The following is a 115343-nucleotide window of genomic DNA, read 5'->3' as shown; positions in this document are numbered from 1 at the left end:
GCCAGGCCGCGCTCGCGGCCGTTGGCGGACACCTTGGTCGCGAGAAACGCCTTGTCCTGGGTATTGGTCCGCCTGAGCAGTTCGCCGCTGACGGCCTCGGCGTTGCCATAGCTGGGCGCGCTGTCGATCAGGCTGCCGCCGCCGTTGATAAAGGTACGCATCACCTCGTCCAGGGGGTTGAGGCTGGCATCGTCGAGGCTGACATCGAAGGTGCGTGAGGTGCCCAGGCCGATGACCGGCAGGCGTTCGTCGCTGCCGGGAATCTGCCGCTGCAGCAGTTGCTCGGGGGTCAGGGCGAAGGCACTGCGCGCCAGCCAGGGCGCGGCGGCAATAAGGCTGAGCAGGGCGGCGCTGCGCTGAATGAAGTGGCGACGGTTAGGCATGGCATCCTCCGTGGTGGCACCGCGTGGGTATCGAGCATAGTTGTGTGACCGCCCCGCGCGCCACCTGCGCCCGCCCAGTTGTTACCTGGTGTGTCGATGTTCCGAGGCGCCGTGGGCAGTGCACCATTGGCCGCCTGACGCGGCACAAAAGCTGGCGGGCTGTCGCTGCGCTCCGAGCGGAGCGCCGCCCGAGCCGCCCTACCCGCAGGCAATGCACCATTGATTCATCGGCGCGGCACAAAAGCTGGCGGGCTGTCGCTACGCTCCGATCGGATCGCCGCCCGGACCGCCCTACGACCCGAGCGGCGCAATCCTATGGCGCCGTCGTTCAGCCGCTCGCTTCCAGCGCCTCGAGAAAGCTCTCCAGCACCAGGTGCGGCCGGCGGCCCTTGCGGGTGACGGCGGCCAGGTTGACGTCATAAAAGCGCGAGTCCGCTTTCAGTGCGCGCAGGCGGCCCTGCTGGACCCAGGCGGCTGCGTAGTGGTCGGGCAGGTAGCCGATGAAACGGCCGGTGAGGATCAGGAAGGCCATGCCCTCGCGGTCCGAGGCGCTGGCGGTGCAGTTGAGTGCCTGGTAGTGGCTCTGCACGTCGGGCGGCAGGCGGAAGGTCGGCGCGATGGCGTCCTGGGCATTCAAGCGCTGATCCTCAAGCTGCTGGTCGTCGACATAGAACAGCGGATGGCCGACCGCGCAGTAGAGCAGCGAGCGCTCGTCGTACAGCGCCTGGTAGTCCAGCCCGGACAGTGCGCCGGCCTGGGGCACCACGCCGATATGCAGGCGGCCGTCGAGCACGCCTTGCTCGACCTCGCTCGGCGGGGTCATGCGGATATGGATGCGCACGTCCGGGCCGCGTTCCTTGAGGCGCGCCAGGGCGTTGGTGATGCGCATATGCGGCACCGTCACCAGGTTGTCGGTCAGGCCGATATTCAGCTCGCCGCGCAGGTGCTGATGCAGGCCGTTGACCTCGGTGCGAAAGCTCTCCAGCGCCGCCAGCAGTTGCTGGGTCGACTGGTACACCTCGCGGCCTTCCTCGGTCAGGGCGAACCCCGCGCGACCGCGCTGGCACAGGCGCAAGCCGAGGCGCTGTTCGAGGTCGCTCATCTGCTGGCTGATTGCCGAGCGGCCAATCCCCAGCACGCTCTCGGCGGCGGAAAAGCCGCCGCATTCCGCCACGCTGCGAAACAGCTTGAGCAGGCGAATATCGAAGTCGCTGACCTGGGCCAGGGGATCGGGGCGGCGTGTGCTCATTGTTTAGCCATCGCTTAACTAAAGATAAGAAGAGTGTGCTTTTACTGACTGTATGCCCGTGGCACCTTGTCTGGCAACAGATTCGCTTTTGCTTAGTGGGAGGGGCCGTGCGGCCCCTCCCACAAAAATAATCAAGTTGCCCATACGCGAGGCCACCCGATGAACATGCCGCAGACCGCCACCCCGCCATTGGCCAGCCAGCTCAAGCTGGATGCGCACTGGATGCCGTTTACCGCCAATCGCAACTTTCAGCGCGACCCGCGCTTTATCGTCGCCGCCGAAGGCAGCTGGCTGACCGACGAGAGCGGGCGCAAGGTCTACGACAGCCTGTCCGGCCTGTGGACCTGTGGCGCCGGTCATTCGCGCAAGGAAATCCAGGAGGCGGTGGCCAAGCAGCTCGGCACCCTCGACTACTCGCCGGGCTTCCAATACGGCCATCCTTTGGCCTTCCAGTTGGCCGAGCAACTGGTCGAGCTGGTCCCGGATGGCTTGAACCATGTGTTCTTCACCAGTTCCGGTTCCGAGTGTGCCGACACCTCGGTGAAGATGGCCAAGGCCTACTGGCGCCTCAAGGGCCAACCGGCCAAGACCAAGTTCATCGGCCGCGCCCGTGGCTACCACGGCGTCAATATCGCCGGCACCAGCCTCGGTGGCATGGGTGGCAACCGCAAGATGTACGGCCAGTTCATGGACGTCGACCACCTGCCGCACACCCTGCAGGCGGGTCTGGAGTACACCAAGGGCATGGCTGCGACCGGCGGCGTCGAGCTGGCCAACGAGCTGCTCAAGCTGATCGAGTTGCACGACGCCTCGAACATCGCCGCGGTGATAGTCGAGCCGATGTCCGGCTCGGCCGGGGTCATAGTGCCGCCGGTGGGCTACCTGCCGCGACTGCGCGAGATCTGCACGCAGCACAACATCCTGCTGATCTTCGATGAAGTGATCACCGCATTCGGGCGCATGGGCAAATGGAGCGGCGCCGAGTACTTCGGCGTCACCCCGGACATCATGAACACCGCCAAGCAGATCACCAACGGTGCGATCCCCTTGGGCGCGGTCATCGCCTCCAGCGAGATCTACAACACCTTTATGCAGCAGGCTACGCCCGAGCACATGGTCGAGTTCACCCACGGCTACACCTATTCCGCCCACCCGGTGGCCTGCGCCGCCGGCCTGGCCTCGCTGGAACTGCTCAAGCGCGAGAGCCTGGTGCAGCAAGCCGCCGAGCTGGCGCCGCAGTTCGAAAGTGCCCTGCATGGCCTGAAAGGCAGCAAGCACGTCCTCGACATCCGCAACTGCGGCCTGGCCGGCGCGATCCAGATCGCTCCGCGTGACGGCGATGCGATTATCCGTCCATTCGAGGCCGGCATGGCCCTGTGGAAGGCCGGTTTCTACGTGCGCTTCGGCGGTGACTCCCTGCAGTTCGGACCCACCTTCAACGCCAAGATGGAAGACCTCGACCGCGTATTCAATGCGGTTGGCGAGACCCTGAACACGCTGGACTGAAGCAACGACAACCTATAGGAGCGGGCCATGCCCGCGAACACCGCGAATCGCGGGCGCGGCCCGCTCCTACAACAGCACAACTATTTGGCTGGATGCCGCTACCTTCATCCACCCTACAGAATTCGATCACGGAGATTTTCATGAGCCATATCCCGCACCTGATCAACGGCGAGCGCGTTGCCGGCACCGGCCGTCACGCCGACGTATTCAACCCCTCCACCGGCGAGGTGATCCACCAGGTCGCCCTGGCCGACCGCGCGACCATCCAGCAGGCCATCGACGCCGCTAAGGCCGCCTTCCCGGCCTGGCGCAAGACCCCGCCGGCCAAGCGCGCCCAGGTGATGTTCCGCTTCAAGCACCTGCTCGAGCAGCACGAAGCCGCGATCGCCAAGCTGATCAGCGAAGAACACGGCAAGACCATCGAGGACGCCACCGGCGAACTCAAGCGCGGCATCGAAAACGTCGAGTTCGCCTGCGCCGCCCCGGAAATACTCAAGGGTGAGTACAGCCGCAACGTCGGCCCCAATATCGACGCCTGGAGCGACATGCAGCCGATCGGCGTGGTGGCGGGGATTACTCCGTTCAACTTCCCGGCCATGGTGCCGTTGTGGATGTACCCGCTGGCCATCGTCTGCGGCAACTGCTTCATCCTCAAGCCGTCCGAGCGTGACCCCAGCTCGACCCTGTACATCGCCGCCCTGCTGATCGAAGCCGGCCTGCCGAATGGCGTGATGAACGTGGTGCACGGCGACAAGGAAGCGGTCGACGCGCTGATCGAAGCCCCGGAAGTCAAGGCCCTGAGCTTCGTCGGTTCGACCCCGATCGCCGAATACATCTACAGCGAAGGCACCAAGCGCGGCAAGCGCGTGCAGGCCCTCGGCGGAGCGAAGAACCACGCGGTACTGATGCCCGACGCGGATCTGGACAACGCCGTCAGCGCCCTGATGGGCGCGGCCTACGGTTCCTGCGGCGAGCGCTGCATGGCCATCTCGGTCGCCGTGTGCGTGGGTGACCAGATCGCCGATGCCCTGGTGCAGAAGATTACCCCGCAGATTCACGAACTGAAGATCGGCGCCGGCACCTCCTGCGGCCTCGATATGGGCCCGCTGGTCACCAGCGCCGCCCGCGACAAGGTCACAGGCTACATCGACGCTGGCGTCGCCGCCGGTGCCGAGCTGGTGGTCGACGGCCGTGGCCTGAGTGTCAGCGGCAACGAGAACGGCTACTTCCTCGGCGGCAGCCTGTTCGACAAGGTCACCTCGGAGATGAGCATCTACACCGACGAGATCTTCGGTCCGGTGCTGTGCATCGTCCGCGTGGGCAGCCTGGAAGACGCCATGCAGCTGATCAACGACCACGAATACGGCAACGGCACCTGCATCTTCACCCGCGACGGCGAGTCGGCGCGGCTGTTCTGCGACGAGATCGAAGTCGGCATGGTCGGCGTCAACGTGCCCTTGCCGGTGCCGGTGGCCTACCACAGCTTCGGCGGCTGGAAGCGTTCGCTGTTCGGCGATTTGCATGCCTACGGTCCGGACGGTGTGCGCTTCTACACTCGCAAGAAGGCCATCACCCAGCGCTGGCCGCAGCGCGCCTCGCATGAAGCCGCGCAGTTTGCCTTTCCCAGCAATGGTTAACAGCGGCTAGGGCGCTACACAAAAAGGCCAGTCGAGAGACTGGCCTTTTTTCTGCGTAAACGCTGGGCATCGCTGCGCTCAACCCATCCTTAGGGCCGGCGACGAGAGTCAACTCGCCAGGCGCACTGCCTACCCTGGCGCCGTTTCACATAGCGGATAGTGGGTGTGGCGCAGCCTTACCCCGCGGAACGATTTCGCCTCGAAAACCGTGGCAGGAGCCATATGCCTGACAGGCCGTTGCACAGTGTTGCGCGCGAAGGCGAGGCGGGGACGCCTGGTTAAGCTGAAATCAGCCGAACACGCGTCGTGCACGAGCGGTACATGAGTATTGGATTCACTTCGCTCTGCCCTCGGGGCGCGCTCCAAGGCGTTCAGCCGCAAGCGACTCGCTGAGGCTGGAGGGCTCGCTTCGTGCAGCCTGCGGACCCGCCTTCGGCGGTTACTCCGCTTCGCGATGGTGCAAGGCCGCATAGCGAGCGCATGGTTTTTCAACGGCTATGTCCCCGTTACGTGTTGTATGCGCGATCTCTTGTAGGAGGCGCGACCCCGCGGCGAATGCAGCCCGCAGGGCTGCCTGCTGATCGTTTCGCGGATATAGCGAAAGCTCGTCCCGAGCCTACGGACCGCAGGCAATTCGCGCCTGGTGATACAACACCTATCGGGGACATAGCCGTTTTCAACGGCCGGCGCATGCCGCGCGAACTAACCCGCGCATCTACCGCCAGCCCCTGTTATGCCATCTGTGGTTGTAGTGCAGGTCGTTCGCTGTTCCAGGAGCGTTGTACGCTCAGCACCAGGCGATCGATCTGCGGCGCCAGCAGATTGGCGGCGAGCACGGCGAAGCAGAGACCATCGGCATACAGCCCGAATTCGCGAATCAGCTCGGTCAACGCACCAATGGTCACGCCGAACAGGATGCGGCCGGCAGGCGTATCGGGACTGGTGACCGGATCGGTGGCAATGAAAAAAGCGGTGAACAGATAGCCGCCGAGGCTGAGGCTGTACAGGCTTTCCTGTGGGCTATGGCCGGCTGCCAGGCACAGCGCTATGGTGCTGGCGAGCATCGCCAGCGGAATCTCGATGCGGATCACCTTCAAGATGCCCAGCAGTAAGCCGCCGGCTATATAGCCGACCCCCGACAAATTGGGGGTGGTTGGGGTGAACTCTCCCAGGGCCAGTTGGGTGGCACCAGCGAATGCATCGAGGCTGAGGCGTGGCGCCAGTTGCAACTGCTGCAGCAGAACCTCTTTAGCGTCCAGGGTGAAGGTCCAGGGGGCCAGGTTCGATGGCGCGGGGTACAGCAGTTGGTAGAAACACAGGGCGATGATGCCCAGGCCAACCATGGCGGGGTTGAGGCGGTTGCGGCCAAGGCCGCCACTGCCGTATTTACACAGTACGACGGCGGCAAAGCTGGCCAGCGCGATCATCCATAGCGGCACCAGCAGCGGCAGTGCCCGAGCCAGAATCAGGCCTAATACCAGCCAGCTCAGGTTGCCCAGCCCCGCCCGCACATCAGACCCGCGCAGGCGCAGCACAGCAGCTTCGAAGCCCAAGGCCAGCAGCACGCACCAGAAGGCCTGCAGCCAGACCACGATGCCGAATTGCCAGGCATACAGGGCGGTGCCCGGCAGCAGGCACAGGCTGACCAGCAGCATCAGCGTCCTGAGGCGGTGCGGGGTAGGGCGGAGTATCAGGCTCATTTGCGCAGCTCCGCCTTGCTCTGGCGAAAGCGCTCGCGCAGCGGCAGATTGCTCGGGCAGACGCTGCTGCAGCTGCCGCACTCGATGCAGGCGTCCAGCTGCAGTGTCTGCAATGTCGCGTGGTCAGTGCGCTCAGCCGCGGAGTAGAGATCCAAGGGTCTCAGCGAGATCGGGCAGACATCTACGCAGCGGGTACAGCGGATGCAACTGCTCGCAGGTTCGGCTGCCGGCAGGTAGCGCTCGGCACCAAATATCAGGCAGCTGCTGGTCTTGCTGATGACTGCGCTGGGGTCCGGTAGTGGCAGTCCCATCATCGGGCCGCCGACCTGGGTCAGACGCCCCGCGGGATCGGCACCGGCAATCTCGCGCAGTGCGCTGACCGGATAACCAAGCGGCACTTCGACATTCCCGGGGTGCTCACAGCCCCCGGTCAGCGTCAACACCCGTGATATCAGCGGCTCGGCGTGGAACACCGCGCGGCCCAGTGCGTAAAGCGTGGCGACATTCAGCGCCAGCACGCCGATCTCAGCCGGCCGGGCACCCGGCGCCAGGTTACGACCGCTCAGGCTCTTGATCATCAGCGGTTGGCCGCCTGCCGGGTAACGCGCCGGTAACGGACAGATCTCGACGTGGGTACGCGCCTGGCGGGCGGCGGCACGCAACGAGGCCATCGCCTCAGGTTTGTTGGTTTCGATACCGAAGCGGGTCTGGGTTATTCCCAGCAGGGTGGCGAGGTAGTCGGCAGTCTCGATTAGCGCCTCGGCGCGTTCGCGCATGAGACGGTCATCGCAGGTCAGGAAGGGTTCACATTCGGCGCCGTTGATCAGCAGCAGGTCGGGCTGCTGGGCGCCGGCCAGCTTGAGGGCGGTCGGGAAACCCGCGCCACCCAGCCCAACGATGCCCATCTGCAGCGCCCGTTCGACCAGCGCCTCGGACGTGTGGGGTAGCCCCAGCACGGGGCGTTCGATCCACTCATCCAGACTATCGGCGTTCAGAATAACGGCCATAACCGGCTCGGCTGAGTCGGCGGCGAAGGCGAGGCCGACCTGCTCCACGATGCCGGAGGTGCTGGCATGCACCCAAGGGGTGTTGCCATCGCCGATGCCGATCACCTCGCCCTTGCGCACGTACTGGCCCGGCTGCACGCAGGGCTCGGCGCATCGGCGGCCGCGCTGGAGCGGGATCGCCAGCTGTATTGTGCCGACCGCGACTGGGGCAATCGGCGTGGTGTTGGATAACTGCTTGTAGCCTCTGAGCTTGAGTCCGCCGCGCCAGCTGTGCTGAGTGGGCGCGGCAATGGCGAGCAGGCGCCGCCAGAAGGGTTTCTGTTGCGGTTGGCGTTGGGCTCGGATGGGGAGCTGCATGCGTTCGACGCTCTGAAGCGAATGCTTAGACATTATCTGTCCTCCAATTTTTGGACATAAAACACCCCCGTGCACTAATGCACATAAGAGGATTTTGCTTCCGGGTCTTTGAGGGAAAAGCGAGGGGGGACACTCGATCACTCGTGAGGTTCAGAGCGCACAATGCGTGGGTTGTTCACTTATTGATCAATTCTGCTGATAAACGGTAGGTCAGTGTGGCGATCAGCAGGAGCACTGCCAGGCGTCGCCGCCAGTGGCTGCGGGGTTTCCAGAGCTTGGCCGAGGAGTTCGCCCGTGGTGTTTTGCAAGGCTCAGGCGATTGGCCTGCACCGCTGGAATTCCGCCTGCTGAGCTGCATGGCACGTAGGATTCGGTTGAGCGCAGCGATACCCATCGGCTACCGATGGGTCATTGGGGGGCTTGCATGGTGTCGCCTAATCGTTCTGCGTAGGGTTACCCAAAGAAGAACTGATTGTGCCCACGCTCCAGCGTGGGCACACCGCCTGTGGCGCTCCGCGTCACGGTTTGCTTCGCCTCTCGCCGAGCAAGGACGCGGAGCGTGGGTACGATCAATTTGGGATTTGTATGTGCCCGCCGCTTTTGCGTTGCATGTGATTAATGGTTTCGCCCTTACGGCGAGTCACTTTTTGCAGTCGCCAAAAAAGTAACCAAAAAGGCTTGCCCCGCCATCCGGGTCTCGCTGCGCTCGACTTCCCTCACTCCATCATTGCTCCAGGGGCCGGCGTACAAGGGCCGTCCCTGGCCCTTTACGCCTCTCGCCGCATCCATGCGGCTCGCTCCCTTGCGCAACGACTCCGTTCGGCCTCCTGAAGGGGCGTTTGGCGTTGCCAGATAGATTCATCCAATTACTAAACAGATCAAAAGCACCGCCCACGCGAAGCGTGGGCGGTGCTTGCTTCCGATTGTGCCCACGCTTCAGTTCGTAGGGCGGGTGTAACCCGCCGCGTAGATATTGATTGTGCCCACGCTCCAGCGTGGGCACACCGCCTGTGGCGCTCCGCGTCACGGTTTGCTTTGCCTCTCGCCGAGCAAGGACGCGGAGCGTCCGGTGCTGCGTGCCCACGCGGAGCGTGGGTACGATCAAGTGCTTTTGGCGTGGCCGTCCACAAATCGCCCAGACGACGCGATCCCCGATCCCGTCAGGAGGCCGAGTGGAGGTGCTGTGGAGAGGGGCGTTTGGCATGGATGCCAAACGAGGAGCGATGGGCCAGGGATGGCCCTTCGTGACGACCCTCGGAACAGTGCCGGAGCGAGGGAAGTTGAGCGAAGCGAAACCCGTATGCCGGGCGCGCTTTCTCTTTGGTTACTTTCTCTTTAGCGCGAGCAAAGAGAAAGTAACTCGCCGTAAGGGCGAAACACGTAATTAAGTCCAATAGAGTTGCGGCGGATCAACACCGGGTGTTTGGATGGATGCTGGTCAAGAAGTTGATGGGTATCGCTGCGCTCAACCCATCCTACAAAGTAATTTCGCGTCAAATTAAAAGTTAGGAGTAAAAGCCGGTGGTTGTTTTCAACTGGTCGGAAAAATCGTAGATTTCGTCCAGTGAGTTGATCGGGTGGCGGGTCTCGGTTTTTTCTTGGTCAAAGATACCGATGTACTTTTGCATGCGATTAAAGTGCAGGCGGCAAATCGGTTTACGGTTATTGTCGTCCAACAAAATGCCGAAGTAACTCTGGGTGTCACGCTGGATAATTCGCTTCGCGTCAACAACCGAACGCACAATCGCTTTAACGATATGGTAGCCCTCAAGCTCTTCAAGCGTGGTCATGATTTTGTCGTCTGCGGGCTCGTCGATTTGTTCTGCAGAGGCTTCGGTTGCTGTAGGTGCGGCAGCGCTATAGCTGGGTTGAAGCGCACCGCTCATCGCTGACTTCAAGCGATCGTTCACTTGGTCGCTCAAAAATTGAGCAACAGCCTTTCGGGTCAGTTCGGCGAATTGCTCACGCACTTTTTGCGTGATCATTCCGTCATAAACGCGAGAGGCAAAGAACTTTACAAAGTCATCATCAGGTTTGCTGAACTGGGATGCGATCTCTTTTTTTATTTGGCTGACATACTTAAGTTCGCCCGCGGAGTTGACGATGGAGTCAACGTCGAAAGCCGATTTTGTGAGCTTTATTAGTTCAGGTACGGCGTGTTCATCGATATCGAGTAAGTCCAGTTCAAGAAAGGGCTTCTCGTCCATCTTGTTTGGGGCGTCTAGGTCAGTAAAAAATTTGTAGACTTGGCCGTTCGTGAGGATGGAGATACGAGCATTGGTTACATGGAAATAGCGAAACAGTTGGGAGGCGTGATTGACATTCAGTGGCTCGCCAATTTTCTTACATTCGATCAATATTTGAACTTCGCCATCTTTCAGGATTGCGTAGTCAATCTTTTCACCTTTCTTCGTCCCTACGTCACAGACGAATTCTGGAGTTACTTCTCGAGGATCAAATACGTCGTAGCCAAGCACGCTGTTGATGAATGGCATGACAAAGGCATTTTTTGTAGCTTCTTCCGTTTTTATCGCTGCAGCCTGTTGGCGAATCTTGGCGGAGAGACTGTTAAGTTTTTCGAAGAATTCCATGTCTAATTCCTTGCTGTATTAACGTCCATGGTTTGTGTTGGGTTATGCGGTACGCGTGTTACTTCCCCACCTTCCGATTCCTCACATACAACGCCTCGCCCCCCATCGCACTGCTCCCGCGTACCTGCAACTCGAAGCGCTTGGGATGGCCCTTGATCAAGTCGCTGAGTTTCCTGAAGCCATACAGTCGTGCATCGAACGCCGGACGTAGTTTGCTGATGGTCGAGCCGAGGGAGCCGAGCTGGATCCAGCCGTCCTCGTCGTCGATGTCTTCGATGACCTTGGCGATAAAGTCCACCGGCACCTTCTGTGCTTTCGGTTTGTCCGGTGTCTTGAGCGGTTCGTCGGGCTGCTCGCTTTTCACGCTTGGCTGGGGTTTGTCGTCGCTGCTGGCCGGCTCTGGTTGGGCTTCCACCGCATCGGCGCGGAGGATTTCGGTGTAGATGAACTTGTCGCAGGCCGAGACAAACGGCTTGGGCGTTTTCTCTTCGCCGAAGCCGTAGACGGTCAGGCCTTCCTCGCGCAGGCGGGCGGCCAGGCGGGTGAAGTCGCTGTCGCTGGAGACCAGGCAGAAGCCATCGAAGCGCCGGGTGTAGAGCAGGTCCATGGCGTCGATGATCAGCGCGCTGTCGGTGGCGTTCTTGCCACGGGTGTAGGCGAATTGCTGGATCGGCTGGATCGAGTAGTCCAGCAGCACCTTCTTCCAACTACCGAGGTTGGGCTGGGTCCAGTCGCCGTAGATGCGCTTGACGCTGGCGACGCCGAATTTGGCGATTTCCTCGAACAAGCCTTCGACGATGGCGGCGGAGGCGTTGTCGGCATCGATCAGCAGCGCCAGAAGCTGTTGCTGACGCTGCGGGTGGGCTTTGCTGGCCATGGGGTCATCCTTGAATAAACGTACCTCGAACATACTGCGGATGCTGGCAAGGCGCCATAGGCAGCAGGCCGCCGCCTGGGTGCAGGCGGTCACGGGATAAACAGGGCCTGGAACTTGCTATGGGTCTAGGGTCCGGGCGCCCGCCCGGTCGACCACGACTCGCTAGCCCCACGGGAGCCCGCTCGATGAACACTGCCGCTATTGCCGATTACATGACCAAGGACTTTGCCACCATTCGCGCCGATATGCCGGTGGTGGAGGCGGCCAGGCAGCTGCTGCGTTATCCCATTCTCGGCGGGCCGGTCACCGATGCGCAGGGCCTGCTATTGGGCTGGATTTCCGAGCAGGAGTGCCTGCACGTGGCGATTCAGGTGGCTTATTACAATCAGCGAGTGGCCACGGTGCGCGACATCATGCGCACCGACGTGCTCAGCGTGACAGCGGCAATGGACGCCGTGGCACTGGCGCAGCAGATGCTCGGCGACAAGCCGAAGAGTTACCCGGTGGTCGATGCCGGCGGCAAGGTGATCGGGGTGATTACCCGCCGGCATATCCTCAAGTTGCTGGATAAGCTGATGGAATTGCCGCTTTCCCGCTCGGCCTGAACCTCGCTTATGCCCCTTCTGTGTGCATGCGTAGGGCGGTCTGACCGGTGCATGCACCAAAAGCGGCTGATTGCGTCCGGACGCAGGAGTGCATCTCGGGCCTGAACGGCTCCTCGCGCAGGTTTTGCATCCATGGGGTGCCGCCGCCCAGGCAGCGCATTACGCCGCGCTATCTGCCATTTGCTTGACCTGCGCCGGGGTACGGCCGGGTGGTTGCGCCTATAGTCGCCGCCCGTCCTACCAAGCAAACCAGGCAAAGGTCTCCCGCCATGCGCGTACTCACCCTTGTGTTCTTCTGTTGCATCGCCAGCCTGGCTCAGGCCAACGATGAGGCCATGCAACGCTTTACCCGGCTCAACGCCGACCCGGTGTTGCGCGAGCAGGCCTATGCTGCCGGCCAGGAACGGATGCTCTTCTGCGGCAATTGCCACGGCGAGAATGGCAACAGCAAGCGTCCGTACATTCCCAACCTGGCCGAGCAGAACCCGGTGTACCTGTTCAACGCCTTCGAGAAGTTCGCCAGCGGCGAGCGCAAGGATTTCGTCATGTCCAAGCTGGCGCCGACCCTGACCCTGGAAGATCGGGTCAACGTCGCCATCTACTTCGGTCAGCAAAAGCTGCTGGCGCATAGCGAACCGGTCGATGCGGCGTTGCAGCAGCAGGGCGAGGTGATGTTCAAGACCATCTGCACCGGCTGCCACGGCGTGCATGCCGAGGGCCGCGACAACACACCGCGCCTGGCCGGCCAGCCGGCCGAGTACCTGCGCAAGGCGCTGACGCGTTTTCGCGACAAGGACCCGAGTCGCGCCGGCTCGGTGATGATGTCGATCGCCGCCGACTTCAGCGACGCACAAATCGGCGCCCTGGCGGCCTATCTGCAGCAGTTGCAGCCCTGACGCTAGGAGCGTCCGGCGTTCGGTTGTGCTGGGTAACACAGCGTTCAAGTACCTTCCTGTAAAGCAATCGCATCCCGCAAAAAAGCGTCCCGTCAGCCGCTGGTGCGGCGTGGGTCGCCGGCGTGGCGTCGCGCTGGGCAGCGATCCCGGTCGACCGCGCCGATGTAGGGGTTGCCGTAGCCCATGACGCAGCCGACTTTCTGGTTGCGCCAGCGCTCCCACTCGCTGATCGGGTACTGGCGGTTCCAGGCTTCGTAGGTGCGCCGGTCGAGCTTGGACAGGCGCAGCTTGTAGTGGTCGGCCATGTACAGGTAGATGCGCGCCGAGGCGCCGCGTGCCGGCTCGGGTGGCATGGCGGTTTTCTGCTTGAAGTTGACCACCATGGGGCAGGCGCCGTACTGCTGCGGTTTGTCGCTGAGCATGCCGAGGGCGTAGTTGGAGCGGTCGCCATTCACTTCGCCGATGCTCGGCACCAGGTTGTGCAGGTCGGCTTCGGCGGCCTTGAACACCGGGTCACTGCGCGTGCAGTTCTTGCGTCCGCCGTGCTGCCAGCACTGGCGCTGGTGACCGATCACCCAGGCCGGCACCACGTGCTCCCATTCCAGGCGCTGCGCGCGGCGTTGTTGCTTGCGCACCTTATAGCCGCAACTGGCCAGGTCGACGCGCTTGCCTTGGTAGGCGCAGCCGCAATAGAAGGTGTTCGGTCGGTCGGCGTAGAGCTTCCAGGCGATTTTCTTGGCAGCGGCGAAGTTGTGCGGGGCGTCGGCGTGGATGGAGACGGCAAACAGCAGGCAGAGCAGGGCGATCAGGCGCGGCATGGAGGGCTCTAGGCAAAAAGCTGCGCATGATAGTGCTGGAATAGCTGGCCAGGGGCCTTCAAGACGCTCTAGCCCGGATGTTTCATGAAAAAGGCAGTCTGCTCGAACTATGAACAGACTGCCGTTTTTGCTCGTGCGCTGGGTGGCCAGCACATGGACTTCGTTCGGCGCTGCAGGCAGTTGCGTCATCGCCGGGCGCAGGCGCTCTGATAGATCCGCTGGCGCAGTCACTCGACGACGCTGTGCTCGCTATAGGACGGATACCGGCCGTCATGGATGACTTCCGCCAGGCGGCCGGTCAGCCCACACTGCGCTGTGAAGCCGCGTAGCCGCATTGGAGCAAATCGCTTGATCGCTCGGGAGCGCGGCCTTCGCAGTCGGCGCGCACGGTGAAAGTGGCGATGGCAGGAAGACCCGCGGGCGCGGGCTAGAATCACCCATAGCGGTCGCGTTTAAGCTCCGTGCGAAGCGTTATTGGCATAACGCCTTTTATATCGGAAGGTTAAATGGGCTTTGCTTCTGCTTGTGAACGGTTCGCGCGAATGGCGTTATGGATTTCGCGCCAGCGCAGGGCGGATGACGCTGAACCTGCATGCAGGGAAGCTACGCGAAACTGAATAGTGAATGACGAGGCGTGCCACGCCGGGAGGTTGCAATGGCTAGTGGTTGGGCAAATGACGGTGCGGTGCAAGAACAGATCGACAGCAGCATAGAGGACGCCATTGCTCGCGCCCGCAGCCAGTTGCCGACCGGCGAGAGCCTGACGCACTGTGAGGAATGCGCTGCGTCGATTCCTCTGGCGCGCCGCGAAGCGATCAAGGGCGTGCGCCTGTGCGTGGCCTGTCAGTCCGAACTGGATAAGCAGCAGAAGGCGGGCGGCGGTTATAACCGTCGCGGCAGCAAGGACAGCCAGCTGCGCTAACCTGTAGGGCGGGTGCAACCCGCCAATGGCTAAAACAAGAAATAGCGCTGCACCGTGCTGCAGCCCTTGACTACGGCGATCCGCTTCTTCAGCCCCAACTGTTCCGCTACTCCAGCGTCCAGCGCCGCCTGGCTGATAAAGGTCAGGCTGCTGGCGTGCAGGCTGCCACCGTAGCTGGCGAACATCGGTCGGTAGTGCGCCGGTTGCGGCGTGGGGATCGAGGCGTTGGCGTCGCCCATCAGGCTGGCGGCAATCGCCCGGCCCTTGAGGATCAGGCTCGGCTTGACGCCGAAGAACGCCGGAAGCCAGAGCACCAGGTCGGCCCACTTGCCCAGCTCGATCGAGCCCACTTCATGACTGATGCCGTGGGCACTTCGCCAGCCTGGGCGGGTCACATGACTCACACCATTTATTGCCAAGGAGGAGGTTTACTCCATGACTATTTTTGAAGCCTTGCGCCTGAGCCACCAAACGCAGCGTGAGCTGTCGACAAAACTGATCGACACCAGTGGCGATACCTCAGAGCGCCAGGCGCTGTTTACTCTGCTGAAGTTGGAGTTGGCGGCGCACTCGGTTGCCGAGGAGCGGCACTTCTATATTCCACTGATGCAGGAGGATCTCGGCGTCGACCTCTCGCGCCATGCGATTGCCGAGCATCACCAGATGGACGAGATGGTGGAAGAACTCGAGGACACCGACCCCAGCAGCCCGAGCTGGTTGGTGCAAGCCAAGAAGCTGGCGGAAAAGGTGCACCACCATCTGCAGGAGGAGGAACAGAAGTTTTTCCAGATGGCCGGCAAGCTGCTCAGCGATACGCAGAAAGAGCAACTGTCCGGCGACTACCTCAGTACCTATGAAGTCCACAAGAACGCCGAGGCCTAAGCTGTCGCGCCGATGGCCACAGGTGACCGTATGGCGCTCGCAAGGGCCAACGCCATCGCGGCCGCGTGGCGCGTGGTAGCGACCGATCGCCCCTCAGAACAGGAAATACCGCTGCGCCATCGGCAACACCTCGGCCGGCTCGCACCAGAGCAACTGGCCATCGGCCTTGACCTGGTAGGTCTGTGGATCGACCTCGATATTCGGCAAATAGTCGTTGTGGATCAGGTCGGTCTTCTGCACTGAGCGGCAGCCCTTGACCACGGCGATCTGTTTCTTCAGTCCCAGCTGCTCGGGAATGCCGGCGTCCAGGGCGGCCTGGCTGATAAAGGTCAGGCTGCTGGCGTGCAGGCTGCCGCCGTAGCTGGCGAACATCGGTCGGTAGTGCACTGGTTGCGGGGTGGGGATCGAGGCGTTGGCGTCGCCCATCAGGCTGGCGGCGATGGCTCCGCCCTTGAGGATCAGACTCGGCTTGACCCCGAAGAATGCCGGACGCCAGAGCACCAGGTCAGCCCACTTGCCCACCTCGATCGAGCCCACTTCATGGCTGATGCCGTGGGTGATCGCCGGGTTGATGGTGTACTTGGCGATGTAGCGCTTGGCGCGGAAGTTGTCGTTGCCTTCACCGTCTTGCGGCAGTGGGCCGCGCTGCTTTTTCATCTTGTCCGCGGTCTGCCAGGTGCGCAGGATCACTTCGCCGACCCGGCCCATGGCCTGGCTGTCGGAGCTGATCATCGAGAAGGCGCCGAGGTCATGCAGGATGTCTTCGGCGGCGATGGTCTCACGGCGGATGCGGCTTTCGGCAAAGGCCACGTCCTCGGCAATCGACGGGTCGAGGTGATGGCAGACCATCAGCATGTCCAGGTGCTCGTCGATGGTATTGCGGGTGAACGGCCGGGTCGGGTTGGTCGAACTGGGCAGCACATTGGCGAAGCCGCAGGCCTTGATGATGTCCGGCGCGTGGCCGCCGCCAGCACCCTCGGTGTGGTAGGTGTGAATGGTGCGGCCCTTGAATGCGGCCAGGGTGGTTTCGACGAAACCAGACTCGTTGAGGGTGTCGGTGTGGATCGCCACCTGCACGTCATACTGGTCGGCCACGCTCAGGCAGTTGTCGATCGCAGCCGGCGTGGTGCCCCAGTCTTCGTGCAGCTTGAGGCCGATGGCGCCGGCCTTGACCTGCTCGATCAGCGGCTCCGGCAGCGAGGCGTTGCCCTTGCCGGTAAAACCCAGGTTCATCGGGAAGGCGTCGGCGGCCTGCAGCATGCGCATCATGTGCCAGGGGCCGGGGGTGCAGGTGGTGGCGTTGGTGCCGGTGGCAGGCCCGGTGCCGCCGCCGATCATGGTGGTCACCCCACTCATCAAGGCCTCTTCGATCTGCTGCGGGCAGATGAAGTGGATATGGCTGTCGATGCCGCCGGCGGTGAGGATCATGCCCTCGCCGGCGATCACCTCGGTGCCGGCGCCTATGGCGATGGTCACGTCCGGCTGGATGTCCGGGTTGCCGGCCTTGCCGATCGCGGCGATACGCCCGTCCTTGAGGCCGACGTCGGCCTTGACGATGCCCCAGTGGTCGATGATCAGCGCGTTGCTGATCAGGGTGTCGACCACGTCTGCCGCGCAGAGCTGGCTCTGGCCCATGCCGTCGCGGATCACCTTGCCGCCGCCGAACTTCACTTCTTCGCCGTAACTGGTGAAGTCTTTTTCCACTTCGATCCACAGCTCGGTGTCGGCCAGACGCACCTTGTCACCGACGGTGGGGCCGAACATGTCGGCGTAGGCTTGGCGGGATATTTTCATCGGCACTCCTCGAATTTGATCGTTCCCATGCTCTGCGTGGGACTGCGGCTGGCGACGCTCTGCGTCGCAGGGACGCGGAGCGCCCCGTCATGGGTTCCCACGCGGAGCATGGGAACCATCGGCGTTACAGCTTGCCCATCACCCGGCCGGCAAAGCCGAACACCCGGCGGTCACCGGCGAGGTCCACCAGCTCCACGTCGCGACTCTGCCCCGGCTCGAAGCGCACCGCCGTGCCTGCGGGAATATTCAAACGCATGCCGCGGGTACTTGGCCGATCAAAACTGAGCGCATCGTTGGTTTCGAAGAAGTGGTAGTGCGAGCCAATCTGGATCGGCCGGTCGCCGCTGTTGGCCACGTTCAGCGTCAGGGTGCGGCGGCCGACATTGAGTTCGATCTCACCGTCCTGGATCTGGTATTCACCGGGAATCATTGGTTTATCACTCCAGGATCAACTGCATAAAGGTCAGGTCGAGCCAGCGGTCGAACTTGCGTCCGACCTGGGGCATCTGCCCGCTGATGGTGAAGCCGAGGCGCTCATGCAGGCGGATCGATGCACTGTTTTGCGCCTCGATGGCCGCGACCATGACGTGCAGCCCGGCCGCTTTGGCCCGTTCGATCAGCGCCTGCATCAGCAGGGGGCCGAGGCCCTGGCCGCGTTGGTCGCTGCGCACATACACCGAGTGTTCGACGGTGTGGCGAAAGCCCTCGATGCTGCGCCAGGTGCCGTAGCTGGCGTAACCCAGCACCTCGCCGGCGGCATTGTGGGCCACCAGCACCGGAAAGCCTTGGCCCTGGCGTTCGGCCAGCCAGGCGCGACGGTTCTCCAGGTCCACCAGGGTTTCGTTCCAGATCGCTGTGGTGTGTTCGACCGCATCGTTATAGATGGCCAGGATGGCGGGCAGGTCGGTGGCGGTGGCGTCTTCAATCGTCATGGGTTCCTCAGGCGATCGGTTGGTGGACGGTAACCAGCTTGGTGCCGTCGGGAAACGTGGCTTCGACCTGGATATCCGGGATCATCTCCGGCACGCCTTCCATCACCTGGGCACGGGTCAGCAGGGTGGTGCCGACGTGCATCAACTCGGCCACGGTGCGGCCGTCGCGGGCCCCTTCGAGCAGGGCGGCGGAGATGTAGGCCATGGCTTCCGGGTAATTGAGGGTGACGCCGCGGGCCAGGCGCCGTTCGGCGACCAGGCCGGCGGTGAAGATCAGCAGCTTGTCTTTTTCTCTCGGCGACAAATCCATGGGGTGTTCCCAGGTGAGGTGGACAACGGCGAAGCCTTGTCCAGCGGGGGTGGTTGGGTTGCTCGGCTGGAAAACGCTGCGCGCTTTTCCAGCCGAGGGTTGTTGGTTCACGTGCTCCAGATACGCGGGGGTACGGCCTGGCGGCCAAGCAACGCCGGGCGCAGCAGGTGCCAGAGCCCGATCAGCCAGGCGCGGGCATGCAGCGCTTCGCTGGCCAGGCAGCGGGCTACCAGCAAGCCGGGTAGTTGAGTCAGGTCGCCGCGTACGCGGGTGGTCAGATTACGGCAGCGTTCGAGCAACTCGGCGTCGATTTCACCACTGATCAGCAGGGTGGCAAACACCGGTTTGCCGTTCAGGCCGATGGGCGAGTCGAGCAGGCCGTCGCTGCCTTCGATGCGCTGGCGTTCGTGCCAGAGCAGCTGGCCGTCGCGGCGGATATTCAGCTGCGCTTGGAAATGCCCGGTGTCGAAGCGCTCGCCACTGGCCGGGCGGCCGAGGGCGACCATGTCCCAGTACAGCAGCTTGGCATCGCCGAGCAGTTCGATCTCACCGTGCAGTTCGGCCTGGGCGCCGGCGTAGACGATGGTTTCCTGGGGCAGCCATTCGAGGGTGGCGCCGGCTGCGACGCGTAATTTGAGGTTCTGATAGGCCGGGCCGGCGGCGCGGTACCACTTGGCGGCGCCGGGGCTGGTCAGTTGCGCCCAGGCACCGCTGCCGACGCTTGCGCTGATGTCCAGGCGATCGCCACCGGCGATGCCGCCGGGTGGATGGACGATGATGTGCTGGCAGACTTGCGGTCCTTCGGCGTACAGGTGCTTCTGCACTCGCAACGGGCCTTTGTGCCGGCGCAATGTGGGCCGCGTGCAGTCGCCGTCGCGGCCATAGCCCAGCTCCAGCTCGGCATGCCAGCTGGGGGTGAACAGGGCGGTAGGGGCGGGTGCGTTCATGGTTGCTCTTGTCGGATGGGTTGAGCGAAGCGATACCCAGCGCACCGCTCGTAGGGTATCGCTGCGCTCAACCCTACGGAAAAAATGGCCGAACATACGCGGCTATCCGTAGGGCGGGTGAAACTCGCGCACTCATTCCAGAGCACAGCGGCGGGTTTCACCCGCCCTACGTGTTCCATCAAATCGCCACCAGCCCGCGCACGCCGTCGGCTTGCATGGTCTGGCCTCGGCCTTGCTGGACGATTTCGCCGCGGCTCATCACCAGGTAGTGGTCGGCCAGTTCGGCGGCAAAATCATAGAACTGCTCGACCAGCAGGATCGCCATGTCGCCGCGTTCGGCGAGCTTCTTGATCACCACGCCGATTTCCTTGATCACCGACGGCTGGATGCCTTCGGTGGGTTCGTCGAGGATCAGCAGGCGCGGCTGGCTGGCCAGGGCGCGGCCGATGGCCAGCTGTTGCTGCTGGCCGCCGGACAGGTCGCCGCCGCGGCGTTGCTTCATCTCGCGCAGCACCGGGAACAGTTCGTAGATAAATTCCGGCACGCTCTTGGCTTCCTTTGCGCCGAAACGAGAAAGCCCCATCAGCAGGTTTTCCTCCACCGTCAGGCGCCCGAAGATTTCCCGGCCCTGGGGCACGTAGGCGATGCCGGCATGTACGCGCTGGTGCGGTTTGAACGCGGTAATCGGCTGGCCTTCCCAGTTCACCGCGCCTGCTTTGGCCGGCAACAGACCCATCAGACATTTCAGCAGGGTGGTCTTGCCCACGCCGTTGCGGCCGAGCAGGCAGGTAACCTCGCCGACCTGGGCCTCGAACGACAGGCCACGTAGGATGTGGCTGCCGCCGTAGTATTGATGCAGTTGTTGGACTTGCAGCATGGTTCTGTCCTTGTAGGGTGGGCCTTGATCGTTCCCACGCTCTGCGTGGGTATGCATCTGGCGACGCTCTGCATCGCAGGAACGCGGAGTGCGTAGGATGGGTTGAGCGTAGCGATACCCATCACGAAACGTTGTTGGGTATCGCTACGCTCAACGCCAACCTACAGGTGCCTATGTTTTTACCGGCCCAGATACACCTCGATCACCCGTTCGTTGGCCTGCACCTGTTCCAGCGAGCCTGCGGCCAGCACGCTGCCCTGGTGCAGCACGCTGACGTGGTCGGCGATGCTGCCGACGAAGCCCATGTCGTGTTCGACCACCATCAGCGAGTGCTTGCGCGCCAGCGACTTGAACAGCTCGGCGGTGAACTCGGTCTCGGCGTCGGTCATGCCCGCCACCGGCTCGTCGAGCAGCAGCAGTTGCGGGTCCTGGACCAAGAGCATGCCGATCTCGAGAAACTGCTTCTGGCCGTGCGACAACAAGCCCGCCGGGCGCCGCCGTGAGCTGTCGAGCTTGATCGTCTGCAGCACTTCATCGATGCGGTCTTGCTGCTCGCCCGTCAATTTGGCGCGCAGGCTGGCCCAGACCGTCTTGCTGGTCTTCTGCGCCAGTTCGAGGTTTTCGAACACGCTGAGGGCCTCGAACACCGTGGGCTTCTGGAACTTGCGACCGATGCCGGCCTGGGCAATCTCGACTTCGCTCATCTGGGTCAGATCGAGGGTCTCGCCGAAGTAGGCGACGCCGTTGTCCGGGCGGGTCTTGCCGGTGATCACGTCCATCATGGTGGTCTTGCCGGCGCCATTGGGGCCGATGATGCAGCGCAGTTCGCCGACGCCGATATACAGGGTCAGGTTGTTCAGGGCCTTGAAGCCATCGAAGCTGACGTTGATATCTTCCAGGGTCAGGATGGTGCCGTGGCGAGTGTTCAGGCCCTGGCCGGCGACTGCGCTGGCGCCGATGGCATCGCGGCCGCTGCCGGCGGGATCAAAGGCGGGTTCGAGCATAAATTCGGCAATGGGCACGGCTCTCATTGTTCGCCTCTCTTGCGTAGCAGGCCGATCACGCCCTTGGGCAGGAACAGGGTGACGACGATAAACAGCAGGCCCAAGGCGAACAGCCAGTATTCCGGGAAGGCCACGGTGAACCAGCTCTTCATGCCGTTGACCAGGCCTGCGCCGAGCAGCGGGCCGATCAGCGTGCCGCGCCCACCCAGGGCGACCCAGACGGCGGCCTCGATGGAGTTGGTCGGCGACATTTCGCTGGGGTTGATGATGCCCACCTGCGGCACATAGAGCGCGCCGGCCAGGCCACAGAGCACCGCGCTGAGGACCCAGATGAACAGCTTGTAGCCGCGCGGGTCGTAGCCGCAGAACATCAGGCGGTTCTCGGCATCGCGTAGCGCCGTCAGCACCCGGCCGAACTTGCTGCGTGCCAGCCGCCAACCGAGGTACAGGCTGGCCACCAGCAGGGTCACGGTGGCGAGAAACAGCACGGCGCGGGTGTGGGTCGCGGTGATGTCGAAACCGAGGATGGTCTTGAAGTTGGTAAAGCCGTTGTTGCCGCCGAAACCGGTTTCGTTGCGAAAGAACAGCAACATGCCGGCGAAGGTCAGCGCCTGGGTCATGATCGAGAAGTACACGCCCTTGATCCGCGAGCGGAAGGCGAAGAAGCCGAACACCAGGGCCAACAAGCCGGGGGCCAGGACCACCAGACACAGCGCCCAGAGGAAATTCGAGGTGCCGTACCAGTACCAGGGCAGCTCGGTCCAGGCGAGAAAGCTCATGAACGCCGGCAGGCCGGTACCTGCGGCTTCGCGCGACAGGTACATGCCCATGGCGTAACCGCCCAGGGCGAAGAACAGGCCATGGCCGAGCGACAACAGGCCGGCGTAACCCCAGACCAGGTCCAGGGCCAACGCGACTATGGCGTAGCAGAGGATCTTGCCGACCAGGGTCAGGCTGTAGGCCGATACGTGCAGGGCGTTATCCGCCGGCAGCAGGTGCAGCAGCGGCAGGGCGATCAGCCCGGCCAGCACCAGCAGGCCGATGGCGAGCGACAGTTGCGGCCCGAGCCTGGCACCGGCGCGGGCCAATAGCGTTTGGTTAATTGGCATAGTCATCAGTCGATCACCTGTCCTGTCGCGGCAAATGATTTTTGGCTTGGAGTGAGCTCGTCAGCCTGTAGGAGCGCGCCATGCGCGCGAACAATGGCGGCGACGCGGTCGCAGGCATGGCCAGCTCCTACGGGCTCATTGCAGCTAATCTGACTCAATCGATCACCCTTCCTTTCAGTGCGAACAGTCCCTGCGGGCGTTTCTGGATAAACAGAATGATCAGCCCGAGGATGAGGATCTTGCCCAGTACGGCACCGATCTGCGGTTCGAGAATCTTGTTGGCGATGCCTAAGCCAAAGGCGGCCATCACGCTGCCGGCCAGTTGGCCGACGCCGCCAAGCACCACCACCAGGAAGGAGTCGATGATGTAGCTCTGGCCCAGGTCCGGGCCGACGTTGCCGATCTGGCTCAGGGCCACGCCGCCGAGGCCGGCGATGCCGGAGCCAAGGCCGAAGGCGAGCATGTCCACCCGCCCAGTCGGTACGCCGCAGCAGGCGGCCATGTTGCGGTTCTGCGTCACGGCGCGGACGTTGAGGCCGAGGCGGGTCTTGTTCAGCAGCAGCCAGGTCAGCACCACCACACACAGGGCGAAGCCGATGATGACGATGCGGTTGTACGGCAGCACCAGGTTCGGCAGGACCTGGATGCCGCCGGACAGCCAGTAGGGATTGGCCACTTCGACGTTCTGCGCGCCGAACAGCACCCGGACCAGTTGGATCAGGATCAGGCTGATGCCCCAGGTGGCGAGCAGGGTTTCCAGTGGCCGACCGTAGAGGTGGCGAATCACCGTGCGCTCCAGGGCCATGCCGATGGTGGCGGTGACGAAGAAGGCCACCGGCAGCGCCACCAATGGGTAAAGGGCAATGGCTTCCGGGGCGAAGCGTTGGAACAGCACCTGCACCATGTAGGTGGAGTAGGCACCGAGCATCAGCATCTCGCCGTGGGCCATGTTGATCACCCCGAGCAGGCCGAAGGTGATGGCCAGGCCGAGGGCCGCGAGCAGCAGGATCGAACCGAGCGACAGACCGCTGAAGGCCTGGCCGAGCAACTCGCCGATCAGCAGCTTGCGCTTGACCTGGGCCAGGCTGGTTTGCGCGGCGGTACGCACGCCGGCATCGTCCTCCACTGCAGGATCGAGCAGGGTTTCCAGGCGGGTACGCGCCAGCGGATCACCGGTTTCACCAAGCAGGCGCACGGCAGCCAGGCGGATCGCCGGGTCGCGGTCGACCAGTTGCAGGTTGGCCAGGGCCAGCGTCAGGGCCGTGCGCACCTGGGCGTCGGTTTCGCTGGCGGCGCGGGCATTGAGCAGGGCGAGTTGCGCCGGTTTGGCACGCTTCTGCAGTTCCCTTGCGGCGGCCAGGCGCAGCGCCGGATCTTCGGCGAGCAGTTGATGGCTGGCCATGGCGGTACCGATCAAGCCGCGCAGGCGGTTGTTCAGGCGCAGTTTGCGCGGCGCCTCAGTGGGCGCAACCTCAGCTTCGGCGGATTGATAAACGCCATTCACGTGGATAAACGCATTTTTCCTGCTGTCGGCGGCCAGGCCGCCTTGTTGCAGGGCTTCGAGCAGCGGCAGGCGCGTGGTGTCGGGGGCGGCTGACCAGCTTTCCAGCAGTTTTGCCTGCTTGGACGGGCTGGCCGCGACGAAGTCATTGGCGTCGCCGGCATGGCCGGTGAGCGGCAGCAACACGGTCATAAATAGGAAAAAGCGGGACAAGGCAGTGGGCATATCAAGAAACCTTGGGATTACAGCGCAAGCCCCCGCGCCGAAGCGGCAAAGGGGGCGCTCAGCGTAGCCCGGAGGCAATCCGGGGCTAGCTTCTGCCGAATTGCATGCGGACTACGACATCGCTTAGTTCGACTTCACCGCGTAATCCGGCTTCTTGTCGTTGCCTTCGATGTACGGGCTCCACGGCTGGGCGCGGATCGGGCTGCTGGTTTCCCAGACCACCGAGAACTGACCATCCTCCTGGACTTCACCGATCATCACCGGCTTGTGCAGGTGGTGGTTGCTGGCGTCCATGGTCAGGGTGTAACCGCTCGGTGCGGCGAAGGTCTGGCCGGCGAGGGCGTCACGCACCTTGTCGACGTCGGTGCTGCCGGCTTTCTCGACCGCTTGTGCCCACATATGGATGCCGACGTAGGTGGCTTCCATCGGGTCGTTGGTCACGGCCTTGTCCGCGCCCGGCAGGTTTTTGGCCTTGGCATAGGCCTTCCACTTGTTGACGAATTCGCTGTTGACCGGGTTTTCCACTGACTGGAAGTAGTTCCAGGCGGCCAGTTGGCCAACCAGCGGTTTGGTGTCGATACCGCGCAGTTCTTCCTCGCCGACCGAGAAGGCCACCACCGGAATGTCGGTGGCTTCGATGCCCTGGTTAGCCAGTTCCTTATAGAAGGGTACGTTGGAGTCACCGTTGACGGTGGAGATCACCGCGGTCTTGCCGCCGGCGGAGAACTTCTTGATGTTGGCGACGATGGTCTGGTAATCGCTATGGCCGAACGGGGTGTAAACCTCTTCGATATCCTTGTCGGCCACGCCTTTGCTGACCAGGAAGGCGCGCAGGATCTTGTTGGTGGTGCGCGGGTAGACGTAGTCGGTGCCGAGCAGGAAGTAGCGCTTGGCGCCGCCGCCGTCTTCGCTCATCAGGTACTCGACCGCCGGGATGGCCTGCTGATTGGGCGCCGCACCGGTATAGAACACGTTCGGCGAGAGTTCTTCGCCTTCGTACTGCACCGGGTAGAACAGCAGGCCGTTGAGCTCCTCGTACACCGGCAGCACGGATTTGCGCGACACCGAGGTCCAGCAGCCGAAGGTCACGTCAACCTTGTCCTGGCTCAGCAGTTGCCGCGCCCGTTCGGCGAACAGCGGCCAGTTGGAGGCCGGGTCGACCACCACCGGTTCGAGTTGCTTGCCGAGTACGCCGCCCTTGGCGTTGATCTCGTCGATGGTCATCAGCGCCATGTCTTTCAACGAGGTCTCGGAAATAGCCATGGTGCCGGACAACGAGTGGAGGATGCCGACCTTGATGGTCTCGGCCGCCTGCACGGTGAACGGGAACAAGCCGCTGAGCAGCAGGGCGCTGGCAGCTAGGGTGGATTTCAGCAGAGGACGACGCTTCATTGTTATGGCTCCATGCGCAGCGATTGGGGTGGGCCCAGGAGGGTCGCCAATCTAATGGCAGCATCCGTGCCAATGCTCGCAAAGCCTTGTGCCATAAGGGGTCGAGCGGGGTTAAAGATTTTTCAGGGGGTCAAGGCTGCGCCAGTATGGTGCGCGCGCAGGGCCTGGAGCGAACGCCCAGGCGACCCTGCACCGATTCAGAGCGAGAGGAAGTTCTTCACCCCGGTGAAGATGATTTGCGCGGCCAGGGCGCAGACGAACAGGCCCATCAGCCGACTGACGATCTGCAGGCCCTGATCGCCGAGCAGGCGTTCGAACTGGTTGGACAGGTACAGCACCACGCCGACCGTCAGGCTGGCCAGGGCGATGCCGACTACCGCCACCAACTTGTCGTCCCAATGCGGCTGGCTGGCGCCCATCAACAGCAGTGCACCTATGGTGCCGGGACCAACGGTGAGCGGGATGGTCAGTGGCACTATGGTCACGTCCTGCTGCACGTTGTCACTTTGCACCGCCGACTTGCCCTGCGCCATGCCCAGTGCCGAGATAAACAACACGCTGCCGGCGCCGATGCGGAAGGCGTCGATGGTGATGCCGAACAGGGTGAAGATGTGCCTGCCGAACAGGTACAGCAGCAGGCTGGAAATCAGTACGCCGAGCGCGACTTTCCAGGCCAGGCGCTTGCGCTCCTTGACCGTATAGCCACGGCTCAGGCCGATAAAGCAGGACAACACGAAGAATGGGCTGTAGAGCACCAGCAACTTCAGATACAGACTGAACAACTCGGACGCCATGGGTTGGGCTCGTCTCTTGAGTAAAGGGGGCGTGGCCGGCACCATCGGCGCCGCCTGCATGATCCGGGATTGTCGTCCCGATCTCCAGTGCCCGCTGCGGCAATTGCGCGCAGAGCAGGCAGCCGTTCGGCAGCCGAAGCGGAGCCGGGGAACGGCGTCGGCTATACCTGTTGGGTGAACCACTGTTGGCAACGGCTGCTTGCCGGGAGCGGCGGATGGCACGTATCAGCTTCACCCCCAACCTGCAGCGTCACCTCGATGTGGCGCCGTGCGCGGTGATCGGCGACACAGTCGCTGCCGTGCTGGCCGAGGTGTTCGCCGTCAACCCGCGGCTGCGCAGTTACCTGCTGGACGACCAGGGGCAGGTGCGTCGGCATGTGATGATTTTCGTCGATGCCGAGCGGATTGACGACCGCCGGCACCTGAGCGACAGGGTCGGCGTCGACAGCGAAGTCTATGTGGTGCAGGCACTTTCTGGCGGCTAGCGGGAGATCGATATGGCGGATGTGCTTTATGTGGCTACGCGCAAGGGCCTGCTGACCTTCGCCCGCGCTGGCGAGGGCTGGCGCCTGGCGCGCACGGACTTTCTCGGCGAGCCGGTCAGCATGGTCCTGGTCGATCGCCGTGACGGTTATCTGTATGCGGCCCTGAACCTGGGGCATTTCGGCCCGAAACTATGGCGCTCGACGGATACCGGCCAGCACTGGCAGGAGATCGCCGCACCGGCCTTCGCCGCCTCTGAGGAGGGTGAAGGGCCATCGGTGACGATGATCTGGTCGCTGGAAGCTGGCGGCGCCGAGCGACCCGGCAGCCTGTGGGCCGGCACCCTGCCGGGCGCCTTGTTCCACTCGGCGGATCACGGCGATTCCTGGCAGTTGAACGAATCGCTGTGGCAGCGGCCGGAGCGGGCCAAGTGGTTCGGTGGCGGTTACGATCAGCCGGGTATCCACTCGATTTGCGTCGACCCGCGCGACAGTGCGCGGCTGCGCGTCGCCGTGTCCTGTGGCGGGGTCTGGTGCAGCGACGACGACGGCGTCAACTGGGCCTGCCGCACCCAGGGCATGCGCGCCGCCTATATGCCGGCGGAACTGGCGCAGACCCCGGAGATCCAGGACCCGCACCGCATGCTGGCGTGTCCGGCCACGCCCGAGACCCTGTGGGTGCAGCACCATAACGGCATCTTCCTGTCCCGTGACGATGCCGCGCACTGGCAGGAGCTGCTCGACGTCGAGCCCTCGAGCTTCGGCTTCGCGTTGGCGGTGCACCCCCGCGAGCCGGAAACGGCCTGGTTCGTGCCGGCGGTAAAGGATGAATGCCGGGTGCCGGTGGGCCAGCGTCTGCTGGTGACCCGCACCCGCGATGGCGGGCGCAGTTTTGCCCGCTTGAGTCGCGGCCTGCCGCAAACCGACTGCTTCGATCTGGTCTACCGCCATGCCCTGGAGGTGGACGAGAGCGGCCAGCGCCTGGCGATGGGTTCGACTACCGGTCATCTGTGGCTATCGGACGATCAAGGCGACAGCTGGCAGGCGTTGGCCGGTAACCTGCCGCCGATCCATGCCCTGCGCTTTGCCTGAAACGCCGCAGTCAGGAGCCGCCGGGGCAGGTGCCTGGTGACTCAGGGCCGGGCCTCGCGCTGCTGGCGGATCTCCCGCTGGGCGATCCAGTATTCGAGCAGTTCGCGCAATTGCGAGAGTTCCACCGGCTTGGCCATGTGGCCATCCATGCCGGCCTCACGTGCCCGTTCCTTGTGTTCGTTGAGGATGTGCGCGGTCAGTGCCACCACCGGCGTGCGCGGGCGCTGCTCGGCGGTTTCCCAGGCGCGCAGTTGTTCGGTGGCGGAGAAGCCATCGAGCACCGGCATCTCGCAGTCCATCAGCACCAGATCATAGTGCTGCGCCTTTATCGCGTTGAGGGCTTCTGCGCCGTTGCTGGCGGTGTCCGGTTGCAGGTTGAGCTTACCGAGCATGCCGCGGATCACCTTGGTCGAGATGCTGTTGTCTTCGGCGACCAGGATGCGGAAATCGCTCGGCACATTCAGCGGGGCGCTGACCCGGGTCGGGGTGAACACCGGCGAGCTGTCACCGCCGCGCTGGGACAGTTCATCGGCCAGGGTGGTTTTCAGGGTGTAGCCGGCCACCGGCTTGGCGAGGATGCGTTTGATCCCGGCATTACGCGCGATGATCTTGCTCGGCGCATTGCTGATACCGGTCAGCATGATCAGCAGAATGTCGTGGTTGAGGCTGGGGTCCTCCTTGATCTTCGCCGCCAACTGCATGCCGGTCATCCCGGGCATGTCCTGGTCGAGCAGGACCACGTCGAAGTATTCGCGCATATGCGCCTTGGTGCGCAGCAGGGCCAGGGCTGCCTTGCCCGAGGGGACTGCACTGACCTGCAGGCCCCAGCCATTGCATTGCTGCACCAGGACTTTGCGGCAGGTGTCGTTGTCATCCACCACCAGCAAGCGCGCGCCTTGCAGCGGACCATCGAGGTCGGCCGTGGGCTGTTCGAGACGCTGGCTATCCAGGGGCAGGGTCAGCCACAGGGTCGAGCCCTGAGCGCCGCCGCTCTGGATGCCAAACTCGCCGTGCATCAGGCGCACCAGTTGGCGGGCGATGATCAGGCCGAGGCGGCCGCCGAGCTTGGTCGCCGCGAGGAAGTCCTTGCTGTGCAGTTCGGTATTGAGCAGGGCATCGCGCTCGCTGGCCTGCAGCGGGCGGCCACTGTCCTGCACGGCGATGCGCAAGCGCGGTTGCTCACCTGCGGTGTCGAGGGCTACGACTAGGAGAATTTCGCCTTCGTCGGTCTGCTTGAAGGCATTGTCGAGCAGGCTCAGCACCGTCTGGCGCAAACGCGTCGGGTCGCCGCTGATCACCCGTGGCACCTGCGGTTGCATGAAGCTGATCAGTTCGACCTTCTGCTGCTCGGCCTTGGCGCGGAAGATGTCCAGGCAGTCCTCGATCAGCGCATTGAGGTCGAACTGCACGTCGTCCAGCTCGATCTGCCCGGATTCGAGCTTGGAAATGTCGAGAATCTCGTTGATCAGCGCCAGCAGTTCGTTGCCCGAACTGTGAATGGTCTGCACGTAATCACGCTGTTTGGCCGACAGCGGGGTGCCGAGCAGCAACTCGGTCATGCCCAACACGCCATTCATCGGTGTACGGATTTCGTGACTGATCTTGGCGAGGAAGTCGGCCTTGGCCTTGAGCTCGGCTGCGCTGGCGGCCAGCGCGGTGCTTTCGCGGAACTTGGTGCGCTGGATCTGGCGTTGTCGTTCGGCGGGCGAGACACTGAGGAAGATGCCGCCGAGCATGGCGATGCCGAAGGCGGTGATCACCAGCCAGCCGGGGTTGAGCTGATCGAGACCGAGCAGCACCGGGATGCAGGCGCTGAAACCGAGGGTGAATACCAGCATGCCGACGACGATGAAGCGCGCTGGCTGATAACCGCCGTACCAGAGGCGGCTGGCCACCAGCAGGACGCTCAAGGCACTGAGCAGCACCAGCAGGTAGATCAGCGTGCTGTACCAGAGCAGGCCGGTGCTAGCGATCACCAGCGCGACGGCGAGGATCAGCACGGCGTTGCCTTGCAGCAGGTGTTTGAGTCGGCCCGGTTGGGCCGGGGTGTGCTGCATGAAAGCGAGGCAGAAGGCCTGCAGGCAGAAGGCGGCCAACAGCGCCGACACGTCGGCGACCAGCGATTGGTTGTAGCTTTGGCTGGGCACCCAGACGGCGAAGAGGCCGAGATTGGCCGCCGCACAGACCGCCAGGCTGATATGCAGGGCGCTCAGCCACAGACTGCTGGTGGCGCGGCTGTAGAAAAAACGGATGAGGTTGTACAGGGTGATCAGCAGCAGGCCGCCGAGCAGGGCACCAAACACATAGGCGGGTTTTTCCTGCGCCACCAGTCCGGCTTCGTCGATGACCTTGAACCAGGCCATCAGCGGGTGGTTCGAGGTCATGCGCACATAGGCTTCGCGCGGCTGGCCATCGTTCGGCAGCGCCATCAGGTAGGCGCGGGAGTCGAGCGGTCGCGAACTCATCGACCTGGATTCGCCGGTCAGGATCTCGCGCTCGAGCGTGCCATCGTGCAACAGGTGGTAGTCGAGGTACTGCACGCGCGGGGCGAAGATCCACAGCCAGCTCGGCTGCTGGTTGCGCGGCAGCTCGACATGCAGCCAAACGGCCTGCTCGCTGAGGGGGAAGGTGAAGGCCTGTTTGCTCAGGGGCTGGAACTGCTGGCGGCGTGCTCGCACATCCTCCAGGGTCAGCGCGGCACTCGGGTCGAGCAGATATGACCAGTTATCGGACTGACCGCCAGCTGCGCCGGGTACGTTCTCGGCCATGGCTGACGGCAACAGACAGGCCATAAGCAAACCGACGAGTAGTCCTGTGGCAATCCTGAGCCCGCGCACGCTGAATTCCCTTTGAATGATAAGTGGCCAGATTATAACCAAGCCGTTGTTTAGCGGAATATGGCCAGGAAGGCCAGTCCAGACGCGGTGAAAGCGACCACTGGCACTGCGGCGCCAGCTGCAGGGTGGCGCCCTCACTGCCTGGTGTTGCCGTTTTTAGCGGTTGTGACACGACCCTAGTGGGTGGGGGCCGTGCCCGATTCCTGCTGACAGACTGCCGCGGCTGAGCGGGTTTGCCGTCCGTTATGCCTCGCCACGTTCGCGGGCAATCGCGCGGTAACCGATGTCCTTGCGGTAGAAACAGCCATTCCAGCGAATCTTCTCCGCCAGGCGATAGGCCTGCTGCTGGGCGTCGGCAACGCTGGCACCAATGGCCGTGGCGCAGAGTACCCGGCCGCCAGCGGTAACCACCTGGCCATCCTTGAGTGTGGTACCGGCATGGAACACCTTGCCATCCAGCGCGGCGGCATCGGCCAGACCTTCGATTACCTCGCCCTTGGCGTAGTCACCCGGGTAGCCGCCGGCGGCCAGTACCACGCCGATGGTTGGGCGCGGGTCCCAGCGGGCCTCGACCTTGTCCAGCGCTTGCGCCAGGGCGGCGTCGATCAGCAGGACCAGCGATGACTCCAGGCGCACCATGATCGGCTGGGTTTCCGGGTCGCCGAAGCGGCAGTTGAACTCGATGACTTTCGGCTTGCCGGCTTTGTCGATCATCAGCCCGGCATAGAGGAAGCCGGTGTAGACGTTGCCTTCGCTGGCCATGCCGTTGACGGTGGGGTAGATCACCTCGTCCATCACCCGCTGGTGCACGGCGGCGGTGACCACCGGCGCGGGCGAGTAGGCGCCCATGCCGCCAGTATTCGGGCCGCTGTCGCCGTCGCCGACGCGCTTATGGTCCTGGCTGGTGGCCATCGGCAATACATTCTTGCCGTCGACCATGACGATAAAGCTGGCTTCCTCGCCTTCGAGGAACTCCTCGATCACCACCCGCGAACCGGCTTCACCGAAGGCATTGCCGGCGAGCATGTCGCGCACCGCGTCTTCGGCTTCGCTCAGGGTCATGGCGACGATCACGCCTTTGCCGGCCGCCAGGCCGTCGGCCTTGATCACGATCGGCGCACCGACTTTCTGCAGGTAGGCCAGGGCCGGCTCGACTTCGGTGAAGTTCTGGTAATCGGCGCTGGGGATCTGATGGCGGGCGAGGAAGTCCTTGGTAAAGGCTTTCGAACCTTCCAGTTGGGCAGCGCCGGCCGTCGGGCCGAAGATGTCCAGTTTGCGCGCGCGGAACAGGTCGACCACCCCGGCCACCAGCGGCGCTTCCGGGCCGACGATGGTCAGCTGGACGTTGCTGGCGGCGAAATCTGCCAGTTGCTCCAGGGCCAGTACGTCGATGGCGACGTTCTCGCACTTGGCTTCAGTGGCGGTGCCGGCGTTGCCCGGGGCGACGAAGACTTTTTCGACCCGTGGATCCTGGGCGACTTTCCAGGCCAGGGCGTGTTCGCGCCCGCCGCTGCCGATGATCAGTACGTTCATTGTGTTCTCCTTCAGGAGGCGGGCCTTGCGCCCGAACGGTGGATAAGCCAAGCGTTATCCACCCTACGAAAACTGGCGACCCCTATCGAGGTCGCGATGAAGCCGGTAGCTGCAAGGCGCCCAGGGTTTCGACAAGCGCAGTTGCCTAGTGGCAATGAGCATTGGCGGAACCCTGGGCAACGCAGCAGATGCCGGTTTCAGTGCGGCCGTCAGTGGCGGAAATGGCGCATGGAGGTGAAGACCATGGCAATCCCCGCTTCGTCGGCGGCGGCGATCACTTCCGCATCGCGCATCGAGCCACCCGGCTGGATCACCGCGGTGATGCCGTTGGCGGCGGCGTTATCCAGGCCGTCGCGGAACGGGAAGAAGGCATCCGACGCCATAACCGAGCCGGCGACCTGCAGGCCGGCATGCTCGGCCTTGATCGCGGCGATCCGCGCCGAGTTGACCCGGCTCATCTGGCCGGCGCCGACGCCGATGGTCTGGCGGTTCTTGGCGTAGACGATGGCGTTGGATTTAACGAACTTGGCGACTTTCCAGGCGAAGATCAGGTCGTGGACTTCCTGCTCGCTGGGGGCGCGCTGGGTGACGATCTTCAGGTCTTCTGCCTTGATCATGCCAATGTCGCGGCTCTGTACCAGCAGGCCGCCGTTGACCCGCTTGAAGTCCCAGCCAGCGCTGCGCTCGGCCGGCCATTCGCCGCACTCGAGCAGGCGTATGTTGGCCTTGGCGGCCACCACATCGCGGGCCGCCTGGGAAATCTTCGGGGCGATGATCACTTCGACGAACTGACGCTCGACGATGGCCTGGGCGGTGGCGCCATCCAGTTCGCGGTTGAAGGCGATGATGCCGCCGAAGGCCGATTCGGTGTCGGTGGCGTAGGCCAGTTCGTAGGCCTGACGGATGCCGCCTTGCTCGTCCAGGGCCACGGCTACGCCGCAGGGGTTGGCATGCTTGACGATGACGCAGGCCGGCTTGACGAAGCTCTTCACGCATTCAAGGGCGGCATCGGTGTCGGCGACGTTGTTGAACGACAGCTCCTTGCCCTGCAGCTGCACGGCGCTGGAAATGCTCGCTTCGCCTTTCTTCGCCTCGACATAGAAGGCCGCGCTCTGGTGCGGGTTCTCGCCGTAACGCATTTCCTGGGCCTTGACGAACTGGCTGTTGAAGGTGCGCGGGAAGGTGCCGCGGGCTTCGGTACTGAGGGTTTCGGCGCGCTGGTCGATGGTGCCCAGGTAGTTGGCGATCATGCCGTCATAGGCGGCGGTGTGCTCGAAGGCCTTGAGCGCCAGGTCGAAGCGCTGGGCATAGCTCAGGCCGCCGTCTTTCAGGCTGTCGAGGATGCCGGCGTAGTCGCCAGCCGAGACCACGATGGCCACGTCTTTGTGGTTCTTGGCTGCCGAGCGAACCATGGTCGGGCCGCCAATGTCGATATTTTCGATGGCGTCGGCCAGGTCGCAGTCAGGCTTGGCGACCGTGGCTTCGAAGGGGTAGAGGTTGACCGCGACCAGGTCGATCGGTTTGATCCCGTGCTGCTCCATGACCGCGCCATCGAGGGCGCGACGACCGAGGATGCCGCCGTGGATCTTCGGGTGCAGGGTCTTGACCCGACCATCCATCATTTCCGGAAAACCGGTGTAGTCGGCGACTTCCACGGCGGCCACGCCGTTGTCCTTGAGCAGCTTGTAGGTGCCGCCGGTGGAGAGAATTTCCACGTTGAGGGCGACGAGCTCGCGGGCGAATTCAAGGATGCCGGTCTTGTCGGAAACACTGATCAGCGCACGGCGGACGGGGAGGCGGGTAGTCTGGTCGGTCATCAATCGGATCCGGTTGCGTAATAGAAAATTGGCTTGAAGCCGCGGCGGCCAGCTTCAAGAAAAAGCGCTCTGCCCGGTGCGCAGCTTCAGAGCAGGTCGTACTGCTTGAGCTTCTTGCGCAGGGTGCCGCGATTCAGGCCGAGCAGTTCGGAGGCCTTGGTCTGGTTGCCCTTGACGTAATTCATCACGGTTTCCAGCAGTGGCGCTTCCACTTCGCTGAGCACTAGGTTGTAGACATCGGTGACGTCTGCGCCCTCAAGGTGGGCGAAATAGTTATGCAGGGCTTTCTCGACACTTCCGCGCAGGGTTTGCCCTTCTTCGCTCGGTGTACTGAGGTGCTGTTTCAAGCTTGTACTGTCGCTCACGGGAGCCATTCCAGTTCCTAAAGTGTCGGTCAACATCGTCATGCGGCCACCCCATCTCCATCATTATGCCGTTCACCGAAAAACTGGCGAACGTTGGTGCACTGCGCGTCCGTACTTTCCAGACGATTGAATCGGGCGCGAAACTCCCTGGCGCCCGGCAGGGTAGCGAGGTACCAGCTGACATGCTTGCGGGCGATGCGCACCCCCATCACCTCGCCATAGAACAGGTACAGCTCGGCCATGTGCCCTAGCAGAATACGTTCCACCTCGAACAGGCTCGGCGCCGCCAGCTTCTGGCCGGTGCGCAGGTAGTGCTCGATCTCGCGGAAAATCCACGGCCGGCCCTGGGCTGCCCGGCCAATCAGCAGGCCGTCGGCACCGGAGGCGGCCAATACCGCCTTGGCCTTTTCCGGCGAATCGATGTCGCCATTGGCCAGCACCGGAATCGACACCGCCTGCTTGATCGCGGCGACGGTGTCGTACTCGGCTTCGCCGGTGTAGAGGTCGGCGCGGGTGCGGCCATGCACCGCCAATGCCACTATTCCCGCCTGTTCGGCAATCTTCGCTACCGCGATGCCGTTCTTGTTCTGCCTGTCCCAGCCGGTGCGGATTTTCAGGGTCACCGGCACATCTACCGCAGCGACCACCGCCTGAAGAATCTCGCGCACCAGGCCCTCGTCCTTGAGCAGGGCGGAACCGGCTGCCTTGTTGCAAACCTTCTTGGCTGGGCAGCCCATATTGATGTCAATAATCTGCGCGCCCAGTTCGACGTTGCGCTGAGCCGCCTCGGCGAGCATCTGCGGGTCACCACCAGCGATCTGCACCGAACGCGGCTCAGCATCGTCTTGGTGGATCAAGCGCAGGCTCGACTTGCGGGTATTCCACAGACGCACATCGCTGGTGACCATTTCCGATACCACCATGCCCGCCCCCATACGGTGGCAGAGCTGGCGGAACGGCCGGTCGGTGACTCCCGCCATGGGCGCGAGTATCAGCGAATTGGGCAATGTGTAGGGGCCGATGCATAACGCCGACATGGGGCTTCCCTGCTCAAGAGACGTACTGTTGAGACCAATAGGAGACAGCGAAAAAGGGTGGGAATCATACCCGCTCTGGATGACCGGATAAAGGCTGTTTTGAACAAATTCTGAACAGCTATGGGCTTATCGCCAAGGGTTAGATACGTTCCCGGAAAACCTCAAAGAACGTGTGGGGTCGGCTAGGCGCGAGAGGAGAGAGGGTTGTGGTGGTCTTGATCGCGATTGCTCATGCCTTACTCCGGCGAGTGGAAACTCAGGCTGTAGTTCACCGCCTGGGTGCCTGGGTCGAGGATATCCAAGGACACATGAATGGGCGTCTGCGGCGGCATTTCCGCCTGTCCGGCCAATTCGCCGGCGAGGTACTCGCTGGGCTTGAAGCGGCGACTGGCCAGTAGTCGACCATTGATGTCGGCAAAACGCATTTCCAGCAAGGGGAATGGCTGGGCGAAGGGCGCACGGTTATAGAGGATTGCATCGACTATCAGGGCGCCGCTGAAATCGGGATGACTACGCACCACCAGATTGCTGCTCTTGATCTGGCTGATATCGACCTTGGACGGCAAGCTGCAGCCCATGACTGGGCAGAGCTGCTCGAACCAAGGGCGGTATTGATCCTGGCGAGCCAGGTCGTCGAAGTTGTAATGGATGTGCTGACCGATCAGGGCGGCCGCGGCCAACAGGTTCAGCAGGCCCCAGCCGAGCCAGCGGCCCCAGGGCTTGCGCGGTGGTTGCCAGTCATCCAGTTGCAGCGGTTCGTCGTCCAGCTCGAACAGGTGTTCGTCGCGCAGGCTTGGCTCGCTACGCGCCGTTCTTCTATCGAATGGGTGCGGCTCGGCGGGGTCTTCCTGTTCCTCGTCCGGCGTGTCGAGGATGTCCGCGTCAATGCTGGGATCGTCGCGGCGGGCACTCAGGCTAGGCTCGTCCAGTGCGGATTCCTGGTCGCCTGTCTCCAGTGCGTTGAGCGTGAACGGCGGTACGTCACGAACAGGCGGATCTGCCACTTGCGCCGCGGCTGGGGGCGTTGGCGCAGGCGTATCGTTCGATGAGGCAAGTGCCTGGGGCGCATCGCTGGGGGCCGCAGGGGTGATGCTCAGTGGCGGCTGGGGCGAGTCCTCTTGCAGGAGGGCCTCGGCCCAGTCTTCGTCATGGTCCCCGGTATCCGCGGCTGGACGGAAGGTCTCGGCATGCGCGGGGGTGGCGTTCAGCGCGAGGAACTGCTGCGAGAGTTGCTGTTCTTGCTCCTCCAGCTTGGCCAGCTCCTCGTCGAGATCGAGGCTGTCGAGGTCCAGGTCGTCGTGAATCCACAGCGTATCGCTGTCACTCTTGTGCCGTGCAACAGTCTGCTCGGGCTCGGGCTCGGTCTGGGGCGCTGGCGCGTCGGCCGGGCTAGTCGTCACAGGCGTCGAGGGCGCTGCCTGGGGCGTGGTTCCGGGCAGCTGTTGGCCTTGTTCGAGCAGTTGCTGCGCGGCATTGAATACGTGCAGGCAGGCTCCGCAGCGCACGGCGCCACGGGCGGCGCCGAGTTGCATGAGGCTCACGCGAAAGCTGGTGCGGCAATGGGGGCACTGAGTGACGAAACTTTCGGTCATGCGACGATCCGTCGGCCTGCGATCAGGGGAGTCAAGGCGATTAGTCTAACGCAAGTGCCTGAACAAGCGGCAGTGCCTGGGCTAGCGACGAGTACCGCTGATGCGTACCCAGCCGTCCTTCTCCTCTGTCGGGTCAAGCGCGAAGGCCTCGGCGTAGGCTGCGCGCACGTCCTCGGCTTGCTCGGCGAGAATGCCCGACAGGGCCAGGCGTCCGCCGGTCTTGGCCAGGCTGGTGATCTGCGCTGCCAGGGCCACCAGCGGTCCGGCGAGGATATTGGCAACCACCACGTCGGCCTGCTGCGGCGGCAGATCGGCGGGCAGGTAGAGCGGGAAGCGGTCTGGGTCGATGCCATTACGCCCGGCATTGTCGCGTGAAGCTTCCAGGGCTTGCGGGTCGATGTCGGTGCCAACTGCCTGCGGTGCGCCCAGAAGCAGGGCGGCGATGGCCAGGATGCCCGAGCCGCAGCCGAAATCCAGTACCTCGCAGTGGCTCAGGTCCTGGCTGTCGAGCCATTCCAGGCACAGCGCGGTGGTTGGATGGGTGCCAGTGCCGAATGCCAGGCCCGGGTCGAGCAGCAGGTTGACTGCGTCTGGTTCGGGCGCCGCATGCCAGCTTGGTACTATCCACAGACGTTGGCCGAAGCGCATGGGGTGGAAATTGTCCATCCAGCTGCGTTCCCAGTCCTGATCGGCGATCACTTCGGCGTGATGTTCCGGTAGCGCGGTACCCGTCAGCAATTGCAGGTGGGCAAACACGGCGTCGGCCGAGGTATCGGCTTCGAACAGGGCGAGCAGGTGGGTGTGCGACCACAGCGGGGTGGTGCCCAGGTCCGGCTCGAAAATCGGCTGATCTTCGGCGTCCATAAAGGTTACCGACACGGCGCCGACCTCAAGCAGGGCGTCTTCGTAGGTTTCAGCCTGATCCGGAGTGATGGCGAGACGGACTTGTAACCAGGGCATGGGAAACCTCGTGAGCACTGTGGGCTGATGGTGCAATTGGCCGCGCAGCTTACTTGAAGCGATGGCCCGGCTGCCACCGCCGCACCGCGCAGACACGACAAGGGCCGCCCAATGGCAGCCCTTGTCGAGACTTTAAGCATGACCTGGCGAGCTAGAGCGAGGCTGTTTTTAACCCAGTATCGCCAGCGCGCAGCAGGTCATGGGATCAGTGCTTATCCATACCCAGTTTCTTTTCTAGATAATGGATGTTCACACCACCCTTGCAGAAGCCCTTGTCGCGCACCAGGTTGCGGTGCAGCGGCACATTGGTCTTGATGCCGTCGACGACGATTTCGTCCAGGGCATTGCGCATGCGCGCCATGGCCTCGTCGCGGGTCGCGCCGTAGGTGATCAACTTGCCAATCAGCGAGTCGTAGTGCGGTGGCACGGTGTAGCCACTGTACAGGTGCGAATCGACCCGTACGCCGTTGCCGCCGGGGGCGTGGAAGTGCTTGACCTTGCCGGGGCAGGGCATGAAGTTGTCCGGGTCTTCGGCGTTGATCCGGCATTCCAGGGCGTGGCCGCGGATCACCACGTCATCCTGGGTGAACGACAGCTTGTTGCCAGCGGCGATGCTGAGCATCTCCTTGACGATGTCGATGCCAGTGACCATCTCGCTGACCGGGTGCTCGACCTGGACGCGGGTGTTCATCTCGATGAAGTAGAAGTTACCGTCTTCATAGAGGAACTCGAAGGTGCCGGCGCCGCGATAACCAATTTCGATACAGGCATCGACGCAGCGCTTGAACACTTCGGCGCGGGCCTGTTCATCGATGAACGGCGCCGGCGCTTCTTCCAGCACCTTCTGGTGGCGGCGCTGCAGCGAGCAGTCGCGGTCACCCAGGTGGATGGCGTTGCCCTGGCCGTCGGACAGCACCTGGACTTCCACGTGACGTGGGTTACCAAGGAATTTTTCCAGGTAGACCATCGGATTGCCGAACACCGAACCGGCTTCGCTGCGCGTCAGCTTGGCCGATTTGATCAGGTCTTCTTCCTTGTGCACCACGCGCATGCCGCGACCACCGCCGCCGCCAGCGGCCTTGATGATCACCGGGTAACCGACTTCGCGGGCAATTGCCAGGGCGGTTTCCTCGTCTTCCGGCAGCGGGCCGTCGGAGCCGGGTACCACCGGTACGCCGGCGCGCTTCATGGCGTCCTTGGCCGAAACCTTGTCGCCCATCAGGCGAATGGTTGCAGCTGTTGGGCCGATAAAGGCGAAACCGGAGTTTTCCACCTGTTCGGCGAAGTCGGCGTTTTCCGCGAGGAAGCCGTAGCCCGGGTGGATGGCGGTGGCGCCGGTGACTTCAGCGGCGCTGATGATCGCTGGGATATTCAGGTAGGACAGGGCGCCGGAAGCCGGGCCGATACACACCGATTCGTCGGCCAGGCCCAGGTGCATCAATTCGCGGTCGGCAGTGGAGTGCACCGCGACGGTTTTGATGCCCAGCTCTTTACAGGCGCGCAAGACGCGCAGGGCGATCTCGCCGCGGTTGGCGATCAGGACTTTTTCCAACATCGGAGGCTCTCCGCGGTTCAAACGATGGTGAACAGGGGCTGATCGTATTCCACCGGCTGGCCGTTTTCGCTCAGGATGGATTCGATGGTGCCGCTGCACTCTGCCTCGATGTGGTTCATCATCTTCATCGCTTCGACGATGCAGAGGATGTCGCCTTTCTTCACGCTGCTACCCACTTCAACGAAGTTGTCCGAGGCCGGCGAGGAGGCGCGGAAGAAGGTGCCGACCATTGGCGAGCGGGCCACGGTGCCGTTCAGCTTGGCGGCGGCAGGGGCGCTCGCTTCGGCTGCTGCAACGGGCGCTGCAGGAGCTACCGGTGCTGGCTGCGGTGCGTACATGGGTTGCTGGGCGTAGGTCGGTTGCTTGCCGTGACGGCTGATGCGCACGGACTCTTCGCCTTCGCGAATTTCCAACTCGTCGATGCCGGATTCTTCCAGCAATTCGATCAGTTTTTTGACTTTACGTATATCCATAGTGGCTCAACTCCCAGTGAGGTCAGGGCTGTTCAAGTTGTTCAAGTGCGGCCTCCAGGGCCAGCCGGTAACCGCTGGCGCCAAGACCGCAGATCACCCCTACTGCGACATCGGAAAAGTAGGAGTGATGGCGGAAAGCTTCGCGTTTATGCACGTTGGACAGATGCACTTCGATGAATGGGATGCTCACTGCCAGCAATGCGTCACGTAATGCGACGCTGGTATGGGTGAAAGCGGCGGGATTGATCAGGATAAAGTCGACACCTTCGCCTTTTGCGGCGTGAATCCGCTCGATCAGCTCGTACTCGGCATTGCTCTGCAGGTAGAGCAGATGATGGCCAGCCTCGCGGGCGCGGCGCTCCAGGTCGAGATTGATCTGTTCCAGGGTGGTGGCGCCATAGACGCCCGGTTCGCGGGTACCGAGCAAATTGAGATTGGGGCCGTGCAGCACCAGTAGGGTGGCCATGATCCGGTGTTCCTTGTTGTTTGCACTGGCGGACTATGCCGGAGACGGCGCAAGGCTGTCCAGTTACCAGCAGTAGTCGACACGATGGCGGTAGTTTGCGTCATTCATACGGCGGTGGGCGTTAGAAACGTTCGCTTGCCTGGTTGAGGCGAGTGGCGAAGTCTGCCGCGTCAATTTCACCGACCACGCGCAGGTCCCGCCATTCGTCACCCTTGGCATCGAACAACAGGATCGCCGGGGGGCCAAACAGTTGGTAGCGATCGAGCAGGGCACGCTGGGCCGGGCTGCTCTCGGTGATGTCGAAGCGCACCAGGCGATAGTCGCCCAGTTGGCTGGCGACTTGCGCGGCGGTTAGCACTTCGCGCTCGATTACCTTGCAGCTGATGCACCAGTCGGCGTACCAGTCGAGCATCAGCGGTTTCCCTGCGCTTTGCGCGGCGGCAAAGGCCGCGTCCAGCTCGGCCGGGCTGCTGATGGTCTGCCAGCTGCTCGGTTCCAGTCGTTCGCTTGAGTTGCTGGCCAGTGGCATGCGTCCGAGTGGGCGCAATGGATCGTTCTGGCCTTGCAGGGCGCCGGTCCAGGCGGCCAGGGCGTAGACCAGCAGCGCCAGACCGGCCAGCTGGCCGAGTTTCTGCTTGTGGGTTTTCGGCCCGAGTTCCAGGGCGCCGAGAAACAGCGCCACGCCGCCGGCGAGCAGGCCCCAGAGTGCCAGGGACAGCTGGCCGGGCAGCACCCGTTCGAGCAGCCAGATGGCCACGCCGAGCAGCAGGACGCCGAAAGCGTTGCGCACGCCGACCATCCAGGTGCCCGACTTTGGCAACAGGGCGCCCCCTCCTGTGGCGAACAGCACCAGTGGCGCGCCCATGCCCAAGCCCAGGGCGAACAGTTTCAAGCCGCCGCCCAGCGCGTCGCCGCTGGCACTGATATAGAGCAGGGCGCCGACCAGGGGGGCCGACACGCAGGGCGACACCAGCAGGCTGGAGAGCACGCCAAGCACCGCCGCGTTAGCGTGGGAGCCGCCGCGGGTCTTGCCGGCCAGACGGTCCAACGGTTCGCTGAAACGGCGCGGCAGGCGCAGTTCATAGACCCCGAACATGGCCAGGGCGAACAGGGCGAAGAAGGCGGCGAAGGGCACCAGAATCCAGGCCGACTGCAGGCGCGCCTGCAGGTTGAGGCCGGCGCCGAAGACCCCCATCAGGGCGCCAAGCACGGCGAAGCAGGCCGCCATCGGCAGCACGTAGGCCAGCGACAGGCTGAAGCTGCGCAGGCCGCCAACCTGGCCACGCAACACCACGCCGGAGAGGATCGGCAGCATCGGCAAGACGCACGGGGTAAAGGTCAGACCCAGCCCCGCCAAGAAGAACAGCGCCAGATCGCTCCAGCTCCAGCTGTTGCTTGGGGAGTCGGGTGTGCCCGGCGTGGCGCTGGGGGCAGGCACGCCGCCGGCAATCTTCAGCTGCTCGGTTTCCGGCGGGTAACACAAGCCCTGGTCGGCGCAGCCCTGGTAGCTGACGTTGAGATTGAATGGGCGGTTGTCCGGATTATCCAGTGGCAGCTCGACATCCAGCACGCCGTAGTACACCTCGACATCGCCGAAGTATTCGTCGACCTTGGCCTTGCCGGCCGGCAGTTGCGCAGCGCTCAGGTCAATATCGGCCGGCTCGCTGCTGAATTGGAAGCGGTGTTTGTAGAGGTAGTAGCCCTCGGCAGCGACGAAGCGCAGTTTGATCGAGTCGCTCGAGCTGTCGATCAGGCTGAGCCTGAACGCCTCGCGTACGGGGAGGAAATCTGCGCTGTTATTCAGCGCCGCGCCCAGCGGTGCCGGGGCGGGGCGGTTATCGAACAGGCCAGCGCCGGCGGGCAGGGCAACCAGCAGCAGGATCAGGTAGAGCAAGCGGCGCATGGCGGTCTCGCGGGTCGGAAGTTCCCACATCATAACCAAGCTGGCGCCCCAGCGGCAGGGCCAGGCTGTAAGCGGTCTTGTCAGGCGCCTCAATGGCCGGCAAGACCGCCGGTATGGCGCGCCTGCGACAGATGGCCGCGGCTAGTCGGTCGGGCGCCTTGCCTGGTCTGTTACAGGCGAAACGCCTGGACTGCGGTGTGCAACTGGTCACCCACCTGCAGCAGCCGATCGCCTTGCTGGCGACCTTCGCCGATGCGCACCAGGTTGTCGCCGCCGAGTTGGTGGATGCGCTCGCTGTGGCCACGAATCTCGCTGACCGCGCCGCTCTGCTGGGCGGTGGCGTCGGCGATGCGCTCGGCCATGCTGGCGATGGTACGAATCGCCGCGATGATTTCGTCCAGCGCACCATCGGCCGCCTCGGCCTGGCCGGCGCTGGCCTGGGCGTGTTCGACCTGGGTACGCATGGCGCTGACCGATTGTCGGGCGGCCAGTTGCAGGCGGCCGATCAGTTCCTGGATTTCTGCTGTGGCACCGCTGGTGCGCTGCGACAGTGAGCGCACCTCGTCGGCGACCACGGCGAAACCGCGTCCAGCCTCGCCGGCGCGGGCCGCTTCGATGGCGGCGTTGAGGGCCAGCAGGTTGGTTTGCTCGGCGATGCTGCGGATCACCGTCAGCACATTGCCGATGGTTGCGGTTTCCTCGGCCAGGCGTTCGATGGCCTGGGCGTTGTCCTGTACTTCGCCGACCAGCGCATGCAGCCCGCTGAGGCTCTGGCCGATCACCTGCTGGCCTTGTTCCAGGGCGCGGTCGGCATCGCGGCTGGCATCGGCGGCCTGACTGGCATCACCGGCGACTTGCTGGATGGTCGCCTCCAGATCGCCGAGGGCATCGCGAATCTGGGCGGTATCGCCGGCCTGGCGTTCGGCGCCGGCATGCAGGCCGCCGCTGAGATCGGCCAGGGTGCGGCTGGAGCCGGCAACCTGTTCGGCATGCAGGCGGATGCTGCCGACCAGGCCGACCAGATAGGCGCGCAGGCGATTCAGCGATGCCTCGATGTCGCACAGTTCGCGGGTGCGTGAACCGAGCGTGATGTTCTCGGCGAAATCGCCCTGGGCCCAGGCCGACAGAGCTGGTACCAGATGGTTGAGGACCTTGGTCAGGCGCCGTTGAATGGTATCGATGGTCAGCGCAATCAGCAGAATCAGGCCGATCATCAGGCCCTGGAGCAGGCGCACTTCAGCCTGGATTCGCCCATGTTCGGCGCGCACGGCCGGCTCCAGGGTGGCGAGGGCCTGTTGCACGCCATCGACCTGGCTGCGGGTGGCGCTGGCCAGGGCGGTGCGCTGTTCGATCAGGCGACGGGTGCGTTGCAGTTCGCTCGGGTAGCGACTGATCAGGCTGGCCAGATCGCGCTTGAGGGCGATGCCGCGATCTTCTGCTGGCGTGCTGTCACTGTCGCCGGCGAGGCCCAGTAGGGCGGAAAAGGCATCGCTGCCAGAGCGGCTGTCATCGGCCACACCGAGCAAGGGCAGGGCCTCCAGGGCTTGAGCCTGCAGGCCGAGCGCAGCCAGTTCGCGTTCGACGTCGCTGGCCAGTTCGCTGCGTCCACTGCTGACCAGCTTGTCGCGGGCGTGGGCCAGGCGAGTCAGGTGCTGGGCCGCGACAAACAATGGCTGGCGGTATGTGCTCGCCGCATTGCTGATGCCGCTGTCCGCATAGTCCGCTAGTTGCTCCAGGGCGCTGCCCATCTCGCGCTCGGCCTGCAGCAGCAAGCCCTGAGGGTCGCCAGCCAGCTTGCCGGCGGCGAGCAGTTGGTTGGCGCTGAAACTTTGCAGCTCGGCCAGGCTGGGGCGCACCCCCTCGGCCAGTTGTGGCGGCAGCTCGGCAATGGCGGGAGCCAGATTGGCCAAGGCCTGGAGCGCCGCGCTGTGCTGTAGGGCGTCACCGCTGCCGAGATAACCGAGGATGTTGCGCGCCGCCTCCCGCTGGAACTGCTGGGACAGGCTCAGGTAGCGCTCCATCAGCAGATAAGGGCGCTCCAGGGCGCGTTGCGACCACCAGAGGGTGGCGGCCAGCGCCACGCACACGGTGACCAGCAGCAGGGTATTGAGGTTGGTAAGTGATTTCAGGCGCATAGGACTCGACCGCAGACGGAAGGGTGCTGGCGTGCACCCTATGACGTCTGGGCACAACCGCTATGTCGCTGAAGTTATTGCGTTTTCATGACAGGGTTATGACGGCGCAGGTAACCCAGGGATTATTTGCGCTCAGAGATTGTGGACATATCGAGCGCCGTCGCGAGAGCGTCTCCAGGCGTTCGCGGCAAGGCGCGCAACGCCGCAGCGGCCGTTTGGAAACGGCCGCAGTAGGCGAGCGTTCTCAGTCAGGGTTGAACACCTCGACCCGATTGCGCCCGCCGTGCTTGGCCACGTAGAGCGCCTCGTCGGCGTGCTGGGTCAGGGTTTGGCTGCTCATCTCGCCCTGCAGTTGGGCGATGCCGCCGCTGAAGGTGCAGGACAGATCGAGCGGCTGTGCCGGGTAGTGGATCTCGGCGAAGCGCCGGCGAATCTCGTCGAGCACCTGGTAGGCGGCTTGGGCGTTGGTGTTGGGCATGACCACGGCGAACTCTTCGCCGCCGTAGCGGCCGATGTGGTCGCTCTTGCGCAGGCGCTGCTTGAGGAACAGGGCCAGGCTCTTGATCACCCGGTCGCCCATGGGGTGGCCATAGTTGTCGTTGACCTTCTTGAAGAAGTCGATATCGAGCATGGCGAAGCTCAGCGGCTGCTGATCACGCTGGGCGCGGCAGCGCGCATCTTCGAGCAATTGCAGACAGTGGGTGTGGTTGTACAGGCCGGTGAGGCTGTCGCGCACCATGCGCGCCTTGAGGTTGCGCGCGCGGGCGGCGCGGTTGCGCACGGTGGCGATCAGGTGACGCGGCTTGATCGGTTTGGTGAGGAAGTCGTCGCCGCCCTCACTCATGGCGTCGAGCTGCTTGTCGAGGTCGTCTTCGGCAGACAGGTAGATGATCGGCACGCTGACGTAGCGGTCGTTGTGGCGGATCACCTTGGCCAGTTCGGTGCCGTTGCAGTCCGGCATGTACATGTCGAGAATGATCAGGTCTGGCTGGAATTCAGCCAGCTCGGTCATCGTCTGGATCGGTTCGATCAGCGTGCGGGTGAGGATTCCGGCGCTGTTGAGCGCCCGTTCGGTATAGGTGGCCTGGGCGCGCGAGTCGTCGACGATCAGCACTTTGTAGGGTTCGTACTGCGCCACATGGGCGAGCACTTCGATGCGTTCGAGCAGGCTGGAGGCGTCCAGGGTGCCGGTGAAAAACTCCTGGCCGCCGGCGCGCACCGCCGCCAGGCGGGCCGGCAGGTCGGTGTCCAGGTGACTGTAGAACAACAGGGGAATCTTCTCTTCCAGGTCTTGCTGCACCGCTTGGGCCAGTTGCAAGCCGGCTCCGGGGCCGGAGAAGTCCACGTCCATGAGGATGGCGGCCGGGTGACGCTCGAGCATCGCCGCGCGAAAGGCGTTGGCGCTGTCCAGTGGTAGCGCTGTCATGCCGAAGTACCCCAGCTGCTGCGCCAGGCGCTCGGCCCGCTCGAGATGTTGCAGGGCCAGGTACACCGGTTTGCGTAGCGGCGGCAGCACGGTTTGCCCGAAGCTGTCACCGTGACGCAGTCCGGTGCGCGACAGGCGTTGCATAAGCTGGTTGAGTTCGCTGATCAGCTCGCTGTTGAGGCGGCCACGATTGTCCGTGATCGCCTGCAGGCAATTGCCAATGCTCCGGGCCAGTTGGCGGTGCTCGGCCTGCTCGAAACGCTCGGCGTAGCGTTGCAGCAGCAGGGTGGCATCGCGCAGCTCGTGCATGCCGTGCTCGTTCCACTCATTGCGTTGCAGGCGTTGCCAGATTTCCAGGGTCTGTCGCGCCTGATGAATCACGCGTTGGGCAAAGTGCTGCTTGAGTCGGTCGAGACTGGGGTCTTCGTGCTCGGTCATGGCCCGGATTCCGGTGGAGGGCGGAGGAAACAGTCTTCCTTGGTGGCTCCATGCTATCACTGCTGTTTTGCCCGGCAGTACCACCGATCTATCAGCGTGAGCCTTCGGTCACATTGACCATTACGCGGGCCGGGAGTTTCAGCGGCGGCAAGTTTACTGCCCAGCGCTGCGCATCGGCCTACGCTTCATTTATAGTGCGAGGCGATTGCGCAACCTTGGGTGTAGGGTTGTGGTCGAACAGCCAAATGCCGTAGATAAAGGACATTGCCATGCTGGACTGGAAAAAACGCACTGCAGGCGCGCGCGACAGCGTCGATGACTCTGTGGATAACGTGCGCAGTTACCTGGGAGGTGGCTGGCTCAGCCGCACAATAGGCGGCTTGCTCGGCCTGTACCTGTTGCTGGCGCTGGTGGTCGGCTGGTACTGGAGTCAGGAACCGGAGCAATTCCCGGTGCAGCAGCGCGCCCAGGCCGCGGCACAAGGCGCGCAGCACCAGATGGTCAATGGCTACACCACGGCGGCCACCCTGAAGCATGTCGCCAGCACCTTGCTGGATAAGCCGGGCGGTTACCTGTCCAACGACCTCGCCCCGCCGGGGCTGTGGCTGGACAATATGCCGAGCTGGGAATTTGGTGTGCTGGTGCAGGTGCGTGACATGGCGCGCGCCCTGCGCAAGGACTTCACCCGCTCGCAGTCGCAGTCCACCGAAGATCCGGACCTGGCCAAGGCCGAGCCACGCTTCCACTTCGACAACAAGAGCTGGGCGCTGCCGGCATCCGAGGCGGAGTATCGCGAAGCGATCAAGTCACTCGATCGCTATTTGACGCGGCTGGGCGACCCAAGCAAGTCGAACGCGCAGTTCTATACCCGTGCCGATAACCTCAACGCCTGGCTAGGCGATGCCGCGACCCGTCTGGGCTCGCTGTCGCAGCGCTTGTCTGCCAGCGTCGGTCAGGTGCGCCTGAACACCGAAACCGGTCTGAAAGGTGCGGTCGAAGGCCAGGCGGTGCATGTCAACGAGGGTGCTTACGAGACGCCGTGGATGCAGATCGACAACGTGTTCTACGAAGCCCGTGGCCAGGCCTGGGCGCTGTCGCATCTGCTGCGCGCCATCGAAGTGGATTTCGCCGATGTCCTGGTGAAGAAGAACGCCACCGTCAGCCTGCGTCAGGTGATCCGCGAGCTGGAGGCCGCGCAGGAAACCCTGTGGAGTCCGATGATCCTCAATGGCAGTGGCTATGGTCTGCTGGCCAACCATTCGCTGGTGATGGCCAACTATATTTCGCGGGCCAACGCCGGGCTCATCGATCTGCGTCAACTGCTGTCGCAGGGCTAGGTAATGGCTATTTCTGCCGCCGAGGTGGCGCACCGCGCCGCCTCCGATGCCGAGCTGATTGCCTGGGTCGACGAGCAGGATCGGCCGCTGGGTGGTGTCCTGCGCGCCGAGTTGCGCGAGCGCCGGTTGATTGGTCGTGGCACCTACATCCTGTTGTTCAACTCGGCCGGTGAGTTGTGTGTGCACCGGCGTACCCTGAGCAAGGCGCTGTACCCGGGTTATTGGGATGTGGCCGCCGGGGGCATGGTGCTGGAGGGGGAGCGTTACGCCGAGTCTGCTGCTCGCGAGCTGGCCGAGGAGCTGGGTATCGAGGATGTGGTGCTGGTCGAGCATGCACATTTTCTCTACGACGCGCCGGAAAGCCGTTTGTGGTGCCGGGCTTACTCGGCGGTGTCCGATGCCGCGCTGGTGTTGCAACCGGAGGAAGTGCTGGAGGCGCGTTTCATGTCGATCGACGAAGCCTTGGCTGATACCCGGTGCAAGCCCTACTGTCCCGATTCGCTGGCGGCGCTCGAGCGCTACTTGGCCACCAGGGCGTAGAACCTAGAGTGGGTGGAACGTAGCGATACCCATGCGGTTTGGGCGTTGCCTGAATCGCGGCGTTGATAGGTTATGCCTGCGGCCAACCCATCCTAGGTCGCGCCTTGTCAGGGATTTCGAGCGTTGCCGTGGAGGATCCCGAACGGCGTCGCCAATCCACCGATTAATGACGCATCTTTGCTCTTAGCATTCGCCAACTTTGCCGTTACACTGCGCGCCCTTCAAGCCCGAGCCGTCCAGCTCGGGTGCGCCGCCCCTGCCAGAGTGGGGCTTCGCGGTCGATGCATATCGGCCAGTCGCTATCCTGACCCCACATGAGGAAAAGCCGGTGGTCAAGAAAGCTTCGTCATTCGCCGCCCTCAGCGGCCTGGTGTATTCCACCGACAGCGGCCGGCATTGCCCGGACTGCAGTCAGCCGGTGGATGCCTGTATCTGCAAGCACTCCCTGATTCCTGCCGGTGACGGCATCGCCCGCGTGCGCCGCGAAACCAAAGGCCGTGGCGGCAAGACGGTGACCACCGTCAGTGGCGTGCCCCTGGCCGAAGAACCGTTGAAAGAATTGGCCAGCGCCCTGAAGAAACGCTGTGGTTGCGGCGGCTCGTTGAAGGATGGGGTGATCGAGATTCAGGGCGATCACGTCGGACTGTTGCTCGAAGAACTGCTAAAACATGGCTTCAAAGCCAAAAAATCCGGCGGCTGACCCCAGGTTTTCTAAACTTCCCCGGCAGATGGCCAGTCCATCGCCGGGTAATCGTCATTTCCAGACTTTAATCTGCACGGGCCCCGCTTGATCCGGGGCTTCAATCGCCAGCAAGGGAGACCTCGATGTCTGCACGACGCACACGCAAAGATGACGGCAGCCAGTGGACAGTAGCGGACAGCCGCAGCGTCTACGGCATTCGCCATTGGGGCGCGGGTTATTTCGCGATCAATGACCAGGGCCGCGTCGAAGTTCGCCCGAATGGCCCCGACAGCACGCCCTTCGACCTGTCGGCGCAGATCGATGAGTTGCGCCAGACTGGCCTCAGCCTGCCGCTGTTGGTGCGTTTTCCGGACATCCTGCAGGACCGCGTGCGCCAGTTGACCGGTGCCTTCGACGCCAACATCGCGCGGCTGGACTACCAGAGCTGCTACACCGCGCTGTACCCGATCAAGGTCAACCAGCAGGAAGCGGTGATCGAGAACATCATCGCCACGCAGAACGTCTCCATCGGCCTGGAAGCCGGCTCCAAGCCCGAGCTGATGGCCGTGCTGGCGCTGGCGCCGAAGGGCGGCACTATTGTCTGCAATGGCTACAAGGACCGCGAGTTCATCAAGCTGGCGCTGATGGGGCAGAAACTCGGCCACAACGTGTTTATCGTCATCGAGAAAGAATCCGAGGTGCAGTTGGTGATCGAGGAGGCGGCCGAGCTCAAGGTCGCCCCGCAGATCGGCCTGCGCGTGCGCCTATCGTCGCTGGCCTCTTCCAAGTGGGCCGACACCGGCGGCGAGAAGTCCAAGTTCGGTCTGTCGGCGGCGCAGTTGCTGTCGGTGGTCGAGCGCTTCCGCGCGGCCAAGCTGGATCAAGGCATCCGCCTGCTGCACTTCCACATGGGCTCGCAGATCGCCAACCTGGCCGACTACCAGCACGGCTTCAAGGAAGCCATTCGTTATTACGGCGAGCTGCGTGGCCTGGGTCTGCCGGTCGATCATATCGACGTCGGCGGCGGCCTGGGTGTCGACTACGACGGCACCCACTCGCGCAACGCCAGTTCGATCAACTACGACATGGACGACTACGCCGGTGTGGTGGTCGGCATGTTGAAAGAGTTCTGCGACGCCCAGGAGCTGCCGCACCCGCATATCTTCTCCGAGAGCGGCCGCTCGCTGACCGCGCACCACGCCATGTTGGTGGTGCAGGTCACCGACGTGGAGAAACACAACGACCAGATCCCGCAGATCGAAGATGTCACCAGCCTGCCGGAAACCGTGCAGTACCTGGTCGAGTTGCTCGGCCCGACCGATATCGAGATGGTCACCGAGACCTACTGGCGCGCTACTCACTACATGAGCGATATCGCCAGCCAGTATGCCGATGGCAAGATCAGCCTGGTCGAGAAGGCCCTGGGCGAACAATGCTATTTCGCCCTGTGCCGGCGCCTGCACAACTCGCTCAAGGCGCGTCAGCGTTCGCACCGTCAGGTCCTCGACGAGCTCAACGACAAGCTGGCCGACAAGTACATTTGCAACTTCTCGGTGTTCCAGAGTCTGCCCGACACCTGGGCCATCGGCCAGGTGCTGCCGATCCTGCCGCTTAACCGCCTGGACGAAGAACCCATGCGCCGTGCGGTGCTGCAAGACCTGACCTGCGACTCAGACGGCAAGATCCGTCAGTACGTCGACGAGCAGAGCATCGAAACCAGCCTGCCGGTGCACGAAGTGCGCGAGGGTGAGGATTATCTGCTGGGGATCTTCCTGGTCGGTGCCTACCAGGAAATTCTCGGCGACATGCACAACCTGTTTGGCGACACCGACTCGGTGAACATCTACCAGAACCAGGATGGCAGCGTGTACCACGCCGGGATCGAGACCCACGACACCATCGAGGACATGCTGCGCTACGTGCACCTGTCGCCGGAGGAGTTGATGACCCACTACCGCGACAAGGTCGCCAGCGCCAAGATCAGCCCCCGCGAGCGCACCCAGTTCCTCGACGCCCTGCGCCTGGGCCTGACCCGCTCGTCCTACCTGTCGTCCTGATCCGCGGGCTTCGCGGAGGGTGCGCCGTTGCTAGCCGTGCACCAGGCTAACAGCGGCGCTGCATGTAGCCCGGATGTCATCCGGGTTACATAACAGCCACCCCAGCACAATCAAGCTGGGCGTCATTCGTTGCAGGCTGTACAGCGCAGTTGGGTGGCTTAACACTCCTCTGCCTGGCTGTCGCTGCGTCCCGCGCGGATCGCCCTCCGAACCTGCCCCAGGCTTACCCGGTCACGCCAAACCCACGGGCCATCAGCGTTGCCAGTAACGGCAGGATCAGCAGCAACAGCAACTCCAGGCGAATGGTCATGATCACCAGCGTGCCCAGGCGAGCGCTGATCTGCGGCACCTGGCCGGCCTTCAGGTCGTTGCGCCAGTTGAGGAAGACCACGGTCGGCAGGATCGACAGCAAAGCAATCAGGATGAACAGGCCGAGCTTGGCATGGAACAGGCTGTTGTGCAGGTAGTAGGCCAGCCCTTTGCCATACCAGACCAGGCGCGCGGCGCCGCTGGCCAATACCAGGCCAGCTGACAGGGCATAGGCGATGTCGACGCGAATCAGGCTGCGCGCACGCGGCAGATCCAGTGGCCGTTTGAACAGTTGGTGCTCCAGGGTCAGCAGGGCAAACAGCAGAAAGATCGACAGGTAGTGCAGGTAGGCGGCTATGGCTTCGCCCATGGTGGATTCCTTTCAGGTTGCTGCGTGAGTCGGTTGCCGTCAGCCGGTGGGACGCGCGCATCGCGCCGGAACTGCGGTGAACCACCGATCGTCGCGCGTCAGTTGGTAAGCATAGGTGCCCAGGCAGAGGCTGCGCAGCAGCATAAAGCAGAGGAAGGCCAGCCACAGACCGTGATTGCCCAAGGCTTGCAGCAACCAGGCCAGCGGCACGCTCAGGCCGAGAGCCAGGAGCATGGCGTTGCGCATTTCGCGAGCGCGGGTGGCGCCGATGAACAGGCCGTCGAGCAGGTAGCTCCACACCGCCAGCAGTGGCAGCAGCGCCAGGTATGGCAGGTAGTCGAGGGCCAGGGCGCGCACCGGGGCGATATCGGTTTGCAGGCCGATGAACCAGTGGCCGGCGAACAGGAAGAACAGGGCAAAGCCGAGGCTGGCCAGCAGCGACCAGCCGCCCGCGACTATCAGGCTGCGGCGCAAACTCTGGCGGTCACGGGCGCCGAGGGCATGGCCGCATAGTGCTTCCACCGCGTGGGCGAGACCGTCGAGGGCGTGGGCAGTGAGCAGCAGGCCGTTGAGCAGCAAGGCATTGGCCGCCACCGTGACGTCGCCCAAGCGCGAGCCCTGCACGGTAATCAGGAAGAACACCGCCTGCAGCGCCAGGGTGCGGATAAAAATGTCGCGATTGACCGCCAGCAGCGGACGCCAGTTCAGCCAGCGGCGCAGCGCCGACCAGTCGATCTGCCCGGCATAGGCGCGCAAGGCCTGGCGCGTCAGGCATAGACCTAGTAGAGCGCCACTCCATTCGGCGATCACCGAGGCCCAGGCGGCGCCGGCCACGCCCCAGTGCAGACCGAGCACGAAAAGCAAGTCGAGGGCGACGTTGAGCAGGTTGGTGGTCAGCAGGATCGCCAGTGGCCCGCGGGCGTTCTGGGTGCCGAGTAGCCAGCCGATCAGGGCATAGGTGGCCAGCGCCGCTGGCAGGCCGAGCAGGCGGATCTGGAAATAACTGCGGGCCAGCGCCTCCAGCTCCGCCGAGGGTTGCATCAGGCTCAGCGCGGCGGCACTGAACGGCAGCGCCAGCAGGATCAAGAGCAACGCCAGCAGCCCGCCGAGCAGCAGGCCTTGCAGCAACACCTGGCGCAACGCGCTGCCGTCTTCCCGGCCGGCGGCCTGGGCGGCGAAACCGGTGGTGCCCATGCGCAGAAAGCCCACGGCCCAGGTCAGCAGGGTATACAGGCTGCCGCCGATCGCCACTGCCGCCAGTTGATGGGCATGCGGCAGGTGGCCGACCACTGCGCTGTCGACCAGCGCCACCAGCGGCACCGACAGGTTGGACAAAATCATCGGCGCTGCCAGGGCCCAGACCCGTTTGTGGGTGGGCGCGTGCTGCCAGGCATCGAGCAGTGCGGACATGGCGACTCCGGGAAAATGCCGATTATAGGGGCAGTGCCGGCGGCTTGCGGATTCGATAGTGCTTTTTCGACTATGCCTGCCGCGCTATAGCAGCAAGCGTTTCTTGGCTGCGGCGTCGTAGGCACCCAGGCTGACTAAACTTGCAAAGGGGAATCAGCAATTACCGCGAAGCAAGCGGTCGAGGAGGTGGCTCATGCATATGGCACAAACTCTGGAGCGCAGCCTGCAGCGGGCGCACTGTCAGTTCCAGCTGGTCGAGCACATGCCCTCGGCGACCAGCCTGGAGTCGGCGCGCAAGGCCGGGATTCCCGCTTCACGAATGGCTAAATCGGTGATTCTCGATGATAGGCGCGGGCATTATCTGATGGCCGTGTTACCGGCCAATCGGCAATTGGATCTGAGCAAGGTGCACAAGGGCACGCGGCGTTGGCAGCTCAGTGGCGAACAGGCGCTGGTGAACCTGTTCAAGGATTGCGAGCGCGGCGCGATACCGGCGCTGGGTGAGGTCTATGGCCTCGACATGCTGATCGATCCGATGCTGGTGCGTCAGCAGGACATCTACCTGGAAGCCGGGGATCACGAAAACTTGGTACACATGCCGGTCGACGAGTTCTTCAAACTGGCGCCCAACGCCAAGGTGTGCGACCTCTGCGCCTGAGCGCTGGTGAAAAACTTCCGCCTACCGCGGCCGCTGCTGACGTTGTGCTGCGCAAAAAATGGGGTTATTCAGCTCACACAATCCCCCCGTTTTTTGCGCAGTGCGTCTTGCCGCAAACAGCTGGAGATAGCCTCGCGACGGCGTTCGGTATCTTCACCGCCTCTGCGCTCGAGCCTATGACCCGGTTGCTGTACGGCAACCGTGCCGCATGTGCAGTTTTGCTGCGCCGGTCTCGTCGCTCCAGGGCGACTCGGCTATAGTGATTGGCCTCTGCGCCTGCCATTTTGTTGGAGCCTGCAATGCCGAACAAAGGACTGTTTCTGGCACTTGTCCTGAGCCTGCTCAGCGCCTGTGATTCCTCCACTCCCGAACCTACCAACGTCAGCCCGAACGCCGCCGCGGTCAGTCGCGAGTCGGCCACGCCGGTCAGCGACCGCGCGGCGTTGGCCGAGCGCTATGCCGGGCGCGAGCTGAGCGTGGTGGATGTTTCCGAAGTTCAGGTAGATGGCGCCAGCGCGTTGTCCGTGAGCTTTTCCGTGCCGCTCGAGCCGCAGCAGAAATTCGCCGAACGCGTGCACCTGGTCGACAGTAAAAGCGGCAAGGTCGACGGCGCCTGGGAGCTGAGCGACAACCTGATGGAACTGCGCCTGCGCCATCTGCAGCCCAAGCGCAAGCTGGTGCTGACGGTGGATGGCGGGCTGCAGGCGCTGACCGGCAAGCAATTGGCGGGTGAGCATGTCAGCCGTTTGCAGACCCGCGACCTGCAAGCCAGTGTCGGCTTTGCCAGCCGCGGTTCGCTGTTGCCGACCCGTCTGGCCGAAGGGTTGCCGGTGATCGCGCTGAACGTCGACAAGGTCAACGTCGAGTTCTTTCGCATCAAACCCGAGTCCTTGCCGAGCTTTCTCAGCCGTTGGGGCAACAGCAGCGCTCTCGACACCTGGGAAGCACGCTCGCTGCTACCAATGGCCGAACTGGTCTACGGCGGGCGCTTCGACCTCGACCCACCGCGCAACACGCGCGAAACCCTGCTCCTGCCGATTGCCGGTCTGCCGCCGTTCAAGCAGCCCGGGGTGTACCTGGCGGTAATGCGCGAAGCCGGCAACTACAGCTATTCGCAGCCAGCCACCCTGTTCACCCTGAGCGACATCGGCCTGTCCGCCCACCGTTACCGCAATCGCCTGGACGTGTTCACCCAGGCCCTGGCTGGCGGCCAGGCGTTGGCCGAGGTCGAGCTGGAGTTGCTCGATGGCAAGGGCCAGTTGCTGGCCGAGGGCAAGACCGACAGCGCCGGGCATGCCGAGCTGCCGCTGCCGGCCAAGGCCGAAGTGTTGCTGGCGCACCTGGGTGAGCAGACCAGTCTGCTGCGCTTGAACGGCCCGGCGCTGGACCTGGCCGAGTTCGACATCACCGGCCCGCAGGCGCATCCGCTGCAGTTCTTCGTGTTCGGTCCGCGTGACCTCTATCGCCCCGGCGAAACCGTGCTGCTCAACGCCCTGCTGCGCGATGCCGACGGCCGCGCGCTCAAGGCGCAGCCGGTGCATGTCGAGGTGCGCCGGCCGGACGCACAGGTCAGCCGCAAGTTCGTCTGGCAGGCCGACGCTTCCGGCCTCTATCAATACCCGTTGCAGCTGGCCGAGGAGGCGCCGACCGGGCGCTGGCAGTTGCTCTTCGATCTCGGCGACGGCAAGCCGCAGTTGTATGAATTTGCGGTCGAAGACTTCCTGCCCGAACGCCTGGCCTTGGAACTCAAGGGCAGCGAGCTGCCGTTCACGCCAAGCGCCAGCGCGCGTTTCGCCGTGAGCGGACGCTACCTGTATGGCGCGCCCGCCGCCGGCAATCGCCTCGGCGGTCAGCTCTACGTACGGCCGCTGCGCGAGGCGGTGGCCAGCCTGCCGGGTTATCAGTTCGGTTCGCTCACCGAGGAGGAACTCAACCAGGACATCGAGCTGGACGAGGTCAAGCTCGATGAGCAAGGCCAGGCCAGTCTGAGCATCGACAGCCGCTGGGCTGAGGCCAAGTCACCCGTGAAACTGATCCTGCAAGCCCGCTTGCAGGAGTCTGGTGGCCGCGCCATTACCCGCCGGCTGGTCCAGCCGGTATGGCCGGCAGAACGTTTGCCGGGCGTGCGCGGGTTGTTCGATGGCGAGCAGGTCGACGCCGACAGCCTGGCCGAGTTCGAGGTGTTGGTGGCCGATGCCGCCGGCAACAAACTGGCCGCCGAGCAACTGCGCGTGCGCTTGATTCGCGAGCGCCGCGACTACTACTGGAATTTCTCCGACAGCGATGGCTGGAGCCATAACTACAACGAGAAATTCCTCACCCTCAACGAAGAAACCCTCACGGTCGCACCTGGCGGCACGGCCAAGATCAGCTTCCCGGTGGAGTGGGGGCCTTATCGTATCGAAGTGATCGACGCTCAGACCGGCCTGCTCAGCAGCCTGCGCTTCTGGGCCGGCTACCGCTGGCAGGACAACGCCGACGGCGGCGCGGTACGCCCGGATCAGGTCAAGCTGGCGCTGGACAAACCGGCCTATGTCGACGGTGAAACCGCCACGGTCACGGTTACGCCGCCTGCCGGCGGCAGCGGTTATCTGCTGGTCGAGTCCAGCGACGGCCCGCTGTGGTGGCAGGCAATCGAAGTGCCGGCCGAGGGCAAGGCCTTCGCGATTCCGATCGCCAAGGACTGGGCGCGTCACGATCTGTACGTCAGCGCCCTGGTGATCCGCCCCGGCGAGCGCAAGAGCAACGCCACGCCCAAGCGCGCGGTCGGCCTGCTGCATCTGCCGCTGCAGCGTGCGCCGCGCAAGCTGGCGCTGAGCCTGCACGCCGCGGAGCAGATGCGGCCGAACCAGCCGCTCAAGGTCAAGGTGCGAGCGCGCAATGCCGATGGCAGCGTGGCGGAGCGGGTGCAGGTGTTGGTCGCCGCGGTGGATGCCGGCATCCTTAACATCACCGACTACCTCACGCCCGACCCTTTCGCCAGCCTGTTCGGCCGCAAGGCCTACGGTGCTGACCAGCTGGACGTCTACGGGCAACTGATCGAAGCCGGCCAGGGTCGGCTGGCCAAGCTGGCCTTCGGCGGTGACGCGGCCCTGGCGGGCGGCGGCAAACGCCCGGACACCAGCGTGCTGATCGTTGCGTTACAGAGTCAGCCGTTGCAGCTCAATGAGCAGGGTGAGGGCGAAGTCAGCCTGAACATCCCCGACTTCAATGGCGAGCTGCGCCTGATGGCGCAAGCCTGGAGCGACGAGCGCTACGGCATGGCCGAGGGCAAGACTCTGGTCGCTGCGCCGCTGATTGCCGAGTTGTCGGCACCGCGTTTCCTCGCCGGTGGCGACGAAACCAGCCTGGCCCTGGACTTGAACAACCTGTCTGGCCAGGCCCAGCAACTGCAGGTGCACTTCGGTGTCGAGGGCCAATTGAGCTTGATCGAGCCGGCCGTTGCAGCGACTACCCTCAACCTGGCCGATGGCGAGCGGCGCATTCTGCGAATTCCTGTGCGCGCCCTCGGTGGCTTCGGTCAGGGGCGACTCAAGGTCACGGTGCAGGGGTTAACTCTGCCCGGCGAAGACCTGCCGCCGTTCAGTCGCGAGTGGAGCCTGGGCGTTCGCCCGGCCTATCCGGCGCAGCTGCAACACTTTCGCGCAGTGCTCAAGGATCAGGCCTGGATCCTGCCGGCCGGCGCGCTGGAGGCCTTCGAACCGGCCGGGCTGGAGGCGCGTCTGGCGATTTCCAGTCGTCCGCCGCTCAACCTCGGCGAGCAGATCCGTGCGCTCAAGGCCTATCCCTACGGCTGTCTGGAACAGACCGTCAGCGGCCTGTATCCGTCACTGTATGCCGATGCGGCTTCGCTCAAGCGCCTGGGCCTGGAGGGCGAATCGGACGAGCAACGCCGGCGCGCTATCGAACTGGGCATCGAACGGCTGCTGAGCATGCAGCGGCATAACGGCAGCTTTGGTTTATGGGGCGCTGACGGTGACGAGGAATACTGGCTGAGCGCCTATGTCACCGACTTCCTCCTGCGCGCCCGCGAACAGGGTTTCGGCGTGCCGAGCGAGGCGCTGAAAAAGGCCAGCGAGCGGCTGCTGCGCTATGTGCAGGAGCGCAATCTGATCGAGGTCAACTACAGTGACAACGCCAATCACAGCCGTTTCGCCGTGCAGGCTTATGCCGGATACGTGCTGGCGCGCAGCCAACAGGCGCCGCTCGGTGCCTTGCGCAGCCTCTACGAGCGCCGTAGCGACGCGCTGTCCGGCTTGCCGCTGGTACATCTGGCCGTAGCCTTGCAGAAAATGGGCGATCAACCTCGCGCCGACGATGTCTTGGCCGCTGGCCTGGCGCGCAGCCGCGAGCGTGACAACTGGCTGGCCGACTACGGCAGCCCGCTGCGTGATCAGGCGCTGATTCTGGCCTTGCTGGAGGAACATGAGCTGGCTGCGGGCAGTCGCGAGGCACGCCTGTTCGCCTTGGCCGACGAAGTGTCCGGCCAGCAATGGCTGTCGACCCAAGAGCGCAATTCGCTGTACCTGGCCGGGCGTAATCTGCTCGGTAAGCCGGAGCCGAACTGGCATGTCGGCCTGCACAGCGGTGCGTTCGAGTTCGAGCTGAGCAATAACCAGCCCGGTCTCAAGCTGGACGCTAGCGAACTGGCCGCGGCCATGAGCATCACTAACCCGGGCAGTGAACCGCTGTATCAGCAGCTGACCCTTTCCGGCTACCCGGCCAAGGCGCCAGCGGCAGGTGGTGACAACCTCAGCATCTACCGCGAGTACTTGGCTATGGACGGCAGTCCGCTGGATCTCTCCGCGCTGCAAAGCGGCGAACTGGTGCTGGTGCATCTAGCCGTGGCGGCCAAGCAGCGGGTGCCGGATGCCTTGGTGGTCGACCTGCTGCCCGCCGGCCTGGAACTGGAAAACCAGAACCTCGCGCAAAGCGCCGCCAGCCTGGAAGACGCCAGCAGCGCGGTGCAGGAATGGCAAAAGGCGATGCACAACGCCAACATCAAGCACCAGGAATTCCGTGGCGACCGCTATGTCGCCGCACTGGATGTCAGCGCCTACGAGACCAGCCACCTGCTCTACCTGGCCCGCGCCGTCACCCCCGGCAGCTACCGCGTGCCGCCACCGCAGGTGGAGTCCATGTACCGGCCGAACTGGCAGGCCCTGGGTGAAACGCCGGGCAGGATGGTGGTCAGGGATCGTTGATATAAAACTTCCCGGATTACATCCAGGCTACGGATTGCTCTGGTAGCCCGGATGCAATCCGGGTGAATGGCAGTCGCTAGCTAATCAGCCCACCGAGCAGCCACAGGCCGAAAAACAACCAGATCAATCCGGCGATGATCGAGCGGCGCAAAAAGGCGCGCACGGCGGCGTAGAGCAACAGCAGGCCAATTACCAGCACGACCACGCCGAGCAGTGACGGAGTAATGCCGAGGGCCTTGGACATGCCATCGATAAAGCCGCCGAACGCATCGCCAAATATACCGAGGAACCCGCTCAGGCCTTCGACGATAAAGCGGATGACCGCGCCGAACGCCTGGCCGAGGGATTCAAAAAAACCTTCAACACTCATGCCCGAGTTCCAATCCTATCAATAATGCCGCGACGCTAGAGGGCCAAGTTTGGCCGGGTCGCAGATAGGCGCTAGTGTGCCATTCCTGCGACAACTGCGCTGCTTGATTGGCTGGCTGGTGAAGTTGGTGGGATAGGAGGTGTGTTGCAGGTGGGTTGCACAGGCGGACCCAGGTATGCCCAGCCCCCAGGTTGAACGGGGGCTGGGCTAAGGGTTATTGACCGCTGAGCAAGGCACTGACGTTGATCAGCATGGATTGACCGACAGAGATATAGCCTGGCTCCAGCATGGGCGAGCCGGGCTCGGCGCTGGCCAGCTGTGCTTCCTCCTGTTGGCAGGCCTGACTGGCGGTCGGCAGCAGCGCCGATACGGCATCCAGCACGTTGACTTCGACGCTGTCGCGGCTGTTGAGCGCACTTTGCGCCTCGGCTAATTGCGGCCCGCAGTGATTGGCCAGCGCGGGGCCGGCCAACAACATGGCCAGGGTGGTCCAGGTAGCAATGCAATAGGTGTTCATGACTATCCTCCTGAGGCGCATTAGTTGGTTTGTGCACATAGGGCGTAGGTGACTACGGTTGTCGAAGCTGCGCTGCTCGAGCGACTCAGGGTCGCCGTCCAACTCGTGTCGGAGGCGGGGTAATTGGCGATGACCTGCCAATTGCCATTGGTGTTGCTGACGCCACCACCCAATACCTTCTTACCGTTGCTGCAGGTGGCCGTGCAGGTCACCGCTCCGCCCGTGCTGGTGCAGCTGCTGTCCTTGCGTTCCCAGGCGCTCAGACCGGTTTCACCTTGTACGCCTGGTGGCCCCTGGATGCCTTGCGGTCCTAGCGGTCCGGTTTCACCTGTATTGCCCTTGTCGCCTTGTGGCCCTTGGATACCTTGGTCACCCTGGATGCCTTGTAGTCCCTGCTGGCCGACTTCGCCCTGGATGCCTTGCGGTCCTAGCGGTCCGGTTTCACCTGTATTGCCCTTGTCGCCTTGTGGCCCTTGGATACCTTGGTCACCCTGGATGCCTTGTAGTCCCTGCTGGCCGACTTCGCCTTGGATGCCTTGCGGTCCTAGCGGTCCGGTTTCACCTGTATCGCCCTTGTCGCCCTGTGGCCCTTGGATGCCTTGGTCACCCTGGATGCCTTGTAGTCCCTGCTGGCCGACTTCGCCTTGGATGCCTTGCGGTCCTAGAGGTCCGGTTTCACCTGTATCACCTTTGTCGCCTTGTGGCCCTTGGATACCTTGGTCACCCTGGATGCCTTGCAGTCCCTGCGGCCCGGCTTCGCCTTGGATGCCTTGCGGTCCCAGAGGTCCGGTTTCACCTGTATCGCCTTTGTCTCCCTTGGCGCGGACGCAGCCTCCGCGACCATTTTCGCAATCCCATATGCGCTGTTCGAGGGCACCTACCCCGCCTTTGAGGTTGGCTACGGCATGAGTCACATCGTGGTCGGCCAGCGCCGTTCCGCTGATGCCGAGCAGCGTGATTGATATAAGGGCTGCAGGCATAGCTGCTGCAGATCTGTGGGCAAGCCTGGCCAGTGTCGATCTCGCCACCGGGTACTGCGAATCAACGGGGTAACGGTTTTCCATGATCAATGTCCTGTCGAAAAGTTGAAAGGCAACTGCTCCAACCGAACCTGTCGAGTTCGCCGCTGATCTTCCTGATCAGCCTTCCGTGAGGCGAAATCGTCCCAAGGGTTGCCGCCTTCGCGGTAACCTCTGCTGTCGTGTTATGAGAGTGATGCCTGGTTTGCGTGGCAACTGATCTGGGCGAGCGGCCTACTTGCCGTGATGTCAGTATGCTATTGGTTTAGGCGGGCGCCGATGCTCTGTAAAGCCGGGTGTCGAGCGAAAAATCACTTTGCGACAGTAATCCGACGATCGGTCTGTTTCGTGTTTTTATAGCTACTCTGTGGCGCCATTAATATGACTTTTCGCGGAGCGGCGAGTCGCCGCTAATACGGGGAAAGTGTCTTTATTTCATGAGGTTAGGCTGTTGATCGAGTGGGCGGGGTGGTGGCATGCGTTGGCGCTCGGCAAGGGGCGTCGCCGTCTTTTGCTGGTAGCTGCTCTGCCGATGCTGGTATTAGCGACGCTGTGGCTGGCCGATCGTTTGTTCCCGCTGCCTTTGCCCGAGGACGATCTGGCCCGGGTGGTGTTGGCCGAGGATGGCACGCCGCTGTGGCGTTTCGCCGACCGCGACGGGGTGTGGCGCTATCCAGTCAGCCCCTCTGAGGTCTCGCCTTATTATCTGGAGGCGCTGCTGACCTATGAGGATCGCTGGTTCTATCGGCATCCGGGGGTGAATCCCTTGGCGTTGGGCCGCGCGCTCTGGCAGAACCTTAGTGGCGGACGGCTGGTCTCCGGCGGCAGCACCTTGTCGATGCAGGTGGCGCGACTGCTCGATCCGCATACGCGCAGTTACGCCGGCAAGCTCAAGCAACTGTGGCGCACGGCGCAGTTGGAGTGGCACCTGTCCAAGGACGAGATCCTCGGCCTGTACCTGAACCGTGCGCCTTTCGGCGGCACTCTGCAGGGGGTGGCTGCGGCCAGTTGGGCGTATCTAGGCAAACCGCCGAGCCAGTTGACCCGCGCCGAGGCGGCGTTGCTCGCGGTCTTGCCGCAGGCGCCCAGCCGCCTGCGCCCGGATCGTCACCCCGAACGCGCCCAGGCGGCGCGGGACAAGGTGCTCAAGCGCTTGGCGAGTTTCGAGGTGTGGCCGCAGTCGGCGATCGAGGATGCACTGCAGGAACCGGTACTCCTGGCGCCGCGGCAGGAACCGCGCCTGGCGCCGTTGCTGGCGCGGCGGCTGAACCGGGCCGGCAGCCCGCCGCTGATTCGCACGACCCTGGATGCGGCGCTGCAGCGACGCCTGGAAGACTTGCTGCTGGGCTGGCGCGCACGCTTGCCGGAGCGCACCTCGGCGGCGATCCTGGTGGTCGAGCAGCCAAGCATGGCGGTGCGCGCCTACCTCGGCTCGGTGGATATCGGCGATGGCAAACGCTTCGGCCATGTCGACATGATCAGCGCCGTGCGTTCGCCCGGCTCGACGCTCAAACCCTTCCTGTATGGCATGGCCCTGGATGACGGGCTGATTCATTCCGAGTCCTTGCTGCAGGACGTGCCGCGACGCTACGGCGATTACCGTCCGGGCAACTTCGCCGCCGGTTTCAGCGGCGCGGTGTCGGCCAGCGAGGCGCTGGCCCGCTCGCTCAACCTGCCGGCGGTGCAACTGTTGGAAGCCTACGGGCCGAAGCGCTTCGCCGGCGAACTGCGTAGCGCCGGCGTACCGCTGGCGTTGCCTCCCTTGGCCGAGCCGAACCTGGCGCTGATCCTCGGTGGCGTCGGCAGCCGCCTGGAAGACCTGGTCAGCGGTTACAGTGCCTTCGCCCGCGGCGGCAAGGCCGCACGTCTGCGTTTCCAGCCGCAGGATGCGCTGCTGGAGCGGCGCCTGCTGTCGCCCGGGGCGGCCTGGATCGTGCGGCGCATTCTCAGCGGCCAGGCCCGACCGGATCGCGACCCGCGTGCGCAGCTGGTGCAGCGCCCCAGCCTGGCCTGGAAGACCGGCACCAGCTACGGCTTTCGCGATGCCTGGGCGATCGGCGTGGCGCCGCGTTATGTCATTGGCATCTGGGTCGGTCGGCCGGACGGTACCCCGGTGCCCGGTCAATTCGGCCTGGCCTCGGCCGCGCCGCTGCTGCTGCAGGTGCACGACCTGCTGGTCAACCGCGACAGCCAGCGCGGTCTCGCTGTACCGGCCGATCCGCAACCGGCCGCGGTCGGTGTGGCGGCGATCTGCTGGCCGCTGGGCCAGCCATTGGCCAAGGCCGACCCCAACTGCCGCCGTCAGCGCTTCGCCTGGACCCTGGCTGGCACCACGCCGCCGACTTTGCAGGCGCTCGATCAGCCGCTCGGCTTGGGCTTGCGCGAACCGCTCTGGTTGAACGCGGCGGGGCTGCGCGTCGCGGCCAACTGCCTGGGGGCCAAGCCGCACGCGTTGCTGCTGTGGCCGGCTGCCCTGGAGCCCTGGCTGCCGCGTGCCGAACGGCGCAGTGCGCGCTTGCCTGCTAGCGACCCGGCTTGCCCGCCGCACGGGGCAAGCCGGGTCGCGGCGCTGTCGATTGTCGGGGTGCGCCAGGGTGATCGCCTGCGTCGCCCGGCGGGCAGTGCCGAGCCGCTGCGCCTGCGCCTTGCGACCCTCGGTGGCGCGGGCCGCCGCTGGTGGTTCGTCAATGGCCAGCCGCTGGGTGAGACGGCGGCCGCGGCCGACTTCAACCACGCCTTCAGCCGCAGTGGCCGTTACCAGCTCAGTGTGCTGGACGAGAGCGGCCAGACCGCGCGCCTGGAGTTCAGTGTGGGTCAGTAGGCGTTTGCCTGGAGCGTCCGGCGGCCGGCTGAGCTATCTTCAAAGCTCAGGGCTGGCACGATGCTATTGCAGGCCTGTTGCTATGGGAGCGTCGGCTTTGCCGGATAAGTTCGCGATTGCTGGTCTTTGGGCCTGTTTGCGTCTGTTGGCTTGCATGCTGGTTTTGGCCAGCCCTGTTGGTGCGGCCGAGGCGCAGGCGTTGATCGTCGATGGCCATCAGTCAGACATCGCTCTGCAGCCTTACATCCGCTATCTGCGCGACCCGGAGCGCAGTCTGCAGATCGAGCAGATTCTGCAGCAGACCGAGCAGTTCCGCCCGGCCAGTGAGCGCCGCGATCTGAATTTCGGCTATACCCAAGATCATCTCTGGCTGACCCTCGACCTGGTCTCCGCGGCCGACGAACTCACCGATTGGCTGATCGAGATGCGCTATGCCTCGCTTGACCGGGTCAGCCTCTACAGCGTCGGCGCGGACGGCATCCAGGTCCAGCATTCTGGCGATACCCTGGCCTACAGTGAGCGCAGCATCGGCCATCGAAATCCTATCTTCGCCCTGCGCCTGGCGCCCGGCGAGCAGCGCCGGCTGTTCATCCTCGCCCATTCCGAAGGCAGTCTGACCCTGGATAGCCAGCTATGGTCGGCGGCGGGCTTTCAGCAATACAGCCAGAAAGGCTATGTGCTGCTGGCCCTGTATTTCGGCGCGTTGCTGGCATTAGGCAGCTATAACCTGTTGCTGTTCGCGGTGTTGCGCGAGCGCTCGTTCATTCTGTATGTGTGTTTTGTCGCCAGCTTCGGGGTTGGCGTGCTGGCCATCAACGGCCTGGGTGGCCAGTACCTGTGGCCCAATCTGGGCACGCTGGGCAATCGGCTGCTGCCCTTGGGCATCAGTCTGGCGGCCACGCTCGGGGTGCTGTTTGCCCAGGCGTTTTTGTGTACCGCCCGGCGGGCGCCAAGGCTCGATCGTTGCTTGGGCGTGTGGGCCTTTCTGGCCGCTCTAGCGACCCTGGTCACGCTGTTGATCGACGTGCAACGAGCCCTGCAACTGATGTCTATCGTCGGCCTGATCACCTGTTTGGTGCTGTTGGTCAGCGGGCTCATCTGTGTGGTCAAGCGAGTGCCGGGAGCGCGGATCTTCGTACTGGCCTGGTTGGTGCTGCTGGTCGGCGGCACCCTGCTGGCGCTGCGTAATTTCGCTCTGATCCCATCTAATTTCATCACCGTGAACGCCATGCAGATTGGCTCGGCCATGGAGATGCTGTTGCTCTCACTGGGGTTGGCGGCGCGCTTCAATCAACTCAAGCGGCTGCAGGAAGAGACGCAGAAGCTGGCGCTGGCTGCCGCGCTGCACCAGGAAAAGGTGCTGGAACAACGGGTTACCGAACGCACCGAAGCGCTGGCCGAAGCCAATGCCCAGCTGGAAGCGCAGGCCATGCAGGATCCGCTGACCGGGCTGGCTAACAGGGCCGCCCTGGCCAGCCATATGCAGCAGGCGATGTTGCGCACCAGGCGGCGCGGCGAGTTGCTGGCGCTGGTGTTGATCGATCTGGATGGCTTCAAGGACATCAACGACCAGTGGGGGCATGCGGCGGGGGATCGGGTGTTGATCGAGGTTGCCGCGCGGCTGCAGGAGTTTGCCCGCGGCAGCGATCTGGTCGCCCGGCTGGGCGGCGATGAATTCATTTTGCTCAGCGAAGGCATCCACAACCGGCAGGAAGTCCTCGGGCTGGCAGAGCGCCTGCTGCAGGTCATCAGTTTGCCGGTGGCGCTGCAGAATCAAAGCGTCAGGGTTGGTGCCAGCATCGGCATCAGTTTCAGCGACGGCATCGAGCCGGATATCGAAACCCTGATGCGTCAGGCCGATCAGGCCATGTATCAGCGCAAACGCAGTGGTAAGCAGGGGGTCGTGCTGTATTCGTCGTGAGTTGGTTGCTCATCCGGCTGTCGTGACGGGTGCTCGATAATTGCTAATGGCTGTCACAGTCTTTAAAAGTGTGCACAATACTGTATGCAATTTTTCCGGCTACTCACAACAATAAAACGGCAGGCTTTCCATGCATCTCTGGCAGCGCAGCATTCAGTGGCAACTGATCCTCAGTATGGGCGCGGCGTTGCTCGCCAGCATCCTCATCGTGGTGGGCATTTATTCGGCAGTGGTCAACCGTCTGGCCGAGCGCTATCTGGTCGAGGAGGCGTTGCCGGCGAGTATCCTGGCCATCCGTAACGATCTCGAGCGAGTGTTGACCGAACCCTTGACCGCGGCCCGTGGCATTGCCGAGAACAGCCTGGTGGTGGATTGGCTGGAGCAAGGCGAGGACGCCGCCCAACAGGCCGCGTTCGTGCGCTACCTGAGCGCTGTGCAAACGCAGCAAAAAGCCCTGACGACCTTTATTGTTGGCCTGGATAGCGGTCACTATTTCACCGGCAAGGGCCTCGATCGCAGCCTGGCGCGCGGCCCGGCCGAGAATAACTGGTTCTACGGTTTCGTCGATGGCGGCCAGGCACGCTCGCTGGATATCGACATCGACCAGACCACTCGCGAACCGACCCTGTTCATCAACCAGCGTGTTGTCGCCGCAGGCAAGACGCTTGGGGTGGCCGGTCTGGGGTTCAGCCTGAGCGCGATGTCCGAGATGATTCGCAACTTCCATTTCGGCGAAGCTGGCCGGGTCTATCTGGTCAGCGCGGACGGCAAGGTCAAGGTGCACCCGCAGTCCGAGTTCAATAACAGTCGCGACCTCGGCCAACTGGTCGGTGGCCAGGCGGCGACCGAGTTGCTGGCCAAAGGCCGTGATGCGGTGTCCTTCCAGCGTGATGGCGAGGACTTCCTGGCCATCGCCCAGCCGCTGCAAACCCTTGATTGGCTGCTGGTGAGCGAGATACCCGAGGCGGAAATCTATGCCGAGGCGCGTCAGGCACTGCTGCTGAGCAGCCTGATCGGCGGCGGCGTGGCGGTGTTTTTCCTCGGCCTGGTGGTGTTGCTGGCGCGCGGTCTAGTGCGGCCAATTCGCCAGGTCACGGCGGCACTGGTGGAGATCGGTGGCGGCGGCGGCGATCTGACCCGCCGTCTGGACGAGTCGCGCGCCGACGAATTGGGCGATCTGGCCCGCGGTTTCAACAGTTTCATCGGCAGTCAGCGCAGCCTGATCGTCGATGTCCTGGCCACCAGCGAACGCTTGCGTAGCTCGGTCGGGCAGGTCGCCCGGGTGGTGGAGAACACCGCCGGGCGCGCCGGCCAGCAGCGGGAGATGACCGACATGGTCGCCACCGCGGTGCATGAGATGGGCCTGACCGTGCAGGAAATCGCGCGCAATGCCAACCGCGCCGCCCAGGCCTCGCACGGTGCCCGTGACGAGGCGCAGCAGGCGCGTGTGGTGGTCGGTCAATCAATCGAACATATCGAACGGATGTCCGCCGACATTGGCGGCGCGGCCGCGGCGGTGGGCGAGTTGGCGCAACAGGTGGGGTCCATCGATCAGGTGCTGGCGGTGATCCGCGGGATTTCCGAGCAGACCAACCTGCTGGCGCTGAATGCCGCGATTGAGGCGGCGCGCGCCGGAGAAATGGGCCGTGGTTTCGCCGTGGTGGCCGACGAGGTGCGCACCCTGGCCAGCCGTACCCAGCGTTCCACCGACGAAATCCAGCAGATTATCCAGCGCCTCAAACAGGGCGCGGATACCGCGGTCATCTCCATGCATGCCGGACAGGCGGCGACGGGCACCGGGGTCGAGGCCAGTCAGCGCACCGGTCAATCGCTGGGTGCGATCACCGAACAGGTGGAAACCATCAGCGACATGAATACTCAGGTGGCGGCGGCGACCGAGGAGCAGTCGGCGGTCACCGAGGAAATCACCCGTAACGTCCAGGGCATCGCCGACCTGGCACATGCCACCGCCGACGAAGTGCGCAGTTGTCGTGAGGACTGCCAGACCCTGAGTTGCCTGGCCGATGATCTGGCCCGGCAGATGGGCAGTTTCAGGCTCTAGTAACGCACGGCCCGCGGCGATAGTGGGCGCAGTTCGCGCAACAAGCAAAAGCATCGCGCCGGGTCGAGCGGCGGACAGCGGGTTCGCACGCCGCTGCGAGGCGGTCGCAGCAGGCGGGAGTGGTTTCACCGCCTCTCAGGCCAGTTCGAGCCGATTGCGGCCCCCGGCCTTGGCCCGATAGAGGGCGTCGTCGACCCGTTTGTAGAAGCTTTCCGCCGAGTCGTCGCAGAGTGGCAGGAACTGGCCGATGCCGAGGCTGCAGGTCAGTGGCAGCTCCTGCGCCTCTACTTGCAGCGGTTGCGCGGCCAACGACGCGCGAAAACGCTCGGCCAGCGGGATGGCCTGCACCAGTGCGGTGTCGGGCATCAGCACGGCGAACTCCTCACCACCCAGGCGCAGCAGGGTATCGCTGTCGCGGCGGAATCCCTGGCGCATGCGTTCGGCGAAGGCTTGCAGGCAGAGGTCGCCGGTGCGATGGCCGTACTGGTCGTTGACCCTCTTGAAGAAATCGATATCCAGCAGCACCAGGGTCAGCTGGCTGTTTTGTCGGCGTGCGTTGGCCAGCCAGCCGGGCAGCAGCGCGTTGAACTGATAACGATTGCCCAGTTCGGTCAGGGCGTCGGTGCGACTCAACCGGTCCAGCTGTTCGCCGTGCAGCAGCAGGCGCAGTTCGCGTTCGAGGCCGATGCAGTACTCGCGGTTCCAGCGATAGAGGAACAGAGCCAGATAGCCCAGGTAGGCCACCAATGCCACGGATTCGCCGATGTCGCCGATGCCCAGGTGGAACTTGACCGCAGTGCTGGGCAGGTAGGTCAGCAGGATGGCCAGTGCGCAACGGCCCATGCGCATCGGGAAGGTAAACGCCAGGGCGGTGCCGAACACCACTGCGCTGAGCATGATCAACAGGTGCGAGGCGACTATCTCGGGGTGTAGCTGGAGGCCCGCCAGCATCAGGCCCCAGGTCATCGACTGGAGAAGGATGGCCAGCCAGTGTAAATCCAGCCAGCGCTGCAGTTGCGTCGGGTCGAGTTGTGCGGATGGCCGATGGCGACTGCGCAACGCGAAAAACACCAGCAACAGCAGACTGCCGCCGCCCCACGCCCAGAGGTTCGTCCAGGGGGCGCTGCTGGTGAACCAGAGCAGGCCCCAGGCGAGCAGGTAGTAATAGCCGGCAAACCTGGAGCGGACATGGGTATCGCTGGCCTCCCGCCACAAGCTGAAGCGGGTGCTGGAGGCCGCAGGTTCAGGCTTCATCGACGCGGTACTCGAAAGGTACAGTTTCAGCCTAGTCGAACGATGGCCATTTGCCTTGGTAGGCTCGCTGACCGCTGAGCCGGGCAACACGCTCGATGAGCGGTCGACAGTTGCGTGGCCCAGATAAGCGTCGGCGCTATCCGGGAGGGTGTGCCGGCGCAACAGCATCCCTGGGTTGCATCCGGACTACGGGGGCGGGGGTGACCCGCTCGCTGTGGGGAGGCGCGGGGCTGAAGAGTGTAGCCGATCAGCCTCGGTTCTATTCAGGTCTGGACCAGGCGGTTGCGGCCCGTACCCTTGGCTTTGTAGAGCGCATCGTCGACGCGCTTGAAGAAGGCTTCGGCGTTGTCGTCGCGCTGCGGATCGAAACAGCCGACGCCGAGACTGGCGGTCAGTGGCAGGCTGTTGTCCTGCACGGTGAAGCCGTGCTGAGCCAGCGCCTGGCGAAAGCTCTCCGCCAGCAGGCAGGCTTGCTCCAGCGAGGTATTGGGCATCAACACGCCGAACTCCTCACCCCCCAGGCGCAGCAGGGCATCGCTGCCGCGGCGGAATACCTGGCGCATGCGTTCGGCAAAGGCGCTGAGGCAGGCGTCGCCGCAGGCATGGCCGTGTTCGTCGTTGACCCGCTTGAAGAAGTCGATGTCCAGCAGCACCAACGACATCGACTCGCTTTGGCGTTGGGCGTTGGCGACCAATACTGGGAACAGGTTATTGAACTGATAGCGGTTGCCCAGTTGGGTCAGGCTGTCGGTGCGGCTGAGCTGTTCCAGGCTTTGCTGTTGTTCCCGCAGTTCGAGTTCGAGTGTCAGGGTGTTGTGATACTCGCGATGGCTGCGTTTGAGCGCCAGCAGCAGGTAGCTCAGGAAGAAGGCCAGGGTGATCAATATCGCATGTTGTTCGCGCCAAGCCAGGGCCAGGGCGAGCAGGCCGGGTAGATAGAGCAGGAGCAGGGCGGCGATGGCGCGGCCCTTGCGCATCGAGAAGTTGAAGGCCAGCGCCGTGCTGAAGGCGACGGTGCTGAGGGTGGCGATCAGCCGGGAGCTGGCGAATGCCGGGTCGCTGAGGGCCCAGGCATGCACTAGGCCCCAGGCCAACGCTGTCAGCAGGACTAATGCCCAATGGCGGTCGAGCCAAGTGCACAGGGCTTGCGGCGTCTCCTTCGCGGGCAGGCGATGGAGCAGGCGTAGCGCGAACATCAGGGCGAAGAAGACGGCCCCAGTGAAACCCCAGGCCAGCAGCTCGGTCGGGGTATCGCTGAACAGCCAGGTCAGCAACCACGCCAGCAGGTAATAGATACCGCCCAGGCGTGTGCGGACTCGGGTGTCTTGGGCTTCGCGCCAGAGAGCGAAGGTTTGAGGCTCACGGGGGACTTCAGCGTTGCTCATAATGTGTGATCACAAAACTGCTGGGCCCGGCCATAGTGCGTCAGTCAGGCCAGGAGTGCCACTATGCCATCATCAAACGCATTGCCCTAGCGCAGGATCAGCAGCGGGCTGACGCTGGTGCGCAGCAAGTGGCTGGTGGTGCTGCCGACCAGGAACTGGCGAATCCGCGAGTGGCCGTAGGCACCCATGGCCAGCAGGTCGATGCCATGTTCGGCCTGGTAGGCGTGCAGGGTCGGTTCGACTTCGCCGGCGCGGATTGCCAGGTGCACCGCGCTGGCCGAACCCTGCAGTACGCGTTCGGCGGACTTGAGCTGTTCCCAGGCGTCGCTGGTATCGGCGCCGACCATCAGCAGGTGACACGGCAGGCCCTTGAGCAGCGGGCTGGCGGCGATCATCTCGATGCTTTTGCGCGCGGTGGCGCTGCCGTCGTAGGCGAACAGGTAGCTTTGCGGCGCCTTGAACTCGCCGCAGCTGACCAGGATCGGCCGCTGTACGGTGCGGATGACGTTTTCCAGGTGGCTGCCGACCAGTTGGCTGAGGTTGTCGCTGGTTTCGCCCTGGCGGCCGATCACCAGCAGGCGGATGTCCGCTTGCAGTTCGGCGAGGCTCTCCACCAGGTCGCCATGCCGTTGGCGCAGTTGCGGGTTGCTCACGCCATCGGCAATGGCCCGGGCCTTGACCGCTTCGAGCAGGTGATGGCCCTGCTCCAGGGCCAGCTTGCCGCGTTTTTCGTCGAGTGCCGCCAGTTCTTGCAGCAGGTGTTCGCGGCTGCCCAGGCCAATGTTACCGGACAGGTCGCTCTGTTGTGGGTACTGCACCTGATCCAGGACATGCAGGAAGCACAGCGGTGCGTCGAGGCGCTGGCTGGCCCAGGCGGCGTAGTCACAGACACCGGTGGCGGATTGCGAACCATCGATACAAGCCATTACGTGGGTCATGTTGTGCTCCTTTTAGTGGCCCATCAGTTGGTCGACGGCATCGGGTTTGTCATGCACGCCGAAGCGGTCGACGATGGTGGCGCTGGCTTGGTTGAGGCCCAGTACTTCGACGTCGGTGCCTTCACGGCGGAACTTGAGCACCACCTTGTCCAGGGCGGCGACGGCGGTGATGTCCCAGAAGTGCGCACGGGACAGGTCGATGCTCACCTTATCGACCGCCTCCTTGAAGTCAAAGGCGGCGACGAATTTGTCGGCGGAGCTGAAGAACACCTGGCCGACCACCTTGTAGCTGCGCTGGCTACCGTCGTCGTCAGCTGCGGAATTGATATAGAGGAAGTGACCGATCTTGTTGGCGAAGAACATCGCCGCCAGCAGCACGCCGACGAATACGCCGTAGGCCAGGTTGTGGGTATAAACGGTGACCGCGACGGTGGCGAGCATGACGATGTTGGTCGACAGCGGGAAGCTCTTCAGATTACGCAGCGAGTCCCAGCTGAAGGTGCCGATCGACACCATGATCATCACCGCGACCAGCGCGGCCATGGGGATCTGACTGACCCAGTCGCTGAGAAACACCACCATGAACAGCAGCACCGCGCCCGCCACCAGGCAGGACAGACGGCCACGACCGCCGGATTTCACGTTGATCACCGACTGGCCGATCATCGCGCAACCGGCCATGCCGCCGAGCAGGCCCGAGGCGACGTTGGCCACGCCCTGGCCTTTGCATTCGCGGTTCTTGTCACTGCTGGTGTCGGTCAAATCGTCGACGATGGTGGCGGTCATCATCGACTCCAGCAAGCCGACCACGGCCAGGGCGGCGGCGTAGGGGAAGATGATCGCCAGGGTCTCGAGGTTCAGCGGCACCTCGGGCCAGAGGAAGATCGGCAGGGTGTCCGGCAGTTGTCCCATGTCGCCGACGCTGCGGATATCCATGCCGGTGTACATGTACACCCCAGTCAGCGCCAGGATGCACACCAGCGGCGAGGGGATCAGCTTGCCGATCTTGGGCACATAGGGAAACAGGTAGATGATGCCCAGGCCCGCGGCGGTCATGGCGTAGACGTGCCAGGTGACGTTGGTCAGCTCCGGCAGCTGGGCCATGAAGATCAGGATCGCCAGGGCGTTGACGAAGCCGGTGACCACCGAGCGCGAGACGAAGCGCATCAGCGAGCCCAGCTTGAGGTAGCCAGCACCGATCTGCAGTACCCCGGTGAGCAGGGTGGCGGCTAGCAGGTACTGCAGGCCGTGGTCCTTGACCAGGGTCACCATGACCAGGGCCATGGCGCCGGTGGCGGCGGAGATCATGCCCGGGCGGCCGCCGACGAAAGCGATCACCACGGCGATGCAGAAGGAGGCGTAGAGGCCGACCTTGGGGTCGACCCCGGCGATGATCGAGAAGGCGATGGCTTCGGGGATCAGCGCCAGCGCCACCACCAGACCGGCGAGCACGTCGCCGCGGATGTTGAAGAACCAGGTGTTTTTCAGGCTTTGCAGCATGGCTTATTCCCAAAGGGCTGGGTTCCGCTGGTGCGCGCATAGCGCTGGGCGGACTGGGTGAATGGCAGATTTAAAAAGTAAAACAGGTGCATTACCGAGCAGTGTTCGGCTACGCAAGAGCGCACGGCTAAGCGACCGGGAAACCGGCGAGGCAATGCAGGAGGGGGCGTAACGCTAAGGCGGCTTAGGCAGCCAGCGTAATGGTTGGGCCAGCGTCATGACGACCTGTCTCTATCCATACAAGCAAAAAGGGCGCGCACTTTAACATAACCGGAAGTCGTGGGCGCACCCCGTGCCGGCGATCTGCGGCATGAGGCGGAACTTACCCGGTGCGGCATGTTCGAACCCTACGCGCCAGCGGGCGCTGGTTTCTGAGAAGTGGTGACAAAACTCTCGCCTACTGTGAGCGTCTGCAGCAGCCCGCTGCGGGTGTTGCGCGACACAAAGATCGGGGTCATTTGGCTGACTAAACGCCTCCGGATTTGCTTGACGCGCCTTGCCGCAGAAACCCGGAGGCGGTCTCGTGACGGCGCTCGATATTTCCACCACCTATGAGCCGCGCGGATTGTAACAATCGCGGGGCAGACTGCTTCTTCCCATCTGCACGCGAGAGTGACCGGCGATGATGTCAACTGCCAAGGGGATGCTAGGACGGCTGCCTGTCTTAAGTCCATGGCAATGGGCGCTGCTGCTGGTCCTGCTGAGCCTGGTTTACCAGGTGCGCAGCTTGCACCTGGATGATCGCTTGTACTTCTGGATCCAGACCTCGTGGCACGCAAGCGAGTGGCAAGACCACAGCCTGTGGTTGCCGAAATACCAGGTGCGGATCGACGCCAAGGCCGTACCGGGTGTCAGCGATAACCTCTCCGGCTTGACCTATGACGAGCGCCGCAACCAGCTCTGGGCGGTGGTCAACAACCCGGAAGAACTGCTCGCCCTGAGCACAGACGGTGAGGTCCTGGCACGTTATCCGCTGAGTGGTTTCAGCGATGTGGAGGGCATCACCTACCTGGGTGACAACCTGCTGTTGTTGGCCGAGGAGCGTAACCAGGCGCTGGTGGTGGTCGAGGTGCCGGACCAACCCGGTGCCTTGTTCCGCCAGGATTACCAGGCGCTGACCTTGGGTGTCGAGGCGGGCGACAATCAGGGTTTCGAGGGTGCCGGCTACGACCGCAGCGGTGACCGGTTGTTCGTGGTCAAGGAGCGGTCGCCGCGCAAGCTCTATGAAATCCGCGGGCTGAAAGCGAGCATCGAGGGCGACTTCAACCTCGAAGTGATCGACCGCGAGGAATGGCTCAAGAATATCTTCGCCACCGACCTGTCCTCGGTGCATTACGACGAGCAGACCGGCCATCTGGCCTTGCTCAGCGATGAGTCGAAGGTGCTGATGGAGCTGGACGACCAGGGCAAGCTGATCAGCTTCCGCTCGCTGCTCGGCGGCTTCGCCGGCCTGCAAGACAGCGTGCCGCAGGGCGAAGGCATGACCCTGGACGACCGCGGCAACCTGTATCTGGTCAGTGAGCCCAATCTGTTCTACAAATTCGAGCGCAAGTGATTACGGCGGCCGTTTAGCCGCGCCTGATCAGCCAGATGCCGGCCACGATCAGCAGCAAACCGCCGATCTTGCCGAGGCTGATTGGCGCTTCGCGAAAGCCCGCCCAACCGAAATGATCCAGGGTCAGGGCCATGCTCAGTTGGCCGACCAGGACCAGCGCCATCAGCAGCAGGGCGCCGATACGCGGCCCGGCGAAGGCGGCGATGAAGATGAAGAAGGCGCCGAGCAGGCCGCCGCTCCAATGCCACCAGGTCAGGCCCTTGAGGGCGCTGAGGCTGGGTGCTTCGCGCTGGAGCAGGACCATCAGCAACAGCGCCAGGCTGCCGACCAGAAAGGAGATCAAGGCGGCGCTGAGTGTGCTGGACACATGCTTGGCCAGCTGGCCGTTGATCCCTGCTTGCAGCGGCAGGCAGGCGCCGGCGAGAAAGGGCAGGGCGAGTAACCACCAGATCGGGGCGGGCATGGGCATCTCCAAGGCGCGGGCAGGCAAGTATGCCGGAAAAGCTGTCTGTTCCGTCAGGGTGAGCGAGCCAAGGTTTTGCCTTACAGCGCCTTGCCGAATTGAATCAAGGCCACCCGCGCGCCTTGCGCATCGCGGCGTTCGACCACACCGCTGAGTTGATAGCCGTGTTTGGGGTAAAGCAATAGCCCGGCGCTGTTGGCGTTGAAGCAGGACACCTGCATGCGCGTGGCCTGGTAGTGGTCGCGCGCCAACTGCTCCATCATCGTCAGCAGATAGCTCGCCACGCCCTGGCCACGCGCCCAGGGTGCGACCATCAGGTTGCCGAGGGCGCAGAAGTCGCCATGCTGCCACTGGTAGAAATTGGCGAAACCGGCCACTTGGCCATTCAGCAGCACCACGGTGCTGTCGCGGCGCTCGGCCATGGCCGCGGCCAACTGACCGGCGCTGAGTGGCCAGTCAGCCTTCGGGTAGGCAAAGAACAGCTCCTGCGCGCTCTGCGGGAACGCGGCTATGGCGTTCAGGTCGGTGGCGCTGGCGGGGCGGTGGCTAAGCGCTTGGGGCTGATTCATCGGCGTCCTGGTGAGTGGGGCATAGCGTTAAGTTAGCTTGATTGCGCAGAGCCAAAGCGTGTCTGTAGGAGATCCCCGTCGTCCAGACGCCGCGCTGTCGCGCAGCAAACTGGAGGCAATGGTGTCTGTCGGCTTGTGGGTACCTGTAGGAGCGGGCCATGCCCGCGATGGGTTTCGCGGGCATGGCCCGCTCCTACATCTATGGTTACCCCCTTTTCTGCAATACTGAATGCGATGCGTGTTTGGCTTGCGTCAATCTATCCGGCGTCTGGGTGTATGCCCGCGCCTTGATGAAAATCGCGCCCGACGATCCTTTATAGGGGGACGGCTTCAAGAAGCCTCGTAGGAGCCCAGGGTCTTCGTCGGGCCGGTTGGCCGTTCACGTCATCAGTTATCCAGCATCGCAAAACCAGGTGGGTGGTGCTGGGTGACAGCAGGGTCAGGCGTTCATCGCGCTTGGCCCTGCATCATATTCGCTGTGGTTTGCGGCTATCGCCCAGGCGATACGCGCTATCTTGTTGGCCAGCGCACACGCTACCTTGTTGGCGTGATGGCTGCTTAACAGTTGGCGGACCCAGTCCGCCAACTGGCCTTTTTGTCGCTCCAGGTTTATCAGGTAGACCCGAGCGCACTGGATCAGCAGTCGTCGCTGATTTCGATCTCCTCGTTTGCTGATACCCAGCAGCACCGGCTTGCCGCCGGTAGTGTGCTGTTTGGGCACAAGCCCTATCGAGGCGGCGTAGTCCCGCCCGCACTTGAATTGACGACCATCGCCCAACTCCGCAGCCAGGGCGGTGGAGATGACCGGGCCAACGCAGGGGATCGTCATCAAACGATGAGCCAGGTCATCTTCAGCGGCTTGGCATTCGACCTGTCGATCCATGACCTTGAGCTTCTGGTCCAGGTAGATGAAGTGGCTGTGCAGCTCCATCAGCAGCGACTTGATGGCCGGATGAAAGGTGCAATCTTCAAGCACAACAGGCAATTCCCTGATCGATTTGTATCCGGGAGACAGGCCGATGCCGACCTCCAGGCACATCGAATGGATGCGGTTGGAAGTAGCAGTGCGGTCCTTGATGTAACTTTCACGCACTGCACCGAGCATCGCGAGCGACTGCTGCGCCTCGGACTTGGGCGCCACAAAGCGCATGCTGGGACGGCCCGCCGCCTCGCAAATAGCCTCAGCGTCGGCGTAGTCGTTTTTGTTGCTTTTGACATAGGGTCGCACGTGTTGAGCCGCGATCAGCTTGGGCTGATGCCCGAACCTGACCATCTCTCGGGCCATGAAATGCGACCCGCCACAGGCTTCCATTGCCACGATGCAGGGTGGAAGGTTGGCAAAGTACTTGGGGTATGTCTTGCGGCTGAGCTTCTTACGATGAAGCTCGTGCCCATGCTCATCATGAGCGACTACGTGGAAGGTCTGTTTTCCCAAATCAATGCTGACAATCGCTGCAGGTTTCATGGCAATGGTCTCCGATAGGTACCCGGTGAAGCGTAATGCACGATCACCGGGTAGGCGGGGGTAACCATTTCATTAGGGATTTGTGTAGATTTAATATTTATATATAAAACTACTTAGTTATTGTTTGATGAGAGCCGGCCTCGACGGGTGCGGTCATGGTCAAGCCGGTCAGCGGCACTGTTAACGCGGTGGGTATTGGCTGAGTACCTTGGCCACCGTCTCGCGCAGCGCTGCGCTGCGTTCAGTCGGGCTCGCCTGGCTACTGCGCAGGGTTTGTTCGGCGCTGCCGCGCCATACCAGCTTGCCGTCCTTGCCGTCGAACAGGTCGATCTGCAGGGTGCCGACTTGATAATCCACGGTGCGGGTTTCGACATAGGCCGGGCCGCCCCAGACACCGCCCCACTGATTGCCCCAGCCAGCCCCCCAGCCGCCGCCGTAGCCGGTGCTGATCTGCTGCTGGCGGTTATCGACGATCACCCAGGCCTGTACCTTGAGGTCGGCCGGGGTGTTGTCGGGGGCCGGGCGCAGGCCGTGTTGATCGAGCTGTTCGCTGACCGCCGTGCGCAGGCGCTGTTCGGTCAGGTCGCTGTTGATCCGTGGGTCGTCGGGGCGGTATTGCACGGCCGGCTCCTGCCAGCTCCAGCTGCGGTAGGCGGCGAAGTCGCGATTGGGGTCGAAGTCGCGATTGAGCTGGGTGGTTTGGCAGGCGCCGAGCAAGAGCAGCGCGGGAATCAGCAACAGGTGCAAACGCATGATCTAACCTCCGAAGCCCTCGGTTGAATGCACGCCGGTGCGTGCGCCCAGAGCCGTTGTGTGGGTGTATCAGCTGGGCGGGTAATTCTCCAGGGCCCGTTGCAGGGCCGCACGTAGCGCGGTGGCGCGCTCGGCCTGGCTGCCAGCGCTGAGCACTTGCGCGCTGCCGCTCCACACTGGCTGGCCGTCCTGAGCGTCGAACAGGTCGATGCGTACCACCAGCACTTCTTCCTCATAGGTGCGCACCAGTGGCGCGCTGCCCTGCAGGCCGTAGCCGTCCCAGTGGCGGCCGTGGCCGTAGTAGCCGCCGTAGTCCTCGCGGACCTGACGCATGCGCCGCTCCAGCCGCAGCTCGGTGCTGACTGCAAGGTCGCCGGCGCTGCCGGGTTGGGCCGGGCGCAGGCCGCGCTGATCAAGGGCATTGCTCAGCGCCTCCTGCACCAGAGCCGAGCTGGCCCAGGCGCTGCCTGCCGGTTGCCGGCCATCGCGCCAGGCCCAATTGCGGTAGCGCGCATAATCGCGCGCAGGCGCCGGGTAGGCGCTGAGATCCACCCGGCTGGCGGCCTGCGCCGGGGCCGGCGGCAGCGGATTGGACTGCGCCGTATAGGGATTCTGGCTCTGGCAGGCGGCCAGGCCCAGGCACAACAACAGCGCCATGCGGTTCATCAATACCTCCCTTCAGCGCGGTCGGCAGATCCAGTGCAGGTAGCGACCCAGGCCGGCAAAGCTTGGGTGGCGGCGGTAGGCCAGTTCCATTTCCAGCAGGTCGATCAGCTCGGCCTTGAGCTGAAAGTCACGGGGCATATAGTCATGGAACACGCGGATGCCACTGTGACTTTCGACCTGCCAAGACGCCTCGAGTTGCGTCGCCAGCTCGCGCGGATCGATCGGTCGCTGTGGCGTCAGGCTCTGTTTCTCACCGGCGAACTCGGCCTTGCGCAGCTTGCGGAAGTGGCCCTTGAGCAGGTTGCGGTAGATCAGCGCGTCCTTGTTGTAAAAGGCCAGCGACAACCAGCCGCCCGGTGCGCAGAGTTGGTGCAGCACGGGCAGAATGGCCGACGGTTCGGCCAGCCACTCCAGCACCGCGTGACAGATCACCAGGTCGTAGGGTTGCTCGAGCTGGCCGAGCAGTTCCTGCCAGGGCGCCTGGATAAAGGTCGCCGACTGCCCGGCGGCGGCAAAGCGCTCGCGGGCACCGGTGAGCATCGGCTCGGCCGGCTCGGCCAGAGTCACTTGATGGCCGCGCTCGGCCAGCCACAGCGACATATGGCCGAGGCCGGCGCCGACATCCAGCACCCGTAGCGGCCGGTCCGGCAGGGCTTCGGCGAGGTCGGCCTGGAGCACCGCCAGGCGAATCGCACCCTTGGCCCCGCCATAGATTTTCTCGGCGAAGCGGGTCGCCAGTTCATCGAAATGTCGATCGGTCATTTGCTGAAACGCCGTTCGCTGTCGGCCAGTTTGGCCCGTACCGCCTGTTCCATGTCGATCCCCAGTTCGCTGCACATCAGCAGCAGGTACAGCACGATATCGCCGACCTCCTGACCGGCATGCGTTAGCTGCTCGGGGGCGAGCTGGCGCGACTGGTCTTCGCTCAGCCACTGGAAAATTTCCACCAGCTCGGCCATCTCCACGCTGGCGGCCATGGCCAGGTTTTTCGGGCTGTGAAATTGCCGCCAGTCGTTCTGGTCGCGGATGGCGTGCAGGCGGGCGGTGAGTTCGGTGAGGTTCATGGGCAGCTCCTTCATGCCGCATAGCTTCGGCTGGAAGTTGCCCCCGTGCAAGCCAGCGCAGCGCCGATCCGCGCGGCATGCCGGCGAAACCCGCGGCGGGCGGCTAGTCCAGTGCTCGCCAGGTGCCGGCCATATGCGCCAGGTCGTCCTGGCCGCGCAACTGAAACTGGCCGCTGGGCGCCTTGGCGCTGGCCAGTAAGCTGAGCGAACTGGGCAGCAGCACCGGCTTCTGAAAGCACACCTGCACCTGATAGCCGGCGCTGGGTAGGCGTTCGCCCAGCTCGGCCAGGGCGCGACCCTTGTTCCACAAGCCGTGGGCGATGGCGCGGGGGAAACCGAACAGCTTGGCGGTCACGCCGAACAGGTGGATCGGGTTGTAGTCGCCGGCGATTTTCGCGTAACGCCGGCCGATGTCGCCGGGCGCCTGCCAGTGGGCGATGGTGGTCAGCGGCAGTTCGGCTAGCTCTTCGCGGGTGGCCAGCGGACCTTCGAGGTGCACGGCGCGGCAGAGGATGCGGCTATCGCCTTGCCAGAGCAGGCCGAGCTGGTCTTCCAGGCGGGTGATCAGGCTGAACTGCGCGCCCTTTTCATGGGCCTGCAGGTTCTCCACCTGCACGCTGACATTGAACGGTCCCAGGCCGCCCAGCGGGCGCAGCACACGAATCTGATTCTCCAGGTGAACCAGGCCGAGCAGGGGGAAGGGGAAGCGCTTGTCGGTCAGCAACTGCAGCTGCAGGGCGAAGGCCAGCAGGTGCGGATAGGTCGGCGGCAGCAGACCATTGTCGGCGAAGCCGCAAATCTGCCGGTAACGCGCCAGGTGCTCGGGGTCGACGCTGACCTGGCAGCGCAGACCATGGCTCGGCAGGGTTTTGCCGGTGACGCTGCGGCGCAGCAGGGCGCGCGCGAACAGGCCAGGCAGGGCCGATGGGGCGAGCAGATCGTGCCAGTCGTGGGTCATGCGTGAACTCCTCTGGGTGAGCAAGCCCGGTGGGCAAGCGCTGGGGCGGATGACGGCGCATCAGGCCCCCAGCAGACTTTGTCCACAGACTCGCAGCACTTGTCCGCTTAGCGCGCCGGAGCCGGGTTGGGCAAACCAGGCCACGGCTTCGGCGACGTCCTGGGGCAGGCCGCCCTGGCCCATGGAATTCATCCGCCGGCCGGCCTCGCGCAGGGTGAAGGGGATGGCGGCGGTCATCTGGGTTTCGATGAAGCCGGGCGCCACCGCGTTGATGCTGATGCCGCGCTTGCCCAGTGCCGGTGCCAGGGCCTGAGTCAGGCCGATCACCCCGGCCTTGCTGGTGGCGTAATTGCTCTGGCCGAGGTTGCCGGCGATGCCGCTGATCGAAGCGATCAGCACCACGCGACCGTTGTCCTGCAGGGTGCCGGCATCCAGCAGCGCCTGGGTCAGCAGTTGCGGGGCCTTGAGATTGACGTCGATCACCGAGTTCCAGAAGCCATCGCTCATCTTCGCCAGGGTCTTGTCGCGGGTGATGCCGGCGTTATGCACGACGATGTCCACGCCATCGGCCAGGGCCGCGACCAGTTGCGCAGGCGCGTCCTCGGCGCAGATGTCCAGCGCCACGCCGCGCCCGCCCAGGCGTGCGGCCAGCGCGTCGAGGGCGGCTTTGACCGCCGGCACGTCCAGCAGCACGACCTCGGCGCCGTCACGCGCCAGGGTCTCGGCAATCGCCGCGCCGATGCCGCGCGAGGCGCCGGTGACCAGGGCCTTCTTGCCGGCGAGTGGGCGGGTCCAGTCCTTGACCTGTTCGCTGCAGCGGCCGAGGCGCACCACCTGGCCGGACACGTAGGCACTCTTGGGCGAGAGGAAGAAGCGCAATGCGCCTTCCAGTTGATCCTCGGCGCCCTTGCCGACATAGATCAGCTGGACGCTGCCGCCGTGGCGGATCTCCTTGCCCAGCGAGCGGCTGAAGCCTTCCAGCGAGCGCTGCACGCTGGCCGCTATCGGGTCTTTCAACGACTCCGGGGCGCGTCCCAGCAGTACCACGCGTGGGCAATTAGCCAGGCCCTTGAAGGTCGGCTGGAAGAAATCGCGCAGCTCGATCAGTTGTTCAAAACGAGTCAGGCCGCTGGCATCGAACACCAATGCCTTGAGCTTTGGCCCATGCTCGGCGGTCCAGCGCGGCAGCGCGTACTGCCCCTCGTGAGCCGCGTACACGGCATCGCTAAGTTTATCGGCGAAGGACACTACGGCCTGGCCCAGCGCGCCCGCGCCGCCGAGCAGCAGGGCGCCGTCGATCGGCCGTGTGCGTCCGCTGCGCCAGCGCTCCAGGGGCAAGGGTGCGGGCAGGCCGAGAGTTTTGACCAGGCGGCGGCCAGCTGATGAGTTGGCGAAGGCGAGATATCGATCGGACATGGAACGGGCTCCAGGTTGCTGACTCCAAGTGTGGACCACGCCACTCGGCGGCGGGTTGCAGGGTTGCTGAATCGAGTGCTGTGATTTATAGGCGCTAGCAGGCCGTTGAAAAACTACCTGCGTTGGCAATACTGCGTTAAAAACAGGCTCGGAATGCTCATTTACAGCTCGTAAACTGCGCTTCCTCGCCTGTTTTTGTCTTGTCTTGCCTGCCTCGCCTACGTTTTTCAACGGCCTGCGAGTGGCCTGTACGGTTAGTTGCTTAACCCAAGTTCGGATGACTGGGGTCCAGAGGCAAGGCGCTGTGACGAGTCATAGCGGGCTATGGTGAGGAGCAGCAACGCAGCATCAGGGCTTCAGGCGCCGAAATTGACTAAGTGAACTAGCCACACAGGCCACTAGGCTAGCCTTGTGGCTAGCTCATTCATTTTGCAAGGAGTCCAGCATGACCCAGCTGCGTCGCGTCGCCATCGTCGGCGGCAACCGCATTCCCTTCGCCCGCTCCAATGCGGCCTACGCCACGGCAAGCAATCAGGAGATGCTGACCAGCGCCCTGGAAGGCCTGATCGAGCGCTTCAACCTGCATGGCGAGCGCATGGGCGAGGTGGTCGCCGGCGCGGTGCTCAAGCATTCGCGCGACTTCAACCTGACGCGCGAATGCGTGCTCGGCTCGCGTCTGGCGGCGCAAACCCCGGCCTATGACCTGCAACAAGCCTGTGGCACCGGTCTGGAGGCGGCCTTGCTGGTGGCCAACAAGATCGCCCTCGGGCAGATCGAGTGCGGCATTGCCGGCGGGGTGGACACCACCTCCGATGCGCCAATCGGGGTCAGCGAAGGGCTACGGCAGGTTCTCCTGGAGGCCAATCGCGGCAAGACCACCGGTGACAAGCTGAAGGCCCTGCTCAAGCTGCGTCCGCGTCATCTGCTACCGTCGCTGCCGCGCAACAGCGAGCCGCGCACCGGGTTGTCGATGGGCGAGCACTGCGAGCTGATGGCGCAAACCTGGGCCATCCCGCGTGATGAGCAGGACCTGCTGGCCGTCGCCAGCCACCAGAAGCTGGCCGCGGCCTATGCCGAAGGCTGGCACAGCGACCTGATCACGCCCTTCAATGGCCTGACCCGCGACCAGAACCTGCGCCCGGACATCGATCTCGCCAAGCTCGCCAGCCTCAAGCCGGTGTTCGCGCGGGGCCCGCGCGGCACCCTGACCGCCGCCAATTCCACCCCGCTGACCGATGGCGCATCGCTGGTGCTGCTGGCCAGCGAAGACTGGGCCAAGGCCCGTGGCCTGCCGGTTCTCGCCTACCTCAGGGATGGCGAAGCGGCGGCGGTGGACTTCGTCAACGGCGCCGAAGGCCTGCTAATGGCGCCGGTCTATGCCGTGCCACGCCTGCTGGCGCGCAATAACCTGAGCCTGCAGGACTTCGACTACTACGAGATCCACGAAGCCTTCGCCGCGCAGGTGCTCTGCACCCTCAAGGCCTGGGAAGACGCCGAGTACTGCAAGACCCGCCTGGGTTTGAGCCAGCCAATGGGCGCCATCGACCGCAGCAAGATGAACGTCAAGGGCAGCTCGCTGGCCGCCGGTCACCCTTTCGCCGCCACCGGCGGGCGCATTGTCGCCAACCTGGCTAAATTGCTCGCCGTGGCAGGTGAGGGCCGCGGCCTGATCTCGATCTGCGCCGCTGGCGGTCAGGGGGTTACGGCTATCCTGGAGCGCTGAAACCGTTAGGTGCTATGGGGTGGGTAGGATGCAGTCGAGCGAAGCGATACCCATCGGCTTACGTAGGTGGGAGTTTTTTCATACGCTTTTAGTCGAGGAGGTGGATGCGGATATCGCTGAGGCCCACTTCATCGGCCCGGCGATCCAGGCTGGAACGCAGGTTTTGCTCCCAGGGGGCGTCTTCCACCATGCGTAGCCCGTCGGTGTGCTTGTGCAGCAGAAGTAGGCGCACCTGATCGAGGGTGGGTTCGTCGAATTCGTCGAGAGTGAGGGCGTCGGGGTGACCGTTGATGCGGTAGTCGACTTGGTAGTGCTTCAATTCATGCATGGTGGGATTCTCCTAGGTTCCTTTTAGTTCGGACAACCGAATCGGCTGCGATTTCCCTGGATGATTCAGCCCGCCTCGGGTTCGGGTGTGTGGCTGCCGGCTCGTTCGCCTTCCAGCAGCGCCGCCTTGCGCGCCAGCCCCCAGCGGTAGCCGCTGAGCGCGCCGTCGGCGCCGATCACCCGATGGCACGGTATCAGCAGGCCCAGCGGGTTACTCGCGCAGGCCCGGGCCACGGCTCGCGGGTGGCTGTCGATGCTGGCGGCCAGTTCGCCATAGCAGCGGGTCTGGCCGGCGGGGATTTGTCGCAGCGCGCGCCACACCTGTTGCTGAAACACCGTGCCGCGCAAGTCCAGCGGCAGTTGTGCGGCGCGCTGTGGGGTTTCGATTTGATTGATGATCTGCTGCAGCCAGTTGCCCAGGCCGGCATCGTCGCGTTGCAGGTGGGCGGCGGCGAAGCGCTGGCGCAACTCGCTTTCCACGTCCTCGGGGTTGTCGCCGAACAGCAGGGCGCAGACGCCCTTGGCGCTGCTGGCCAGTAGTAGCTGGCCGAGCGGGCAGGCGGCGATGGCATAGCGCAGGGTTTCGCCGGGGGCCTGGCGACGGCGTTGCGCGGGGCTCAAACCATCGCGGTGTTGATAAAGCGCCCTGGTGTCGGAGTAGCCGGCGGCCAGCGCGGCATCCAGCACGGACTCGGCCTGCGCCAAGCTGGCCTCCAGCTGCGCGCGACGCTGGGCATTGGCCCAGGCCTTTGGCGTCAGTCCGGTGCGCGCCTTGAACGCGCGAGCCAGGTGCGAGGGCGATAGGCCGATGCGCGCGGCGAGCTGTTCGAGGGTGGGTGTTTTGTCCTGTTCGACCAGCAGGCGGCAGGCGGCGGCGACCAGTTGATCGAGCTGTTCGGCCGGACTGATGCCCTGCGGGGAGCAGCGTTTGCACGGGCGAAACCCTGCCGCTTCGGCGCTCGCCGGGGTGGCATGAAAGCTGACGTTTTCGCGTCGCGGTCGCCGCGCCGGGCAGCTCGGTCGGCAGTAGATACCGGTGGAGCGCACGGCGAAGACGAACTGGTTATCGCGCGCGGCATCGCGCGCGCAGACGGCTTGCCAGCAAAGGTCGGTGTCGAGCATGGCGCGGCTCCGCAGGATGATGAGTCGATTGTCGACCCTTGCGCCGAGTACGCCAATGCGAATTGCGCTTTCAAATCTGCCGTTGAATGTCTGGATGTTCAGTGTCTGCGCCACATTTATTGGTTCGCTAATGGACACATGGCGCTCCGTGGGCTGGGCGCTGCCCGAGGATTGCCGTATAACGGGCGGTATATGCGAATAGGGCAACACAGGACCCCAGATTAAAGCTAATGAAGACGCCAAAACGTATTGAACCCCTGGTCGAGGCTGGTCTGGTCGACGAAGTGATGCGCCCACTGATGAGTGGCAAGGAAGCCGAAGTGTACGTGGTGCGCTGCGGTGATGAGCTGCGCTGCGCCAAGGTCTACAAAGAGGCCAATAAGCGCAGTTTTCGGCAGGCAGCGGTCTATCAGGAAGGCCGTAAAGTGCGCAGCAGCCGTGATACGCGGGCCATGACCAAAGGCACCAAGTACGGCCGCAAGGGCCAGGAAGACTCCTGGCAGAACGCCGAAGTGGCCGCCTTGTTCCATCTGGCCGGCGCCGGGGTGCGGGTGCCCAAGCCTTACGACTTTCTCGAGGGTGTGCTGCTCATGGAGCTGGTCCTCGACTATGACGGCGCCGTTGCACCGCGCCTCAATGATGTCGACCTGCACCCGGATGATGCCCGCGAATACCATGCCTTCATGATCGGTGAAGTGGTCAAGATGCTCTGCGCCGGCCTGGTGCATGGCGACTTGTCCGAGTTCAACGTACTGCTAGGTCCTGAAGGCCCGGTGATCATCGACCTGCCCCAGGCAGTCGATGCCGCTGCCAATAGCCATGCCTTCAGCATGCTCGAGCGCGATGTCGGCAACATGTCCGCCTACTTCGGCCAGTTCGCCCCGGAACTCAAGTTCAGCAAGTACGCCAAGGAAATGTGGGCATTGTACGAGGTCGGCGAGCTGACTCCAGACAGCCTGTTGACCGGCGAGTTCGACGACCCGGAAGAGGCCGCCGATATCGATGCGGTGATGCGCGAGATCAAGGCCACCCTGGCCGAAGAAGCGCGTCGGCTGGCGCTGCTCGATGCCGAAGACGCCCCTTCCGGTGAGGAACCGCCGCCGCCCTGGGCGCAGTAGTCGCCGCACGCTAGGCGAGGGTTGAGGCGCGAGCCGTTGCAGCCCGACTTCTTCCATCCAGCATGGCGATCACCGCCATGCTGGATGAAAATAGCGCCCCCTACAGACGTGCCACCTGGAAGGTATCGCAACGGCCGATCTGGCCTTGTTCGAAGCCGAGCGTGAACCAGCGCACGCGCTGCGCCGAGGTGCCGTGGGTGAAGGAGTCCGGCACCACCTGGCCGCGCGCCTGTTTCTGCAAACGGTCATCGCCGATGGCATTGGCGGCGTTCAGTGCTTCCTCCAGGTCGCCCGGTTCCAGCCAGTCGAGGCGGCGCTGGGCATGATGGGCCCAGATCCCGGCCAGGCAATCGGCCTGCAGTTCCTGGCGTACCAGCAGACCGTTGTCGCCCTCCATGCGTTCACCGCGTTGCCGTGCCGCATTTACCTTGGCCGATACACCGAGCAGGGTCTGTACGTGATGCCCCACTTCATGGGCGATCACATAGGCCTGGGCGAAGTCGCCAGCTGCGCCGAAGCGTTGTTCCAGTTCACGGAAGAACGCCATATCCAGGTAGACCCGCTGATCGCCGGGGCAGTAGAAGGGGCGACCGCCGAACTGGCGAAGCCACAGGCCGAATTGATCCCGCCACGAAACAGCACCAGGGTCGGGTCGCGGTATTGGCGCTTGGCGCTCTGGAATATTTCGCGCCAGGTGTCCTCGGTATCGCCGAGGATGGCGCGGACGAACTCCGCCTGTTCGTCGTTGACGGCCGGGGGCGCGCTGCGCTGCTGGCCGAGCGAACTGGTCTGGGTGGCCTGGCCGGCCAGCTGGCCGAGGATCTGCAGCGGATCCTGGCCCATCAGCAAACCGATGATCACCACGGCAGCGATGCCGCCGAGGCTCAAGCCCTTGGCCCCGCCAAACCGTGTGCCGCCACTGCGGCCGCGCGCATCCACTACGTTGTCGCTGCGTCTTGCCCGTTTCCAGCGCATTGCCCGGCTCCCTTGGCCATCTGCAGGCCTTCAGTGTCGTTGCTCATCGGGGCGGGCGCCAGTGGCGCCGTCAGTTGCCTGGGTAGGTGCTGAGCGTGCGTTGCTTGCCCTGCCGGTCCAGGCCGATGACTTGGTAGGCCTGTTGGCGGTCACCCATCTCCATACCCGGTGAGCCGGTCGGCATACCCGGCACGGCGGCGCCGAGTAGATCAGGCTGCTGGCGCAGTTTGAGGATGTCGGCCGCGGGCACGTGGCCTTCGACGAATTTACCGTCGATCACCCCGGTGTGGCACGAGGCCAGGCGTGGCGGGACGCCTAGACGCTGCTTGACCGCGCTCATGTCGCTTTCGACGTGGTCGATGACGTTGAAGCCGTTCTCCTGCAGATGGCTGATCCAGGCCTTGCAGCAGCCGCAATTGGCGTCGCGGTGCACGTCGATGTCGATCGGCTCGGCGGCCTGGGCGAGGCCGGCGAAGAGGCCGGCGATAAGGATTAACGGACGCATGCAGGAACTCCCCTGTGGATTGTTGGCCGAGCATAACGCTGTCCGGGCAGGGGGCCAAATCAGCGGCTGTATCCGGATCTGTCCTGGGCAGCCTATGCTGCGCGGACGATTATTGGGGAAAGGGAGCTGGCGATGCTGTTTGCACGGGTGATTCTGGTTATTCAGATGGTGGCGCTGGCCGGTTTGGGCCTGGCCTATTTCGTCCGTCCCCATGAGATGGCCAACCTCAGTGGCATGCTGCTGATGGCGCCTGCCGCGGCGACCGATGTGCGCGCCTATTACGGCGGCTTGCAGATCGGCCTGGCGACATTCCTGGCGTTGGCCCTCAGTCGTCTCGATCTGACCCGCGCCGCTTTGACCCTGATGGTGCTGCTCTACAGCTCGCTGGCGCTGGCGCGCATCGGCGGCCTGTGGCTGGACGGCGGCGCCCAGCAGACCTTCAATCTGCTGGCATTGCTGGTTGAGGTGGTGTCCGCCGGGCTGGCTTTCTGGGCATTGCGTGGGCTGTCGCGGCTATAGCGCGAGGCCGGCGATGTGCTCTGGCGCTGCGCGGTTGCACTGTGAACAGGTTATCTTCGCGCCGCGCGAGCGGGCTGCAAGGGCGCCGCTGCCCTCATTACCTGATGGACCCCTAAGGATAAGCAATGCTTGAGTTGGCTGCGGCATTCATCTGCCTGACGACGCTGATGACCTACGTCAGCTACCGCTTCACCAATCTACCGCCGGCGATCGGGGTCATGGCGACTGCCTTGATCTTCTCGCTGGTGCTGCATGGGGTGACCCTGGCAGGCTACCCGGTGCTTGAGGATCAGGTTGGCGACATGCTCCGGCAGATGTCATTCCAGAGCCTGTTGATGGACTGGATGCTGTCGTTCCTGCTGTTCGCCGGGGCCCTGCATGTCAAACTTGACGACCTGCACAGCTATAAGTGGCCGATCGGCTTGCTGGCCACCGTGGGAGTGCTGCTCTCGACGCTGATGATTGCCGGCATGGCCTACTGGATGTTGGCGCTGTTTGGTTGGTCGGTGAGTTTCCTCTATTGCCTGCTGTTCGGTGCGCTGATCTCGCCAACCGACCCGATTGCGGTGCTGGGCATACTGCGCAGCGCGGGGGCGCCGAAGCCGCTGGAAACCACCATCGTCGGCGAGAGTCTCTTCAACGACGGTACCGCCGTGGTGCTGTTCACCGTGCTGCTGACCGTCGCCCTGCAGGGGCAGGCGCCTTCGGCGCTGGGCATTGTCGAACTGTTCGCCACCGAGGCGCTGGGTGGCATCGCTCTGGGACTGCTGCTGGGCTACGGCGTCTACCTGATGATGCGTTCGATCGACCAGTATCAGGTCGAGGTGATGTTGTCGTTGGCCCTGGTCATCGGTGGTTCTGCACTGGCGGCGGGCGCCCATGTCTCGGCGCCGATCGCCATGGTCGTGGCCGGGCTGATCATCGGCAACATGGGTCGCAGCTATGGCATGTCCGATCAGACCCGGCTGTATGTCGACAAATTCTGGGAATTGATCGACGAGATGCTCAACGCCTTCCTGTTTGCCTTGATGGGCCTGGAAATCCTGCTGTTGCCCTTCTCCTGGCTGAATGTCGCGGCGGGCATCTTGATGGCCCTGCTGGTGCTGGGCGCGCGCATCGTGACCATCGCTCCGGCCATCCTCCTGCTGCGCCGCCTGCCGAAATCAGGTGACGGCATTCCCGCGGGGGCGATTCGCATCCTCTCTTGGGGCGGGTTGCGCGGTGGCATTTCGGTCGCCTTGGCGCTGTCCCTGCCGATTGGCCCTGAGCGCGACCTGCTGTTGAGCATCACCTACGTCATCGTCCTCGGTTCGATCCTGATCCAGGGGCTGACCATCGGGCCGCTGGTGAAGAAGATCTACCACGACAAGACGGCTACCGCAGACGATTGAAGTGGCTGGCCGCGGCTAGGTCGGGCGGCGCTTAGCGCCGCTCCAGCAGCACACCCGACTCCATGTGGTGGGTGTAGGGAAACTGGTCGAACAGGGCGCAGCGCGTGACCTGGTGGGTATCGCTGAGCTGGGCGATGTTGGCGGCCAGGGTCTCGGGGTTGCAGGAGATGTAGAGGATGCGCTCGAAGCGCCGGGTCAGTTCGCAGGTGTCCGGGTCCATACCGGCGCGCGGCGGGTCGACGAACACGCTGCCGAACTGATAGCTCTTCAGGTCGATGCCGGCCAGGCGGCGGAACGGCCGCACGTCGTTGAGGGCTTCGGTCAGCTCCTCGGCGGACAGGCGTACCAGGGTGACGTTGTCCACGGCGTTGTCGGCCAGGTTGGCCAGGGCGGCATTTACCGAGGATTTGCTGATCTCGGTGGCCAGCACCTTGCGCACCCGAGTGGCCAGCGGCAGGGTGAAGTTGCCGTTGCCGCAATACAGCTCCAGCAGGTCGTCGTCGCGCTGGCCCAATGCGTCGTAGGCCCAGCCGAGCATCTTCTGATTGACCTCACCGTTGGGCTGGGTGAAGGCGCCTTCCGGCTGGCGATAACGGAAGCGGCGACCGGCCACCTGCATTTCTTCCTCGACGAAATCCTTGCCGATGACGATACGCTTGCCGCGCGAACGGCCGACGATATTAACCTGCAGTTCGGCGGCCAACTGTTCCGCCGCAACCTGCCAGGCTGCGTCCAGCGGGCGGTGGTAACACAGGGTGATCAGCGCATCGCCACTCAGGGTGGTGAGAAATTCGACCTGGAACAGCTTGAAACTCAGCACCTCGCTGGCCTGCCAGGCCGCTTTCAGCTTCGGCATCAGGGCATTGATCTGCAGGCTGGCGATGGGGAAGTCTTCGAAGAAGATCGGCGTGTACTTGTCACCGGCCTCGAACATCGCGTAATGGCGGGTGCCGTCTTCGCGCCACAGGCGAAATTCTGCGCGCAGGCGGTAATGCTCGCGTGGCGATTCGAACACCTCCGGCTCGGGGGCCTCGAAGGGCGCCAGCAGCTCGACCAGGCGGGCTTTCTTTTCGGCGAGCTGAGCGGCATAGGTGCTGGGATCGAACTGGAGACGGCTCATGGATTACTTGGGACTCGTATGAATTACGGCACTTGTAGGAGCTGCGGGGGCGCCTAGCCTATGCCCGCGAAACATGATCGCGGCATGGCCCGCTCCTACGGGGTTGTCGTTAGGCGTTAAACCAGCCCAGCTTGATCACGAACAACACCGACAACACCAGCAACGCCGGGTTGAGGTCGCGCCAGCGTCCGGCCAGCAGCTTTACCACTGTCCAGCTGATGAAGCCGAAGGCGATGCCGTTGGCGATCGAGAAGGTCAGCGGCATGGCCAGTGCGGCCACCACCACCGGCGCGGCGACGGTTAGGTCGTCCCAGTCTATCTGGGCCAGGCTGCTCATCATTAATACGGCGACGAACAGCAGCGCCGGGGCGGTGGCGAAGGCCGGGATGGCCCCGGCCAGTGGGGCGAAGAACAGGCTGAGGAGGAACAGCAGGGCGACCACGCAGGCGGTCAGGCCAGTGCGGCCGCCGGCGCTGATGCCCGCCGCGGATTCGATGTAGCTGGTGGTGGTGCTGGTACCCAGCGCGGCGCCGGCCATGGTTGCGGTGCTGTCGGCCAGCAGGGCGCGGCCGAGCTTAGGCATCTTGCCATCCTTATCCAGCAGGTCGGCCTTCTGCGCGACCCCGATCAGGGTGCCGGAGGTGTCGAACAGGTCAACGAAGAGGAAGGCGAAGATCACGCTGAGCAGGCCGATGTCCAGGGCGCCGGCGATGTCCAGTTGCAGCAGGGTCGGTAGCAGCGACGGCGGCATCGATACCACGCCGTCGAGCTGTGAAAAGCCGAAGGCCACGGACAGGCCGGTGACCAGCAGGATGCCGATCATCACCGCGCCGGTGACCTTGCGGTAGGCCAGGGCGGCGATCACGAAGAAACCCAGGCAGGCCAGCAGTACGCTGCCTTGGCTCATGTCGCCGAGGCCGACCAGGGTGGCGGGATTGTCTACCACGATGCCGGCGTTCTTCAGCGCGATGATCGCCAGGAACAAGCCGATGCCGGCGGCAATCCCGGCGCGCAGGGCCATGGGAATGCTGTTGATGATCCACTCGCGGATCCTGAAGATCGACAGCAGGAAGAAAATCACCCCGGAGAGAAACACCGCGCCCAGCGCCACCTGCCAGGTGTGGCCCATGGTCAGCACCACGGTGTAGGTGAAGAAGGCGTTGAGGCCCATGCCCGGCGCCAGGGCAATCGGGTAATTGGCCACCAGGCCCATGATCGCCGAGCCGATGGCGGCGGCCAGGCAAGTGGCGACGAATACCGCGCCCTTGTCCATGCCGGTTTCGGCCAGAATATTGGGGTTGACGAAGAGGATGTAGGCCATGGTCAGGAAGGTGGTGAGGCCGGCCAGCAGCTCGGTGCGTACCGTGGTGTGATGCGCTTTGAGGTGGAAGATTCGTTCCAGCATGCAGGGCTCCCTATGGCGTAAGAGGTTGTAAACATGTCGAGCGCCGTCGCGAGGCTTTCTCCAGGCGTTCGCGGCAAGGCGCACTGCGTGAACTAAATAGCCCCGTTCTTCACGTGGCGCAACGTCGACGGCGGGCGCATAGAGGCGGCAGCCGGCGAGAGTGTTTCTTCGCGCCTTCAATGTGCAGACCGAAAGCAAAGCACATGCGCATGATTTTGCTGGCGATCTGGAAAAAGGCGCGCATCATAACAGCTCGTCCGCATGCGGTGCAGGCATGGCCCTGTGGACGCTTTTCGTTGGGTTTTTCGAGGAGGCAAACATGACTTCACGTGCCCTTATCACCATTGCCGATGGCGTCGAAGACATCGAATGCGTGACCCTGATCGACGTGCTGCGCCGCTCCGAGGTCGAGGTGGTGGTCGCCAGCATCGAAGGCCGGCGCATGATCACCTGCGCCCGCGGCACCCGTTTGACTGCCGACACCATGCTGGTCGACGTCCTGGCCCAGGAGTTCGACCTGATCGTACTGCCCGGCGGCATGCCCGGTGCGCAACGCCTGGCCGAGCATGAACCGCTGGCCGAACGGGTGCGCCAGCAGGCCAAGGCCGGCAAATGGTTCGCCGGGATCTGTGCGGCGCCAGCGGTGGCCTTGCAGGCGTTCGGTGTACTCAAGCAGCGGCAGATGACCTGCTACCCGAGCTTCAGCGAGCGCCTCAGCGGTTGCACCTTCATCGACCAGTCGGTGGTGGTCGACGGTAACTGCATCACCAGTCAGGGCCCGGGCACCGCGCTCGAGTTCGCCCTGACCCTGGTCGAGCAACTGCGCGGCAAAGGCACGCGCAAGCAGGTGGCCGAGGCGATGCTGGTGCATTGAGAGCCATGCCTTTCAAGGTCATTGATCAATGACAGTGTTGCGGCGCAAGCGGCCAGCGATCGAATCGTAGGGTGGGTTAGCGGCGCAGGTAAAGATCGTTAATTCGACACCGTGTTTGCGCGCCGCGTAACCCACCAAGCAGTAGTCCGAGGCGCGGCCATGGTGGGTTACGGCGCAACATGAACGGAGGTGACTGCCAGGCCGGAACAAGCGCCTAACCCACCCTACGGTTCTGGCGCAGAACCTGCGCTTTCGTCGCGTGGTTCGCTCAGGTGATCGCGCTGCGCCAGAGCGGGGAAGAGTTTGATCCAGGCGCCGGTGACCAGCAGGGCACCGACGCCGCCGATCAGCACCGCCGGCACGGTGCCGAACCAGGCTGCGCTGACCCCGGCACGGAACTCGCCGAGCTGGTTCGACGCGCCGATGAACAGGCCATTCACCGCGCCGACCCGGCCGCGCATTTCGTCTGGCGTTTGCAGTTGCACGAAGGCGCCACGGATGACCATGCTGACCATGTCCGCCGCGCCCAGCACCACCAGCGTCGCCAGGCTGAACCACAGTGAGGTGGACAGGCCAAAGCCGATGGTCGCCACGCCGAAGATCGCCACCGAGGTGAAGATCACCGGGCCGACCCGGCGCTCGATGGGGAAGTGCGCCAGCCACAGCGACATCAGCAGCGCGCCCACCGCTGGCGCCGAACGCAGCAAGCCGAGGCCCCAGGGGCCGGTGAGCAGGATGTCCTTGGCAAATACCGGCAGTAGCGCAGTGGCGCCGCCGAGCAGCACCGCGAACATGTCCATGGAGATCGCGCCGAACACTGCGGGGCGGCTGCGAATAAAGCGAAAGCCGGCCAGCAGCGACTCCAGCGAAGCCTTCTGTTTCAGCGGCAACTGGCGCGACGGCAGGCTGAGCATCAGGCTCAGAGCGCCGATATAGAGTACTGCGGCGGGACCGTAGACCCAGCCCGCATCCACCGCATAGAGCAGGCCACCGAGCGCCGGCGCGACTATGGTCGCGGTCTGCATCGCCGAAGCGGAGGCGGCTACGGCGGCGGGAAACAGCGCCGGTGGCACTATGTTGGGCAGCAGCGCCTGGGTGGTCGGCATCTCGAAGGCGCGGGCGCTGCCGAGCAGAAAGGCGATCAGGAAAATCATCTCGCGGGTGAGGCCGCCGGCGCTGCTGCCAAGCAGCAGGGCCAGGGCGGTCAGGCCCTGGGCGCCCTGGCACAACGCGGCGACCTTGCGCCGGTCGAAGCGATCCGCCACATGGCCGGTGAGGAGGATGAACAGTATCCGCGGGAGAAACTCGACCAGGCCGACCAGGCCCAGGTCGAGTACGTTGCCGGTCAGCGTGTACATCTGCCAGCCGATGGCCACGGTGAGCATCTGGAAACCGCTGGCGGTGCCGACCCGCGCCAGCCAGAAGGCGATGAAGGGGCGCTGGTGACGCAGGAGTAGCTTGGCGTGGACGCTCATGATTTATTTAGATAGCTAACTACTGAAGGGGCGCCAGCCTAGCATGGCAGGTGTGTTGGGCGAGCGGCGTGCGCGACAAATAACCACAGCGGCAAGCGTCGGGCGAGGCGTTACTCTCTAGCCAATACTTGATTCAGATCAACGTTTGGGTTGGGTTTTACTGAGGCTACCTTGGCCCAGTACGCAGTGTCACCCCGTAATGACAAGAACAATCGCACCCTTTTGCGTTCCCATATCGATAGGAGCGCGCACACGGCTGTGCCCCGATTAACCTGAGTGAGGATGCTCCATGTTCGGCATAGAGGCTCTCGACCTGGCGCGAATCCAGTTCGGTTTCACTATTTCCTTCCATATCATTTTTCCGGCCATCACCATTGGCCTGGCCAGCTATCTGGCGGTATTGGAAGGCTTGTGGCTGAAGACCAGGCAAGAGGTCTACCGCGATCTGTACCACTTCTGGTCGAAAATATTCGCCGTCAACTTCGGTATGGGCGTGGTCTCCGGCCTGGTCATGGCCTATCAGTTCGGCACCAACTGGAGCGCCTTCTCGGACTTCGCCGGGGCGGTCACCGGGCCGCTGCTGACCTATGAAGTGCTCACCGCGTTCTTCCTCGAGGCGGGTTTTCTCGGCGTCATGTTGTTCGGCTGGCAGCGCGTCGGTCCCGGTCTGCACTTTTTCTCCACCCTGATGGTTGCCATCGGCACCTTGATCTCGACCTTCTGGATCCTCGCCTCCAACAGCTGGATGCACACCCCCCAGGGCTTCGAGATCATCGACGGGCGGGTGATTCCGGTGGACTGGTTCGCCGTGGTGTTCAATCCGTCCTTCCCCTATCGACTGGCCCATATGGCCACGGCGGCGTTCCTGGCCACGGCGTTTTTCGTCGGTGCTTCGGCGGCCTGGCATCTGCTGCGCGACCGGGATAATCCGGCGCTGCGCAAGATGTTGTCGATGGCCATGTGGATGGCCCTGCTGGTCGCGCCGATCCAGGCGGTGATTGGCGACCTGCATGGCCTCAACACCCTCAAGTACCAGCCGGCGAAGATCGCCGCGATCGAGGGCCACTGGGAAAACCACGGTGATGAGCCGACTCCGCTGATCCTGTTCGGCTGGCCGGACATGGACGCCGAAGAAACCCGCTTCAAGCTGGAAATTCCGGCGCTCGGCAGCCTGATCCTGACCCACAGCCTGGACCAGCAAGTGCCGGCACTGAAAGAGTTCGCCAAGGAGGATCGGCCCAACGCGACCGTGGTGTTCTGGACCTTCAGGGTAATGGTCGGGATCGGCATGCTGATGATCCTCACCGGCCTCTGGAGCCTGTGGCTGCGCGCCCGTAGTCGCCTCTTCCAGTCGCGGGCGTTCCTCCATCTGGTGGTGTGGATGGGGCCTTCGGGGCTCATCGCCTTGCTCGCCGGTTGGTACACCACCGAGATCGGTCGCCAGCCGTGGATTATCCAGGGGCTGATGCGCACCGCCGATGCTTCCTCTGGGCATAGCTTCGCGCAGATGAGCCTGACCCTGGCATTGTTCGTGGTGGTGTATTTCGCCCTGTTCGGCGCCGGGCTCGGTTACATGATGCGCCTGGTGCGCAAGGGGCCGGTCACCGGCGAAGGCCAGCAAGCTATCGAAGGCGGGCCTGGGCAGCCGCGCACGCCATCACGTCCGTTGTCCGCCGCGGATGAGGGGCTGGACGACAACGACACCCTGAGTGGAAGGAGTTGAATATGGGCATCGATCTTTCGCTGATCTGGGCTGTGATCATCGCCTTCGGCGTGATGATGTATGTGGTCATGGACGGTTTCGACTTAGGCCTAGGCATCCTCTTTCCCTTCGTCAAAAGCGAAGGCGAGCGCGATGTGATGATGAACACCGTGGCGCCGGTCTGGGACGGCAACGAAACCTGGCTGGTGCTCGGCGGTGCGGCGCTGTTCGGCGCCTTCCCGCTGGCCTATGCGGTGGTCTTGAGCGCGCTCTACCTGCCACTGATCTTCATGTTGCTGGGGCTGATTTTTCGCGGCGTGGCCTTCGAGTTTCGCTTCAAGGCCAAGGCGCACAAGCGCCATCTGTGGGACAAGGCCTTCATCGGTGGCTCGCTGACCGCGACCTTCTTCCAGGGCGTGGCCCTGGGCGCTTATATCGACGGCTTCGAGGTGGTGGACAGGGTCTATGTCGGCGGGTCGCTCGATTGGCTGACGCCGTTCTCGCTGTTCTGCGGGCTGGCGCTGATCGCCGCCTACGCCTTGCTCGGCTGCACCTGGTTGATCATGAAAACCGAAGGCCGCTTGCAGCAGCAGATGCACGACCTGGCGCGGCCGCTGGTGTTCGTGGTGCTGGCGGTGACCGGCATGGTCAGCCTGTGGACGCCGCTGGCGCACGCCGAGATCGCCGCGCGCTGGTTCAGCCTGCCGAATCTGTTCTGGTTCATCCCGGTGCCCTTGCTGGTGCTGCTGTGCACCTGGGCGCTGCTGCGTGCGGTGGCTAACAACGCCCACTATTCGCCGTTCCTGCTGACCCTGGCGTTGATCTTCCTTGGCTACAGCGGCCTGGGCATCAGCCTGTGGCCGAACATCATCCCGCCGTCGATCAGCATCTGGCAGGCCGCCGCGCCGCCACAGAGCCAGGGCTTCATCCTGGTCGGCGCGCTGTTCATCATCCCCTTTATCCTGATGTACACCGCCTGGAGCTACTACGTGTTCCGCGGCAAGGTGACCGAGGAAGACGGCTATCACTGAGGAGCCCGCGATGCCGAATACGCAGGAGAAGAAACCGCTCTGGCAGCGCCTCGGCTGGCTGCTGGCGATCTGGGTCGCCAGCGTGCTGGCCCTGGGACTGGTGGCCGGGTTGTTGCGCCTGTTTATGAGCGCAGCGGGGATGGGTACGCCCTGATCGCAGCCGATGTGCGAGGTTCTCGTAGATACCGTCTTGCCCCTCAGCGGGCAAGACGGTATCTACGTTGCGGTCATTTGATCGCTTTCAGCACCACGAACTTCGGCGTCGCCGCCACCTGCTCGACGCCGCGGAACAGGCGCTTGAGCTTGGCGTGGTAGCCCAGGTGACGGTTGCCGACTATCCATAGCTCGCCGCCTGTGACCAGCGCGGCGCGGGCTTGCTGGAACATGCGCCAGGCGAGGAAGTCGCCAACCACCTGTTGCTGGTGGAACGGCGGGTTGCACAGCACCAGGTCCAGCGAGTCCGCCGTCTGCTCGGCCAGGCCGTCGCCGGCGCGAACCTCCACCGGACGTTCGCCCAGGGCCGCGCGCCAGTTCTCCCGCGCCGATTGCACCGCCATATAGGACTCGTCGACCAGGCACAGTTCCGCTTGCGGACTGCCCAGCGCATAGGCGATGCCCAGCACACCATTGCCACAGCCGAGATCCGCTACGCGCATGCGACTGAGGTGTTTGGGCAAATGGGGCAGGAAGGCGCGGGTGCCGATATCGAGGTCTTCGCGGCAAAACACATTGGCGTGGTTGAGCAGTTCGATGGCCGGCTTGTCCAGGCGATAGCGGCTCGGATAAGGCGACGCCGGAGCCGGTTTGTCGGTCGGTGTGGCCAATAACAGGCGTGCTTTCTTCACCGCCAGCGAGGCCTGTACCGGGCCGATATAACGCTCCAGCAGATCGCCCGCCGCGCGCGGCAGGTGTTTGACCATGGCGGCGGCGATCACCAGGGCGCCGGGCGCCAGTTGGCCGTGCAGGCGGATCAGTTGTTCTTCCAGCAGCGCCAGGGTCTTGGGGATGCGGATCACGACCCGGTCGAACGGACCCTGCGCCGTTGCGTTGGCTGGCACGAAGCTGACCGCGTCTGCCGGCAAGTGATTGCGCGCCAGGTTGGCCTGCAGACCCAGGTAGCCCAGGTGCGAGTCACCGCTGCTGGTGACCTGGGCCTGGCCGGCCAAATTGGCCGCCAGGGCGCCGAAGCTGTCGTTGAACAGCAGCACGCGCGCATCCGCGGGCAAGCCCTGCTCATGCAGGTGGTTGAGCAGGTACTCGTCGGCGGCATCGAAGGCCTGCAGGGGTTCGGCCTGCTGTTCGGGCTGGCGGATCAGGTCGAGCTGGGCAAAGGGCGTAACGAATATAGGCATATGGACTGCTGGTGTTTGTGGGCGGCGCTTTGCAGGACACTGTGGGTGTAACCCGAGCGCGAAAGGGAGTGAAGTATGACCGCCAGTGAAGACAAGTTCACCCGGCAGATATTGAGTGACGTGCATGTGTGGTCGCCGAGTCTGTTCAGCCTGCGTTGTTCGCGCGATTCCGGGTTCCGTTTCCGCGCCGGACAGTTCGCCCGGCTTGGCGTGCAGAAGGCCGACGGCACTATCGTCTGGCGTGCCTATTCGATGGTTTCGGCGCCGCATGACGATTTTCTCGAATTCTTCTCCATCGTCGTGCCCGGCGGCGAATTCACCTCCGAGTTGAGTCGCCTCAAGGCTGGCGACAGCTTGCTGGTGGACAAGCAGGCTTTCGGTTTTCTGACCCTCGACCGTTTTATCGATGGCCGCGATCTTTGGCTGCTGGCCAGCGGCACCGGCCTGGCGCCCTTTCTGTCGATTCTCCAGGACTTCGAGGTCTGGCAGCGGTTCGAGCGCATCGTCCTGGTCTACAGTGCGCGCACCGTCAGCGAACTGGCCTATCAACCGTTGATTCACGGACTCAAGGAGCTGGAACACCTTGCCGAGTACGGCGACAAGCTGACCTACCTGCCGTTGGTGACCCGCGAACAGGCGTCAGGCTGTCTGCCTGGGCGCATCACCACGCTACTGACCGACGGCGCCCTGGAGCACGCCGCCGACCTGGCCCTGAGCCCCGCGCACTCGCGATTGATGCTCTGTGGCAATCCGCAAATGATCGACGACACGCGCAAGCTCCTGAAACAGCGCGACTTGCAGTTGAGCCTGAACCGTCGGCCGGGCCAGGTGGCGGTCGAGAATTACTGGTGAGGATGAGGCGGCGCGGGACGCCGACCGATCAGGAGTGCAGCGCCAACCCGCCATCCGCAACCAATGCGGCACTGCCTGCGGCGAGTGACGGCCTACGGATTGCGGGTTGCTTCAAATCCGCCGATCCACCCTATTCCTTGCTTTGCTGGGTCTTGAGCAGGTCGCGAATCTCGGTCAGCAGGGTTTCTTCCGGGCTTGGCGCCGGCGGTAGGCTCGGGGCTACGGCTTCCTCGCGCTTGAGTCGATTGATCACCTTAACGGCCATGAAAATGGCGAGGGCTACGATCACAAAATCCAGCAGGGTCTGGATAAACTTGCCGTAGCTGAGGATCACTGCCGGCAGGTCGCCCTCGGCAGCCTTGAGGGTAATCGCCAGGTCGGAGAAATCGATGCCGCCGATCAGAAGGCCGATAGGCGGCATGACCACATCGCCGACGAAGGACGAGACAATCTTGCCGAAGGCCACGCCGATGATGATGCCCACGGCCATGTCGACCACATTGCCCTTGACGGCGAAGGCCTTGAATTCGCTGACGATACTCATGTGTCACCCCCTGATTTAGTTGATGTGCAGAGTGTAATGCAGTGCGCCGCACTTGCCAGACGAGCGCTCAGCGTTGGTGAAAAACTCAGTAGGGAAAGCGTACGTCGGGCAGGGTCTCGAAACCCGGCTTGGCGAACAGGTAACCCTGAAACAGTTCCACCCCCATGTCGCGCAGCGCATCGAGTTCGCCAGTGCTTTCAATGCCTTCGGCGATCACGCGGATATTCAGCTTGCGGCACATCTGCAGGGTTGCCTCGACCAGGATCTGCCGCACGCTGTCCTGGTCGATGTTGCGGATCAGCGCCATGTCCAATTTGATCAGGTCGGGCTGGAAGTCGGCCAGCAGGTTGAGGCCGGCATAGCCCGCACCGAAGTCGTCGATGGCAGTCATGAAGCCCTGCTTGCGGTAGGCCCTGAGGATATTGGTGAGGTGAGCGATATCCAGCACCTGCTCCTGCTCGGTGACCTCGAAGATGATCCGCTCGAGCGGAAAATTGCAGCGCCGAGCCGCTTCCAGGGTGGCGCGGATACAGGTTTCCGCGCGGTACACGGCGTTCGGCATGAAATTGATCGAAACCATGGCCGGCACTCTCAACTTAGCCGCCCATTCCACCGCCTTGATCCGGCAGCTTTGGTCGAAGGCATAGCGGTTGTCGGTATTGACCCGGGCTAGCAGGCTGCCGGCCGACTCCCCCGTGACGCCGCGCACCAGGGCCTCGTGGGCAAATATTTCTTGTTTGGCCAGGTCGAGAATCGGCTGGAAGGCCATGGTAATGGGGAACTCCAGCTTTTCCCCGTCTCGGCAGGCGGAACAGTTTGAAGGCGTGTTCATGGGCATTATCTCGTGTGGGGCACGCCAACCAAGCTAAGCAATAAATGCCGCGCGTGTTCTGCAAGTTCGCCAGTGGTCTAGGATATCGGTGTGAGGCATCGGGCTGAACTAGTCTGATACATACATTCGGAGGGTGCCGCCATGCCATTGCAATATCATCCACTCAGCCGCGAGTTTCCACAGTTTGAACCGCAAATGCGCGCCTTGTTGCAGGTTGACGGTCATTTCGCCCGTATGGCCGAGGAGTACGAGCAGCTGGATAAACGTATCTATGAGGTGCTAGGTGGCCGGGTGGCAATGGACGAGTTGCAGCTACAGGGCCTGAAAATGCAGAGGGTTGTCCTCAAGGACGAAATCGAAACCTTGCTGCGCAACGGTGCGGCGGGTTGATCCGGGTCAAGGGGCGAGCCGGAGCAGGGGCATATGCTGAATCCAGTCTTTCCTTGGAGTATCAGCATGCATATCGAACATCACCCCTTGATTCATGATTTCCCCGAACTACGTGCCGAGTTGCACGATTTGCGTCAGGCCGACCCGGACTTCTCACGTCTGGCCGATGAATACGAGACGCTGGATAAGCGTATTTGCCGCGTCGAAGAGGGTATCGAGCTGCTGGCCGATGATGCCTTGGCCGTGTTGAAGCGCGAACGTGTTGACCTCAAAGATCAGGTGGCCAAGCGCCTCGCTCCCCCTGCCGCTCAGTGCTGCGGTTGCTGCAAGGGCTGATCCGGCTTCCCGATTGACTGCTGGTAAAGGCTATGATGCGGGCTTTCGTTTGAGGGAGTCCGCTCCATGGCCAAGGCCAAGCGCATGTACGGCTGCACCGAGTGTGGCGCCACCTTTCCCAAGTGGGCCGGGCAATGCGGCGAATGCAGCACTTGGAACACCCTGACCGAAACCATGATCGAAGCCCATGCGGTTGCGCCCAGCGGACGCAGCGGCTGGACGGGGCAGCAGACGCAGCTGAAAACCCTGGCAGAAGTCAGTGTCGAGGAAATGCCGCGTTTTTCCACCGCATCAGGCGAACTGGATCGGGTGCTCGGTGGCGGCCTGGTAGACGGCTCGGTGGTGCTGATCGGCGGTGATCCAGGGATCGGCAAGTCGACCATCCTGTTGCAGACCCTGTGCAATATCGCCACGCGCTTTCCCGCGCTCTATGTCACTGGTGAGGAATCCCAGCAGCAGGTAGCCATGCGCGCCCGCCGCCTGGGCCTGCCGCAAGACAAACTTAAGGTGATGACCGAAACCTGCATCGAAAGCATCATCGCCACCGCGCGGCTGGAAAAGCCCAAGGTCATGGTGATCGACTCGATCCAGACCATCTTCACCGAGCAATTGCAGTCGGCCCCCGGCGGCGTGTCCCAGGTGCGCGAGAGTGCGGCCTTGCTGGTGCGATACGCCAAGCAGAGCGGCACGGCGATCTTCCTGGTCGGTCACGTGACCAAGGATGGCTCGCTGGCTGGTCCGCGAGTGCTCGAACACATGGTCGATACCGTGCTGTATTTCGAGGGCGAGTCCGATGGCCGCCTGCGCCTGCTGCGGGCGGTGAAGAACCGCTTCGGTGCGATCAACGAGCTGGGTGTGTTCGGCATGACCGACAAGGGGCTCAAGGAAGTCACCAACCCGTCGGCGATCTTCCTTACCCGCGCCCAGGAAGAAGTGCCGGGCAGCGTGGTGATGGCCACCTGGGAAGGCACCCGGCCGATGCTGGTGGAGGTGCAGGCGCTGGTCGACATCAGCCATATGGCCAACCCGCGGCGCGTCACCCTGGGCCTGGATCAGAACCGTCTGGCCATGCTACTGGCCGTGCTGCACCGCCACGGTGGCATCCCCACCCATGACCAGGACGTGTTCCTCAATGTGGTCGGCGGGGTCAAGGTGCTGGAAACAGCGTCCGACCTGGCGCTGATGGCGGCGGTGATCTCCAGCCTGCGCAACAAGCCGCTGGCCCATGATTTGCTGGTGTTCGGCGAGGTTGGCCTGTCCGGCGAGGTGCGCCCGGTACCGAGCGGTCAGGAGCGCCTGAAGGAAGCCGCCAAACACGGCTTCAAACGCGCCATCGTGCCCAAGGGCAATGCCCCCAAGGAGGCGCCGGCAGGGTTGCAGGTTATCGCGGTAACCCGTCTGGAACAGGCGCTTGATGCGTTGTTCGACTAAAACCGTGCGTAGGAGCCCGCTGCTGCGGTCCGGCGTCCCGACGATGATGGCCGAGTATCGCCAGTGTTGTCGCCCGTCTGGATTCATAGCGCCGGCGCCGGTGCAGTCCGGGATTGTTTCCCGGATTGTTCCGCGTTTCGCGGGTTATCCGGGATACGTGCTGGCTTACCCCCTCAGTCCCTTTCGCCCAGCGCCGCCAGTTCGCGCTCCAGCAGGGTTTCATCACCGAGGTTGAGCTCCACCAGGCGCCGCAGGTGGCTGATCGAATCGAGGTCGATATGCCGGCAGATGAAGCCGAGCAGCTCGCCATGGGTGCGGGTCAGGACCACTTCCATCTCCACGCGGGCGTCCTCGGCGAGCTGGATACTGGCGTTGAAGGGGTGATTGGGATCGCCATTCCACTGCTGCGGACGTTTGATCAGCAGCCCCTTGAGCGATACGTCATGCAGTTCGACAACCCAGCGGCGCTCCCCCTGAATGATCTCGGTGGGGGCGTCGAAGGCGATGCGCTGAAAGCGTCTACGCTCGTTGCTCGTGTCGCTCATACAAATAAACTCCTGCACGGTTTTGTCCACTATAGCCAAGGCCGGTGCGGCGGGCTTGGCTTTATGCGGCGCACTTGGGGGACACAAGGCCCAATGCCTGGTCGGGTGGTCTGAGTAATTGTCAGTCGGCAGCCATCCGGCGCTTGTTGCCAAGCCACTAAAAAGCCCGCCAAGTGGCGGGCTTTTTAGTGCTGCGCTTGAGCTTAGTTGCCGTAGACCGGGAACCTGGCGCAGAGCGCTTTGACTTGCTCGCGGATGCGCGCTTCGACCGAGTCGTCGCCCAGGTTGGCAAGGATCTCGCAGATCCAGCCGGCCAGTTGGCGGCACTCGTCTTCCTTGAAACCGCGGGTGGTCACGGCCGGGGTGCCGATGCGCAGGCCCGAGGTGACGAAGGGCGAGCGCGGGTCGTTGGGCACGCTGTTCTTGTTCACCGTGATGAAGGCGCGACCCAGGGCGGCGTCGGCGTCTTTACCGGTGATGTCCTGCTTGATCAGGCTAAGCAGGAACAGGTGGTTCTCGGTGCCGCCGGAGACCACGTCATAGCCGTTGTCGATAAACACGCTGGCCATGGTCTGGGCGTTCTTCACCACTTGCTGCTGGTAGGCCTTGAACTCGGGTTGCAGGGCCTCCTTGAAACACACTGCCTTGGCCGCGATCACGTGCTCCAGCGGGCCGCCCTGGCCGCCTGGGAACACGGCTGAGTTGAATTTCTTCTCCAGCGCTTCGTTGGCGCGGGCCAGGATTAGGCCGCCGCGCGGGCCGCGCAGGGTCTTGTGGGTGGTGGTGGTGACCACGTCGGCGAACGGCAGCGGATTCGGGTACACACCAGCGGCAACCAGACCGGCGACGTGAGCCATGTCGACGAACAGGTAGGCCCCGACCTTGTCGGCGATGGCGCGGAAACGTGGGAAATCCAGGACCTGGGAGTAGGCGGAGAAGCCGGCGATGATCATCTTCGGCTGGTGCTCGACGGCCAGGCGCTCGACTTCGTCGTAGTCGATCAGGCCGGAAACGTTGTCGATGCCGTACTGCACGGCATGATAGATCTTGCCGGAGAAGCTGACGCTGGCGCCGTGGGTCAGGTGGCCGCCATGCGCCAGGCTCATGCCCAGTACGGTGTCGCCCGGGTTGAGCAGGGCCATGTACACGGCGGCGTTGGCCTGGCTGCCGGAGTGCGGCTGGACGTTGGCGTAATCGGCGCCGAACAGCTGCTTGGCCCGGTCGATGGCCAGCTGCTCGACCACATCGACGTATTCGCAGCCACCGTAGTAACGCTTGCCCGGGTAGCCTTCGGCGTACTTGTTGGTCAGCACCGAACCCTGGGCTTCCATCACCGCTGGGCTGCAGTAGTTTTCCGAGGCGATCAGCTCGATATGTTCTTCCTGGCGCTGGGCTTCTTGCTCCATCGTGGCAAACAGTTCGGCGTCAAAACGAGCAAGATTCAAATCACGGCTGAACATGGCAAATCCTCTGAGAAAATCGGCTGGGCGGTAGAAAGAGGGGGCAAATTCTACCCCATCTCGGTTAAGCAGGGGTATGCAGCGCCGTCATGTGGCAGACAAGTAGGGTTCATTTTGCGGGCTGCCCAAGCTGGTAGGTTGGGTCGGGCCGCGTGGGTTAGCGGTCGACCCGCTTATCCCGAGCAAACCTCGGCGGGTCGTCTCGTCGCCCAGATAAGTGCCAGCGCCATCCGGCGGGCTTGCCGCCCTACCTCCGAGCGCCCGATCTGGAGCAATCCGCGATCCGTAGGGTGTAGGCAGTGCACCGTGGTTCACCGGCACGGCACAAAACTGGCGGGTTGTCGCTGCGCTCCGAGGCCCTACGCACCGAGCGTCGCGCCGTCAGGGTCCGGTTCCCCCATTACCTCATTTGCTAGCCGAGCATAAACAGCGCGGCACCGCTGAACTGGGCGGCGAACTGGTGGGCGGGCATGGGTCGGCCGAGCAGGTAGCCTTGTACTTCATCGCAATCGTGGATGCGCAGGAAGTCCAGTTGCGCCTGGGTCTCCACGCCTTCGGCGATTACTGAAAGGTTCAGGCTGTGGGCCATGGCAATGATGGCGCGGGCAATTTGCGCGTCCTGTTCGCCATGCGGCAGGCCGTCGACGAAGCTGCGGTCGATCTTCAACACGTCGATGGGAAACTGCTTGAGGTAGTTGAGCGACGAGTAGCCGGTGCCGAAGTCGTCGATGGCGATGCACAGGCCAAGTCTTTTCAGGTCGTTGAGGGTGCGCAGGGCGCTCGCCACGTCCTGCATCAGGATGCTTTCGGTCAGTTCCAGCTCCACGCAAGCCGGGGCGACGCCGCTGTCTTCGAGTATCGTGGCGATGCGCTGAGCCAGTGCGCCCTCGCTGAACTGCCGGGCCGACAGGTTGACCGAGATCTTCGGCACCCGGATCTTTGCTGCGTGCCAGCTCTTCAGTTGGCGGCAGGACTCGGCCAGGACCCAGTCGCCGACTTGCACCACCAGACCAAGCTCTTCCAACACCGGGATAAAGTCATCCGGCGGCACCAGGCCGCGCACTGGATGCTGCCAGCGCAACAGGGCTTCGACGCCGGTCAGGCGTTGGCCGTTGCCGGAGAACTGCGGTTGGTAGTAAAGAATGAATTCCTGCTGTTCGAGGGCATGACGCAGGTCACTCTCCAGCTCCAGGCGTTCCAGGGCGCTGGCGTTCATTTCCGCTTGATAGAACTGGAAGTTGTTTTTGCCGTGTTCCTTGGCGTGGTACATCGCCGTGTCGGCGTTCTTCATCAGCTGGCTGAGCTCGTTGCCGTCCTGTGGGCTGAGGGCGATGCCAATGCTGGCGGTGACGAAGAATTCGCGGCCTTCAAGCACGAACGGCTGAGCCAGGCTGGCAAGAATCTGCTCGGCAACATGAATCGCCCGGTTCAGTGCACCTTCGCGAGTGGCGCACGACTGCAGCAGCAGGGTGAATTCGTCGCCGCCCATGCGTGCCACGGTGTCGTCGCTGTCTACGCAGGCCTCCAGGCGCACGGCGACGTCCTTGAGCATGCGGTCGCCGGCGGCGTGGCCGAGGGAATCGTTGATCGGCTTGAAACGGTCGAGGTCGAGGAACATCAGTACCACCCATTCCTGATGCCGTTCGCCGTGTTGCAGGGCGGTGTGCAGGCGATCCTGGAACAGCGTGCGGTTGGGCAGCAGGGTCAGGGCGTCGTAGTAGGCCAGGCGATGGATGCGCTGTTCGCTGGCCTTGCGCTCGCTGATGTCGCTGAAGAAGCACACGTAACTGACCAGGTCGCCCTCTTCGTCGTGTACGGCGGTGATCCCAACCCAGGCCGGGAAACTCTCGCCGTCGCGACGCTTGAGCCAGATTTCACCTTCCCAGCTACCGCGCTGATGGAGTTGGTTGAGAACATAATTCAGGTGACTGGCCTGTTGGCGGTCGGCAGTGAGCATGCCCGGCAACTGGTCGAGAACCTGGGCCGAGGAATAACCGCTGACTCGACTGAAGGCCTTGTTGACCTGGACGATGTAGCCGGCCGGGTCGGTGACCAGGATCGCCGCGGTGGAATGTTCGAATACCGTGGCGGCCATGCGCAGCTCTTTTTCCGCACGGCGCTGCTGGCTGATGTCGCGGCCCACACCGAGCAGGCCTTCGAAATGACTGTTCTCATCCCACATCGGCACCAGGCGCAACTCGACCGGAATTTTCCGTCCATCGGCGCGCAGGCAGTCGAAGACGAACAGTTGCGGCTGGAACTGCTCGCGTAACGCGATCATGCGCAGGGGGCTACCGAGCGCTCCGTGTATCCGCTCGAGCAATATCGACAGGCCGGCCAATTGCTGGGGGTTGGCAGCCAGGCTGTCGAAGCTGTTGGCCAGAATCCATTCTGGTGGATGGCCGAGCACCGGTTCCACCGAGGGGCTGACGTAGTTGAGGTGCAGGTTGCTGTCGGTGGAAAAAATCACATCGCTGGTGCTCTCGGCCAGCAGCCGGTAACGCTGCTCGCTGTTGCGCAGCGATTCGCTGCTTTCGATCTGCTCGGTGACGTCTTTGGCCACCCCGATCAGGCGGCTGACACGGCCGCTGGCATCGCGGGCCAGGGCCTGCTCGCGGATGCTGAACCAGCGCCAGGTGCCGTTGCGATGGCGCCAGCGCAGCTGGGATTCGAGCAGCACACCGTCGCCGATTACCTGCTGCAGGTTGCGGATGCGCCAGTAATAGTCGCTGTCGTCCGGGTGCAGGATGTGCTCCAAGAAGTGCTCGCCCAGGGCTTTCAGCTCAAACGTGCTGTAGCCCAGTTGCAGGCCCAGGTGGTGGTTGCTGAACAGCACGCTTTTGCTCAGCAGGTCGTGCACGTAGAGGGTGTCCGGTACCGCGCGCACCACATCCGCCCAGAAACGTTCGCGCTCGATCAGCGACAGCTCGATGCGTTTGCGACTGGTAATGTCGCTGATGCTCAGGGTTACTGCATTCAGTTCTTGCGCGCTTTCCGGCAGGCGCAGCAGCAGCCACAGGTGACGCTCGTGGCCTTGCGGGGTGCTGATCTGGCATTCCAGTTCGAGCTGGCCGGCACCCTCGAGCAGGGCCGTGAGCAGTTGCACGCGGAAGCCCTCGGGGCGCAGCGGGCCGCTGTCGATCAGGTGCTGCCAGGCGTGTTCGACGGAGTCGACGCCGAGCAGGCGCAGGGCGACCTGGTTGGCCTCGGTGAAACGCAGCAGGTGCAGCAGCTCGGCATGCCGCTGCGGGTGGGCGAGCAGCCAGCGCCTCAGACTCGCACCGTCATGTATCTGTTGCTGTTGCAGGTACTCCGGTAGCGCGGCCAGGTCCAGGACGCAGAGCGCGGTGCCGGTGCCTTCGAAGATATCCTGGTAGCGTCGGCGGGTTTCCTGCAACACGCGGGTGGCATGCTGTTGCTCGGTGACGTCGCGCAACACCCAGACGAAGCCCAGGCGCTTGGCCGGCTCAGCGAGGTCGCTGCGGCTTATCGCGAACAGGCGGAGCATGCCATCCTGCTGGATCTCGACCAAGTCGGCGGCAGGGTTGTTAGGCAAGGCGCCGTCGTGCAGGCGCAGCGGATCGAGGCGTGGCAGCAGTTGCAGCAGGTGCCAGTTATGCGCGTCGGTGCTGCGTAAACCGAACAATTCCTCGGCCTGGGAGTTGAGGTAACTCAGCTGGCCATTGCTGTCGGTGACCAGCACGCGTTCCTCGATAGCCCCCAGCGCACTGGCCGCCTGGCGCAGCGAGCGGCGCGAGGCCGTATTGAGTTCATGCAGGCTGCGCTGTTCGCGCAGCAGGCGGTACAGGGCGAGCAGAGTTAGCACGACGCAGAGGGTGAATAGCAGGAGTTTGCTGGTCAGCGCGGGTAACAATTGGGCGCGGGCACTGCGTTCGTCGAACAGGGCGCGCAGTTGCCAGTCGCTGCCGTTGAGCGGCGCCAGGAGAATGCTCTGTTGCCGATCGGCAGCGCTTATCGGCGCCACGCTCGCGTTGTCGGTGGCCGAGTCGGCCTGCTGGCTGGCAAGCGTAAGTTGCGCCTGGTGGTCTTCCAGTTGCCAGCGATAGGGGCTCTGGTGGTGTTGATACATCCAGTTGCGCAATGCTTCGGCGGTCAGACGCAAGACCCAGTAACCGCTCGGGCTGCCACCCTCGTTCTGACGCAGCAGCAGGTAGATCAGCCCGCCATCGCGGGTGTTGAACGCATAGTGATAAGCCGAGCCGTTGCTGCGCTGGATCAGGCCAGCCAGGTATTGCGGGTCATCCGCCAGGGCTTGGGTATCTGTCTGGATATCGCCGCGCGGGCCGATCCAGGCCAGACTGTGCAGGCTGCTAAAGGCTCCTTGCAGGCTGCGCAGCAGGTTCTCGTCGATCTCGCCTGGGCCTGGCGCGGCGGTGTTTTGTTGCAGCATCACCATGCCGGCCTGAGCCTTCAGCTCCATGCTCAGGCTGATGTTATTGGCCAGTTGCACGTTGAATGCATGGTTGAGTTGGCGCTGGTTGTCGAGTAAATGCTGCGACTCCAGCTGCAGTTGCCACAGCAGCAACGCCAGCATGCCCAGCACCAGCGCGACCAGAGCACCCTTGATGGAACTGCGCCGGGGAGGCGTCAATGGTTCGTCTGGTGCGTGGGGTAACGGCGGTGATGGGTGGCTTGGCACTTGATAACGATCCTGCAATTACGGCTGGATGAAAGCAGGGCGTGTCCATGTCTTCATGCAATACGGGCGCGCGCGAGGGCCGCTAGCATGCCATAACCGTGGCGAAGTGCCAGTGGCGCCGACCAGCGTCGTTTGCCCTGCACGGCGCATTCCGGTAGCTTTGCCGCACGCGCGCGGGAGCTTTTATCGGCGTTTTCGACAAGCCAGGTGGTGTGTGGTACCGGGTGTATAGCCTGGCAGAAGTCGTCACCTATGCCCTGCGTTTGTTGCGCGACAAACCGCTGCCATTTTCAGTTTTCTGTCTTAGAACCAAGGTTATTCATGGCCCAATTTAAAGATCTGCCCTATTAGCTTTTAGTCACGTTTTACGATCTGCAGTCGAGCCCTCATGGCCGCTGGCTCTCCAGTCTCCCCAGTATGTTTTTCCTCGAAATCCTGTCTCAGCCCATGGATTTTAGTTAGCTTTTGCTAATTTTGGGTCAAATTTAGGCTCCAAAACTTAACTTTTTAGAAGTGTTCCTGTGATCGCTTCTTGCCAGGTATCGCCCGCAGATTTCCTGTTATTAGGTAGCAAATAAAGTTCCTCTTATATTAAGAGGCTCATTACTTCTCAGGGCATCCACAAGCCTGGCTTCCGCGACGCTATAGAGAAAATTCTAGCGGTGCAGGTGAAGTGATGACGGACGTCTAGGTTAGACTCGCCGTTTTGCGCTTATTTTAAGGAGCTCCCGCGTGAACACGGAAAATCATTCCCAGACGGCCGCCTTTCTGTGGTCGATTGCCGATCTGCTACGCGGTGACTTCAAGCAGTCCCAGTACGGCCGCATCATCCTGCCGTTCACCCTTTTACGCCGTATGGAGTGCGTGCTCGCGCCGACCAAGGATGAAGTGATCAAGCAGACCTTCGCCCAGGAAGGCCGGCCCGATACCGTGCGCGAGATGATTCTGCTACGCGCCGCCAACCAGCAGTTCTTCAACGCATCAAAGCTGAACCTCGGCAGCCTGTCCGACACCCAGACCGCCGCCGACCTGATGAGCTATGTGCAGGCGTTCAGCAAGGATGCCCGCGAGATTTTCGAGCACTTTCACTTTGAAGATTTCGTTCAGCAGCTGGAAACCGCCAACCTGCTGTATCAAGTGGTGCAGCGCTTCGCCGCCACGGACCTGAGCCCCGAGTTCATCAGCAACTTCGGCATGGGCATCATCTTCGAAGAGCTGATCCGCAAGTTCGCGGAAAGCTCCAACGAAACCGCCGGGGAGCACTTCACCCCGCGCGACATCGTGCACCTCACCACCTCGCTGGTGATCACCGATCAGGACCACAAGCTCGCGCCCAACAGCATCGTCACCATCTATGACCCAACCGCCGGCACCGGTGGCTTTCTGTCTGAGGGTGATGAGTACATCCAGTCCATCAGCGAAAAGGTCAGCGTGTCGCTGCACGGCCAGGAGCTGAACCCCGAGTCCTACGCCATCTGCAAGGCGGACATGCTGATCAAGGGCCAGGACGTGGCCAGCATCAAGCTCGGCAACACCCTGTCCAACGACCAACTGGCCGACAAGCGCTTCGACTTTATGCTAAGCAACCCGCCGTTTGGCGTGGAATGGAAGAAGGTGCAGAAGCAGATCACCGACGAGCACAGCCACAAAGGCTTCGACGGCCGCTTCGGGCCCGGCCTGCCGCGCGTGTCCGACGGTTCGCTGCTGTTCCTCCTGCACCTGGTCAGCAAGATGCGTGACCCGCGCGACGGTGGCTCGCGCATCGGCATCATCCTCAATGGCTCGCCGCTGTTTACCGGCGGCGCGGGTTCGGGTGAGTCGGAGATTCGCCGCTACCTGCTGCAGAACGATCTGGTCGAAGCCATCGTCGCGTTGCCCACCGACATGTTCTACAACACCGGCATCGCCACCTATGTGTGGATACTTTCCAACCACAAGGCCGCCGCGCGCCAGGGCAAGGTGCAGTTGATCGACGGCAGCCAGCACTACGCCAAAATGCGCAAGTCGCTGGGCAGCAAGCGCCAGTACATCACCGAGGATCAAATCAGTGAGCTGGTGCGCCTGTATGGCAGCTTTGAGCAAACCGCGCAGAGCAAAATCTTCCCCATCGACGCCTTCGGCTACCGCCGTATCACCGTCGAACGCCCGCTGCGCCTGAACTTCCAAACCAGCGCCGAGCGCATCGCTAAGGTGCTGGAAGAAAAGGCCCTGCAGAAACTCGACAGCGCCGCCCAGCAGCAACTTATGGCCGCCCTGCAAGCGATGGACGCCAGCGTGCTGCAGCGCAACCGCGAGCAGTTCAGCAAGCTGCTGAAAAAAGCCCTCAGCGCGCACAGCGTCAGCCTCAGCGCGCCGGAGCAAAAAGCCCTGATGAGCGCCCTGAGCGAGCGCGACCCCGAGGCGGATATTTGCACCACCAAGGGTCAGCCAGAAGCCGATGCTGGTCTGCGTGATAACGAGAACGTGCCGCTGGGCGAATCGGTGTACGACTACTTCCAGCGCGAAGTAATCCCCCACGTACCGGATGCCTGGATCGATGAGAGCAAGACCGATGCGCAGGATGGCGAGGTCGGCATTGTCGGCTTCGAGATTCCCTTTAACCGCCACTTCTACGTGTTCCAGCCGCCGCGCCCGCTGGCCGCTATTGATAGCGACCTGAAAGCCTGCACCGACCGTATCAAGCAGATGATCGAAGGATTGTCGGCATGACAAATTTGTCGGGAGCAAATTTGAACAATGGCGCAGCCGTTGGCCCGCAGGGTGAGGGCAGGGAAAGCCCGAGTACGTTTCCAGCGTATCCGGCTTACAAAGATTCGGGTGTGGAGTGGCTGGGGGATGTCCCGGAGCATTGGGCTCTGCATAAGCTTAAATACATTGCTCGATTTTCAGGCGGAGGCACACCAAGTAGAGAAAATTTAGCCTACTGGAATGGCGATATTCCATGGGTGTCTCCAAAAGACATGAAGGTCGAAGTAATCGTCGGCACTGAAGAAAATATTACTATCGAGGGTTTGCAAAACAGCACCACTTCACTGGTATCGCCTGGGGGTATTCTCATTGTTGTGCGTTCAGGCATCTTGAAACACACAATTCCAGTCGCAATCAACAATGTTGAAGTAGCCCTGAATCAAGACATGAAGGCTCTAAGGTTTAATCCGAAGTTAGCGCTCTTCGATTTCTTTTTTCGATGGGTTCAAGGGTTTAACAATGAGCTACTGCATGCATGGTTAAAGCAAGGTGCCACGGTTGAAAGTGTCGAGCAAGAATACCTTGCTGATACGATCGTCCCCATGCCTGGCATTGATGAGCAGAGGATGATTGTTGGTTTCCTCGACCACGAAACCGCCCGCATCGACGCGCTGATCGAAGAGCAGCAGCGTCTGATCGAGCTGCTCAAGGAAAAGCGCCAGGCTGTGATCTCCCACTCCGTCACCAAAGGCCTCGACGTCACGGTGCCGATGAAAGACTCCGGCGTGGAGTGGCTCGGCGAGGTGCCGGTGCATTGGGTGGTAAGCCGGGCGAAGCTTGTATCTGACATATTTGTGCCTCAGCGAAACAAGCCCGAACTCAACGATAGTGAAGGTATCGCGTGGGTAACGATGGAGGATATGAATGGCGGATATATCTCAGCTACGAATCTTAAAGTCACAGAGCTTGCTGCTGATGAGGCAGGCTCTAAAGTGCTCAAAAAAGGTGCTGTCATCGCAAGCTGCGTCGGCCGCTTCGGCATAGTTGCCATAAATGCTGTCGATGTTGTTATCAACCAACAGCTTCAAGCCTTTGAGCCTAGAAAAATTAAGGCTGAATACCTGAAAAACATCGTCTCGCTATCAAAAGAGTATTTTGAGCTGATTGGTACTGCGGCAACACTGGTTTATGTAAATCAGCAGGGCTTTGAAAATCTTCCAGTCTTGATCCCCTTTTACGGCGAGCAAGAGTCAATTTGTCTATATGTCGATGAGGCGAATGCTCGATTTGATGCATTGCTTTCGCAATCGTTCGAGTCGATACAGTTACTCCAAGAACGCCGCTCCGCCCTAATCTCCGCCGCCGTCACCGGCAAAATTGACGTGCGCGGCTGGCAGCCACCCGCCAGCGCGCAAGTCCCCGAATTAGAAGTAGCAGAGGCCGTATAAATGGCGGACAGCAAGGAAGCTCAGTTTCAACAAGACATCATCGACGCCCTAGCCGCTCAAGGCTGGCTGGTCGGCACGGCTAGCGGTTACGACCGCCGTACGGCGCTGTATACCGAGGATGTGCTGGGTTACTTCAAGGAAGCCTGGCCGGAGCGTTGGGACAAGTTCGCCAAGGCCAACCCGAATAACCCGGACGACGTACTGGTGCAGAAACTGGTACGCGAGCTGGAGCAGAGCGGCACCCTGGATGTGCTGCGCCATGGCTTCAAGCATTTGGGGCAGCGGCTGGAGTTTTGCAGCTTCAAGCCAGACCACGGCATGAACCCGGATACCCTCAAACGCTACCAGTGCAATCGCCTGCGCGTGGTGCCGGAAGTGTCTTACTCGCCCCATGCACGTGATGCGGCTAGCGGCGGGCAGAGCTACAACCCACGGCTGGATCTGGTGCTGTTCGTCAACGGCATCCCCACCGCCACGCTGGAGCTGAAAAGCGAGTTCAAGCAGTCGGTGGAAAACGCCAAGCGCCAGTACCGTCAAGACCGCCCGGTAAAAGACCCGCTGACGCGCAAGCCCGAGCCGCTGCTGACCTTTAAGCGCGGCGCGTTGGTGCACTTTGCAGTGGGCCAGAACGAGGTGGCGATGACCACCAAGCTGGCGGGTAAAGACACCTTCTTCCTGCCGTTTAACCTTGGCAGCGCGGAAGGCGGCGCGGGCAACCCGATGCCGGATGACGACAGCCAGTACGCCACCAGCTACCTGTGGCAACGCCTGATGCAGCCGGATGCCTGGCTCAAGGTGCTGGGGCGCTTTTTGCACCTGGACAAGAAAACCAGCGAAGGCTTCGACGGCACGCCGGTGACCAAGGAGACGATGATCTTCCCGCGTTACCACCAGTGGGAAGTGGTCAACCAGCTGATCAACACCACCCGCGCCGAAGGGCCGGGCAAGCGTTACTTGATCCAGCACAGCGCCGGCTCGGGCAAGTCCAACTCCATTGCCTGGACCGCCCATCAACTGGCCTCGCTGTACGACGAGGCCGGCCAACGGCTGTTCAACTCGGTGATCGTGATTACCGATCGCACCGTGTTGGACAAGCAGCTGCAGGACACCATCTACCAGTTCGAGCATGCCCAGGGCGTGGTCAAGCAGATCAATCGTGAAACCAGCAGCCAGAGCAAGTCCGAGCAATTGGCCGAGGCGCTGTCTGAGCAGACGCGCATTATCATCGTCACCATCCAGACCTTCCCCGCGCTGTTCGATGCCCTGGACAAGTACCCGAAGCTGGCCAGCGGGCGCTATGCGGTGATCGCCGACGAGGCGCATTCCTCGCAAACCGGCTCGTCGGCCAGCAAGCTGAAACAGATTCTCGGCAGTGATGCACTTGATGCCGAGGAAGTCAGCGCCGAAGAGCTGCTCGACGCCGCCGTGCAGGCGCGCCAACCGAATGAGCGCATCAGCTACTACGCCTTTACCGCCACGCCCAAGGCCAAAACCCTGGAGCTGTTCGGTCGTCCGGCCGACCCGACGCTACCGGCCAGTGCCAGCAACAAGCCGGAGGCGTTTCACCTGTACTCCATGCGCCAGGCCATCGAAGAGGGTTTTATCCTCGACGTGCTGCGCAACTACACCACCTACAGCACCGCCTGGAAGATCGCCCACCCGGATGGCGAAGACGACGAGGTGGACAGCAAGAAAGCACGCATCAAACTGGCGCGCTGGGTGCGTTTGCACCCCTACAACATCAGCCAGAAGGTCGAGGTGATCGTCGAGCACTTCCGCGCCAATATCCGTGGCCTGCTCAATGGCCAGGCCAAGGCCATGGTGGTGAC

93 protein-coding genes and 4 pseudogenes (2 of these 97 running past the window's edge) are annotated in these 115343 nt (G+C 63.3%); 34 read left to right on the top strand and 63 right to left on the bottom strand.

The window, feature by feature from the left end; all coding sequences use genetic code 11:
- Positions 1-383, bottom strand: partial view of an aldo/keto reductase gene (locus VCJ09_RS20750; RefSeq protein ID WP_324731930.1) — the start only. The gene continues 541 nt to the left of window position 1, outside the view; 383 of the gene's 924 nt are visible here — the first part of the coding sequence; it begins with the start codon at positions 381-383; its stop codon lies beyond the left edge, outside the window.
- Positions 384-711: 328 nt separating this feature from the next.
- Positions 712-1632, bottom strand: a complete 921-nt coding sequence (locus tag VCJ09_RS20745) for a LysR family transcriptional regulator (protein WP_079203319.1) — start codon at positions 1630-1632, stop codon at positions 712-714.
- Positions 1633-1791: 159 nt separating this feature from the next.
- On the opposite strand from VCJ09_RS20745, the gene VCJ09_RS20740 reads away from it, so the two are divergent.
- Together VCJ09_RS20740 and VCJ09_RS20735 are read left to right on the top strand one after the other, a co-directional pair.
- Positions 1792-3138, top strand: coding sequence for an aspartate aminotransferase family protein (locus VCJ09_RS20740; RefSeq protein ID WP_324731929.1), 1347 nt, complete (start codon positions 1792-1794; stop codon positions 3136-3138).
- 140 nt (positions 3139-3278) lie between these two features.
- Positions 3279-4775 (top strand): CoA-acylating methylmalonate-semialdehyde dehydrogenase, encoded by a 1497-nt coding sequence (locus VCJ09_RS20735; RefSeq protein WP_324731928.1) that lies wholly within the window; start codon positions 3279-3281, stop codon positions 4773-4775.
- A gap of 731 nt (positions 4776-5506) precedes the next feature.
- Here the strand turns inward: VCJ09_RS20735 and VCJ09_RS20730 are convergent.
- The 4 genes from VCJ09_RS20730 to VCJ09_RS20715 form a co-directional block, all read right to left on the bottom strand.
- Positions 5507-6475 (bottom strand): RnfABCDGE type electron transport complex subunit D, encoded by a 969-nt coding sequence (locus tag VCJ09_RS20730; RefSeq protein ID WP_324731927.1) that lies wholly within the window; start codon positions 6473-6475, stop codon positions 5507-5509.
- Positions 6472-7872, bottom strand: a complete 1401-nt coding sequence (rsxC, locus tag VCJ09_RS20725) for an electron transport complex subunit RsxC (protein ID WP_324731926.1) — start codon at positions 7870-7872, stop codon at positions 6472-6474. The genes VCJ09_RS20730 and rsxC overlap by 4 nt, the downstream gene beginning before the upstream one ends.
- Positions 7873-9344: 1472 nt before the next feature.
- Positions 9345-10430 carry a type I restriction endonuclease gene (locus VCJ09_RS20720; protein ID WP_324731925.1) on the bottom strand — a complete coding sequence of 362 codons (1086 nt, stop codon included), beginning with the start codon at positions 10428-10430 and terminating at the stop codon, positions 9345-9347.
- Between the two features lie 58 nt (positions 10431-10488).
- Positions 10489-11307, bottom strand: coding sequence for an NYN domain-containing protein (locus tag VCJ09_RS20715; RefSeq protein ID WP_324731924.1), 819 nt, complete (start codon positions 11305-11307; stop codon positions 10489-10491).
- A 185-nt stretch (positions 11308-11492) separates the two neighbouring features.
- Between VCJ09_RS20715 and VCJ09_RS20710 the strand changes: the two genes are divergently transcribed.
- The gene (locus VCJ09_RS20710; protein ID WP_324731923.1) at positions 11493-11912 is read left to right on the top strand and encodes a CBS domain-containing protein; all 420 of its coding nucleotides are present in this window, start codon (positions 11493-11495) and stop codon (positions 11910-11912) included.
- A 269-nt stretch (positions 11913-12181) separates the two neighbouring features.
- Positions 12182-12808, top strand: coding sequence for a c-type cytochrome (locus VCJ09_RS20705; protein ID WP_324731922.1), 627 nt, complete (start codon positions 12182-12184; stop codon positions 12806-12808).
- A 92-nt stretch (positions 12809-12900) separates the two neighbouring features.
- On the opposite strand, the gene VCJ09_RS20700 is transcribed toward VCJ09_RS20705, so the two are convergent.
- Positions 12901-13626, bottom strand: a complete 726-nt coding sequence (locus tag VCJ09_RS20700; protein ID WP_324731921.1) for an endonuclease I family protein — start codon at positions 13624-13626, stop codon at positions 12901-12903.
- A gap of 655 nt (positions 13627-14281) precedes the next feature.
- Here VCJ09_RS20700 and VCJ09_RS20690 point away from each other — a divergent pair.
- Complete coding sequence (locus tag VCJ09_RS20690) at positions 14282-14548, top strand: DksA/TraR family C4-type zinc finger protein (protein ID WP_324731920.1); 267 nt, start codon at positions 14282-14284, stop codon at positions 14546-14548.
- Between the two features lie 44 nt (positions 14549-14592).
- Here VCJ09_RS20690 and VCJ09_RS20685 read toward each other — a convergent pair.
- A pseudogene (locus VCJ09_RS20685) lies at positions 14593-14916 on the bottom strand (amidohydrolase family protein); the annotation flags it as partial.
- Between the two features lie 67 nt (positions 14917-14983).
- On the opposite strand from VCJ09_RS20685, the gene VCJ09_RS20680 reads away from it, so the two are divergent.
- Positions 14984-15430: a hemerythrin domain-containing protein gene (locus VCJ09_RS20680; RefSeq protein WP_324731919.1), complete on the top strand. Its 447-nt coding sequence runs from the start codon at positions 14984-14986 to the stop codon at positions 15428-15430.
- Between the two features lie 93 nt (positions 15431-15523).
- Here VCJ09_RS20680 and ureC read toward each other — a convergent pair whose 3' ends face one another.
- From ureC to VCJ09_RS20625, 11 genes are all read right to left on the bottom strand, one after another.
- Positions 15524-17224: an urease subunit alpha gene (ureC, locus tag VCJ09_RS20675; protein ID WP_324731918.1), complete on the bottom strand. Its 1701-nt coding sequence runs from the start codon at positions 17222-17224 to the stop codon at positions 15524-15526.
- Between the two features lie 124 nt (positions 17225-17348).
- Positions 17349-17654 (bottom strand): urease subunit beta, encoded by a 306-nt coding sequence (locus tag VCJ09_RS20670; RefSeq protein WP_324731917.1) that lies wholly within the window; start codon positions 17652-17654, stop codon positions 17349-17351.
- A gap of 7 nt (positions 17655-17661) precedes the next feature.
- The gene (locus tag VCJ09_RS20665) at positions 17662-18156 is read right to left on the bottom strand and encodes a GNAT family N-acetyltransferase (RefSeq protein ID WP_324731916.1); all 495 of its coding nucleotides are present in this window, start codon (positions 18154-18156) and stop codon (positions 17662-17664) included.
- 7 nt (positions 18157-18163) lie between these two features.
- A complete protein-coding gene (gene ureA / locus VCJ09_RS20660; protein WP_324731915.1) occupies positions 18164-18466 on the bottom strand; it encodes an urease subunit gamma in 303 nt (100 codons plus the stop codon).
- A gap of 107 nt (positions 18467-18573) precedes the next feature.
- Complete coding sequence (locus VCJ09_RS20655; protein WP_324731914.1) at positions 18574-19413, bottom strand: urease accessory protein UreD; 840 nt, start codon at positions 19411-19413, stop codon at positions 18574-18576.
- A gap of 178 nt (positions 19414-19591) precedes the next feature.
- Positions 19592-20290 (bottom strand): urea ABC transporter ATP-binding subunit UrtE, encoded by a 699-nt coding sequence (gene urtE, locus VCJ09_RS20650; protein ID WP_324731913.1) that lies wholly within the window; start codon positions 20288-20290, stop codon positions 19592-19594.
- 179 nt (positions 20291-20469) lie between these two features.
- Positions 20470-21321 (bottom strand): urea ABC transporter ATP-binding protein UrtD, encoded by an 852-nt coding sequence (urtD, locus tag VCJ09_RS20645; RefSeq protein WP_324731912.1) that lies wholly within the window; start codon positions 21319-21321, stop codon positions 20470-20472.
- A complete protein-coding gene (gene urtC, locus VCJ09_RS20640; RefSeq protein WP_324731911.1) occupies positions 21318-22409 on the bottom strand; it encodes an urea ABC transporter permease subunit UrtC in 1092 nt (363 codons plus the stop codon). Before urtC ends, urtD begins: the two co-directional genes overlap by 4 nt.
- Before the next feature lie 148 nt (positions 22410-22557).
- On the bottom strand, positions 22558-24129 hold the full coding sequence (gene urtB / locus VCJ09_RS20635; protein WP_324731910.1) for an urea ABC transporter permease subunit UrtB: 1572 nt from the start codon (positions 24127-24129) through the stop codon (positions 22558-22560).
- Positions 24130-24252: 123 nt separating this feature from the next.
- Entirely contained in the window at positions 24253-25521 is a 1269-nt protein-coding gene (urtA, locus tag VCJ09_RS20630; RefSeq protein WP_324731909.1) for an urea ABC transporter substrate-binding protein, read from the bottom strand.
- A 197-nt stretch (positions 25522-25718) separates the two neighbouring features.
- The gene (locus tag VCJ09_RS20625) at positions 25719-26315 is read right to left on the bottom strand and encodes a MarC family protein (protein ID WP_324731908.1); all 597 of its coding nucleotides are present in this window, start codon (positions 26313-26315) and stop codon (positions 25719-25721) included.
- A 215-nt stretch (positions 26316-26530) separates the two neighbouring features.
- Between VCJ09_RS20625 and VCJ09_RS20620 the strand changes: the two genes are divergently transcribed.
- The gene (locus VCJ09_RS20620) at positions 26531-26800 is read left to right on the top strand and encodes a ubiquitin family protein (protein WP_324731907.1); all 270 of its coding nucleotides are present in this window, start codon (positions 26531-26533) and stop codon (positions 26798-26800) included.
- Between the two features lie 12 nt (positions 26801-26812).
- Complete coding sequence (locus VCJ09_RS20615) at positions 26813-27889, top strand: WD40/YVTN/BNR-like repeat-containing protein (protein WP_324731906.1); 1077 nt, start codon at positions 26813-26815, stop codon at positions 27887-27889.
- 41 nt (positions 27890-27930) lie between these two features.
- On the opposite strand, the gene VCJ09_RS20610 is transcribed toward VCJ09_RS20615, so the two are convergent.
- The 13 genes and pseudogenes from VCJ09_RS20610 to VCJ09_RS20550 form a co-directional block, all read right to left on the bottom strand.
- Positions 27931-30681 (bottom strand): hybrid sensor histidine kinase/response regulator, encoded by a 2751-nt coding sequence (locus VCJ09_RS20610; protein ID WP_324731905.1) that lies wholly within the window; start codon positions 30679-30681, stop codon positions 27931-27933.
- Positions 30682-30969: 288 nt separating this feature from the next.
- The gene (purD, locus tag VCJ09_RS20605; RefSeq protein WP_324731904.1) at positions 30970-32259 is read right to left on the bottom strand and encodes a phosphoribosylamine--glycine ligase; all 1290 of its coding nucleotides are present in this window, start codon (positions 32257-32259) and stop codon (positions 30970-30972) included.
- A gap of 209 nt (positions 32260-32468) precedes the next feature.
- A complete protein-coding gene (gene purH / locus VCJ09_RS20600; RefSeq protein ID WP_324731903.1) occupies positions 32469-34076 on the bottom strand; it encodes a bifunctional phosphoribosylaminoimidazolecarboxamide formyltransferase/IMP cyclohydrolase in 1608 nt (535 codons plus the stop codon).
- 86 nt (positions 34077-34162) lie between these two features.
- Positions 34163-34483: a DNA-binding transcriptional regulator Fis gene (fis, locus tag VCJ09_RS20595; protein ID WP_079203291.1), complete on the bottom strand. Its 321-nt coding sequence runs from the start codon at positions 34481-34483 to the stop codon at positions 34163-34165.
- Positions 34480-35478 (bottom strand): tRNA dihydrouridine synthase DusB, encoded by a 999-nt coding sequence (gene dusB / locus VCJ09_RS20590; RefSeq protein ID WP_324731902.1) that lies wholly within the window; start codon positions 35476-35478, stop codon positions 34480-34482. Before dusB ends, fis begins: the two co-directional genes overlap by 4 nt.
- Before the next feature lie 236 nt (positions 35479-35714).
- Positions 35715-37070, bottom strand: coding sequence for a DUF3426 domain-containing protein (locus VCJ09_RS20585; protein ID WP_324731901.1), 1356 nt, complete (start codon positions 37068-37070; stop codon positions 35715-35717).
- A gap of 81 nt (positions 37071-37151) precedes the next feature.
- A complete protein-coding gene (gene prmA / locus VCJ09_RS20580; protein ID WP_324731900.1) occupies positions 37152-38030 on the bottom strand; it encodes a 50S ribosomal protein L11 methyltransferase in 879 nt (292 codons plus the stop codon).
- Between the two features lie 205 nt (positions 38031-38235).
- A complete protein-coding gene (accC, locus tag VCJ09_RS20575) occupies positions 38236-39585 on the bottom strand; it encodes an acetyl-CoA carboxylase biotin carboxylase subunit (protein WP_324731899.1) in 1350 nt (449 codons plus the stop codon).
- 17 nt (positions 39586-39602) lie between these two features.
- The gene (accB, locus tag VCJ09_RS20570) at positions 39603-40058 is read right to left on the bottom strand and encodes an acetyl-CoA carboxylase biotin carboxyl carrier protein (RefSeq protein WP_324731898.1); all 456 of its coding nucleotides are present in this window, start codon (positions 40056-40058) and stop codon (positions 39603-39605) included.
- Positions 40059-40080: 22 nt separating this feature from the next.
- Positions 40081-40524: a type II 3-dehydroquinate dehydratase gene (aroQ, locus tag VCJ09_RS20565; RefSeq protein ID WP_079203286.1), complete on the bottom strand. Its 444-nt coding sequence runs from the start codon at positions 40522-40524 to the stop codon at positions 40081-40083.
- 121 nt (positions 40525-40645) lie between these two features.
- Entirely contained in the window at positions 40646-42427 is a 1782-nt protein-coding gene (locus tag VCJ09_RS20560) for a protein-disulfide reductase DsbD (protein WP_324734702.1), read from the bottom strand.
- A 170-nt stretch (positions 42428-42597) separates the two neighbouring features.
- A pseudogene (locus VCJ09_RS24920) lies at positions 42598-43107 on the bottom strand (methyl-accepting chemotaxis protein); the annotation flags it as partial.
- Between the two features lie 1699 nt (positions 43108-44806).
- Entirely contained in the window at positions 44807-46426 is a 1620-nt protein-coding gene (locus tag VCJ09_RS20550; RefSeq protein ID WP_324731896.1) for a PleD family two-component system response regulator, read from the bottom strand.
- Between the two features lie 269 nt (positions 46427-46695).
- Here VCJ09_RS20550 and VCJ09_RS20545 point away from each other — a divergent pair, with 269 nt between their 5' ends.
- The 4 genes from VCJ09_RS20545 (at position 46696) to speA (ending at position 51042) form a co-directional block, all read left to right on the top strand.
- The gene (locus VCJ09_RS20545) at positions 46696-47763 is read left to right on the top strand and encodes a DUF2333 family protein (RefSeq protein WP_324731895.1); all 1068 of its coding nucleotides are present in this window, start codon (positions 46696-46698) and stop codon (positions 47761-47763) included.
- 3 nt (positions 47764-47766) lie between these two features.
- Positions 47767-48303 carry an NUDIX hydrolase gene (locus VCJ09_RS20540; protein ID WP_324731894.1) on the top strand — a complete coding sequence of 179 codons (537 nt, stop codon included), beginning with the start codon at positions 47767-47769 and terminating at the stop codon, positions 48301-48303.
- A gap of 328 nt (positions 48304-48631) precedes the next feature.
- On the top strand, positions 48632-49003 hold the full coding sequence (locus tag VCJ09_RS20535; protein ID WP_324731893.1) for a translation initiation factor Sui1: 372 nt from the start codon (positions 48632-48634) through the stop codon (positions 49001-49003).
- Positions 49004-49128: 125 nt separating this feature from the next.
- Complete coding sequence (speA, locus tag VCJ09_RS20530) at positions 49129-51042, top strand: arginine decarboxylase (protein ID WP_079203279.1); 1914 nt, start codon at positions 49129-49131, stop codon at positions 51040-51042.
- A gap of 223 nt (positions 51043-51265) precedes the next feature.
- Here the strand turns inward: speA and VCJ09_RS20525 are convergent, their stop codons facing one another.
- Entirely contained in the window at positions 51266-51721 is a 456-nt protein-coding gene (locus VCJ09_RS20525) for a DUF2214 family protein (RefSeq protein WP_324731892.1), read from the bottom strand.
- Between the two features lie 39 nt (positions 51722-51760).
- Positions 51761-53131 carry an MATE family efflux transporter gene (locus tag VCJ09_RS20520; RefSeq protein WP_324731891.1) on the bottom strand — a complete coding sequence of 457 codons (1371 nt, stop codon included), beginning with the start codon at positions 53129-53131 and terminating at the stop codon, positions 51761-51763.
- A 193-nt stretch (positions 53132-53324) separates the two neighbouring features.
- On the opposite strand from VCJ09_RS20520, the gene VCJ09_RS20515 reads away from it, so the two are divergent.
- Both VCJ09_RS20515 and VCJ09_RS20510 read left to right on the top strand, forming a co-directional pair.
- Complete coding sequence (locus VCJ09_RS20515) at positions 53325-53789, top strand: aminoacyl-tRNA deacylase (RefSeq protein WP_324731890.1); 465 nt, start codon at positions 53325-53327, stop codon at positions 53787-53789.
- Between the two features lie 299 nt (positions 53790-54088).
- Positions 54089-58993 carry an alpha-2-macroglobulin family protein gene (locus VCJ09_RS20510; RefSeq protein WP_324731889.1) on the top strand — a complete coding sequence of 1635 codons (4905 nt, stop codon included), beginning with the start codon at positions 54089-54091 and terminating at the stop codon, positions 58991-58993.
- A gap of 76 nt (positions 58994-59069) precedes the next feature.
- Here VCJ09_RS20510 and VCJ09_RS20505 read toward each other — a convergent pair whose 3' ends face one another.
- From VCJ09_RS20505 to VCJ09_RS20495, 3 genes are all read right to left on the bottom strand, one after another.
- The gene (locus VCJ09_RS20505) at positions 59070-59363 is read right to left on the bottom strand and encodes a hypothetical protein (protein ID WP_318962401.1); all 294 of its coding nucleotides are present in this window, start codon (positions 59361-59363) and stop codon (positions 59070-59072) included.
- Between the two features lie 214 nt (positions 59364-59577).
- A complete protein-coding gene (locus VCJ09_RS20500) occupies positions 59578-59880 on the bottom strand; it encodes a hypothetical protein (protein WP_324731888.1) in 303 nt (100 codons plus the stop codon).
- A gap of 20 nt (positions 59881-59900) precedes the next feature.
- The gene (locus VCJ09_RS20495; RefSeq protein WP_324731887.1) at positions 59901-60860 is read right to left on the bottom strand and encodes a collagen-like domain-containing protein; all 960 of its coding nucleotides are present in this window, start codon (positions 60858-60860) and stop codon (positions 59901-59903) included.
- A 571-nt stretch (positions 60861-61431) separates the two neighbouring features.
- On the opposite strand from VCJ09_RS20495, the gene pbpC reads away from it, so the two are divergent.
- The 4 genes and pseudogenes from pbpC (at position 61432) to VCJ09_RS24910 (ending at position 67703) form a co-directional block, all read left to right on the top strand.
- Positions 61432-63720 (top strand): peptidoglycan glycosyltransferase PbpC, encoded by a 2289-nt coding sequence (pbpC, locus tag VCJ09_RS20490; protein WP_407692987.1) that lies wholly within the window; start codon positions 61432-61434, stop codon positions 63718-63720.
- Between the two features lie 154 nt (positions 63721-63874).
- Complete coding sequence (locus VCJ09_RS20485) at positions 63875-65641, top strand: diguanylate cyclase (protein WP_324731886.1); 1767 nt, start codon at positions 63875-63877, stop codon at positions 65639-65641.
- 130 nt (positions 65642-65771) lie between these two features.
- A pseudogene (locus tag VCJ09_RS24915) lies at positions 65772-66836 on the top strand (HAMP domain-containing protein); the annotation flags it as partial.
- Between the two features lie 129 nt (positions 66837-66965).
- Positions 66966-67703 carry a methyl-accepting chemotaxis protein gene (locus VCJ09_RS24910; RefSeq protein WP_407693053.1) on the top strand — a complete coding sequence of 246 codons (738 nt, stop codon included), beginning with the start codon at positions 66966-66968 and terminating at the stop codon, positions 67701-67703.
- Positions 67704-67838: 135 nt separating this feature from the next.
- Here VCJ09_RS24910 and VCJ09_RS20475 read toward each other — a convergent pair whose 3' ends face one another.
- The 4 genes from VCJ09_RS20475 to VCJ09_RS20460 all read right to left on the bottom strand — a co-directional run bounded on the left by VCJ09_RS20475 (position 67839) and on the right by VCJ09_RS20460 (position 72780).
- Positions 67839-68957, bottom strand: coding sequence for a GGDEF domain-containing protein (locus VCJ09_RS20475; protein ID WP_324731884.1), 1119 nt, complete (start codon positions 68955-68957; stop codon positions 67839-67841).
- 263 nt (positions 68958-69220) lie between these two features.
- Positions 69221-70342 (bottom strand): GGDEF domain-containing protein, encoded by a 1122-nt coding sequence (locus VCJ09_RS20470; RefSeq protein WP_324731883.1) that lies wholly within the window; start codon positions 70340-70342, stop codon positions 69221-69223.
- Between the two features lie 86 nt (positions 70343-70428).
- Positions 70429-71280, bottom strand: coding sequence for a universal stress protein (locus VCJ09_RS20465; protein WP_324731882.1), 852 nt, complete (start codon positions 71278-71280; stop codon positions 70429-70431).
- Positions 71281-71292: 12 nt separating this feature from the next.
- The gene (locus VCJ09_RS20460) at positions 71293-72780 is read right to left on the bottom strand and encodes a SulP family inorganic anion transporter (protein ID WP_324731881.1); all 1488 of its coding nucleotides are present in this window, start codon (positions 72778-72780) and stop codon (positions 71293-71295) included.
- A 622-nt stretch (positions 72781-73402) separates the two neighbouring features.
- On the opposite strand from VCJ09_RS20460, the gene VCJ09_RS20455 reads away from it, so the two are divergent.
- The gene (locus tag VCJ09_RS20455) at positions 73403-74335 is read left to right on the top strand and encodes an SdiA-regulated domain-containing protein (protein ID WP_324731880.1); all 933 of its coding nucleotides are present in this window, start codon (positions 73403-73405) and stop codon (positions 74333-74335) included.
- Between the two features lie 13 nt (positions 74336-74348).
- Here the strand turns inward: VCJ09_RS20455 and VCJ09_RS20450 are convergent, their stop codons facing one another.
- From VCJ09_RS20450 to VCJ09_RS20410, 9 genes are all read right to left on the bottom strand, one after another.
- A complete protein-coding gene (locus tag VCJ09_RS20450) occupies positions 74349-74798 on the bottom strand; it encodes a DMT family transporter (RefSeq protein ID WP_324731879.1) in 450 nt (149 codons plus the stop codon).
- Between the two features lie 80 nt (positions 74799-74878).
- Positions 74879-75367, bottom strand: a complete 489-nt coding sequence (locus VCJ09_RS20445) for a GNAT family N-acetyltransferase (protein WP_324731878.1) — start codon at positions 75365-75367, stop codon at positions 74879-74881.
- A gap of 439 nt (positions 75368-75806) precedes the next feature.
- A complete protein-coding gene (locus tag VCJ09_RS20440; RefSeq protein WP_324731877.1) occupies positions 75807-76832 on the bottom strand; it encodes an IS110 family RNA-guided transposase in 1026 nt (341 codons plus the stop codon).
- A 180-nt stretch (positions 76833-77012) separates the two neighbouring features.
- Complete coding sequence (locus VCJ09_RS20435; RefSeq protein ID WP_324731876.1) at positions 77013-77585, bottom strand: DUF4136 domain-containing protein; 573 nt, start codon at positions 77583-77585, stop codon at positions 77013-77015.
- Between the two features lie 69 nt (positions 77586-77654).
- Positions 77655-78251: a DUF4136 domain-containing protein gene (locus VCJ09_RS20430; protein ID WP_324731875.1), complete on the bottom strand. Its 597-nt coding sequence runs from the start codon at positions 78249-78251 to the stop codon at positions 77655-77657.
- 12 nt (positions 78252-78263) lie between these two features.
- Entirely contained in the window at positions 78264-79013 is a 750-nt protein-coding gene (locus VCJ09_RS20425; protein ID WP_324731874.1) for a methyltransferase, read from the bottom strand.
- A complete protein-coding gene (locus VCJ09_RS20420; protein WP_324731873.1) occupies positions 79010-79315 on the bottom strand; it encodes a nucleotide pyrophosphohydrolase in 306 nt (101 codons plus the stop codon). Before VCJ09_RS20420 ends, VCJ09_RS20425 begins: the two co-directional genes overlap by 4 nt.
- A gap of 103 nt (positions 79316-79418) precedes the next feature.
- A complete protein-coding gene (locus VCJ09_RS20415) occupies positions 79419-80273 on the bottom strand; it encodes a MaoC/PaaZ C-terminal domain-containing protein (RefSeq protein ID WP_324731872.1) in 855 nt (284 codons plus the stop codon).
- Positions 80274-80333: 60 nt separating this feature from the next.
- Positions 80334-81689: a 3-oxoacyl-ACP reductase gene (locus VCJ09_RS20410; RefSeq protein ID WP_324731871.1), complete on the bottom strand. Its 1356-nt coding sequence runs from the start codon at positions 81687-81689 to the stop codon at positions 80334-80336.
- A 445-nt stretch (positions 81690-82134) separates the two neighbouring features.
- On the opposite strand from VCJ09_RS20410, the gene VCJ09_RS20405 reads away from it, so the two are divergent.
- A complete protein-coding gene (locus VCJ09_RS20405) occupies positions 82135-83412 on the top strand; it encodes an acetyl-CoA C-acetyltransferase (protein ID WP_324731870.1) in 1278 nt (425 codons plus the stop codon).
- An 88-nt stretch (positions 83413-83500) separates the two neighbouring features.
- Here the strand turns inward: VCJ09_RS20405 and VCJ09_RS20400 are convergent, their stop codons facing one another.
- Together VCJ09_RS20400 and ada are read right to left on the bottom strand one after the other, a co-directional pair.
- Entirely contained in the window at positions 83501-83740 is a 240-nt protein-coding gene (locus VCJ09_RS20400; protein WP_324731869.1) for a hypothetical protein, read from the bottom strand.
- Between the two features lie 65 nt (positions 83741-83805).
- Complete coding sequence (gene ada / locus VCJ09_RS20395) at positions 83806-84861, bottom strand: bifunctional DNA-binding transcriptional regulator/O6-methylguanine-DNA methyltransferase Ada (protein WP_324731868.1); 1056 nt, start codon at positions 84859-84861, stop codon at positions 83806-83808.
- Positions 84862-85091: 230 nt separating this feature from the next.
- On the opposite strand from ada, the gene VCJ09_RS20390 reads away from it, so the two are divergent.
- Entirely contained in the window at positions 85092-85979 is an 888-nt protein-coding gene (locus VCJ09_RS20390; protein ID WP_079203253.1) for a PA4780 family RIO1-like protein kinase, read from the top strand.
- A 100-nt stretch (positions 85980-86079) separates the two neighbouring features.
- On the opposite strand, the pseudogene ypfJ reads toward VCJ09_RS20390, so the two are convergent.
- Together ypfJ and VCJ09_RS20380 are read right to left on the bottom strand one after the other, a co-directional pair.
- A pseudogene (ypfJ, locus tag VCJ09_RS20385) lies at positions 86080-86954 on the bottom strand (KPN_02809 family neutral zinc metallopeptidase).
- Positions 86955-87024: 70 nt separating this feature from the next.
- Complete coding sequence (locus VCJ09_RS20380; RefSeq protein ID WP_324731867.1) at positions 87025-87459, bottom strand: DUF411 domain-containing protein; 435 nt, start codon at positions 87457-87459, stop codon at positions 87025-87027.
- 132 nt (positions 87460-87591) lie between these two features.
- Between VCJ09_RS20380 and VCJ09_RS20375 the strand changes: the two genes are divergently transcribed.
- Entirely contained in the window at positions 87592-87978 is a 387-nt protein-coding gene (locus tag VCJ09_RS20375; protein WP_324731866.1) for a DUF4345 domain-containing protein, read from the top strand.
- A gap of 125 nt (positions 87979-88103) precedes the next feature.
- A complete protein-coding gene (locus VCJ09_RS20370; protein WP_324731865.1) occupies positions 88104-89369 on the top strand; it encodes a cation:proton antiporter in 1266 nt (421 codons plus the stop codon).
- Between the two features lie 31 nt (positions 89370-89400).
- Here VCJ09_RS20370 and trmA read toward each other — a convergent pair whose 3' ends face one another.
- Entirely contained in the window at positions 89401-90489 is a 1089-nt protein-coding gene (gene trmA / locus VCJ09_RS20365) for a tRNA (uridine(54)-C5)-methyltransferase TrmA (RefSeq protein WP_324731864.1), read from the bottom strand.
- A gap of 109 nt (positions 90490-90598) precedes the next feature.
- Positions 90599-91894: an NCS2 family permease gene (locus VCJ09_RS20360; RefSeq protein WP_324731863.1), complete on the bottom strand. Its 1296-nt coding sequence runs from the start codon at positions 91892-91894 to the stop codon at positions 90599-90601.
- Positions 91895-92213: 319 nt separating this feature from the next.
- Here VCJ09_RS20360 and VCJ09_RS20355 point away from each other — a divergent pair, with 319 nt between their 5' ends.
- Positions 92214-92768, top strand: coding sequence for a DJ-1 family glyoxalase III (locus VCJ09_RS20355; protein ID WP_324731862.1), 555 nt, complete (start codon positions 92214-92216; stop codon positions 92766-92768).
- Positions 92769-92992: 224 nt separating this feature from the next.
- On the opposite strand, the gene VCJ09_RS20350 is transcribed toward VCJ09_RS20355, so the two are convergent.
- Positions 92993-94243, bottom strand: coding sequence for an MFS transporter (locus VCJ09_RS20350; RefSeq protein ID WP_324731861.1), 1251 nt, complete (start codon positions 94241-94243; stop codon positions 92993-92995).
- 289 nt (positions 94244-94532) lie between these two features.
- On the opposite strand from VCJ09_RS20350, the gene VCJ09_RS20345 reads away from it, so the two are divergent.
- The 3 genes from VCJ09_RS20345 to VCJ09_RS20335 are packed head-to-tail and all read left to right on the top strand — an operon-like array spanning position 94533 to position 97130.
- Entirely contained in the window at positions 94533-95966 is a 1434-nt protein-coding gene (locus VCJ09_RS20345) for a cytochrome ubiquinol oxidase subunit I (RefSeq protein ID WP_324731860.1), read from the top strand.
- A 2-nt stretch (positions 95967-95968) separates the two neighbouring features.
- Positions 95969-96976, top strand: coding sequence for a cytochrome d ubiquinol oxidase subunit II (gene cydB / locus VCJ09_RS20340; protein ID WP_324731859.1), 1008 nt, complete (start codon positions 95969-95971; stop codon positions 96974-96976).
- A gap of 10 nt (positions 96977-96986) precedes the next feature.
- Complete coding sequence (locus tag VCJ09_RS20335; protein ID WP_324731858.1) at positions 96987-97130, top strand: DUF2474 domain-containing protein; 144 nt, start codon at positions 96987-96989, stop codon at positions 97128-97130.
- A 73-nt stretch (positions 97131-97203) separates the two neighbouring features.
- On the opposite strand, the gene VCJ09_RS20330 is transcribed toward VCJ09_RS20335, so the two are convergent.
- Positions 97204-98328, bottom strand: coding sequence for a class I SAM-dependent methyltransferase (locus VCJ09_RS20330; RefSeq protein ID WP_324731857.1), 1125 nt, complete (start codon positions 98326-98328; stop codon positions 97204-97206).
- A 75-nt stretch (positions 98329-98403) separates the two neighbouring features.
- Here VCJ09_RS20330 and VCJ09_RS20325 point away from each other — a divergent pair, with 75 nt between their 5' ends.
- Complete coding sequence (locus VCJ09_RS20325) at positions 98404-99180, top strand: ferredoxin--NADP reductase (RefSeq protein ID WP_324731856.1); 777 nt, start codon at positions 98404-98406, stop codon at positions 99178-99180.
- A 130-nt stretch (positions 99181-99310) separates the two neighbouring features.
- Here VCJ09_RS20325 and mscL read toward each other — a convergent pair whose 3' ends face one another.
- Positions 99311-99724, bottom strand: a complete 414-nt coding sequence (mscL, locus tag VCJ09_RS20320) for a large-conductance mechanosensitive channel protein MscL (RefSeq protein ID WP_324731855.1) — start codon at positions 99722-99724, stop codon at positions 99311-99313.
- 85 nt (positions 99725-99809) lie between these two features.
- Complete coding sequence (locus VCJ09_RS20315) at positions 99810-100556, bottom strand: EAL domain-containing protein (RefSeq protein WP_324731854.1); 747 nt, start codon at positions 100554-100556, stop codon at positions 99810-99812.
- A gap of 141 nt (positions 100557-100697) precedes the next feature.
- Between VCJ09_RS20315 and VCJ09_RS20310 the strand changes: the two genes are divergently transcribed.
- The 3 genes from VCJ09_RS20310 to radA all read left to right on the top strand — a co-directional run bounded on the left by VCJ09_RS20310 (position 100698) and on the right by radA (position 102713).
- Positions 100698-100946, top strand: a complete 249-nt coding sequence (locus tag VCJ09_RS20310; protein ID WP_324731853.1) for a YdcH family protein — start codon at positions 100698-100700, stop codon at positions 100944-100946.
- A 66-nt stretch (positions 100947-101012) separates the two neighbouring features.
- Positions 101013-101282: a YdcH family protein gene (locus tag VCJ09_RS20305; protein ID WP_324731852.1), complete on the top strand. Its 270-nt coding sequence runs from the start codon at positions 101013-101015 to the stop codon at positions 101280-101282.
- Positions 101283-101348: 66 nt separating this feature from the next.
- Entirely contained in the window at positions 101349-102713 is a 1365-nt protein-coding gene (gene radA / locus VCJ09_RS20300; RefSeq protein WP_324731851.1) for a DNA repair protein RadA, read from the top strand.
- 173 nt (positions 102714-102886) lie between these two features.
- On the opposite strand, the gene VCJ09_RS20295 is transcribed toward radA, so the two are convergent.
- The 3 genes from VCJ09_RS20295 to VCJ09_RS20285 all read right to left on the bottom strand — a co-directional run bounded on the left by VCJ09_RS20295 (position 102887) and on the right by VCJ09_RS20285 (position 109273).
- On the bottom strand, positions 102887-103258 hold the full coding sequence (locus tag VCJ09_RS20295) for a PilZ domain-containing protein (RefSeq protein WP_324731850.1): 372 nt from the start codon (positions 103256-103258) through the stop codon (positions 102887-102889).
- Positions 103259-103461: 203 nt separating this feature from the next.
- Positions 103462-104718, bottom strand: coding sequence for a serine hydroxymethyltransferase (gene glyA / locus VCJ09_RS20290; protein WP_324731849.1), 1257 nt, complete (start codon positions 104716-104718; stop codon positions 103462-103464).
- Between the two features lie 412 nt (positions 104719-105130).
- Positions 105131-109273, bottom strand: a complete 4143-nt coding sequence (locus VCJ09_RS20285) for a sensor domain-containing protein (protein WP_324734700.1) — start codon at positions 109271-109273, stop codon at positions 105131-105133.
- A gap of 837 nt (positions 109274-110110) precedes the next feature.
- Here VCJ09_RS20285 and VCJ09_RS20280 point away from each other — a divergent pair.
- The 3 genes in view from VCJ09_RS20280 to VCJ09_RS20270 are tightly spaced (each overlapping or abutting the next) and all read left to right on the top strand, a layout consistent with a single transcriptional unit that may run on beyond the window.
- Entirely contained in the window at positions 110111-112087 is a 1977-nt protein-coding gene (locus VCJ09_RS20280) for a type I restriction-modification system subunit M (RefSeq protein ID WP_324731848.1), read from the top strand.
- On the top strand, positions 112084-113514 hold the full coding sequence (locus VCJ09_RS20275; protein WP_324731847.1) for a restriction endonuclease subunit S: 1431 nt from the start codon (positions 112084-112086) through the stop codon (positions 113512-113514). The genes VCJ09_RS20280 and VCJ09_RS20275 overlap by 4 nt, the downstream gene beginning before the upstream one ends.
- Positions 113515-115343, top strand: the 5' portion of a protein-coding gene (locus VCJ09_RS20270) for a type I restriction endonuclease subunit R (protein WP_324731846.1). Its footprint extends 1372 nt past the window's final position; 1829 of the gene's 3201 nt are visible here — the first part of the coding sequence; the start codon lies at positions 113515-113517; its stop codon lies beyond the right edge, outside the window.

The sequence above is a fragment of the Pseudomonas paeninsulae genome (genome assembly GCF_035621475.1).
GTDB classification, from domain to species: domain Bacteria; phylum Pseudomonadota; class Gammaproteobacteria; order Pseudomonadales; family Pseudomonadaceae; genus Aquipseudomonas; species Aquipseudomonas paeninsulae.
Note: the sequence above shows the minus strand (reverse complement) of the source record. Positions and strands in the feature narration are given on the sequence as shown.

Coding starts and splice junctions, on each gene's coding strand:
- VCJ09_RS20745 (WP_079203319.1), bottom strand. CDS start 1,632: ATGAGCACACGCCGCCCCGATCCCCTGGCCCAGGTCAGCGACTTCGAT.
- VCJ09_RS20740 (WP_324731929.1), top strand. CDS start 1,792: ATGAACATGCCGCAGACCGCCACCCCGCCATTGGCCAGCCAGCTCAAG.
- VCJ09_RS20735 (WP_324731928.1), top strand. CDS start 3,279: ATGAGCCATATCCCGCACCTGATCAACGGCGAGCGCGTTGCCGGCACC.
- VCJ09_RS20730 (WP_324731927.1), bottom strand. CDS start 6,475: ATGAGCCTGATACTCCGCCCTACCCCGCACCGCCTCAGGACGCTGATG.
- rsxC (WP_324731926.1), bottom strand. CDS start 7,872: ATGTCTAAGCATTCGCTTCAGAGCGTCGAACGCATGCAGCTCCCCATC.
- VCJ09_RS20720 (WP_324731925.1), bottom strand. CDS start 10,430: ATGGAATTCTTCGAAAAACTTAACAGTCTCTCCGCCAAGATTCGCCAA.
- VCJ09_RS20715 (WP_324731924.1), bottom strand. CDS start 11,307: ATGGCCAGCAAAGCCCACCCGCAGCGTCAGCAACAGCTTCTGGCGCTG.
- VCJ09_RS20710 (WP_324731923.1), top strand. CDS start 11,493: ATGAACACTGCCGCTATTGCCGATTACATGACCAAGGACTTTGCCACC.
- VCJ09_RS20705 (WP_324731922.1), top strand. CDS start 12,182: ATGCGCGTACTCACCCTTGTGTTCTTCTGTTGCATCGCCAGCCTGGCT.
- VCJ09_RS20700 (WP_324731921.1), bottom strand. CDS start 13,626: ATGCCGCGCCTGATCGCCCTGCTCTGCCTGCTGTTTGCCGTCTCCATC.
- VCJ09_RS20690 (WP_324731920.1), top strand. CDS start 14,282: ATGGCTAGTGGTTGGGCAAATGACGGTGCGGTGCAAGAACAGATCGAC.
- VCJ09_RS20680 (WP_324731919.1), top strand. CDS start 14,984: ATGACTATTTTTGAAGCCTTGCGCCTGAGCCACCAAACGCAGCGTGAG.
- ureC (WP_324731918.1), bottom strand. CDS start 17,224: ATGAAAATATCCCGCCAAGCCTACGCCGACATGTTCGGCCCCACCGTC.
- VCJ09_RS20670 (WP_324731917.1), bottom strand. CDS start 17,654: ATGATTCCCGGTGAATACCAGATCCAGGACGGTGAGATCGAACTCAAT.
- VCJ09_RS20665 (WP_324731916.1), bottom strand. CDS start 18,156: ATGACGATTGAAGACGCCACCGCCACCGACCTGCCCGCCATCCTGGCC.
- ureA (WP_324731915.1), bottom strand. CDS start 18,466: ATGGATTTGTCGCCGAGAGAAAAAGACAAGCTGCTGATCTTCACCGCC.
- VCJ09_RS20655 (WP_324731914.1), bottom strand. CDS start 19,413: ATGAACGCACCCGCCCCTACCGCCCTGTTCACCCCCAGCTGGCATGCC.
- urtE (WP_324731913.1), bottom strand. CDS start 20,290: ATGCTGCAAGTCCAACAACTGCATCAATACTACGGCGGCAGCCACATC.
- urtD (WP_324731912.1), bottom strand. CDS start 21,321: ATGAGAGCCGTGCCCATTGCCGAATTTATGCTCGAACCCGCCTTTGAT.
- urtC (WP_324731911.1), bottom strand. CDS start 22,409: ATGACTATGCCAATTAACCAAACGCTATTGGCCCGCGCCGGTGCCAGG.
- urtB (WP_324731910.1), bottom strand. CDS start 24,129: ATGCCCACTGCCTTGTCCCGCTTTTTCCTATTTATGACCGTGTTGCTG.
- urtA (WP_324731909.1), bottom strand. CDS start 25,521: ATGAAGCGTCGTCCTCTGCTGAAATCCACCCTAGCTGCCAGCGCCCTG.
- VCJ09_RS20625 (WP_324731908.1), bottom strand. CDS start 26,315: ATGGCGTCCGAGTTGTTCAGTCTGTATCTGAAGTTGCTGGTGCTCTAC.
- VCJ09_RS20620 (WP_324731907.1), top strand. CDS start 26,531: ATGGCACGTATCAGCTTCACCCCCAACCTGCAGCGTCACCTCGATGTG.
- VCJ09_RS20615 (WP_324731906.1), top strand. CDS start 26,813: ATGGCGGATGTGCTTTATGTGGCTACGCGCAAGGGCCTGCTGACCTTC.
- VCJ09_RS20610 (WP_324731905.1), bottom strand. CDS start 30,681: ATGGCCTGTCTGTTGCCGTCAGCCATGGCCGAGAACGTACCCGGCGCA.
- purD (WP_324731904.1), bottom strand. CDS start 32,259: ATGAACGTACTGATCATCGGCAGCGGCGGGCGCGAACACGCCCTGGCC.
- purH (WP_324731903.1), bottom strand. CDS start 34,076: ATGACCGACCAGACTACCCGCCTCCCCGTCCGCCGTGCGCTGATCAGT.
- fis (WP_079203291.1), bottom strand. CDS start 34,483: ATGACGATGTTGACCGACACTTTAGGAACTGGAATGGCTCCCGTGAGC.
- dusB (WP_324731902.1), bottom strand. CDS start 35,478: ATGTCGGCGTTATGCATCGGCCCCTACACATTGCCCAATTCGCTGATA.
- VCJ09_RS20585 (WP_324731901.1), bottom strand. CDS start 37,070: ATGACCGAAAGTTTCGTCACTCAGTGCCCCCATTGCCGCACCAGCTTT.
- prmA (WP_324731900.1), bottom strand. CDS start 38,030: ATGCCCTGGTTACAAGTCCGTCTCGCCATCACTCCGGATCAGGCTGAA.
- accC (WP_324731899.1), bottom strand. CDS start 39,585: ATGTTGGAAAAAGTCCTGATCGCCAACCGCGGCGAGATCGCCCTGCGC.
- accB (WP_324731898.1), bottom strand. CDS start 40,058: ATGGATATACGTAAAGTCAAAAAACTGATCGAATTGCTGGAAGAATCC.
- aroQ (WP_079203286.1), bottom strand. CDS start 40,524: ATGGCCACCCTACTGGTGCTGCACGGCCCCAATCTCAATTTGCTCGGT.
- VCJ09_RS20560 (WP_324734702.1), bottom strand. CDS start 42,427: ATGCGCCGCTTGCTCTACCTGATCCTGCTGCTGGTTGCCCTGCCCGCC.
- VCJ09_RS20550 (WP_324731896.1), bottom strand. CDS start 46,426: ATGACCGAGCACGAAGACCCCAGTCTCGACCGACTCAAGCAGCACTTT.
- VCJ09_RS20545 (WP_324731895.1), top strand. CDS start 46,696: ATGCTGGACTGGAAAAAACGCACTGCAGGCGCGCGCGACAGCGTCGAT.
- VCJ09_RS20540 (WP_324731894.1), top strand. CDS start 47,767: ATGGCTATTTCTGCCGCCGAGGTGGCGCACCGCGCCGCCTCCGATGCC.
- speA (WP_079203279.1), top strand. CDS start 49,129: ATGTCTGCACGACGCACACGCAAAGATGACGGCAGCCAGTGGACAGTA.
- VCJ09_RS20525 (WP_324731892.1), bottom strand. CDS start 51,721: ATGGGCGAAGCCATAGCCGCCTACCTGCACTACCTGTCGATCTTTCTG.
- VCJ09_RS20520 (WP_324731891.1), bottom strand. CDS start 53,131: ATGTCCGCACTGCTCGATGCCTGGCAGCACGCGCCCACCCACAAACGG.
- VCJ09_RS20515 (WP_324731890.1), top strand. CDS start 53,325: ATGCATATGGCACAAACTCTGGAGCGCAGCCTGCAGCGGGCGCACTGT.
- VCJ09_RS20510 (WP_324731889.1), top strand. CDS start 54,089: ATGCCGAACAAAGGACTGTTTCTGGCACTTGTCCTGAGCCTGCTCAGC.
- VCJ09_RS20505 (WP_318962401.1), bottom strand. CDS start 59,363: ATGAGTGTTGAAGGTTTTTTTGAATCCCTCGGCCAGGCGTTCGGCGCG.
- VCJ09_RS20500 (WP_324731888.1), bottom strand. CDS start 59,880: ATGAACACCTATTGCATTGCTACCTGGACCACCCTGGCCATGTTGTTG.
- VCJ09_RS20495 (WP_324731887.1), bottom strand. CDS start 60,860: ATGCCTGCAGCCCTTATATCAATCACGCTGCTCGGCATCAGCGGAACG.
- pbpC (WP_407692987.1), top strand. CDS start 61,432: ATGCTGGTATTAGCGACGCTGTGGCTGGCCGATCGTTTGTTCCCGCTG.
- VCJ09_RS20485 (WP_324731886.1), top strand. CDS start 63,875: ATGCTGGTTTTGGCCAGCCCTGTTGGTGCGGCCGAGGCGCAGGCGTTG.
- VCJ09_RS24910 (WP_407693053.1), top strand. CDS start 66,966: ATGACCGACATGGTCGCCACCGCGGTGCATGAGATGGGCCTGACCGTG.
- VCJ09_RS20475 (WP_324731884.1), bottom strand. CDS start 68,957: ATGAAGCCTGAACCTGCGGCCTCCAGCACCCGCTTCAGCTTGTGGCGG.
- VCJ09_RS20470 (WP_324731883.1), bottom strand. CDS start 70,342: ATGAGCAACGCTGAAGTCCCCCGTGAGCCTCAAACCTTCGCTCTCTGG.
- VCJ09_RS20465 (WP_324731882.1), bottom strand. CDS start 71,280: ATGACCCACGTAATGGCTTGTATCGATGGTTCGCAATCCGCCACCGGT.
- VCJ09_RS20460 (WP_324731881.1), bottom strand. CDS start 72,780: ATGCTGCAAAGCCTGAAAAACACCTGGTTCTTCAACATCCGCGGCGAC.
- VCJ09_RS20455 (WP_324731880.1), top strand. CDS start 73,403: ATGATGTCAACTGCCAAGGGGATGCTAGGACGGCTGCCTGTCTTAAGT.
- VCJ09_RS20450 (WP_324731879.1), bottom strand. CDS start 74,798: ATGCCCGCCCCGATCTGGTGGTTACTCGCCCTGCCCTTTCTCGCCGGC.
- VCJ09_RS20445 (WP_324731878.1), bottom strand. CDS start 75,367: ATGAATCAGCCCCAAGCGCTTAGCCACCGCCCCGCCAGCGCCACCGAC.
- VCJ09_RS20440 (WP_324731877.1), bottom strand. CDS start 76,832: ATGAAACCTGCAGCGATTGTCAGCATTGATTTGGGAAAACAGACCTTC.
- VCJ09_RS20435 (WP_324731876.1), bottom strand. CDS start 77,585: ATGCGTTTGCACCTGTTGCTGATTCCCGCGCTGCTCTTGCTCGGCGCC.
- VCJ09_RS20430 (WP_324731875.1), bottom strand. CDS start 78,251: ATGAACCGCATGGCGCTGTTGTTGTGCCTGGGCCTGGCCGCCTGCCAG.
- VCJ09_RS20425 (WP_324731874.1), bottom strand. CDS start 79,013: ATGACCGATCGACATTTCGATGAACTGGCGACCCGCTTCGCCGAGAAA.
- VCJ09_RS20420 (WP_324731873.1), bottom strand. CDS start 79,315: ATGAACCTCACCGAACTCACCGCCCGCCTGCACGCCATCCGCGACCAG.
- VCJ09_RS20415 (WP_324731872.1), bottom strand. CDS start 80,273: ATGACCCACGACTGGCACGATCTGCTCGCCCCATCGGCCCTGCCTGGC.
- VCJ09_RS20410 (WP_324731871.1), bottom strand. CDS start 81,689: ATGTCCGATCGATATCTCGCCTTCGCCAACTCATCAGCTGGCCGCCGC.
- VCJ09_RS20405 (WP_324731870.1), top strand. CDS start 82,135: ATGACCCAGCTGCGTCGCGTCGCCATCGTCGGCGGCAACCGCATTCCC.
- VCJ09_RS20400 (WP_324731869.1), bottom strand. CDS start 83,740: ATGCATGAATTGAAGCACTACCAAGTCGACTACCGCATCAACGGTCAC.
- ada (WP_324731868.1), bottom strand. CDS start 84,861: ATGCTCGACACCGACCTTTGCTGGCAAGCCGTCTGCGCGCGCGATGCC.
- VCJ09_RS20390 (WP_079203253.1), top strand. CDS start 85,092: ATGAAGACGCCAAAACGTATTGAACCCCTGGTCGAGGCTGGTCTGGTC.
- VCJ09_RS20380 (WP_324731867.1), bottom strand. CDS start 87,459: ATGCGTCCGTTAATCCTTATCGCCGGCCTCTTCGCCGGCCTCGCCCAG.
- VCJ09_RS20375 (WP_324731866.1), top strand. CDS start 87,592: ATGCTGTTTGCACGGGTGATTCTGGTTATTCAGATGGTGGCGCTGGCC.
- VCJ09_RS20370 (WP_324731865.1), top strand. CDS start 88,104: ATGCTTGAGTTGGCTGCGGCATTCATCTGCCTGACGACGCTGATGACC.
- trmA (WP_324731864.1), bottom strand. CDS start 90,489: ATGAGCCGTCTCCAGTTCGATCCCAGCACCTATGCCGCTCAGCTCGCC.
- VCJ09_RS20360 (WP_324731863.1), bottom strand. CDS start 91,894: ATGCTGGAACGAATCTTCCACCTCAAAGCGCATCACACCACGGTACGC.
- VCJ09_RS20355 (WP_324731862.1), top strand. CDS start 92,214: ATGACTTCACGTGCCCTTATCACCATTGCCGATGGCGTCGAAGACATC.
- VCJ09_RS20350 (WP_324731861.1), bottom strand. CDS start 94,243: ATGAGCGTCCACGCCAAGCTACTCCTGCGTCACCAGCGCCCCTTCATC.
- VCJ09_RS20345 (WP_324731860.1), top strand. CDS start 94,533: ATGTTCGGCATAGAGGCTCTCGACCTGGCGCGAATCCAGTTCGGTTTC.
- cydB (WP_324731859.1), top strand. CDS start 95,969: ATGGGCATCGATCTTTCGCTGATCTGGGCTGTGATCATCGCCTTCGGC.
- VCJ09_RS20335 (WP_324731858.1), top strand. CDS start 96,987: ATGCCGAATACGCAGGAGAAGAAACCGCTCTGGCAGCGCCTCGGCTGG.
- VCJ09_RS20330 (WP_324731857.1), bottom strand. CDS start 98,328: ATGCCTATATTCGTTACGCCCTTTGCCCAGCTCGACCTGATCCGCCAG.
- VCJ09_RS20325 (WP_324731856.1), top strand. CDS start 98,404: ATGACCGCCAGTGAAGACAAGTTCACCCGGCAGATATTGAGTGACGTG.
- mscL (WP_324731855.1), bottom strand. CDS start 99,724: ATGAGTATCGTCAGCGAATTCAAGGCCTTCGCCGTCAAGGGCAATGTG.
- VCJ09_RS20315 (WP_324731854.1), bottom strand. CDS start 100,556: ATGAACACGCCTTCAAACTGTTCCGCCTGCCGAGACGGGGAAAAGCTG.
- VCJ09_RS20310 (WP_324731853.1), top strand. CDS start 100,698: ATGCCATTGCAATATCATCCACTCAGCCGCGAGTTTCCACAGTTTGAA.
- VCJ09_RS20305 (WP_324731852.1), top strand. CDS start 101,013: ATGCATATCGAACATCACCCCTTGATTCATGATTTCCCCGAACTACGT.
- radA (WP_324731851.1), top strand. CDS start 101,349: ATGGCCAAGGCCAAGCGCATGTACGGCTGCACCGAGTGTGGCGCCACC.
- VCJ09_RS20295 (WP_324731850.1), bottom strand. CDS start 103,258: ATGAGCGACACGAGCAACGAGCGTAGACGCTTTCAGCGCATCGCCTTC.
- glyA (WP_324731849.1), bottom strand. CDS start 104,718: ATGTTCAGCCGTGATTTGAATCTTGCTCGTTTTGACGCCGAACTGTTT.
- VCJ09_RS20285 (WP_324734700.1), bottom strand. CDS start 109,273: ATGCTGGCGTTGCTGCTGTGGCAACTGCAGCTGGAGTCGCAGCATTTA.
- VCJ09_RS20275 (WP_324731847.1), top strand. CDS start 112,084: ATGACAAATTTGTCGGGAGCAAATTTGAACAATGGCGCAGCCGTTGGC.